The sequence below is a fragment of the Microbispora sp. NPDC049125 genome (genome assembly GCF_040802045.1).
GTDB lineage: Bacteria > Actinomycetota > Actinomycetes > Streptosporangiales > Streptosporangiaceae > Microbispora.
On sequence record NZ_JBEZDW010000017.1, the window covers coordinates 1 to 110975 of the forward strand.

A 110975-nucleotide genomic window follows, 5' to 3' on the forward strand; every position below is an offset into this window, starting at 1 on the left:
TCTCTCCGCTCCCCCCCGCGTATACCAACTGCTTGTTCCCCCCCGTCTCTCCTCCGGGGTGGGGCGGGGGCGGCGCGCGCCCCCCCCCGGCCGCGCCCACGCCCATGATGCGGGGATCCCGTGAAGCCGGCCGCCCAGGCGATTGCGCGCCGTTCCAGCCCTCGCCCGTCGCTACTGGTCGTCCATCCGTCGTCTATTCGCCCTCGCCCTGGTAGTCGAACCAGTCGAAGTCGGCCGGAGCGCCGCCGTCGCCTCCCGCGTACATGCCGACGTAGGCGCCGGTGAAGCCGCCCGCGACGGTGGAGCTGAGGATCCGCCCGTCGAGCGTGTCGCCGATCGGCCGCCACTCCCCGTTGCCGGTCGCGTAACTCATCCGGTAGTCCTGACCACGGGCCTGGACGCCCAGGTGGACGACGCCCGGCGGCACGTCGGCCTTGGCGAGCACGCGATGCGCGTCCCGGAGCACGAGACCGTCGGCGGTGAGCATGAGCAGGTAGTGGTGGGTGTCGTTCTGCACCACGGCCAGCCCCGCGCACGCGTCCCCCTCCGGGCGGAACTCCATGGCCAGGCGTGCCGTGAAGTTCTGGTGCCGCTGACGGCGGGCGAGCATGCTGGGGTTTCCCGCGAACGTCTCCGGCCGTGGCCGCAGCCGCAGGTGGCCGGGGCGCTCCGTCAGGCTCCAGTACGTCTCGTGGGGCGTGCGCAGGTGGTTCCAGCAGAGCGCGAGCTCGGTGGCGTCGAAGTCGTCCCGGCCGGGCTCGGCGGGCCAGGGGTGGGCGGGCAGGCCGGGCGCCGGCGCCTCCGCGGCCACCTGGTCGAACAGCGGCCACCCGTCCTCCCACCGGACCCGGGTGAGGAAGGTCTCCCGGCCGAGGTTGTAGTGGTAGCCCCCATAGGGGCGCATGGCGAGCAGGACCGCCCACCACTCCCCGTGCTGCGTCTGGATCAGGTCGGCGTGGCCCGTCCCGGTGATGGGGTGCGCGCGTCCGAAGTGCCGGTGAGTGAGGACCGGGTTGCCCCGATACCCCTCGTAGGGACCGGTGACCGACGACGACCGGGCTATCACGATGCTGTGGTGCCAGTCGGTGCCGCCCTCGGCGCTGAGCAGGTAGTACCGATCCCCGATCCGGTAGATGTGCGGCCCTTCGGGCCAGAACGCCTTCTTGAGACTGCCGTCCCAGATGATGCGCTCGTCCCCGACCGGCCGCAGGGTCCGCGGGTCGAGCTCGAGCAGCCAGACCTCGGTGTCGCCGTCGTGGGCCTGCTCGCGCCTCTCACGGGTCCCGTGGAGCCAGACCCGCCCCTCGTCGAACAGCAGGGAGGGGTCGATGCCCAGGGCCTCGGGCACCCAGACGGGGTCGCTCCACGGGCCGGCCGGGTCCCGCGCCGTGACGATGAAGTTGCCGCCGCCGTCCACGACGGTCGTGACCATGTAGAAGACGCCGTCATGGTGGCGGAGGGTGGGGGCGAAGATGCCACGGGAGGCCCCCAGCCCGGTCAGGTCGAGCTGACCCGGCCGGTCGAGCACATGGCCGAGCTGCCGCCAGTGCACCAGGTCGCGGCTGTGGAAGATCGGCACCCCGGGGAACCACTCGAAGCTGGACGTGACGAGGTAGTAGTCGTCCCCCACCCGGCAGACGGACGGATCCGGGTAGAACCCCGGCAGGACCGGGTTCGCGTAGACCTGCATGGACGATCGCCTCCTGGACGAACGAGTCGTCCCGCTCCATCGAAAGTTTTCTGGTCTTCTCCGAATATTTCGGCGCACGAAGACTAGATTTCCGCGGCGACATCCGTCAATGGCCCTCACTCCGGACCTCACCTCTGTGCCCTCGCCCTAGCCCGCGCGAGCAGGGCCGTGACGCCCAGCGCGGCGGCGAGGCAGTCGGACCTTCCGGAAGTGTCGGTCCTGCCCGGCATGATCGGCACGCACAGACCGGACGCGTACCAGGGAGCGGCATGGCGCAGATCATCAAGAGGCTTCTCCAACCTCAGAAGATAGAGCCGTACTTTCAGGGGGTCGCGGACGTCGAAGCACCGTGGACCGTCAACGGAGGCACCTTCGGGGACGAATGGATCTCCAGCGAGCCCGGCGGCATCGCACTCGCCGACGTCTACTGTGATGACGTTCTCGTCGAATACGAGCTCTGGGACGGCGAGCCGCCCGCCTCGAACTGGGATGACGCCCACTCCGGGAGCATCCACCTGACCTCCGGGAAGATCTGCGCGATCAGTGGCTGTTCCGGGGACACCGAGGAGTACGAGGAGTTCGACCTCGGCCGCCGAGACCACGAGTGGCGGTTCAGAGTCCACCGCAAGCTCCTCAGCCATGAGAACTTCACGGCGGACATCGTCCGGTTCGCCCTGTACAAGTTGCAGTTCTGGTCCCCCGCGGAGACCCATGGCCCCCAGAGTGCCGGCCGGCCGCACACCCCTGAGCAACAGCAGTCCCCGCCCGGGGTGGAGCCGCCCGCATGACCGTTCACAAGACGTCTGACAAGGGTTTGCGGAAATTTTACTTTTTGGGGTCGATCGGGAGTTCGGTTCGACATCGGGGGTAGCGGCCGGACCAGGGACGTACACGACCCAGGGAGGCATCAGTGAGCGACTTCCATCCCGAGACCCGAACATATTCAGGGACGGGCGACGAGCCGCAGGGCACCGCGCAGCAGGCCAAGGCGGCCGCGGGTGAGGTGGCGGAGACCGCGAAGGACCAGGTCCGCGTCGTGGCACAGGAGGCCAGGGACCAGACCCGCCAGCTCACCCACCAGCTTCGCCGGCGCACGTCCGAGCAGGCCCAGCAGCAGAGCAAGCGGGCCGCCGACACCGTCAGGCAGTGGACCGACGAGCTCGCCACCATCGGCGACAACGTCAAGCCCGACTCCCCCGTACGAGGCGTCGTGCAGCAGGTCGCCGAGCGGGGCAACCGGGTCGCCGACTACCTGGAGAACGAGGGGCTGAACGGCGTCGTACGCGACGTGCAGACCTTCGCGCGCCGCCGCCCGGGCCTCTTCCTGGCCGGCGCGGTCGCCGCGGGCTTCCTCGTCGGGCGGGCCGCCAAGGCGGTCTCCGGCGCCGACGACTCCACCGCCGGCACGGCCCCCGGCTACGGCGGCTACGGCACCGACGCCGCCAGGGCGTACGGCGCCACCGGCACGAGCACGTACGGCACGAGCACCCGCACCACGACCGGGACCGACACCTACGGCAACGAGGCGTACGGCACCGGCACCACGTATGGCACCGACGCGTACGGCACCACGACGGGCACCACCGGCACCACAACGGGCACCACGACCGGGACCGCCTACGCGCCCGGAAGCACCGGATACCCGGCCGGTGACGTCTCCGGCACCACGACCGGCTACCCCGCCGGTTATGAGGACGAGGCCACCGTGGACCGTCGTGACGACGACCTGCCCGGCACCCCCAGGACAGGGGGTGACCTGCGGTGACATATCCCAGCCAGGACCCAGAGCCCTCACTGGGGAAGCTGGTCGGGGAGATCGGCGAGGACCTGTCGAAGCTGTTCCGCCAGGAGGTCGAGCTCGCGAAGGCGGAGATCCGCCAGGAGGCGGCCAAGGCCGGCAAGGCGGCCGGGCTCCTCGGCGGCGCCGGCTTCGCCGGGTACATGACCGCGCTGCTGGTCACACTCGCCGTGATGTTCGGCCTGGGCAGCGTGATGGACCTGGGCTGGGCGGCGCTCATCGTCGCAGTGGTGTGGGGCGCCATCGCCGCGGTGCTGTTCTTCAAGGGCAAGGAGCGGATGCGGGAGGTGTCTCCCGTCCCCCAGCAGACCGTCGAGACGCTCAAGGAGGATGTGCAATGGGCACGCGCCCAGAAGAGATAAGGGCCGAGATCGACGCGACGCGGGCCGAGCTGGCCGCGGACGTCGACCGGCTCGCGGACAGAACAAGCCCGGCCCGCATCGTGCGGCGCCGTACCGACAGGATGCGAGAGGCGGCGCGTTCCATGCGCGACAAGGTGATGGGATCCTCGGCGGAGGTCGCTCACACAGTGCGTGACCAGGCGGGCGACACGGTGGGAACGTTCCGGGACGCCGCGTCTGGCACCACGGACACCGTCAAGCACGCCGCCGTGGAGGCGACGGACACCGTCAAGCACGGCGCCCATCAGGCGGCGGAGAGCGTGAAGGCGGCCCCCCAGCAGGCGCTGCAGGGCACCCAGGGCAACCCGCTCGCGGCCGGGCTCATCGCCTTCGGCGCCGGCCTGCTCGCCGCGACGCTCATCCCGAAGACTGCGGCCGAGCAGCGCGCGGGCGTGCAGCTCAAGGAGCACGTCGGCGACGTGGCCGAGCCGGTCAAGCAGGCCGTGCAGGAGGCCGCGCAGCAGGTCGGTCAGGACGCCAAGGTGGCGGTCCAGCACGTGAAGGAGACCGCGGCCGACGCGACCAGGACCACCGGCGAGGAGGCCCGCGACCAGGCCCGCCACGTCACCGAGCACGCCCGGCCGTAGAAGCCGTAGAAGCCGTAGAAGCCCTGGAAGCCCTGGAAGCCGCTGAAATGGCGGCGGCGCACCCGCATCGGTGAAAGCCAGAGGCCGGGCCCCCTTTCCCAGGGGGCCCGGCCTTCGCGTTCATCGGATCAGGAGACCGTCACGTCGCTCGGTCGCGTCCCGGTGTACAGGCCGTGCTCTGTGCGGTGGACTGCTCCGCGGCGATGCGGGCGGCCTCGGCGGCGAGCGCGCGCAGCGGCGCGCCCGTCTCGGCCGCGATCCGCGCGAGGTCGTCGTGCTCGGGCTTGAAGCCGTGCGGGCCGTCCTTGACCCGGACGGTACGGCCGCGCAGCTCGATCGTGCGGATGGAGCGAGGCAGGACGACCTTCTCGACGTCGTGGCGGCGCAGGCCCAGGCTGCCGGTCTCGGCCAGCACGAGGGCCTCCAGCTCCCCGGCGCGCTCCGCGGCGGTGAGAACGTGCAGGACGTGCGCGGGGCGGCCCTTCTTCATCACGGCGGGGGTGACCCAGGCGTCGTCGGCCCCGGCGTCCAGGGCGCGGGCGACGACGTGGGCCAGCACCTCCCCCGTCACGTCGTCGAGGTTGGTCTCCAGCACCACGTGACGCCCCTGGGGGCCCGGAGGCTCGCCCAGGATCGCCGCGACCACGTTCGGCCGGTCGGCCAGGGTGCGGGTGCCCGCGCCGTAGCCGGTCGCCCGGATCGTCATCACGGGCGGCGGGTCGTACCGCGTGCCGGCGGCGCGCAGCAGCGCGGCGCCCGTCGGCGTGACGGCCTCCCCCGGCGGCCCGTCCCCCCGCACCGCCGCCCCCTCCAGCAGGGCCAGCGTCGCCGGGGCGGGCACCGGCAGCAGGCCGTGCCGCGTCCGTACGGTGCCGCTGCCGAGCGGCAGCGGAGCGCAGTGGACGGCGGTGACACCGAGCGCGTGCAGGGCGGCGGCGCAGCCGACCACGTCGACCAGCGTGTCATGGCCGCCCAGCTCGTGCAGGTGGACCTGCGCCGGGTCCTCACCGTGCAGCCGCCCCTCGACCTCCGCGATGGCCGCGAGAGCGGCGTCCGCGAGGGCGGCGACGGGGGCGGGCCGGGCCAGGGCCGCCATGGCCCGCAGGACGGAGGCCCTGCGCTCGGTGGCGTCGTCGTCCACCTCCACCCGTGCCCGGGTGGCCCGCAGCGGCCCCGCCATGACGCGGACGGCCTCCAGCCGCCAGCCGGTGAGGCCGGTCGCGGCGATCGCCGACCGCACGGCGTCCAGCGGCGCGCCCGCGTCGAGCAGCGCGCCGAGCAGCATGTCCCCGGCGAGCCCGCCCACGGGGTTCAGGTAGAGGATCACGGCCGGGCCCCGGAGCCCGCTCCCGGTTCCGGGGCCGGTTCCGGCTCAGTGCGTGCGACGGCTCCCGCACGGGCCCGGGTGATCGCCCGGCCGAGGCGGTGGGCGGCCATGGCGGCGCCGAAGCCGGAGTCGATGTTCACGACGGTGACGCCTGCCGCGCACGACGTCAGCATCGCCAGCAGCGCGGTGACGCCTTCGAGGGCCGCGCCGTAGCCGACGGAGGTCGGGACCGCGACGACCGGCGCCTCCACCAGGCCGCCGACAACGCTGGCCAGCGCCCCCTCCATGCCGGCGATCACGATGACCACGTCGGCCGTGCGAAGGTCGGGGGCCGCCGCGAGCACGCGATGGATGCCGGCGACGCCGACGTCCCTGATCTCGGTGACGCGCATGCCGAGTGCGGCGGCGACCCCGGCCGCCTCGGCCGCCACCGGGCCGTCGGAGGTTCCGGCCGTCACGACGGCCGCCCGTATCGGGCCGGGACCGGCCGGACGCCAGCTCAGCAGCCGGGCGGCCGGATCGTACGTGCCCCCCGGCGCCGCCGCGAGGACCGTCCCGGCGGCCTCGGCGTCGACGCGGGTCACCAGGACGGGCCCGGTGTTGGCGTCCAGCAGGCCGGTCACGACGGCGGCGATCTCCTCCGGCCGCTTTCCCGGGCCGTACACGACCTCGGCGAGGCCCTGGCGCGCCTGCCGCGCGATGTCGACGCGGGCGAACCCGAGGTCGAGGACGCCCGCCGTCTCGCCCCCCGCCCGCGTCCCAGGCGTCGGCGTGTCGGACATGTGCGGCATTTTAGGCCTTGGCCAGGTACGGGATCGTCATGGGCCCCTCCGGGAGCACGCAGACGCTCCCCCCGGCGGGGAGCAGCTCGCCGACGGTGGCGGCGATGTCGCCGGTCTGCTCCAGGTGGGCCGTGGCGAGGTCGGCGTCGGACAGATGAGACGTGTGCATGATCACCCGGGCCGCCGACTGGATCCTCGCCTGGATCTGGACCTGCCACTGGTCCGGGACGGTGCGGGCGCGGCCGGAGATCTCCTCGAACAGGGCCTCGGGCGAGGCCGCCGAGGTGAGCACCTCGCGGTAGGAGCCGTGGTCGGGAAAGCCGTCGCGGCACTCCGCCGCGCAGATGATGACGCCGCCGGGCCGGACCACCTGGGCGGCCGCGCTCATGCCCTTGACCGACTGGTAGAGGTTCTGGTCCAGGGGGAAGCCGGCGTTCGTCGTGATGACGATGTCGAAGGGGTGGTCCACCGGCCGCATGGCCGCCTTCCGCGCGGCCGCGGTCGCCGCCGCGTGCATCGGGAGCAGGTCGCCGCCGAAGGCCGCGACGATCCGCTGGTGGCGGTCGAGCACGACGTCCAGGGAGAAGGTGACGCCGGTCGCCTCGGCGATCGCACGCACGTCGTCGTGCACGGGGTTGCCGTGGGTGATGCCCCACGTCGCCTTGGGGCTGCCGATGCGTGCGGCGTCGTGCAGCGTGAGCACGGTCTCCAGGCCGGCCAGGCCGGGGGCGACCAGCTTCGGGCCGCCGGAGAACCCCGCGAAGAAGTGGGGCTCGACGAAGCCCGTGGTGATTTTGACGTCGGCGTCGGCCCACTCGCGGTTCAGCCACACGGGGACCCCGGCGCCGTGGTGGCCGAGCCAGCGCAGCGAGGAGTCGTCCCGGGCGTCGTGGTTGACGATCCGCACGGCGTCGACGACCCCGTCGCCGAACATGGCCCGCAGCTCCTCGGGGGTGTTGCCCCGGTGGGTGCCGGTCGCGACGAGCACCACGATGTCGTCGAGGGGGACCAGGCCGTCGAGCTCTTCGAGGATGGCGGGGATCATCAGATGCCGCGGCTGCGGCCGGGTGCCGTCGCACGCGGAGATCGCCACCCGCTGGCCGGGCCGTACGCGCTCGCGCAGCGGCGGGCCGGCGACCGGCTCCCGCAGGGCGGCCCGCAACGCCGACACCGCGTCGGAGGCGGGCGGCCCGGCCACCGGGGTGATCACGGTCGTGCGGTCGTCCGGCAGCTCGACCGCCAGCCCGGCACTCCCGTACGCGAGGTCGACCAGCATCTCTCCGAACTCCTCTCCGGGGCCTTATAGACCCGATCAATTTGGCCGCAGCGCCCTGGCAGGGCCACGGTCACTCCTGCAGTCTGGCAGCGGAACACCCGACTCCTACAGCCGACTCCTGTTGACGGAGAGTCAGCCGGACACTTAACGTCAGCAGGTATTCATCGGACTAATTTTCCCTGGGGGTCCCGGCATGCCCACCATCACGGCCGTAGAGGTGGTCGACCTGCGGTTTCCCACCTCTGCCACGCTCGACGGCTCGGACGCGATGAACCCGGACGGCGACTACTCCGCGGCCTATGTGATCCTGCGCACGGACGCCTCCGAGGTCACGGGCTACGGCCTGACCTTCACGATCGGCCGGGGAACCGACCTTGTCGTGGCGGCCGCCCGCCAGATCGCCCGGCCGCTGGTGGGGCGCGACGTGGGCGAGGTGGCGTCGAACCTGGGCCCGGTCTACCGGGAGCTTACCGCCGACAGCCAGATGCGCTGGCTCGGCCCGGAGAAGGGCGTGGTCCACCTTGCGGCCGCCGCGGTGCTCAACGCGTGCTGGGACCTCGCGGCACGCCGGGCGGGCAAGCCGCTGTGGCGCTTCGTCTGCGACCTCACGCCTGCCGAGTTCGTCGACGCCTGCGACTTCCGGTACCTGACCGACGTCATCACCCCGGAGGAGGCGAGGCAGACGCTGGAGCGGCTGCTGCCCACCCGGGAGGCCCGCGTGGCGGAGCTGCTGGACAGCGGCTACCCGGCGTACACCACCTCCCCCGGCTGGCTCGGCTACTCGGACGAGAAGTTGAGGAGGCTCTGCAGGGAGGCCGTCGCCGAGGGCTGGGAGCACGTCAAACTGAAGGTCGGCGCCGACGTCGACGACGACGTCCGCCGGCTCGGGATCGCCCGCGAGGAGCTGGGCCCCGGCCGCACCCTCATGATCGACGCCAACCAGGTCTGGGACGTGCCGCAGGCGATCGACTGGGTCCGCCGCCTGGCGCCGTTCGGCCCGCGGTGGATCGAGGAGCCGACCAGCCCCGACGACGTCCTCGGGCACGCGGAGATCCGCCGGGCGGTCGCCCCGGTGGGCGTCGCCACCGGGGAGCACGCGCACAACCGGGTCATGTTCAAGCAGCTCCTGCAGGCGGGCGCGATCGACTTCTGCCAGATCGACTCGTGCCGGCTGGCCAGCCTGAACGAGGTGCTGCCCGTGCTGCTCATGGCGGCCAAGTTCGGCGTGCCGGTGTGCCCGCACGCCGGGGGCGTCGGCCTGTGCGAGTTCGTACAGCACCTGTCGATCATCGACTACGTGTGCGTGAGCGGGAGCCTCGACGGCCGGGTCATCGAGTACGTCGATCATCTCCACGAGCACTTCACCGACCCGGTGAAGGTGGTCGGCGGGCGCTATCTCGTCCCGTCCCTGCCCGGCTACAGCGCGGAGATCTACGACGCCTCCATCGAGCGGTACCGCTACCCGGACGGCGACTACTGGCGGCAGGCCCTCGCGCCCGCCGGGAGCCTCGCCGGGGCCGCCGAGGCGAACTGAGGCCGTGGGCGTCGTCGACGAGATCGAGCACATGCCGGTCGACGGGGAGCTCCGGCCCGGCGGCAAGCCGCCGGCGGACCCGGGAGTGCCGCGCCGGACGCCGGGCGAGCATGTCGCGGGCGGCGGCCCCCGGACCGGGCTCCACGCCGGAGTGCATATCGTCGGCGTGGAGGACGCACTTCGGGAGTTGACACATCATGCATGATCTCGTCGAACGGCTGCGCGCCGAGCGCGCCGTCGTGGTCGCCTACTCGGGTGGCGCCGACTCGGCGCTGCTCGCCGTCGCGGCCACCCGCGCGCTCGGTGAGCGGGCCCTGGCGGTCACCGCGGTCTCGCCCTCGCTGGCCGCGTCCGAACGGGCCGGCGCACGCGCGTTCGCCCGCGAGCACGGGATCGCCCACCTGGAGGTGTGCACCGACGAGGCCGACCGGCCGGAGTACGTCGCCAACGGGCGTGACCGCTGCTACCACTGCAAGTCCGCCCTGTTCGACGCGCTCGCCCCGCTGGCGGCGGCGATGGGCGCCCGGATCGCGCTCGGCACCAACCTCGACGACCTGGGCGACCACCGGCCGGGGCAGCGGGCCGCCGCCGAGCGCGGCGCCATCACCCCGCTCGTCGACGCCGGGCTCACCAAGGCCGACGTCCGCCGGATCAGCGCGGAGCTGGGGCTGCGCACCGCCGCCAAACCGGCCGCCCCCTGCCTCGCCTCCCGGGTGGGGTACGGCGACCCGGTCACCCCGGAGCTGCTGCTGCGGATCGAGGAGGCCGAGGCCGCGGTGCGCGAGCTCGGCTTCCCCGTGCTGCGGGTGCGGGCCCACGCGGGCGGTACGGTCGCCCGTGTGGAGGTGCCCGCCGACGACATCCCCCGTGCCGCGCGGCTGCGCGAGCCGATCGACCGCGCGGTGCGCGGCACGGGCTTCACCTTCTGCTCCCTGGACCTGTCCGGCTTCGCCTCCGGCCGCCTGAACGACCTGCTCCCGATCGTCGCCGTACGGTCCGGGTGAGGATCAGCGGGCGGGACGGCGGACGGTCGCCGGCTTCGTCACGCCGTACGAGCGGCTCCCCGGGCCCGTACGGCTCCGCGGCGAGGTGTTCCGGGAGAATCCGATCAGGGAAAGGGAGGCCCAGTGAGCAGCGCGACAGAGCCGTCGATGCGCGTCGCCCGCCTGCACGGGATCGGCGACCTGCGGCTCGGCCGGGAGCCGGCGCCGCACGCCGGGCCGGGGGAAAGTGTCGTCCGGATCACGGCGGTGGGCCTGTGCGGCTCCGACCTGCACTGGTACTCCGAGGGCGGGATCGGCGACGCCGTCCTGGCCGCTCCGCTGGTGGTGGGGCATGAGTTCGCCGGCGTCATCGAGGGCGGCCCGCGCGACGGCACGCGCGTGGCCGTGGACCCGGCGATCCCCTGCGGCCGGTGCGCGACCTGCGCCACCGGCTGGGGCAACCTCTGCCCGGACGTGCGCTTCGCCGGCCACGGCACGCTCGACGGCGCCCTGCGCGAGCGGATCGCCTGGCCCGACGACCTGCTGCACCCGCTGCCCGGCACGCTGTCGGACGCCGACGGGGCGATGCTGGAGCCCCTCGGCGTCGCGCTCCACGCGGCCGACCTCGGCCACATGCGGCTGGGCACGCCCGTGGCCGTCGTCGGGTGCGGCCCGATCGGCCTGCTGGTCGTGCGGCTGGCCCGGCTCGCCGGCGCCTCGGTCGTGGTCGCCGTCGACCCCCTCCCCCATCGGCGGGACGCCGCCCTCCGCTACGGGGCCGACCACGCGCTCGACCCCAAAGAGGCGGACGCCGCCGCCTGGAGGGAGCTGACCGGGGCGGGGGCGCACGTCGCGTTCGAGGTGGCGGGCGACGACGGGGCGGTCGCCGTCGCGCTCACCGCGGCGCGGCCCGGCGGCCGGGTCGTCCTCGCGGGGATCCCGGACGACGACCGCACCACGTTCACGGCGTCGCTCGCCCGGCGCAAGGGACTCACGCTCGCACTGGTGCGCCGCATGAACGCCACCTACCCGCGCGCGATCGAGCTCGTCGCCCGCGGCCTTGTGGACGTGGCGTCGCTGGTGACGGACCGCTACCCCCTCGACAGGGCCGGGGAGGCGTTCGCCGCCGCCGTGTCCCGGCGCGGTCTCAAGGTCGTCGTGGAGCCGTGACCGCCAGGCCCGGCCCGGCGTCGGCGGCCCCGATCCGCCAGGCGTAAGACCGGCCACGGAGGGGACTTTCCCGTCGTGGCTTCGACGACTGACAGCGGGGGACCGGTGCCGGCGCACCGGCGGCTCGCCGCGGCACTACGCGACCAGATACTCGGCGGCCGGATCGAGCCCGACCGCCCGCTGCCCCCCGGGGAGGAGCTGGAACGGGAGTACGGCGTCGGCGCCGACGACGTCCGCCGCGCCATCCGGCTCCTCGGCGACGAGGGCCTCGTCTACACGGTCGAAGGGCGCGGGGCGTACGTCTCCACCCGGGCGGAGGAGACCGGCGGCGGCTGAGCGGGCGTTCGGCCCGGAGGGTGCGGGTACCGCCGGCTCGTGCGCGTGCTCGCGGTCCGCGAGATGGGCCCGGACGCCCAGGAGAGGTACGGGTCGGGCTCCATCCGCGCCACCCACGCGGTCAGGTCCACCGCCACCTGTTCACAGGCGGTCGTCGTCTCCAGCACCGACGCCGGCCCCGCGGCAGCCGGTTCACCACCTTCTGCGACGACTCGGCTTGAGCCACCGGCCCCGGCGAGGTGGTGCGGGGGCGGATTCCCCCTGCACGGAAGGGGATCGGGCACATCCCCTGGTCACGTGGTGGAACGCCGAGTCATGAGACGTTTGCCCGGATGGACGACGGGCATCGACGGCCTATGGACACCCGGCAGGACAGGCGCGGCGCGGCCCTGGCCCGCGCGCAGGGGCTTTTCAACATCGCGGGCGGGCTGTGGCCGCTCGTGCATCCGCGCAGCTTCGAGAAGATCTTCGGGCCCAAGACCGACTGGTGGCTGGAGCGCACCGTCGCCGGCCTGCTCGTGGGGGCCGGCTGGAGTCAGCTGCGGGCCGCCTCAAGCCCGCAGGGCGTCGAGCACGCACGCCGGATCGGCGTGGCCACCGCCGCGACGCTGCTCGCCGTCGACCTCACCCACGTGCCCACCGGGCGGATCCGGCCCACCTACCTGCTCGACGCCGCGATGGAGGCCGGGTGGATCAGAGCGTGGCTCGGCCCTCGCCCCGCCGCCGCACCCGCCGTGCCGACCGTGCGCGTGATCGCCCGGCCGCGGAGCGGGGCGGCGCCGGCCGCGGCGGCCGCGCTCGTCGCGGGCTGCGCGGGCGGGGCGGCGCTGGCGGCGCGGCTGCTGCGCGGACGGTCGTCTTCCGAGCGGGCCGGCGAGGGGGCGCCCACGGGGCGGTCCGCCGAGCCGTGGCGGACCCGGGAGCGCACCGGCCGGTGACCCCGGGCGCGGCGCCGCGTCTCTCCTGTTACGTCCCCGGCGCACGGGGTAGGCGAACGGGAGTTCGACAACGGAGGAGAGACGAGATATGGATCGCGGACCTGTGGAGAAGGACCCGGAGGACTGGGCGACCGGCGACGAGCCGATGACCGCGCCGCAGGAGTCCTACCTGCACACGCTCGCCAGGGAGGCCGGGCGCGACGTCCCGGAGGGCCTCAGCAAGGCCGAGGCCTCCAAGCTGATCGACGAGCTGCAGGACAGCAGCCGGCGGCTGAGCGAAGGCGGCAAGCCCGCCGGATGACCGCCCCGGGCTCGCCCCTCAAGGCCTCCCACTGAAGACGTTCAAGGCGTTCGAAGACGAGACCCAGGGAGCCGGCCAGGTCCCGGGGTCTCGTCGTCGCGGAGCACGGTCCCCGGCCGTCACCCGGGCAGCGTCTCGCCGCCGATCGGGGCGAGCACCTCTCCCGTGTAGTACGACGACAGCCGGTCGGCGGCGAAGAAGACGTACGACGGCGCGATCTCGTCCGGATGGGCGGCCCGCTTCATCGGCACCTGCTGCCCGAACTTCTCGACCTTCTCCTCCGGGAACGTCGCGGGGATGAGCGGCGTCCAGACCGGTCCCGGCGCGACCGCGTTGATGCGGATCCTGCGCTCGACCAGCACCTGCGCCATCGAGTACGTGAACGCGTTGACGGCGCCCTTGGTGGCCGAGTAGTCGATCAGCGTCTTGTTGCCGCGCAGGCCGTTGATCGACGAGGTGTTGACGATCGACCCGCCCTCGGGCATGTGGCGCAGCGCGGCCTTGGTCACCCGGAAGTAGCTGTGGATGTTGACCGCGAACGTCCGCTCCCACTGCTCGTCGGACAGCTCCTCCAGCGACTGCACGGGCGACTGCGTCGCCACGTTGTTGACGAGCACCTCCAGGCCGCCGAGCTCGCGGACGGTCTGCTCGACGACCTCCTCGCAGTGGCGGGCGTCGGCGAGGTCGCCGGGGATGACCACGCAGCGGCGGCCCTCCCGCTCGACCAGGTCCCTGGTGTGCTCGGCGTCCTTGTGCTCGCTGAGGTAGGCGATCGCGACGTCCGCCCCCTCCTTGGCGAAGGCGACGGCGACGGCCCGGCCGATGCCGGAGTCGCCGCCCGTGACGAGGGCCCGCTTGCCCGCCAGCAGGCCACGGCCCTCGTAGTCGCGCATCTCGTCCCGGGGCTCGGGCGTCATGTCCCCGGACTCCCCCGGATACGACTGCGTCTGCGGTGGTTGCGTGGAGTTGGGCTGCTCAGACATGCCGTCGGGCTACCCCTGCGTCCAGGGGACAAACGACTGCGTGCGAGCAGGGCGGGGGGAGGTGAGCCGGCCGGTGGCGGCGCGCCCCGGCCCTCGGCTGACAGCCCGGACGGGCACCCGCCGGGCGGCGCGCCGCCCGCCTGTCATCCGGCCTCTCCCCCGGGTTCACCAGTTGCCGAGCTTGCGCCCTCCGTGCTCGCCGTGCTCGCCGTGCTGACCGTGCTGACCGTGCTCCTGCCGCCGAAAGGCGAGAGCGGTGGCGAGAGCGCCGACCCCGAACAGCAGGATCAGGATTCCGGTGATCACGTTGTTCCAGATCGCCCCCGTCGTGTGAGGACGGCCGCTGACCACCCACGGCGCGATGATCGTCCACACGCCGAAGAGCGGGATCAGCCAGCTCACGCCGTAGGTCCGGCCGAACGCCGAGGCGAACCCCAGCGCGAGCGCCGCCACGGCCAGGCCGACGACCAGGTTGTTGACGGCCAGGGTCGAGGAGCGGTGGAACCCCACCACCCACGGCGAGATGGCTAGGTAGAGGCCGGACAGGAATGTGAGCCCGTCCATTATCTGGGCGGGAGCGGTGGACCCCGCCCGGTCGTACGTCTGCCGCAGTTCCGCGACGTCGGGATGGCCCGCTAGGCCGGTCGGTCGGACCATGTCCGTACCGCCTTCCTGATGTGTTGGGATGGACAATCGCGCCCGTACCCGACACGAGGGCACTATTCTCCCATTTGGTTCATAATCACGTGTTGTGTCGGCATGAGGGGCTCAGGCTTCCCGCCGCGGGCCGGGGCGGGCCGGTGCCCGTCGCGATGCAGCCGCGGGCTCACGCCGTGGACCCGCTTGAAGGCGGCGCTCAGCGCGAAGGCGCTGCCGTACCCCACCTGCCGCGCGACGGCGCCGACCGTGGCGTCGGTCTCGCGCAGCAGGTCGGCCGCGAGGGCGAGCCGCCAGCCCGTCAGGTACGTCATGGGCGGCTCGCCGACGAGCTCCGTGAAGCGGCGGGCCAGGGCCGCGCGTGAAACGCCGGCCTGCGCGGCGAGCGCGGCGACCGTCCAGGGGTGTGCCGGGTTGTGGTGCAGAGCGCGCAGGGCGGTGCCCACCACGGGGTCGCCGTACGCGCGGTACCACGCCGGGGCCTCCGCCTCCGGGCGGGCCAGCCAGGCGCGCAGGACCGCGATGAGCAGCAGGTCGAGCAGCCGGTCCAGCACGGCCTCCTGGCCGGGCTCGTCCTTGGCGATCTCGGCTGCGAGCAACGGGACGAGCGGCGAGTCCCACGCGCCGGCAGGCAGGACGAGCAGCGTGGGCAGCACGCCGAGGAGGAGGCCGCTGACCTCGCCGCGCATCTGGTAGGTGCCCGTCAGCATGACCACGGGCCCGTGGGGGTCGTCGCCCCAGGTGCGCACGCCCAGGCGCATCGAGTCGGCCAGCGGCTCCCCCTCGGGCGTCGTGCAGTGCTGACCGGGGTGGATCACGACCCTGGGCTGAAGCCGCGGCTCGGACGCCACCGTGTACGGGGCCGGCCCGCGGACGACGGCGACGTCTCCAGGGCCGAGCCGCACCGGAGGCGCGGCGTCCGGAACCAGCCACGCCTCGCCCTTCACCAGGGCGACCAGCGTGAGGGGCGCGCGATCCTGGATGCGCAGCGACCAGGGCGGGGTGAGGACCGACCTGAGCAGGAAGGCCCCTCGGGCCCTCGGCCCGTCGAGGAGCCGCGCGAGGGCGTCCACCAGGCTCACCCTACCTGCGCCGTAGACGCTCGAACATGGCTTCGCGCGTCTGGGCCATGGCCCGTCTCATCACGATCCGGTTCACTCGGCATGGAAGCCAGGCCGCCCTACGGAAAGCGGCCGCGGGGAGGAACGTGATGCTGGAACTGCTGAGAGGCGCCGCGGTCGTGGCGGCCACGGTGACGACGGGGCTCGTCGCCGGCCTCTTCTACACATTCTCCTGCTCGATCATGCCGGGCCTGGGCCGCCTCGGCGACGACGCTTTCATCGACGCGATGCGGCGCGTCAACGCGGCGATCCTCAACGGGTGGTTCGCCGCCACATTCGTCGGCGCGCCACTGCTCACCGGCGTCGCCGCGGCGCTCCACCTGGCCGGAGGCGCGGGCGGCGCGCTGCCGTGGGCCGCCGCCGCGCTGGTCCTCCACGGCGTGACGCTCGCCGTCACCTTCACCGTCAACGTGCCGCTGAACGAGGCCTTGGACAGGGCCCTGAAGACATCGGACGCGGCACATGAGGCGGAGAGCAGGGCGGATTCGCGGCGCGTCCGTGAGAGCTTCGCGGGGCGGTGGACCCGCTGGAACGTGATCCGGGCGCTCACGTCCGCCGCCGCGTTCGCCTGCCTCGCCTGGTCACTGGTCCAGTACGGCCAAGGCCTGCCGCCGTCCTAGCCGTACGCGGAATTCGCGGCCTGGCATGTCGTCCTGTTGACTGGACCGGGGAGGCAGATGTCGATCAGGGAGTGCCATGACCGTCGTCCTATCGGTGGAAGCGACTTCGTCCGCGCCCGCGCTGCGCCTGCGGCCGTGGCGAACGGAGGACGCAGCGGCCCTTGCCACGGCTCATCGTGATCCGCTCCTGCGACGCCGGCTGACCACCTCTCTGGTCAGTGAGGCAGACGCCCGGCGATGGATCGACGGTCAGCATGACGGATGGACCGCCGGCGTCCGGCTCAGCTTCGCCGTACTGGAGTGCGGCGGCGACGACAGCGAAGGCCATCCGGTCGGCCACGTCGTGATCAAGGGCGGCGTCGATCTCACCGACGCCTCGGCAGAGGTGGGTTACTGGACATCGGCTGAGGCCCGAGGCCGGGGAATCGCTCCCCGCGCCCTTGAAGCCGTGTCTCGGTGGGCGCTCGGCTCACAGCGCGTGATGCCTCTGACCCGCCTCAATCTGCTTCACGCCTCGGACAATCACGCTTCCTGCCGGGTGGCGGAGAAATGCCGGTACCTCCTCCACTCAGTACTCCCCGCTCAGCCCCCCGCCTTCCCGACCGAGGGGCACCTGCACGTGCGGACGGACGCGGCGCCCGAATCCACGAGCGTCGAGTAGCAGCGCCCCCGGCCCACGAGTGCCATGCACACGTGCGCCAGGCGTCTGCCGGGAACCGATGGACCGGCGGAGTATGACTCGATAGCCTGCCGAGTGTGACCAAGAGGATTACGATCTCTTTGCCGGACGAGCTGGCCGACGAGGCTCAGGCGTCCGGCAACGCCTCGGCGTACATCGCGGAGGCCTTGCGGGAGCGGCGCCGCGTCCAGGGCGACCTCGCCATCATGGACGATTTATGGGGTCCCGGCTGGCAGGACGGCATCGGCGACGACGACCGCGCCCGGGCCGCCCGGTCGCTGAGCGACACCCAGGCGGACGCGGCGTGACCGACGCCGTCCCACCGGCCGGTCTCCTGTCCGGCCACGCGCTCGACCTCGACGCCGCCGTGCACCTCATGGAGGGCAAGAGCGTGTACGGCCGGGAGCTGGTCCGCCAGTGCTCCGCCCACGGCGTCACCCTGCTCGTACCCGCGCTCGCCGTGCAGGTCCTCTCCCTGGGGCCGCTGCAGCCCCGGCTCGAGCGCTTCCAGCGCCTGTCCACCGTGGTGACCGCCGCCCTCTCCCCCGCCGACGCGGTGGCCGGAGGCGCGTACGCGCAGGCCGTCATGGCGAACCTCCGCCGCCACCAGCCCGGAGCGCCCGACGCGCGGATCCCCGAGGTCCTGGCCGCCGCGCACGCCGTCGTGCACGCCGTCCAGCGGAACTGGCGGATCGTCACCCCCGTTCCCTACCTGTACGAAGGCCTGGACGTGCGGCTGGAGATCCTGCCCTGAGCCGCGGCTCCGAGCATCGTCCGGCTCTTCGGCCGGAACCGCGAACGGCCGTCACGCCGGCGCGCCTCCCTTCCCCCCGTCGGCCTGAGCGAGATCGGGGGGCGCCGGCATCGTCCGGGGAACCGAGCGGGCGCGCCGCGCGGCCAGCATGCCGAGCAGCCCGGCGCCCACCAGGAACACGGTGTTGTGCGCGTACTTGGCGACCGGGCCGACGTCGCCCAGCGGGACCGCGAAGAACCCGATGACGGCGCGTGCCACCAGGGCGCCCGTCGCGAGCGCGACGACGTGGCCGCCACCCCAGCGGCGGGACAGGGCGAGGCGCGCGACGCACGAGGCGGCGACCGCCAGTACGGCGAGCCCCGCCGCGACTCCCGCCCAGGATTCGGGGACCAGGTTGAAGACCAGGGCCGCGACCAGGCTGAGCGCGCCGACGACGAACGGCGACGGGACGGCGGCGTCCCGGGGTGGTCCGGCACGGCGGCGGCCCACGGTGAGGGCGAAGGCCACCAGGAGCGCCGCGGCGACGAGCGCGCCGGCGACCTGCGCACCACTGGCATGGTCCTTCTCCGTCCGCAGATGGTCGGAGAGCACCAGCGCCGCCGCCGCGAGATAGAGCGCCGCGGTCACGACGAGCCCCGGCCGCCGTAGCCACGGCCGCCGCGACAGCGCGGGGCTCAACGGCTCCACCAGCGCGATCGGGACGCCGTAGCTCCAGACGGCGTGGCCCACCAGGAAGACCATGGAGGTGTATCCCCCGAGGCCCAGCGGCGCGACGTACGTCGGCAGCAGCATGTCGTCCCAGTAGCCGATGTCCCGGTACGACGCGCTGAACAGCGACTGGTCGACGACGCCGGCCTGGAGGACGCCGAACGCCGCCGTGAGGGCGAGGATCCCCGGCCACCGTACGCCGAGCCGCCGCGCGATCTCGCGGATCAGCAGGGCCGGAGCGCCGTACAGGGGAACGAAGACGACCAGCCCGGCGGTGAGGGCCAGGAGATCCCCCGTGCTGGTGTCGTATCCGGTGATGTACTCCGCGCACAGAGGAGCGAGGACGAGCAGCGCGGCCGCGGGGGCCCACCGGGTCCGGCGACGCGGTCGCGGCGCCCCTCCGCCGGGCGTCACGGCCGGGTCCTTTCCGCGGCGACGACCATGACGCCTCCGAGGACCGCGATGATCAGGTTCGCGTAGAGCTCGTAGCCCGTGAGGAAGCCCACACGCGGGATGAGCTGGCGGTTGAAGACGTTCAGGATTATGCCGAAGAAGGGCTGGACGGCCAGGCGGTCGATGGTCCCGCTGACTCCCGCGGCCAGCAGGAAGAGCCCGGCCATCTGGATGGCGTTGCGCATGAGGGCGACGCTAGGCGCGCGGGCCGGGGGCGCGGATCGGCCATCGGGGTGCGTCGCCGGGACCGGGGTACGCGGCTGCGGGCGTTCGCGCCGACCAAAGTCGGGACGGCCGCGACTTCGGTATCGGTTCGCCGTCCACGGCTCCCCCGGCCCGGCTCCCGCACGTACGCTCTGGGGGATATGGGCGCTTTCGCGATGCAACCGGCGTCCCGGCGAAGCTCGCGGGACTGGGTCGTGGACACCGTCATGTTCCTGCTCGCGGCGGCCTTCGGCGTCTACATGTCCGCGGAACGCCTCCAGACGGCGTCCCTGCCGGATCCGGCGTGGCTGTTCGACGTCGACCAGATCGCCGGCGCGGCGGGCTGCGCCGCGCTGTGGCTGCGCCGCCGGTTCCCGGTCGAGCTGGCCGTGGTGCTGGTCGCCCTGTCGACGTTCTCCGAGATCGTCGCCGGTCCGATGCTGGCCGCGCTGTTCACCGTCGCCGTGCACCGGCCGCCGCGCACATCGATGCCCGTCTTCGCGCTGAGCCTGGGGGGCGCGGCCCTCTACGTCGTCATACGTCCCGAGGCGGGCATGTCTCCGCTGGGCCTGTTCCTGTTCGGCGCGGCGATCCAGGGCGCCGCGGCCGGCTGGGGGCTGTTCGTCCACCACCGGCGCCGGCTCGTCGCGTCGCAGCGCGACCGCGCGGCCCGCGTGGAGACCGAGGCGAGGCTGCGGGCCGAGCAGGCGCAGCACCTCGCCAGGGAGGCGATCGCCCGCGAGATGCACGACGTGCTGGGTCACCGGCTGTCCCTGCTCAGCGTGCACGCCGGCGCCCTCGAGTTCCATCCCGGCGCTCATCCCGACGACATCGCCCGCGCGGCGAAGGTGATCCGGGAGAGCGCCCATCAGGCGCTGCAGGATCTGCGTGAGGTCATCGGCGTCCTGCGCGCGCCGGTCGGCGAACTGCCGCAGCCCACCATCGCCGACATCAAGGAGCTGGCGGCCGAGTCGGGCCGGGCGGGGATGCGGGTGGACCTGTGCGAGGAGGTCACCGGCACCGTCCCCGACGGAGAGGGGCGGACGGCCTACCGGATCGTGCAGGAGGCTCTCACCAACGCCCGCAAGCACGCCCCGGGAGCGCCGGTGCGCGTCCACCTGACAGGGATGCCGGGCCGGGGGCTGACGGTCGAGGTGTGCAACGCCGCACCCGATCCGGCGGCGCCCCCCGGCGCGGGGTCCGGCCAGGGCCTCATCGGCCTCGGCGAGCGGGTCGCCCTGGTCGGCGGGCGCCTGGAGCACGGCCCGGCAGCCGCGGGCGGCTGGCGGCTGGCCGCCTGGCTGCCGTGGCCGGCATGACCACGGCCGGCATGACCACGGCCGGCATGACAGCGGGCGGCATGACAGCGGGCGGCCATGACCACGGGCGGCCGGCATGACCGCGGCTGGCCGCGCGGACGGCGGCCTGGCTACCGTGGCCGGCATGACCGCATCCGATCCTCCCGCGATCGGCGTCATCATCGCCGACGACGACCCTCTCGTACGGGCCGGCCTGGCCATCATGCTGGGCGGCGCCCCGGACATCCGGGTGGTCGCCGAGGCGGGCGACGGCGCGCAGGTGCTGCCCCTGGCCGGGCGGCACTCCCCCGACGTGGTGCTGATGGACATCCGGATGCCGGTGATGGACGGGCTGGCCGCCACCGAGGCCCTGCGCTCCCGCGACGGCGGGCCGGAGGTCATCGTGCTGACCACCTTCGACGCCGACGAGCACGTGCTGCGCGCGCTGCGCGCCGGGGCGGCCGGCTTCCTCCTCAAGGACACGCCGCCGGACGAGATCGTGGCCGCGGTCCGCCAGGTGGCCCGGGGCCACCCCGTCCTCTCCCCGGCCGTCACCCGGCGCCTCATCGCCCGGGTCGCCGAGTCCGGCCACGACCTGCGCCGGGCCCGCGCGACGGACCGGCTGGCGCTGCTGAACGACCGCGAGCGCGAGGTCGCCGTCGCCGTCGGGCACGGCAGGTCGAACGCCGAGATCGCGTCGGTGCTCCACTTCAGCGTCCCCACCGTCAAGACCCACGTGTCGAGCATCCTGACCAAGCTGGGGCTCAACAACCGCGTCCAGGTGGCGCTGCTGGTCCACGACGCCGGGCTCCTGGACGACCAGGAGTGATCGGCGGCGGAAAATCATCCGTGCGCCGGTGTCAGCGGCCCGGGACTGGGCAGCGCCGCTGTTATGAGTGAAATCGCCTCCGAAGCGCTGATCAGGCGGCTGGCCGACTGGGGTGTCGACACGGTCTTCGGGCTGCCCGGTGACGGCATCAACGGGATCATGGAAGGGCTGCGCCGCCACTCCGACCGGGTCCGTTTCGTGCTGGTGCACCACGAGGAGGCCGCCGCCTTCATGGCGGTCGCCCACGCCAAGGCCACCGGCCGCATCGGGGTCTGCCTGGCCACCTCGGGCCCCGGCGGCATCCACCTGCTGAACGGCCTGTACGACGCGAAGCTCGACCACCAGCCCGTGCTGGCGATCACCGGCATGCAGGAGACGAGCGTGCTCGGCACCGGCTACCAGCAGGAGGTCCACCTCGACAAGGTGTTCGCCGACGTCGCCGAGTACAACCTCGTGGTGGACAACCCCGCCCAGCTCCCCGGCGTGGTGGACATCGCGATCCGGACGGCGTACGCCCGGCGCGGGGTGGCGCACCTGTGCCTGCCCAACGACGTGCAGGTCGCCCCGGCCGACGCCGATCCCTACGCGCACGTCGCCCCGGCACGGCCCCCGGCGACCGCGCCGATCTACCTGGCACCGCCGGGGACGCCGCGGCGGGCGGACCTGGAGGCCGCCGCCAAGGTGCTCAACGACGGCGAGAGGGTGGCGATCCTCGCGGGCGCCGGCGCGCTCCACGCCCGCGACGAGGTGCTCGCCGCCGCCGACGCGCTCGGCGCGCCGGTCATCAAGACGTTGCCCGGCAAGGCCGTCATCCCCGACGACTCGCCGTACGCGGTGGGCGGGATCGGCCTGCTCGGCACCCGGCCCGGCGAGGAGCTGGTCGAGGACTGCGACACGCTGCTGATGGTCGGCACCAACTTCCCCTACACCAAGCACCTGCCCGAGCCGGGGAAGGTCAAGGTGGTGCAGATCGAGGCCGACCCCACCCGCGCGGGCCTTCGCATGCCCACGCAGGTGCCGATGATCGGAGACGCCAAGGAGGGCCTGGCCGCGCTGCTGCCCCTGCTGAACCGCAAGGACGACCGCGGCCACCTGGAGAAGTACCAGAAGGCCATGAGCGCCTGGCGGGAGGACATGCACGCGCTGGAGTCCCCGGAGCGCAGCCCCATCGCCCCGCAGTACCTCATCGGCTGCGTCGACCGCGCCGCCTCCGACGACGCGATCCTCACCTGCGACTCCGGCACGATCGCCACCTGGGCGGCCCGGCACTGGACCATCCGGGGCGACCGGCGGTTCTACCTGTCGGGCAACCTCGCCTCGATGGCGCCCGGCCTGCCGTACGCGATCGCGGCGCAACTGGCCTTCCCCGAGCGGCAGGTGATCTCCTTCATCGGCGACGGCGGCTTCGCGATGCTGATGGCCGAGTTCCTCACGGCGGCCCGGCTCGGGCTGCCGATCACCGTCGTGGTGAACAACAACGGCTCGCTCGGCCAGATCCTGTGGGAGCAGATGGTCCTCGGGTTCCCCGAGCACGGCGTGCGGTTCGGAGGGCCGGCCTCCGACTTCTCGGCCTGGGCCCGCTCCTGCGGCGGGTACGGGCGCAAGGTGACCGATCCCGCCGAGGTCGACGAGGCCGTACGGCAGGCGCTGGCGCACGACGGGCCCGCCCTCGTGGACGTGGACGTGAACCCCGACGAGCCGCCGATGCCCGGCAAGGTCGGCCACGAGCAGGCGATCAAGTTCGCCGAGGCCTTCCTGAAGGGCCAGCCGCACAAGGCGGCCATCGCCACCACGCTGTTCAAGGACCGGATCTCCAAGCTCGGCACCTGAGCGCCGGGGGCGGTCACGGACGACCTAGGGTGATGGCGTGCACGAACTGGTCCCGCGCCCGCTCGGCCGCACCCGCCTCGCCGTCACCCCGATCGGGCTCGGCCTGGCCGCGGTGGGCCGCCCGGCGTACATCACCCTCGGCCGCGACGAGGACCTCGGCGGCGACCGGGGCGTGGACGCGATGCGCGCGCGGTCCTGGGATGTGCTCGACGCGGCCTGGGCGGCGGGGGTGCGCTACCTCGACACCGCGCGGTCGTACGGGCGCGCGGAGGAGTTCCTCGCCGGCTGGCTCGACGCCAGGGGGATCGCCCCCGGCACGGTGACGGTCGGCTCCAAGTGGGGATACGAGTACGTCGGCGGCTGGCGGCTTGACGCCGGGCGGCACGAGGTGAAGGACCTGTCGGCCGGCCGCCTGCGCCGCCAGCTCGGCGAGACGCGGGCGCTGCTCGGCGATCATCTTTCGCTGTACCAGATCCACTCGGCCACCGTGGAGAGCGGCGTCCTCGACGACGAGGAGGTGCTCGGCCTGCTCGGCGGGCTGCGCGCCCAGGGGGTCGCCGTCGGCCTGTCGACGACGGGGCCCGGACAGGCCGCCACGGTGGACCGCGCCGTGAAGACGGGGGTGTTCGACACCGTCCAGTCGACGTGGAACCTGCTGGAGCGCTCGGCCGGCGACGCGCTGGCGAGGGCGCACGAGGCGGGGCTCGGCGTGATCGTCAAGGAGGGTGTGGCCAACGGCAGGCTGACCGGCCGGGCCGCGCCCGCCGCGTTGCGGGCCGCCGCCCGGGAGCGTGGAGTGACGCCGGACGCCCTGGCGCTGGCCGCCGCGCTCGCGCGGCCGTGGGCGACGGTGGTCCTGAGCGGCGCGGTCTCCGCCGGTCAGCTCCACGAGAACCTGGCGGCCGCCACGGCGGCGTGGGACGACGGGCTCGACGAGGCCCTGTCCCGCCTCGCCGAGCCGCCGGAGGCGTACTGGGCCACCCGCGGCTCGCTGCCCTGGAGCTGACCCCGGCAGGCTCCACGGGAACCGCACGCGGGCGCGGGCTCTACTCAGGTGAGCGGAGGCGGGCGGCCAGGCCGTCGAGGAGGGAGTCGAGCGCGAGGTCGAAGCGCTCCTGATGGTTCTCCGGCGTGCCGAGACCGGCGCGCAGCGCCTCGGCCAGCACCGGATAGGTCCCCGGGTCCAGGCCTTCCATGGCGGCGGCCACATCGGGCTCGTCGTGTCCGGGCGTGCTCCCGGCCTCGGCCAGCGTGTGCCCGATGACGAACGTGGCGACCACGTTGATCATGTGGAGCGCCCCGCTCGGTGAGAACCCGTCCCCGCGCAGCCCCGCGGCGATCCGTTCGACGTCGTCGAGGCCGCCCGGGGTGAGCACCGGCCGGGTGGCGACCAGCGGCAGCAACGCAGGATGTGCGAGGAGCTCACGCCTGATCGAGACCGCGAACGCGCGCGTCCACTCCCGCCAGGGTCCCTCGAGCTCGACGCGGATCCGCGACACCACCTCGTTGACGAGGCCGTCGAGCACCGCGTCCTTGTTCGGCACGTGGTAGTAGAGCGTCATCGCCTCGACGCCGAGCTCGGCGCCCAGCTTGCGCATCGACAGCGCCGCTATGCCCTCCCTGTCGACCAGCGCCAGGGCCGCGGCGAGCACCGTCTCCCGGGACACTCGGGCCTTCCTCATCGCTCCCCCTTGACGATCGTACGGCGTAAGAATACTTTTTCTTACACAGTAAGAAAACAGGGAGGGGACTGCCGTGACGGCGACCGATGTGGTGCGGGGCCTGTTCGATGCGATCAACGACCGGCGGCTGGGCGACCTGCGGCGGTACATGGCCGACGACGTGATCGACCACAACAAGATCATCTATGGGGAGCCGGACGAGCCGGGGGCCGCGTTCGATGCGCTGAAGCAGCAGCTCGCGGCGTTCGACCCGATGCGCCTGACGGTCGAGGAGACGATCGCCGACGGCGACCGCGTGGCCGTGCGGCTGACGATGTCCGGCACCAACTCCGGCTCACATCCGCGGATGCCCGAGCCGACGCACCGGAGCTTCCAGGTGGAGGCCGTGTTCGTCCTCACGCTCAAGGACGGCAAGGTGAGCGAGATGCGGGCCGTCAGCGACCGGCTCGGGCTGTTCCTCCAGCTCGGCTGGGACTGGCCCGAAGCCGGCTGATCGACGGGCCGCGCGCGGAGCCGGACACGCCCGGACACGCCGGCATGCCCGGCTTCACGTGACGAGCCGGCAAATCCGCGTCAGTCCGGGCTACGCCCGGATCGTCATCCGGGAGACCCGGTCGCCCTCCACGCGGAACGCGAAGTGGCTGGGGCCGTTGAACCCGTTGCCGCCCACCTGGGCCGTGACGACGGTCTCCTCGCCCCGGCGCTCGACCCGTTCGACCGCCAGGCTCACCTGCTTGCCGATGAACTCGGCGTCGCTCCACGCGCGGATCCGGGCCGCGCCGCGGAACTCGCGGCCCCAGTCGTCCACGACGCCGTCGCCGGTGAATCCGTCCAGGAAGGCGGTCGTGTCGTTGCCGTTCGCCGCGTCGAGCAGCGTCCGCACCGCCTGCGGCATCTCCTCGGTCATGGTCCCCTCCTCGCCGCGAGCCCCCGCGGGGCTCGCCTCACTCTTGCGGTCCGTGCGCGCGCCGGCCTTCGCGACCCCGTGACGGTCAGCCCGTGCTGGGGTGAAGGAGGTCTTCCAGCCCGACACGGCGCAGGAACTCCGCGCGGACGCGGTCGGCCACGGCGTTGACGACGGCCGCCCCGTCGTCGTTGGGATCGACGTGGACCCGGAACGGCCGCCTGCCCTTGGGCGTGCCCACGACGGTGACAATCGCCCGCGCCACCTCCGAGACGTCGGCGTCGGGCGGCTCGATCTCGGCCATCTTCCGGCCGACCTCCTCCAGCAGGCCGCCGTACCGCTTCTCGTATTCGGCCACGATCCCGTCATCGGCCGGCTTCCCGGCGTGCGCGTAGTGGTTGGTGCCGTGGGTGAACGAGCCGGGCACGATGATGGTGGTCTCGATCCCGAACCGCGCCAGCTCCAGGGCGTAGCCGGCGGCCAGCGCGTCCATCCCCGCCTTCGCGGCGAAGTACGGCGCGAGGTACGGCGGCGTCCCTCCCCGGGTGCTGGAGCTGCCCACCCACACCACCAGGCCGTCCCGCGCGCGCCGCATGTGGGGCAGGGCGGCGCGGTTGACCCGCTGCGTGCCCAGCACGTTGGTGTCGTACAGGGACGCCAGCTGCTCGGGGGTGAAGGCCTCCGCCGGGCCGGTCACCATGTGCCCCGCGTTGTGGACCAGCACGTCGATCCGCCCCGCCTGCTCCAGCACGCTCCTCACGCCTCGCTCCACCGACTGGTCCGACGTGACGTCGAGCTCCACCGGCCGCAGGTCGGCGGCGTGCTCCTGGGCGTACCCGATCGCCCCCCGCGCCTGATCGGCGTTGCGGCCCGCCAGATCCCGCATTCCCGCGAACACCGTGTGCCCGGCGTCGGCGAGGGCTCGCGCGGTCAGCGCGCCGAACCCGCTGGAGGCGCCGCTGATCAAAATGACTTCGGACATGTTTCCTCTCCTGCCGGACGCGTCGGCGACGGGTTCAGACGGCTCCGCCGTTGGCGTAGACGACCTGGCCGTTGATCCACCGGCCCGGACCGGCGAGGAACGCGACGATCCCGGCGATGTCCGAGGGCTGCCCGAGCCGCTCCAGCGGAGACTCGTTCGTGATGCGCTGGACCAGCTCCTCGCTCTTGCCGTCGAAGAACAGCGCCGTCTCCGTCGGCCCCGGCGCGATCGCGTTGACCGTGACGTCCCGGCCGCGCAGTTCCCGGGCGAGAATCAGCGTGATCGCCTCGACCGCCCCCTTGCTCGCGCCGTACGCGATGTAACCGGGGCGCGCGAAGCGCGTGATCGAGCTCGAGAAGTTGATGATCGCGCCTCCCGGGCGAAGGCGCCGCGCGGCCTGCTGGTCCACCACGAACGTCCCGCGGATGTTGGTCCTCAGCACCTGGTCGAGCACCGAGAGGTCGAGATCCACCAGGGGCGACACCGGCATGATCCCCGCCGCGTGCACCAGCACGTCGATCCCGCCGAACTCGGCCTCGGCCGTGTCGAACAGGCTCGCCACCGCGGTCTCGTCGGCCACGTCGGCCCGCACCGCGATCGCCCGTCCCCCGCTTCGGCGGAGCGCCTCGACGGCCGAGTCGGCCTCGGCTGTGTTGCCCGCGTAGTTCACCACGACCGCGTAGCCCTCCTGGGCCAGCCGCGTCGCGGTCTCCCGGCCGATCCCCCGCGATCCCCCGGTCACGATCGCGACCCGGCTCTCCTGCTCCACACCCATCACAACCCCCGTCGTCAGGCGTTCCCCCTCATCGGGAACACCGTCACAGACTGTCGGCTAACCCGGCGATGTTCTCTCCCGCGATTGCGCGGTCGTCCCCCGAAATTGCGTCCCTTTCGTGCGCACCCCGTTCCGAAGCGTTCCTCAGCGCCGGTGACCGCGCCGGAACTCGCTGGGAGAGGCGCCGTACTCGCGCCGGAAGGCCGCGGCGAACTGCCCCGGGCTGCGGTAACCGCAGGCGACCGCGATCTGCAGCACCGTCTGCGAGGTGTCGCGCAGCAGGTCGGCGGCGTGCCGCAGCCGCAGGCGGGTCAGGTAGCGGTACGGGGTGAAGCCGGTGGACTTCGAGAAGACGCGCAGCAGGTGATACTTGCTGAGGTTCGCCTGCGCGGCGAGGTCGTCAAGGCTGACCTCCTCGTGGAGGTGTTCCCGCATGTACGAGGTGACCTGGCGCAGGGCTCGCACGCTCAGCACGGAGGAGCCGGGGGCCGGGCCGGCCGGGGCGGGCCGCCCGCCCGCGCGGTGCAGCAGGTGCACCGCCAGCGTCTGGGCGATCGAGTCGGCGTAAAGCGCGGAGGCCCCCTCCCGCAGCGCGCAGCCGATCGCACGCCCCGCGGCCGTGACCAGGGGGTCTTCGAGGTCGAGCATGTCGGGCAGCGGCCGGTCCGGGCGCAGGCCGTCCTCGTGGAGGATCCGGCTCGTGGCCTCGATCACTTCGGCGCTGATGTGCAGGTGCAGCGACTCCAGCGGCTGGGACGAAACGGCCTGCCAGCGCAGCACGCTGACGTTGCCCGGAGCGGTCACCCCGGCCGACCCGGGGTGGTAGCTCGCCCGGCGCCAGGACCGGCCCTTGCGGCTCTCGATGAGATAGGTGCCGCTCGTCACGAGGACGACGAGCAGGTCCGGAGAAGGCGCCGTGCTGAACTCCTCGGCCCGGGGCGGGTCGGCGTAGGTCCGCGCGAGGACGGTGCGCCAGCCTAGGTCGTCGCTGGACAGCAGGCGCTGGGCGGGCAGGGCGTGCTCGGCCAGGCGGCTGCGCTCCAAGGCGTCAGACTGCCGGTCGTGCAGCCGGCCCTGCGAAGGCCGAGCTCTTTCCACTGGACTACCGGTTAACCATCCCGAAACCCCCCATTTGGTCGACTCTATAGCATCTTCCCAGTTCACAAGGGTGATCTCCGCGCCGTCCAGGCTGCTCGCCGCCCGACTGGCGAAGCAGGCGTCGGTCACCAAACTGGGACAAGTCAGTTACTAAGCAGGCATCCGGACAGATCGGTCCTTGCGTCCACGATGGGCGCGGGGTGTATGTTTACGCCGCAAGCGACGGACGTGGAGGAAGCCGGTGTGAATCCGGCGCGGTCCCGCCACTGTCACCGGGGAGCGATCCTCACTCACGCCACTGCCCTCACGGGCGGGAAGGCTGAGGGGAGCGTCGATCCGGGAGCCAGGATACTCCGGCCGTCGGACCTTCGACCGGGGGCGCGGACCTCCAGGGAGGACACGCCATGGCCGTTTCCGGCATGCGCGCAGGCACCTCACCCGTGGTCCCGCGCCCCATACCCTGACGTGCCGCGCCGCGGCGGCGCGCTGCTCGTCGCGGGCACCACCTCCGACGCCGGCAAGAGCATCCTGACCGCCGGGCTGTGCCGGTGGCTGTCCCGCAGAGGCGTCCGGGTCGCGCCGTTCAAGGCGCAGAACATGGCGCTGAACTCGATGGTCACCGCCGACGGCGGCGAGATCGGGCGCGCCCAGGCGATGCAGGCGGCCGCGGCCCGGGTCGAGCCCGAGGCGGCGATGAACCCGGTGCTGCTCAAACCGGCCGGGGAGCGGCACTCGCACGTCGTGGTGCTCGGCCGGGCACACGCCGACGTGGACGCCATGTCCTACCGCGACCACAAGCTGCGCCTGCTCGACGTCGCGCTGGAGGCGCTGGACGGCCTGCGCCGCCGGTTCGACGTCGTCGTCTGCGAGGGCGCGGGCAGCCCGGCCGAGGTCAACCTGCGTGACCGCGACATCGCCAACATGGGCCTGGCCCGCGCCGCCGGCCTGCCGGTCCTGGTCGTGGGCGACATCGACCGCGGTGGCGTGCTCGCGCACTTCGCCGGCACGCTGGCCGTGCTCGACGCCGCCGACCAGCGGCACATCGCGGGCTTCGTCGTCAACAAGTTCCGCGGCGACCCGGCGCTCCTCCAGCCCGGTCTGGACTGGCTGCGCGGCGCGACCGGCCGGCCCTGCCTCGGCGTGCTGCCGTGGCGGTCCGGCCTGTGGCTGGACGTGGAGGACTCCCTCGACCTCGACAGCCGTCCCGGCCTGCTGACCCCGCCCGCCGGCCGTGACGTCCTGCGCGTCGCCCTCGTGCGGCTGCCGCGGATGTCCAACGTCACCGACGCCGACGCCCTCGCCTCCGAGCCGGGGGTGAGCGTGCGCCTGGCCACGACCGCCGCCGAGCTGGACGACGCGGACCTGGTCGTCGTGCCCGGCACCCGGGCGACCGTCTCCGACCTGGGATGGCTGCGCGAGCGCGGCATCGACGCGGCCCTGCGCCGCCGTGCCGCCGAGGGGCGTCCGGTGCTCGGCGTCTGCGGCGGCTACCAGATGCTCGGCGGCGCGATCGACGACGACGTGGAGAGCCGGGCGGGCAGGGTGGACGGCCTCGGGCTGCTTCCCGTGCGCACGGTCTTCTCCCCCGGCAAGGTGCTGGCGCTGCCCACGGGCGCGTGGCGCGGCCACCCGGTCGCGGGCTACCAGATCCACCACGGCCGGGTCACGGCCGACGGCGGGGAGCCGTTCCTGGACGGGTGCCGCGTGGGCGCGGTCTGGGGCACGACGTGGCACGGGATCTTCGAGCACGACGGCTTCCGCCGCGCCTTCCTGGCGGAGGCGGCGGCCGCGGCCGGTCGCGGCTGGCTCCCGGGCGCCGGTTCGTTCGCCGAACGCCGCGAGGCCAGGCTGGACGCCCTGGGCGACCTGGTCGAGGAGCACCTGGACACCGACGCGGTGTGGCGGCTGATCGAGGGCGGCGTGCCCGCCGGCCTTCCCACCGCGGCTTTGACGCTCGGCCACACCCCTCCGGAGGCGGATCCCCGATGACGGCACCCCTGACGGCACCGACGACCACGCCGAAGCCCGCCATGCTGCTGCTTTCCGCCGCCGACACCGAGCTGCTCGCCGCACGCGGCAGCGGAGCGGAGTGGCGGGTCGCCAACCCGGCGCGCGTCACGCCCGGCGAGCTCCCCGGCCTGCTGGAGGGCGTCGGCGTGGTCGTGGTCCGGCTGCTCGGCGGCAGGCAGTCGTGGCCCGAAGGGCTGGACGCCGTGGTGGCCTCCGGGCGCCCGGCCGTGGTGCTCGGCGGCGAGCCCGCGCCCGACGCCGCGCTGATGGCCCTGTCCACCGTGCCGTCCGGGGTGGCGGCCGAGGCGCTCGCGTACCTGACGGCCGGCGGCCCGGACAACCTGCTGGAGCTGCACCGCTTCCTGTCCGACACGCTGCTGCTGACCGGGGAGGGCTTCGCCCCGCCGCGGCCCACTCCCGAGTTCGGCGTGCGGCCGGGCCGGGCCCGCCGAGACGGCCGTCCCCTGGTGGGGGTCGTCTACTACCGGGCCCACGAGCTGTCGGGCAACACGGCGTTCGTCGACGGCCTGTGCGACGCGGTCGAGGCCGCGGGCGCCGACGTGCTGCCCGTGTTCTGCGGGTCGCTGCGCGGCGCCGACGCCGCGCTGTTCGAGCTGCTGCGGCCGGTGGACGCGCTGGTCGTCACCGTGCTCGCCGCCGGGGGCGCGGTCGCGAGCGCCGCCACGGCGGGCGGCGACGAGGACGCGTGGGACGCGGGCGCGCTGGCCGCCCTCGACGTGCCGGTGCTGCAGGGGATGTGCCTGACGACCTCCCGCAAGGCGTGGGCGGAGTCGGACGCGGGGGTCTCCCCCCTCGACGCGGCGATGCAGGTGGCGGTGCCCGAGTTCGACGGCCGCCTGATCACCGTGCCGTTCTCGTTCAAGGAGGACGGGCCGGACGGCGTGCCCGTGTACGTCGCCGACCCCGAGCGCTCCGCCCGGGTCGCCGGGCTCGCGGTGGCCCACGCCCGCCTGCGGCAGGTGCCGAACGCCGCCAAGCGGCTCGCCCTCGTCCTGTCGTCCTACCCCACCAAGCACGCGCGGGTCGGGAACGCCGTCGGGCTCGACACCCCCGCCTCCGCGATCGTGCTGCTGCGCGCCCTGCGCGACGCGGGGTACGACGTGGGGGACGCGCCCGGCGACGGGGACGAGCTCATCCACACCCTCATCGCCGCGGGCGGCCACGACGTCGAATGGCTGACCGAGGAGCAGCTCAGCGCGGCTCCCGCCCGGGTGCCACTCCGTGCGTACACGTCCTGGTTCGAGGCCCTGCCGGACGCGCTGCGCGAGGCCGTCACCGCGCACTGGGGGCCGCCGCCCGGGTCGCTCTACGTCGACGGGACCGACATCGTGCTCGCGGCGCTGCGGTTCGGCAACGTCCTGGTGGCGATCCAGCCGCCCCGGGGCTTCGGGGAGAACCCGGTCGCGATCTACCACGACCCGGCGCTGCCGCCGAGCCACCACTACCTCGCGACGTACTGGTGGCTGGCGCGGGAGTTCGGCGCGCACGCGGTGGTGCACCTCGGCAAGCACGGCACCCTGGAATGGCTGCCGGGCAAGGGGCTGGGCCTGTCGGCGTCCTGCGCCCCCGACGCGGCGCTGGCGGACCTGCCGCTGGTCTACCCCTTCATCGTCAACGACCCCGGCGAGGGCACCCAGGCCAAGCGGCGGGCGCACGCGACCGTCGTCGACCACCTCATCCCGCCGATGGCCAGGGCCGAGTCGTACGGCGACCTCGCCAAACTGGAGCAGCTGCTCGACGAGCACGCCACGGTCGCGGCCCTCGACCCGGCGAAGCTGCCGGCCGTGCGGGCGCAGCTGTGGACGCTGATCCAGGCGGCCCAGCTCCACCATGACCTGCACGTGGACGACCGGCCGGGCGACGACGAGTTCGACGAGTTCCTGCTGCACGTGGACGGCTACCTGTGCGAGATCAAGGACGCGCAGATCCGCGACGGCCTGCACATCCTCGGGCAGGCGCCCACCGGGGAGGCCCGGGTCAACCTCGTGCTCGCCGTGCTGCGCGCCAGGCAGGTCTGGGGCGGCTCCGCCGGCGCCCTGCCGGGCCTGCGGGAGGCGCTGGGCCTGTCCGAGGGCGACACGGGGGGCCTCACCGGCGGCGAGGGCGCACGAGGCGAGGTCGACCGGTTCGAGGCCGAGGCGCGGCGGCTGGTCCAGGCGATGGAGGACCACGGCTGGGACCCCGGCGCGGCGGACGCCGTCTCCCCGCTGCCGGAGGTGGCGAGGGTGCTGCGCTTCGCCGCCGCCGAGGTGGTGCCCCGGCTCGGCCGCACGACGGACGAGGTGGACAACGTGCTGCACGCCCTCGACGGCGGCTACGTCCCCGCCGGGCCGTCCGGGTCGCCGACGCGCGGGCTGGTCAACGTGCTGCCGACCGGCCGCAACTTCTACTCGGTCGATCCCAAGGCGATCCCGTCGCGGCTGGCCTGGGAGACGGGCGTGGCGCTGGCCGCGTCGCTGGCCGACCGCTACCGCGCCGACACCGGCGAGTGGCCGCGCACCGTGGGCCTGACGGTCTGGGGCACCAGCGCGATGCGCACCCAGGGCGACGACATCGCCGAGGTCCTCGCGCTGCTCGGGGCCCGGCCGACGTGGGACGACGCCTCCCGCCGGGTGACCGGCTTCGAGGTGGTGCCGGTGGAGGAGCTGGGCCGGCCGAGGGTGGACGTCGTGGTGCGGATCAGCGGCTTCTTCCGCGACGCCTTCCCCCACGTGGTCGCCCTGCTCGACGAGGTCGTCCGGGCCGTGGCCGCGCTGGACGAGCCCGAGGAGGTCAACCCGCTGCGGGCGCACGTGGCCGCCGACCTGGCCCGCCACGGCGACGGCCGCCGGGCCACCAGCCGCGTCTTCGGCTCCAGGCCCGGGGCGTACGGCGCCGGGCTGCTGCCGCTCATCGACGCGCGCAACTGGCGTGACGACGCCGACCTCGCCGAGGTGTACGCCGTCTGGGGCGGTTACGCGTACGGCAGCGGCCTGGACGGGCGGGAGGCCCGCGCCGACATGGAGGCGGCGTTCCGCCGGATCGACGTCGCGGCGAAGAACCAGGACAACCGTGAGCACGACATCGCCGACTCCGACGACTACTTCCAGTACCACGGCGGGATGGTGGCGATGGTCCGCCACCTGACCGGCACGTCCCCGGCGGCGTACGTGGGCGACTCGCACGTCCCCGACGCGGTCCGCACGCGCACGCTCGGCGAGGAGACGCGCCGCGTGTTCCGCTCACGGGTGGTCAACCCCCGGTGGATCGCCGCGATGCGGCGGCACGGCTACAAGGGGGCGTTCGAGATGGCGGCGACGGTGGACTACCTGTTCGGCTTCGACGCGACGGCCGGGGTGGTGGACGACTGGATGTACGAGTCGCTCGCCGCGTCGTACGTCTTCGATCCCGAGGTCCGGGAGTTCATGCGCACATCCAACCCGTGGGCGTTGCGCGGCATCGCCGAGCGGCTGCTTGAGGCGGCCGACCGGGGCCTGTGGGAACGGCCGTCGCCGGAGACCCTCGACGGGCTGCGCGAGACGTACCTGGAGCTCGAAGGCGATCTGGAGGCGGGCAAGTGACCGTGACGTACCCGTTCAGCGCGGTCGTCGGGCTCGGCGACCTCAAGCGGGCGCTGCTGCTGAACGCCGTGTCCCCGGCGATCGGCGGCGTGCTCGTCCGCGGCGAGAAGGGCACCGCCAAGTCGACCGTGGTGCGGTCGCTGGCGGCGCTGCTGCCGCGGGTTCACGTCACGTCGGGCTGCCGGTTCTCCTGCGACCCCGCCGCGCCCGACCCCGGCTGCCCGGACGGCCCCCACCCCGAGGGCGCGCCCGGCGTCGTACGGCCCGCGCGGCTGGTCGAGCTGCCCGTCGGGGCGAGCGAGGACCGGGTGGCCGGCTCGCTCGACCTGGAGCGGGCGCTCACCGAGGGCGTGCGCGCGTTCGAGCCCGGTCTGCTGGCCGCCGCCCACCGGGGCGTGCTCTACGTCGACGAGGTCAACCTGCTGCACGACCATCTGGTGGACCTGCTGCTGGACGCCGCCGCCATGGGGACGTCGTACGTGGAGCGTGAAGGGGTGTCGGTCCGGCACGCCGCCCGGTTCCTGCTGGTCGGCACGATGAACCCGGAGGAGGGCGAGCTGCGCCCGCAGCTTCTCGACCGCTTCGGCCTGGCGGTGGAGGTGCGCGCCTCCCGCGACCCGGTGGAGCGGGCCGAGGTCGTGCGGCGGCGGCTGACCTACGAGGGCGATCCGGCCGGGTTCGCGGCGGCCTACGAGGGCGGGGACCGCGACCTCGCCGGGCGGATCGAGGCCGCCCGCGCCCGGCTCCCCCTGGTGGCGCTTCCCGACGCGGCGCTGCGGCAGATCACGGCGGTCTGCGCGGCGTTCGACGTCGACGGCCTGCGCGCCGACCTGGTGATGGCGCGCGCCGCCGTCGCGCTGGCCGCCTGGGAGGGCCGCCTGGAGGTGAACGCCGACGACGTACGCGCGGCGGCCCGGCTCGCGCTGCCCCACCGCCGCCGCAGGGACCCGTTCGACTCCCCCGGCGTCGACGAGGAGCAGCTCGACCGGGCCCTTGAGGACGCCGTGAAGGCCTTCCCACCCGGCACGACCGGCGCCTCGGAGGCTGACGGCGACGGCGATGACGATGACGACGGCCCCGGAGGCGGAGGCCGGCCCACGGACGGCCCCAACGGCCCGATCACCCCGGACGCGCGGAACGGCGCGGACGGCGCGGCGCCGCCTTCCGGCCCGGACGGCGCACACCCCGGCGCACACCCCGGCGCACACCCCGGCGGAGACGCGCGGCAGGGCGGCGATCAGCGTGACGAGCAGGGCTGCGAGCAGGGCGGTGGGAAGCATGCCCAGCAGCGCGGTGAGCAGGCGGCTGTGGCACCCGGCGCGGCGTACCGGCCCCGGCTGCTCACCCCACGGGCGGTGGGCGAGGGCGGCCCGGCGGGACGGCGCGGCCGGACCACCGGGGGCTCCGGCAGGGCCGTGGGCGCGCGGCCTCCCGCCGGGCGGCTCCAGCGGCTCCACCTCGCGGCCACGCTCGCGGCGGCGGCTCCGCACCAGCGGGCCCGGTCACGCGACGGCGGCCCCCTGGTCGTACGGCGCGGCGATCTGCGCGAGGCCGTCAGGGAGGGGCGCGAGTCGAACCTCGTGCTGTTCTGCGTGGACGCGAGTGGCTCGATGGCGGCCCGCTCCCGGATGCGGGCGGTGAAGGGCGCTGTGCTGTCGCTGCTGCTCGACGCCTACCAGCGCCGCGACAAGGTGGGACTGGTGACCTTCCGTGGCGATGAGGCCACGCTGGCGCTGCCCCCCACCTCCAGCGTCGAGCTGGCCTCCGGACGGCTGGCGGCGCTGCCGACGGGGGGGCGCACCCCGCTCGCCGCCGGCCTGCGGCGCGCCGCCCGGGTGCTCGCCACCGAGCGGCTGCGCGACCCCCGGCGGCGCCCGCTGCTGGTGGTCGTCACCGACGGCCGGCACACCTCGGGGCCCGACCCGGTGGAGATCGCCCGGCGGCTCGCCGCCGACGGCGTCGCGAGCGTGGTCGTCGACTGTGAGCACGGCCCGGTACGGCTCGGCATGGCCGGCCGGCTGGGCGCCGCCCTCGAAGGGGTGGTCCTGAGGCTCGACGAGCTGGCGGCCGAAGGGCTGGCCGACGTGGTGCGCGACGTGAGAAGGGTGGCGTAGATGCCGCAGGGCAGGCCGGTGGCGGTGCCCGACGACGGGCTGACGACGCGGGAGCGGCGCGGCCGCCCGCTCGTCATCGTGCACACCGGGGAGATGAAGGGGAAGTCGACGGCCGCCTTCGGCCTGGCGCTGCGCGCGTGGAACCAGGGCTGGCCGATCGGGGTGTTCCAGTTCGTCAAGAGCGCGAAATGGCGGGTCGGCGAGGAGGCGGCGCTGCGCGCCCTCGGGCGGCTGCACGGCGAGACGGGCGAGGGCGCGCCGGTGAGCTGGCACAAGATGGGTGAGGGCTGGTCGTGGATCCAGCGGCCCGGCACCGAGGCCGACCACGCCGCCGACGCCCGCGAGGGCTGGGAGCAGGTCAGACGCGATCTGGCGGCGCAGACCTACCGGTTCTACGTCCTCGACGAGTTCACGTACCCGATGAAGTGGGGCTGGGTCGACGCCGCCGAGGTGGTCGCCGCGCTGCGGGACCGGCCGGGCAACCAGCACGTGGTGATCACAGGCCGCGACGCCGACCCGCGCCTCGTCGAGGCCGCGGACCTCGTGGTGGAGATGACCAAGGTCAAGCATCCGATGGACGCCGGCCAGAAGGGACAGAGGGGCATCGAATGGTGAGCATCCCCCGTGTGGTGGTCGCGGCCCCGGCCTCGGGCAGCGGGAAGACCACCGTCGCCACCGGGCTGATGGCGGCGCTGTCGGCCCGTGGCCTGGCGGTCTCGCCGCACAAGGCCGGCCCCGACTACATCGACCCCGGTTATCACGCGGTCGCGACCGGGCGGCCGGGGCGCAACCTCGACCCGTACCTGGTCGGCGAGGCCCTGGTGGCCCCGCTGTTCGCGCACGGCGCCCGGGGCGCGGACGTCGCCGTGGTCGAGGGCGTGATGGGCCTGTTCGACGGCCGGGGAGCGACCGGGGAGGCGTCCACGGCCCACGTGGCGCGGCTGCTCGGCGCGCCGGTGCTGCTGGTCGTCGACGCCTCCTCGCAGTCGTCGTCCGTGGCGGCGCTCGTCCACGGGTTCGCGACGTACGACCCGTCGGTCCGGGTCGCCGGGGTGGTGCTCAACCGGGTGGGGTCGCGGCGCCACGAGGAGATCCTGCGCGAGGCGCTGGCGCCGCTGGGCGTCCCGGTCGCCGGGGCGCTGCCGCGTGACGCCGCCGCGCACGTCCCGTCCCGGCATCTCGGGCTGGTGCCCGCCGGGGAGCGGGAAGGCGCGGCGCGGCGGGCCGTCGCGGCGCTCGGCGCGCTGGTCGAGCGGCACTGCGACGTCGAAGCGATCGTGCGCCTCGCCTCCTCCGCCCCGCCGCTCGCCGCCGTCCCCTGGTCCCCCGGCGACGCGGTGGGCGCGCCGGTGACGGGCCGCCCGACGGTGGCGCTCGCCGCCGGCCCCGCCTTCACGTTCTCGTACGCCGAGACCGCCGAGCTGCTCGCCGCGGCGGGAGCCGACGTCGCCCTCGTCGACCCGCTGCGGGACGAGGCGCTGCCCGCAGGCACGCGCGGGCTGGTGATCGGCGGCGGCTTCCCCGAGGTCCACGCCGCCGAGCTGTCGGAGAACCGTGCACTGCGCGACGACGTCGTACGGCTGGCCGCGCGCGGCCTTCCCGTGGTGGCCGAGTGCGCCGGGCTGCTGTACCTCGCCGAGTCGCTGGACGGCGTCCCCATGTGCGGGGTGCTTCCGGTCCGGGCCCGGATGACGGGGCGGCTGACGCTCGGCTATCGGGAGGCCGTACGGCACGACGGGCCCGTGGTGCGCGCCCACGAGTTCCACCGCACCGCCTGCTCCCCCTCAGCCGGGGAGACCGCGGCGTACACGCTGGCGGACGGCCGGCGGGAGGGGTTCGCCCGGGGCGGCGTGCACGCCTCCTACCTGCACCCGCACTGGGCGGGCGTGCCGCGCCTGGCGCGCGACCTCGTGGAGGCCGCCGCGTGAGGCCGGTCCTGACAGGGGTGGGCGTGGGCCCGGGAGACCCCGAGCTGGTGACGGTGAAGGGCGTTCGCACGCTGCGGGAGGCCGACCTGGTCGTCGTCCCCGTCGGCGACACCGGCGAGGAGGGGCGCGCCGAGCGCATCGTCCGCGCGCACGCCGACCGTGAGGTGCGCCGGCTCGTCTTCGCGCTCACCGACGGGCCGCGCCGCGACGACGCCTGGGACGAGGCGGGCGCGGCCGTGGCCGCCGCGTACGCGAACGGCTGCCGGACCGTCGCCTTCGCCACCATCGGCGACCCCAACGTCTACAGCACGTTCACCTATCTCGCGGAGACCGTGCGGAGGCTCGTGCCGGAGGTGGAGGTGCGCACGGTGCCCGGAGTGACGGCCATGCAGGCGCTCGCGTCAGGCAGCGGCACCGTCCTGGTCGAGGGCCGCGAGTCGCTCGCCCTGATGCCGCTGACCGCGGGGATCGGGACGCTGCGCCAGGCGCTCGACACCCATGACACCGTCGTGGCGTACAAGGGAGGGCGCGTGCTGCCGCAGGTGCTCGCCGCGGTCCGGGACGCCGGGCGGCTCGGCCAGGCGGTGTACGGCGCGGCGCTCGGGCTCCCGGACGAGCGGATCCGCGCCGCCGCGGGCCTCGACCCCGCCGTCCCGGCTCCGTACCTGTCGTCGCTGCTCATCACCCGCCCGCGTACGGCACGAGGGGGCCGGCTGTGAACGGCGGCGCCGCGGCGCGCGGATCGGTGACGTTCGTGGGGGCGGGGCCCGGCGCGGCCGACCTGCTCACGCTGCGCGGGGCCGCCGCGATCGGGCGGGCGGACGTCGTGGTGTGGGCCTCCAGCCTCGTGCACCCCGGCGTGCTCGCCCACGCCCGGCCGGGCGCGCGGCTGGTCGACTCGGCGGCGGCGCCGCTGGAGCAGGTGATCGGGATCTACGAGGAGGCGGCCAGGGACGGCCTGCACGTGGCCCGGGTGCACTCCGGCGACCCCGCGTTGTGGGGGGCGGTGCAGGAGCAGCTCGACCGGTGCGCGGCGATGGGCCTGGGGACGGAGATCGTGCCGGGGGTGTCCAGCTTCACCGCGGTCGCCGCCGCCGTGGGGCGGGAGCTCACGATCCCCGAGGTCGCGCAGTCGGTCGTCCTCACCCGGCTGGAGGGCGGCAAGACGCCCATGCCTCCGGGCGAGACGGTCAGGGAGTTCGCCGCGCACGGGACGACGATGGCGCTGTTCCTGTCGGCCGCCCGCTCGGGGCAGCTCCAGGAGGAGCTCCTGGCGGGCGGCTACCCGCCGGAGACGCCGTGCGTGGTCGGCTACCGGGTGACGTGGGAGGACGAGCTCGTCCTGCGCTGCCGTCTCGACGAGCTCGCCGGCACCGTGCGGGCGCACAAGCTGTGGAAGCACACGCTGGTGCTCGTCGGGCCCGCCCTGGACGCCGAGGGCACCCGCTCGCACCTCTACCACCCGGGGCACTTCCACGGGTACCGCCGTCCCGATCCCGCCGCCCGCCGCGCGCTGCGGTCCTCGCGGGGCACGCCATGAGCGGCCCGCGGGAACCGGCGCGGGGCAGCGAGCCAGCCGGGGGGCCGGCGCCGGAAAGCGCGCGGGAATCGGAACCCGTGCGCACCGAGGGCCCGGCGCTGCGGGAGCCGGACCTGCCGCGGACGATGCGCGTGCGAAAGCGCGCCCTGCGCACGGGCTGGACCACGGGCACGTGCAGCGCCGCGGCGGCCAAGGCCGCCAGCATCGCGCTCGCGTCCGGCGGCACCCCGCCGGTCGTGGACACGCCGCTGCCGGGGGGCGGCCGGGTGACGCTGCCGGTGGACTCCTACGACATCCGCGCGGACCGGGCCGTCGCCGTCGTCGTGAAGGACGCGGGCGACGACCCGGACGTGACGCACGGCGCGCACATGACGGCGACCGTCTCCTGGCGGGCCGAGGCCGGGGTGGAGCTGGACGGCGGAGTCGGCGTCGGCGTCGTCACCCGGCCGGGGCTCGGCCTGGAGGTCGGCGGACCGGCCATCAACCCGACGCCGCGTGCGCAGATCACCCAGGCGGTCGGCGAGATCGTCGACCTCGGGCGCCGGGGCGTCCGCGTGGTCATCAGCGTGCCCGAGGGAGAACGGATGGCTCGCAAGACCACCAACGCCCGGCTCGGCATCCTGGGCGGGATCTCCATCCTCGGCACAAGCGGGGTCGTGCGGCCCTTCTCCACGGAGTCGTGGCGCTCCTCGGTGGTCCAGGCGATCGGCGTCATGGCGGCACAGGGCGAGCGCACCCTGGTCATGTCGACCGGCGGGCGCACCGACCGGGCCGCCATGCTGCTGCGTCCCGACCTTCCCGAGGTCTGCTTCGTCGAGGTCGGCGACTTCACCGGCGCGGCGCTGCGCCGGGCCGCCGAAGAGGGGCTCGCCGACGTCGTGTTCGTCGGAATGGTGGGCAAGCTCGCCAAGCTGGCGGCCGGGGTGCTCATGACCCACTACACCCGTTCCAAGATCGATCTGGCCCTGCTGGCCGACATCACCCGGGAGGCGGGCGGCGGTCCGGAACTCGCCGGTGCGGTGGACGGCGCCAACACCGCCCGGCACGCGTACGAGCTGTGGGAGGCGGCGGGGCTGCTCGGACCGGCCGGGCGGCTGGTGTGCCGCCGGGTCAAGGAGGTCCTGGAGCGGTTCAGCGACGGCGCGCTCACGGCCACCGTCGTGATGGTCGATCCCGACGGCCGCGCCTCGGTCGCCTCCAGCGAGGAGGCGACGCCGTGACCCGGACGAGCCCGCCGGCGTCCCCGGGCATTCCTGCCTCCTTGGGCGTTCCGGTGTCCTCGCGCGTTGTGGGGGACGATGCGGCCACGGTGAGAGAGGCGGCGCAGGCGGGTGCCCGGACGAGCGCCGCGAGCCCCACGCGGGGCGTGACCGTCATCGGCGTGGACGACCGGCCGCCCGCGGCGTGGGCGGCGGAGCGGCTCGCCGGGGCGACCCTGGTCGTCGGCGCGGCACGGCACCTCGACGCGCTCGCGGTTCCGGCGCGCGCCGCCCGGCACGTGCTCGGCGACGTCGCCGCGGGGATCGACGCGATCCGGCGCCACCCCGGCCCGGCCGTCGTGCTCGCCTCCGGCGACCCCGGCTTCTTCGGCATCGTCCGCCTGCTCCGCGAGCGTGGTGTCGACGCCGAGGTGGCTCCCGCCGTGTCGTCGGTCGCCTCGGCGTTCGCGCTCGCCGGGCACAGCTGGGACGACGCGGTCGTCGTCAGCGCCCACGGGCGGGACCCGCGCCGCGCGATCAACGCCTGCCGTGCCCTGCCGAAGGTCGCCGTGCTCACCGCGCCGGGGAGCGGCCCGGCGGAGATCGCCACCGCCCTGCGGGGCTGGCCCCGCCGTCTCGTCGTGGCGGAACGGATCGGTGCGCCGGATCAGCGGATCACCGAGTGCACGCCGGAGCAGGCCGCCTCCCGCGCGTGGGCCGACCCCAACGTGGTGCTGACGCTCGCCGAGCGTCCGGCGCCCCGGGGCTGGGCGGCGCCGCGCCGGCAGGGCCCCGAGCGCTGGGCGCTGCCTGAGGAGTCGTTCGACCACCGCGACGGGATGATCACCAAGGCGGAGGTGCGGGCGCTGGCGCTCGCCCACCTCGGCCCCGGAGTGGGCGACCTCGTCTGGGATCTCGGTTGTGGCAGCGGCTCGGTGGCCGTCGAGTGCGCGCGGTTCGGCGCCGCCGCGCTGGCGGTGGACCGCGACGGCGGCCAGTGCGACCGGGCACGCCGCAACGCCGCCGCCCACGATGTGGAGGTGCGCGTGGTCCACGCGGACGCGCCCGCCTGCCTGGCCGGCCTGCCCGATCCCGACACGGTCTTCGTGGGCGGCGGCGGCCCCGATGTGGTCGCCGAGGCGGCGGGACGTGGCGCCCGCTCCGTCGTGGTGGCGCTGGCCGCCGTCGACCGGGTGCCCGCCGCCCGCGACGCCCTGCGGGCGCGGTCGTACGACGTCGGCGGCATGACCGTCACAGCGAGCCGGTTCGCCGACCTGCCCGGCGGGGCCACCCGCCTCGCCGCGACCAACCCGGTCTTCCTCGTGTGGGGGCACCGATGACGCCCGAGGAGGAGGCCCGCATGACCCCCGAGAGGCCGATGGACGGCATGGCGATGACCGGGCCCGTGAACGGACCGGCGGACGGGCGTGGGGACGGACCGGCGGACGGGCCGGTGAACGGACCGGCGGACGGGCGTGGGGACGGACCGGCGGACGGGCGTGGGGACGGGCCGCTGATCGGGCTGGTGACGGCGACGAAGGCGGGCCGTGCCGCCGCCGGCCTGCTCGGTGAGCGGTGGCCGGCCGTCCGCCGGTACGCCGTGACGGACCTGGAGCGGGCCTGGCGGGAGTGTGACCAGATCGTCTGCTTCCTGGCGGTCGGAGCGGCCGTCCGGCTGCTCGCTCCGCTGCTGGCGGACAAGCGCCGCGATCCCGGCGTGGTGTGCGTGGACGAGGCGCGCCGATTCGCGATCGCCGTCGTGGGCGGGCACGCCGGAGGCGCCAACACCCTCGCGTACCGGGTGGCCGACGCTCTCGGCGCCACACCCGTGGTCACCACCGCCACCGACGCCACCGGCACCGGGCCGCTCGACGAGCTCGGCGGGCTCGGCATGCCGGTCGAGGGCGACGTGGCGGCGGTGACCCGGGCGATGCTCGACGGCGACGAGGTGACGCTGGCCGCGGACGCCCTCTGGCCGCTGCCGCCGCTCCCCGTCGTCCCCCTGCCCGTCGTCCCGAGCGGCGTCGGCTCACTCGCCCTCACCCCGGCCGTGATGGTCACCGACCGCGTCGTGGAGCCGCCCCGGCCGTCCGTCGTCGTACGGCCGCCGAGCCTCGTCGTCGGCGTCGGCGGCAGCCGGGGCGTCACCTCGGACGAGGTGCTCACCCTGATCACGACGGCCCTGCGGGACGCGGAGCTGGCCGCCGGCTCGGTCGTACGGCTGGCGACCGCCGACGTCAAGGCCGGCGAGCCCGGGATCGTGGAGGCGGCCCGAGCGCTCGGAGTGCCACTGGTGACCTACCCCGCCGGCAGGCTGGCGGAGATCGAGGTGCCCCACCCGAGCGAGGTGGTCCGGGACGCCGTCGGCACTCCCAGCGTCGCCGAGGCGGCGGCACTCGCGGGCGGCGGCGACCTCGTCGTGCCGAAACGCAAGTCGCCGATGGCGACGGTCGCCGTGGCACGCCTGCGGCCCCGGGGCCGGCTCGCGATCGTCGGTCTCGGGCCCGGGGCCCGTGACCTGGTGACGCCGCGCGCTGTCGCCGAGCTGCGCCGCAGCGCGTACGTCGTGGGGCTCGACCAGTACGTCGCGCAGGTACGCGACCTGCTGCGCCCCGGCACGCACGTGGTGGAATCCGGCCTCGGCGCGGAAGAGGAGCGGGCACGCACCGCCGTGCGCCTGGCCGCGGACGGGCACGCGGTCGCGCTCGTGGGCAGCGGCGACGCCGGGATCTACGCGATGGCGAGCCCCGCGCTGGAGTGCGCCGACGACACGTTCGACGTGGTCGGCGTGCCGGGGGTGACGGCGATGCTCGCGGCCTCCGCCCTGCTCGGCGCGCCGCTCGGCCACGACCACTGCGCGATCAGCCTGTCGGACCTGCACACCCCGTGGGAGGCGATCGAGCGGCGGGTGCGGGCGGCTGCGGAGGCCGACCTGGTGGTCGCCTTCTACAACCCCCGTTCACGGCAGCGGGGCTGGCAGCTGCCCAAGGCGCTGGAGATCCTCGCCCGGCGGCGTCCGCCCGGCACTCCCGTCGGTGTGGTCACCGACGCGACCCGCGAGAGGGAGGCCGTGTCACTCACCACACTCGGCGGCCTCGACGTGGGGACCGTGAGCATGCGCAGCGTCGTCATCGTCGGCTCGACGCGGAGCCGGGTCGTGGCGGGCCGGTTCGTCACGCCGCGGGAGTACGCATGGCAGCGCTGAGCGACTCCGGCCCCCGTGCCGTCACCGGAACCGGAACCGTCACCGGAACCGGGGCCGGGGCCGGGGCCGATCGCGGGACCAGAGCCCGGTTCCCAGCCGTGGCCGCGACCACCGCGACGGCGTACACGGCCTCCTATGCCGTGACGGCGGAATGCGCGGGGTGCGGCGCCTGCCTGCTCACCTGCCCGGAACACGCCATCCGGCCGGGTGAGAGCGGGGCGCTGCTGGTGCTCGGCGACCGGTGCAGCGGTTGCGGCGAGTGCGTGGAGGTCTGCCCGGTGGACGCCGTCGTGCGGATCAGTCCAGACGAACGGCTCGACCCGGCTGTGCGGAACAGCCCATACGAACAGCTCGACCCGGCCGTGCGAAACAGCCCGGCCGAACCGATCAGGCCAGTCGTGGAGGTGCGCCGATGAGTTCCCCGACGTACGCGCATTCCCGGTGGACGGCCGGCGAGCGGATGCGGATCGGCGGCATCGTCGCCGTCGTGGCCGTGCTGCACATCGCCGGCTGGTCGCTGTACCTGTACTACGCCGACGGACTCGCCGGGGCGGGCGCGTTCGCGGGCGCCGGAACCCTCGCCTACAGCCTCGGCATCCGTCACGCCTTCGACGCCGACCACATCGCGGCGATCGACGACACCACCCGGCTCATGCTCCAGCGGGGCAGCCGCCCGGTGGGCGTCGGCTTCTTCTTCGCGCTCGGCCATTCCACCGTGGTGCTGGCGCTCGCCCTGATCGTCGCGGCGGCCGCGGGCGCCGCCGGGGACGGCGTCGAGAGCTTCCGGCACATCGGCGGCGTCGTCTCGCAGGTCGTGGCGATGTCGTTCCTGCTGCTCGTGGCGGTGCTCAACGGCCTGGTGCTCGCCGGTGTCATCGGCCTGTGGCGGCGGATGACCCGGGGAGCCCTCGGCCGGGACGAGCTGGAGCTCCTCCTTCTCAACCGTGGCCTGCTCAACCGCATTCTCGGCCGCCGCGCGCGGGGGATGATCCGGTCCTCCTGGCACATGTACCCGGTCGGCCTGCTGTTCGGGCTGGGCCTGGAGACGGCGAGCGAGGTGACGCTGCTGGCGCTGTCGGCGAGCACGGCCTCCCAGGGCGGGCTGCCCACTCTCGCCGTCCTCACCCTGCCCCTGCTGTTCGCCGCCGGGATGACGGCGTGCGACACCGCCGACAGCCTGCTGATGTCGCGGGCCTACTCGTGGGCCTATCGCAGCCCCGCCCGGCGGCTGTACTACAACGCGGCCACCACCGGGATGACCGTGGTCGTCGCCGCGTTCATCGCGACCGTCTACCTCGCGGGGCTCCTGGTGGACGCCACCGGGGCGGGCGGCCCGCTCGCCGCGTACGCCGGGCTCGCGGACCGTTTCGAGGTGCTCGGCTACGTGATCGTCGCGCTGTTCGTCACCGCGTGGGCGGTCGCCGCCCTCGTGTGGCGGCTGTCCGGGCTTGGACGGAGGTACGCCGAGTGAGGGCCGTCCACCCCATCGAGGCGCGCTCGTACGAGATCCTCCGCTCGCGCGCCGACACCTCGTTCCTGCCGCCGCTGACCCGGGCCGTCGTCGAGCGGGTCGTCCACGCCAGCGCCGACCTCGGCTATCTCCACGACGTCGTGGTCTCGTCGGAGGAGGACCTCCGGGCGGCCGTGGACGCCCTGCGCGCCGGGGCCCCGGTCGTCACCGACGTCGAGATGGTCGCCTCCGGCATCACCGGGGTCACCCCGGTCTGCCACATCCGCGGCGCCGTGGCCCGGGACGGGCTGACCCGCAGCGCCGCCGCGATCCGGCTGGCGTACGACGAGGTCGGCCCCGGGGCGGTCTGGGCCGTCGGCAACGCCCCGACGGCACTGGAGGAGCTGCTGCGCCTCGACGCCCGGCCCGCCCTCGTCGTGGGCCTGCCCGTGGGCTTCGTCGGCGCCGCCGAGTCCAAGGAGGCGTTGCGGGCGTCCGGCCTGCCCGCCGTCAGCAACCGCGGCGAGAAGGGCGGCTCCGCCGTCGCCGCCGCGGCCGTCAACGCACTGCTCTACTGGGAGGCACCGTGATCGACCGGACAGGGATCGACCGGACGGACGCGGGCGGCCGGGCGCTGCTCCTCGTGGGGCACGGCACGCGGGACGCCGAGGGCGTCCGCGACTTCCACCGCTTCGTCGACCTGGTGGCGGACCGGGCGGACGTGCCGGTCGCCGGGGGGTTCATCGAGCTGTCCCGCCCGCCCCTGCGTGAGGCGGTCGCCTCCCTGGTGGCCGCCGGGCACACGCGGCTCGGCGTCGTCCCGCTGGTGCTGGTCGCGGCCGGGCACGCCAAGGGAGACATCCCGGCGGCACTCCACCGCGAGATCGCCCGCCATCCCGGGCTTCGCCACGCGTACGGCAGGCCGCTCGGGCCGCATCCCGCGCTGCTCGGCCTGCTCGACGAGCGGATCGACGCCGTCGTCGGCCCCTCGGAGCGGGCGGACACCACCGTCGTCCTCGTGGGCCGTGGCTCCACCGACCCCGACGCCAACGCCGAGCACGTCAAGGTGGCCAGGCTCCTGTGGGAGGGCCGCGGGCTGGCCGCGGTGGAGCCCGCGTTCATCAGCCTGGCCTCCCCCGGCGTCCCCGCCGCCCTGGAGCGGGCCCGGCTCCTCGGGGCCAGGCGCGTCGTCGTCCTGCCGTACTTCCTGTTCAACGGGCTGCTTCCGGCCCGTACGGCGGAGCAGGCGCGGGCGTGGGCCGCCGGGCACCCGGAGGTGGACGTGCGCTGCGCCGGCGTGATCGGGCCCGCGCCGGAGCTGGCCGGCCTCGCCCTGGAACGCTACCGGGAGGCGCTGCGAGGCGACATCAGGATGAACTGCGACACGTGCGTCTACCGCGTGGCCATGCCCGGTCACGAGCACCGGGTGGGCGTCGCGCAGCACCCGCACGACCACCCCGACGACCCGGCGCACGTCCACGCGCACGCCTGACGCCGTACCGCGTCCTTGACCTGAACCTTACTTCAACTTGCATCGTTGGACGGGGGCCCGCCCGGGGCCTGGAGTGAGGAGAGGTCTGTGCGCGCTGTCCGGCAGTACGAGTTCGGCCCGGCGGAGAACCTGCGCTATGAGGAGGTCCCTGACCCGCACCCGGGGCCGGGTCAGGTGCGGATCGCGGTCGCCGCGTCCGGGGTGCATCTGGTGGACACGGTGATCCGCGCCGGCGTGGCGAGAGGGCCTTTCCCGCTCCCGGAGCTGCCCATGACGCCGGGGCGCGAGGTGGCGGGCGTCGTCGACGAGGTGGGTGAGGGGATCGACGAGAGCCGGCTCGGACGGCGGGTCGTGGCGCATCTGGGCATGGCCAGCGGAGGCTACGCGGAGCTGGCGGTCACAGGTGTGGGCGCTCTGCACGAGCTGCCCGCCGATCTGGATCCGGCCGCGGCGGTCGCGATGGTGGGCACCGGCCGCATGACCATGGGGATCCTCGAACTCGCCTGCCTGACAGCGGACGACGTGGCCCTGGTCACCTCGGCGGCCGGCGGCACCGGCACCCTGCTCGTCCAGGCGGCGCTGAACGCGGGGGCCGCGGTCGTGGGGGTGGCGGGCGGACCTGCCAAGGTCGAGCGGGTGCGGAAGTCGGGCGCGCACATCGCGGTGGACTACACGGCGCCCGACTGGCCCGAGGAGGTGCGCCGGGAGCTGGACGGCCGTGAGGTGACCGTCGCGTTCGACGGCGTGGGGGGCGAGGCGGGCCGGGCGGCCATGGACCTGCTCGGCCCCGGCGGGCGGATCGTGCTGTTCGGCTTCTCCTCCGGAGAGCCCACGTCCTTCACGTCCGCGGACCTGTTCCGCCGCGGACTCTCGGCCGTCGTCGCCCTCGGGCCGCGGATCATGAATCTCCCCGGCGGCCTGCGGGCGCTTGAGGAGCGGTCGCTCGCCGAGGCCGCCGCCGGCCGCCTCGTGCCCGCGGTGCAGGCCTTCGCCCTGAAGGACGCCGCCGCCGCCCACGCGGCCCTGGAGAGCCGGGCCACATCCGGCAAGGTCGTCCTTCTCCCCTAGAGGGCCTGTGTGGAGTTCCGGCAGGACGGCACGCTGTACGAATGGCCTTCGCACCGGAGATCGTCCAACAGCCCAACTGGCGATGGTGACGGGTGCCGCCCCCGCGCGTGCCGAGCGCCACTGCCGGTGGCGGCGCCTGGACCTGTCCCGGCAAGCCCTGCTGGTCCTGGCCCATCTACGCCTTCGCCGACAAGGGATATCAAGGCGTGGGCGGCAGCATCCGCACGCCGTTCAAAGGCCATCGGCTGCGGCCGCCGCTGTCGCGCCATCAGCGCTCGGTCAACCGCGCGCACGCTCGCATCCGCGCCTGCGGGGACGTGCCGTTGCCACTTTGAAGATCTGGAAGGTCCTGACCCGGCTGCGCTGCTGCCCGCATCGCGCCACCACGATCGTGCAGGCCATCCTCGTCCTGCAGCTCATCGAAGAAGGCCGCTACTCAGAATGAAAGTGCTCATTGATGAGCGGGTGGCGCAGGCTGGGGTGCCGCTTTCGGTGGCCGGCTTGTATCCGTCGTTGCACCTGAACCTGAGTGAGTGCTATCGCAAGCGGGGCGATCTCGGTCGCGTCCGTAAGCGCCTCCAGCAGGCACGGGCCGGGATCGGCGCACTTGGCGACGACGGGTATGGGCAGCTCATCAAGGGGAGCCCGGAGCGGCTGGCCGAACGGTTGGGTGACGCCACCTGACCGCGCCCGGCGAATTCTTGCACCACCCGTTGATCTTCTTCGTGGATGCCTGACTCGATGCATCGCGTCAGGCGGCAAGCGAGTCACGACAACTCGTGGAGTTGTTTCAACTCTGTCAGATGGCGACCGTTTTCGTCGGGACGCACAGGGGCCGGGTCCGGAGCTGGTAGGAGACGGCGGCGATGGCCAGTGCCCAGCCGTATCCGCCGAACGCCAGCGACGCCGCTCCGCCGATGCCGAACAGGTCCGTTGCACTGCCCAGGACGCCCGCGACTGCAAGGATCATGCTTCCGGTGCCGTACAGGGCAAGAGTCGGCGCGACCACCCAGACCGGTGTCAGCGGCAGGAACCGAGGCACCCGCCTGCCCGCCAGCCACAACGTCCAGCGGGGAAAGACCATACCCCACGGCCGGACAAGTCCCAGTAGCAGGAACACGGCGAGCCCGACGCCACAGACCCCCGCCAGCAACATGTACCAGGTCGGCCGGAATTCGCCGGGCTCGATTCCGGGGACCCCGGCCGCGCCGAGGGCGTGCAGAATGATGTACGGAAGGAACGCGCAACTACCGATGTGGGCGATCCGCCGCACCGTGGAGGGCGCCGCGTGCGGTGCGGGATATTGCCGCCCCGAGACCTGCGGCGGATGCGGCTGGCCGCACCGGGGGCAGACACCGGCACTACGGCGGGCATGCGCCAGCGCGGCGGCCACGAACAGGGCTCCAACGACGGTCAGGCACAACCGTTCGGCGAAGGTCACCCAGTCGCTCTCGCCCTGGCGGTCGGTGATGGCACCGGTCAGGACCAGCTCGATCACGTTGAGCAGCACCCAGGAGCTACCCACCAGGGCCAGCGCCGCCACGCCCCACGCGCCGGCCGACAAGACACGAGGCGGCACTCGTGCGCCCCACGGGCGTACGGTGGCGGCCGCGACCACGGATCCGATGAGCAGCACGGCCGCGCCCGGCCACGTGACGTCGGGCACGCCGATGTCCGTGACGCCGAGGAACGAGCGATACCCCGTGAACGCGGCCACCAGCAGCACACAGCCGTACACGGCGGCCGCTCCGCTCGCGGCGTGACCCGCCCACGACGCCCATCGCTGCCACCATCTGATCGATGACGCGACCGCATGGTCATCGGGACGTCTCATGCGGACCTCCGCCGGTTGAAGGAAGACCTCGGAAGTCTGCCCCGCCGAACCTTTGATTTCACTGAGGGGCGCTGAGAACCCTCTCAGGGGGTGTTTGAGAGGTGATCGTTCGGTCCCATCGAAGGCAAGGCGTCCCGCTGCTTGCCCCTCATCGGAAGTATGATCGGTAAGCTGCCGATCAACAGTGCAGGTGATCTTGACGTGAGTGGGATGAGCAGCGGTGTTTCCGGGCGGCCCGTCGCCGTCTTCGACCTCGATGACACTCTGGTACGCGGCGACTCCTTCGGCCGTTTCCTGCGCGTGCTGCTCCTACGTGGTCCTGGTCGTGCGGCGGCCTCCCTGATGTCGGCGGTGTTCCTGCTACCGTTGTTCTTCCTGCCTCCCACCAGACGTCTGGCCATCGCGGGCTTCCTGTGGCTGGCCACGGTCGGTGTGCCGTCGTCCCGCTTCGCCGAACTGGCCGAGGAATTCGCCGCCGCGCACACCGCAGGGCCTCGCCGTATCGCCGTGGCGTTGCAGCGGCTCCACGCCCATCTGGATGCCGGTGACCGGGTCGTCGTCGCCACTGCCTGCGCCGATCCCGTGGCCACTGCCGTATGCCGGGGGCTGGGCCTGGACACGGTGGAGGTCGTCGCTGCGCAACTGCGGCGCGGCCGCTGTTCCTTCCGAGCGGTTCGCGGCTGTCTTGGCGCCGAGAAGGTCCTCCGGTTACATGAGGCGGGTATCGCCATCCCGGTGGCCTACGCCTACACCGACAGCGCCACCGATCTCCCGTTGCTGCAGTCCGCGACGCATCGCTATCTGATCGATCCCACGCCGCGAGGCCTCCAACGTGTCGGTGATGAGCTGGGAACCGAGTTCACCGTCCTGAGAAGCCGTCCTGTGGACGCGTAGGACCGCAGGCATGACACGACAGCCCTTTCTGCCCCTCTGACCTCACCGATGAGCAGTGGGAGTTGATCGAACCGCTGCTTCCCGCTCCGCACCGGGACGGCCGCAAGGAGAGACGTCCCCGCCGGGACATCGTGGACGCGATCCTGTACGTGGTGCGCACCGGCTGCTCCTGGCGGCGACTGGAGGCACCTGGCGCTGGTAGGAGCTGAGGGGAGCGCCGGTACCCTCAGCTATGGCTCCACGGCTTCTTCGCTCCGTTGGTGGGGCGCCTGTTCCCCGAACTGCTACCCAAGGCAGGCAGCACCGCCTGGTCGGGACAGCGTGCCGCGCCTCGGGCCATGTGGCCCGAGCGACTCCCTGGCGACTTCACGGCGGACCTGATGATCCTCCTGCACTGGAACGACACCGGTGCCAGGCTGAGGCCCGTGCTGGCGGACGACTGGACCAATCCCCAACGGCCGAAACCCGATCTCCTGTCTCAGGAGTTCTCGCTCCTCGTTCAGCACGCAGTCCGGCGCAAACGTGTCGCTGAGGACCGCATACCTGCGCTCGATGCCTGGTTCGCGACCGTCCACGAGTTGATGGCCCAGTACCAGCACGAGCGTGACGATCCTCGGGACTTCGAGAATGAGCTTCTTCAAGGTTCCCTACAGGAGCTCGACAAAAGGCTGAACTCGTCGTCGGCTCCGCAGACGCGTCCGGGAGACGGCACCTGACCCTGCCGACTCCGCCCTCCTCCCGAAAGTGCTCGAGCTCGTCGAATAGGTTATCCAGCGGCGGCGCAGCGCTAAGCCCATCGGGAGTGCTTCAAAGGGGGACAGGGGACGATCGCGGGGAGTCGTCTGATGCGGCCGGTCGTCGAGCGGGGTGTGCCGCGAACAGGGCCGGCGGACCGGGCCTGACAGGTTGAGACCGCTCCGGCGCGATGGAATCGTTGCCGGGGCGGCACGATCATGGAGGTGCCGCCCCGCCGACCACAGGAGGACCCGCGCACATGAACCACCCCGAGACGTACGAGATCCACCCTGTGGGAGTGATCCGTTCCCCTCTCCGGTCCCGTTCGGAGGCCCCGAAGCAGGGCGACGAGGGGGCTCCCGACGCGTGGCTGGAGATCGGCCCGGCCTTCGCTGAGGCGCTCGACGGGGTGGCCCCCGGTGCCGAGATCCTCATCCTCACCTGGTTCCACGAGGCCGATCGGGACGCGCTGACGGTGCGTCCGCGCGGGGACGCGACGCGGCGGATGTCGGGGGTCTTCGCCACGCGGTCACCGGACCGGCCCAACCCCATCGGCCTGCACAGAGTCACCGTGGTGGGCCTCGAAGGCGGGGCCGACGGCGGGAGCCGCGTGCTCGTGCGCCCCTTGGAGGCCATCGACGGCACGCCGGTGGTCGACGTCAAACCGGTGCTCGACGCCTTCGACCGCTGAGACCGGCACAGGCGAGCGGGCATCCGGTCGTCAGGCATTCACATCGGGCTCCAAGCGCGAATCGCAGAAATGGAGCTCCATTTATGGGAGACGGTAGGCCGCGGGACCACGGTAAGCCACACATCCGGATACGTCGAGGGCGTGGGGTTGACAGCGCGTGACTCCGCGACATCATACGGTTAGAGAGCATCTCCGCAGATCAGGGCCGCCAGCTTAGCTGTGACGTGATTTATGGTTATAGGAATAGATAAAGCGCCGAGAATTGCTGGAGAAGCAGAATGATCCGGCTACGGTTATGCGATTGAGACCGTATTCGCGGTGCTCCCTCGGGCGGATTCCGACGTCTTCCCATTACTTGGCGGGCAACGGGAACGATCGGCGTTTCCGTGAATCACCCGCCTGTGGAGGGCTGTCATCGTGCGAGGATCCGCCGGCCGTACCCGTCCCGGACGTGGGAACGGAGCGCGCCGCGGTTCACCCTTCGGAGAGGTGTGGGTCAGCGGCGCGTTCTCGATCATCACTTCGGTCATCGTGACACTGGGATCGATCTACACCGCCTCCCTGTCCTCCTCGGATGACAGGTGGCCTCCTCCTCCCCCGCCGCCTCACGGTTGCGTCGCCCGCTGCCCCTACCCGTCCCCGTGCGGTCCCCGCGGCCATCACCCCGACGGCGGGAGAGACACGACGGACACGCACGGCCGTGGCGAGCCGGACGACCTGCCGGGTGGTCCTCCGTCGTTCGGCCAGGCGAGCACCGAAGGCGCCGGCCTCGCGACTGTCCGCGCGGAATGCTGACGGGCCCGTCGACGACAGCGCGCTCCCCCCGTCCGCAGATCGATGCGGTCGATGTGGGCGTGGTAGCCGCCTTCGACGCTCACATGGATGGCGCCGTCCCGGTACGCGACTCCACGCGGCACGCCGAGGACCTTCACGGCGATCTCCTCCGGCCACCCGTCGCCGGGGTGGAACCGGAGCGCATCCTTGCCAGCACGCCGGGTCAGGTGACGAGCCGCTGCGGGGCCCGCCTGAGCCCATGCCATGGCCTTCGGGCAGCCGGTGAGGGATGCTCGGAACTGAGGGAGTCCCACGGGCGGGAGCGAGATCATGACGTGGGCGAGGCGGATGACCGCCGCCCTGGCCGCTGCGGGCCTGCTGGCGGCGGGATGCGGCACGGCGGAGCGGCCCGGACCGGCGGCGAGCGCGGGGTCCCCCGCGACAGCGACCTCCACCGGGCCCTCTACCGGGCCGTCCACCGTGCCCTCCACCGTGCCCTCCACCGTGCCCTCTACCGGGGCCGCCGCCGCGGATTCCGCCACCGCGAGTCCGGCTGCCACGAGTCCCGGCGGGCGCGGGGAGACACGCTCCCCCTCCCCCCGGCCGTTCGCGGGCGGGTACCAGCCGCTGTGGCCGTTCCAGGACGAGGGACAGGCCCGCACGTGGCAGCTGTCGTACCGCTCGGGCGGGCATCAGCCCTGGCATCTGGACGCCGGGCGGACGGCGCTGGCCTTCACCGGCTATCTGGGCTTCCCGGAGCTGGACCGGGTCGTCCGCCGCACGGTCACCGGATCACACGCGCGCGTGGCGGTCGGCTACCGGAGCCAGGAAGGCGGCCGGGTCCTGACCGCGGCGGTCGTCCACCTCGTCCGGCTCGGCACGGGCCGCGACGCGCCCTGGGAGGTGGTGGGGACCGACGACACCGCTTTCAGCCTGACGACTCCGGCGTACGGCAGCCGCGTCTCGTCGCCCATGCGGGTCGGCGGCAGGATCACGGGGGTGGACGAGAGCATCCGCGTCCGAGTGCTGCGGCCCTCGTCGCCGGCCCCGCCGGCCGATCACTGCTGTGTGCCCGCCGGGGGCGAACGCAGGCCCTGGTCGGCCGTGATCTCGTTCACCGCGGCACCCGGGCAGATGCTCATCGTCGTGGCGAGCACCGGCGGGCACGTGGCGAAGGTCGAGCGGTTCGCGGTGACGGGCGTCCGGGTGGCCCCAGGCGGATGACCCTCCGCGGGGGTCACCGCCGCCGATGACGTGGGGAGGGGTCAGTGCCCCCGGCGGATCCACTCCTCAAGGTGGGGAGCCTCGGCGCCGATCGTCGTGCTGTCACCATGACCGGTGTGCACCACGGTCTCGGGCGGCAACGTGAGCAGCCGTTCGCGGATCGACTCGATGATCACGCCGAAGTCGGAGAACGACCGCCCGGTGGCGCCCGGCCCGCCCTTGAAGAGGGTGTCGCCGGTGAACAGGACCCCAAGCTCGGGCGCGTGGAAACAGCAGGCGCCGGGCGCGTGGCCGGGCGTGTGCAGGACGTCCAGCCGCGTCCCCGCGACCTCGATGACCTGCCCGTCGGCCAGGTCGCCGCCGGGCTCCACGCCCGGGTGGGTGAGCCGCCACAGCGGCAGGTCGGCGGGGTGCAGCAGGATCGGGGCGCCGGTGGCGCGGCCGAGCTCCGGCGCGACCCTGACGTGGTCGTCGTGCGCGTGGGTCGCGAGGACGGCGACGACCCGCCTGCCGGCGATCAGGTCCACGATCGCGGTCACGTCATGAGGGGCGTCGAAGACCACGCATTCGGCGTCGTCGCCGAGCACCCAGACGTTGTTGTCCACGTCGAACGTCTGGCCGTCCAGGCTGAACGTGCCGGACGTGACGGCGTGGTCGACGCGCGGGCTCATCGGGACATCACCATCGAACTGATCATTCTCCCATCGTGCCCGCCGGTGGCGGCCCCTCGAACGCGGCCCCCACACCAGGCGGGGCGGCTCGGGCCGGGTGTCCGTGACCGGGATGGCCTCGCTTCCGACCGCGTGCCCGGCCCCTGGATCGACGGGCCGCTACATTTGACGCATCGCAATATGACGCATCGCAATATGACGCATCGCAATATAGCGCCACCCGGAAGGGTGCCTACCGGGGGTCGCGGGGCCCGGCGGGCGCGAGAGCGGCCTGGTAGGCCCGGCTGATCCCCGTGGCGACGTCAAGGAGCGGGTCGGCCAGCCGTCGCAGCTCCCTGACCCGGCGCGACGAGACGACGATGCCGACGGCCGCCACGGGCCGCCCGTCCACCAGGATCGGCGCCGCCGCCGAGCAGGAGCCGAGCGTCATCTCCTCGTGGGTGGTCGCGTACCCCCGGGCCCGCGCCAGGGCGAGATCGCGCGCGAGCCGCCCCGGCTCGGTGATCGTGTGCGGGGTGGGCCGCTCCAGCGGCCGGGACAGGTACGACGCGACGAACCAGGCCGGTTCGAACGCCAGCAGGGCCTTGCCGACGCCGGTCGGGTGCAGGGGCAGGCGGCTGCCGGTCCGCGACAGGATCGGGACGGCCCGCTTGCCGTGCACCTTGTCGACGTACAGGACCTCCATGCCGTCGCGGACGGCGAGATGCACGTTCTCGCCCGTGCCGGCGAGCAGGTCCTGGAGCCAGGGGTGGGCGATCTCCTGGAGCGGGTCGGGGGTGAGCTGGCCGAGCTCCCACAGGCGAGGCCCGACGTGGTAGCGGCCGTCGGCGGCCCGGCGCAGCGCCTGGCCCTCCTCAAGCTCGCCGGTGAGCCGGTGCACCGTGCTGAGCGCGAGCCCGCTGCGTTCGGCGATCTCGGTGAGCGTGAGCCGGGGGTGGGCGGCGTCGAAGGCGCCGAGGACGGCGAGGACGCGCGAGGCGACCGAGCGTCCCGGTTCCCGGGCCCCACCCGACATGCCGTCCTCCAGAAAACCGCCGGACTCTTCCACTGAGCGGAAGCCAAGCCTACGCCCGGGCGGCCGAGCTGCGGATCCTCGACGTATGCGAACTCAGGTCGCGATCATCGGAGCCGGCCCGGCGGGCCTGCTGCTGTCCCACCTGCTCCACCTGCGGGGAGTCGAGTCGGTGGTGCTGGAGCGCCGCAGCCGGGCGTACGTGGAGCAGCGGGTGCGGGCGGGCGTGCTGGAGCAGGGGACGGTCGACACGCTCGTCGCCGCCGGGGTCGGCGGGCGCATGTCCCGGGAAGGGCTCCCCCACCACGGGATCGAGCTCCGGTACGGCGGCCGGGGGCACCGGATCGCCTTCGAGAAGCTGGTCCCCGGGCGGTCGATCACCGTGTACGGCCAGCAGGAGGTGGTCAAGGATCTGATCGCGGCCCGCCTGGACCCCGGTGGTGACGTCCGGTTCGAGGTGGACGACGTCGCCCTGCACGACATCGCCGCCGACCGGCCGTACGTGACCTTCGGCGGGGAGCGGCTCGACTGCGACGTGATCGCCGGGTGCGACGGATTCCACGGCGTCTCACGGCCGTCGATCCCGGACGGCGTGCTGACGGAGTTCCGGCGCGACTACCCGTTCGCGTGGCTGGGCGTCCTGGCCCGGGTGAAGCCCTCGGCGGAGGAGCTGATCTACGCCCGCGGTGAGCGCGGCTTCGCCCTGCACAGCATGCGCTCCCCCGAGATCAGCCGGTTCTACCTCCAGGTGCCGCCGGACGAGGACGTCGCCGAGTGGCCCGACGACCGGATCTGGGCGGAGCTGAAGGCCCGCCTGGAGACCGTGCCGGGCTTCCGGCTGGCGACCGGCGAGATCATCGAGAAGGCCGTGACGCCGATGCGCAGCTTCGTCGCCGAGCCCATGCAGTACGGCCGGCTGTTCCTCGCCGGGGACTCCGCGCACATCGTGCCGCCGACCGGGGCGAAGGGGCTGAACCTGGCGGTCGCCGACGTCCGCGTGCTGACCGCGGCCCTGGCCGCCTTCTTCGCCGACGGGTCGCCCGAGCTGCTCGACCGCTACTCCGCGGCGTGCCTCACCCGGGTCTGGCGGGCCCAGCACTTCTCCTGGTGGATGACGACGCTGCTGCACACGTTCGACTCCGACGACGCCTACGGCGGGCGGCTGCAGACCTCCTACCTTGACTACGTGACGTCGTCGGAGGCGGCCGCGACGACGCTGGCGGAGAACTACGTGGGCCTGCCGTACGAGGAGGGGATGTGAAGGTCGTGGGGAGCGCCGCCGAGGCGGTGGCGGACGTGGGCGACGGCGCCTCGCTGGCCGTGGGCGGCTTCGGCCTGTCGGGCGTGCCGTCCGTGCTGATCCACGCCCTGCTGGAGCGGGGCGTGGGAGGCCTGAGCGTGGTCTCCAACAACTGCGGCACGAACGGCCGGGGCCTCGGCGAGCTGCTCGCCGCCGGCCGGATCGCCCGGGTCACCGGGTCGTACGTCGGGGAGAACAAGGAGCTGGCCCGGCAGTACCTCGCGGGCGAGGTGGAGCTTGAGCTGATCCCGCAGGGCACGCTGGCCGAACGGCTGCGCGCGGGCGGGTGCGGCATCCCGGCGTTCTACACTCCCGCCGGGGTGGGGACGCTGGTGGCCGAGGGCGGCCTGCCCTGGCGGTACGGCCCGGACGGCGAGGTGGCCGTGGCCTCCCCCGCCAAGGAGGTCCGGGAGTTCGGCGGCGTGCCGTACGTGCTGGAGCGGGCGATCACCACGGACTTCGCGCTGGTGCGCGCGGCCCGTGGCGACGCGCACGGCAACCTGGTCTTCGCCAAGTCGGCCCGCAACTTCAACCCGCTCGCCGCCATGGCGGGTCGGGTGACGATCGCCGAGGTCGAGGAGCTGTGCGAGCTGGACCCTGAGGAGGTGCACCTGCCGGGCGTGTTCGTGCAGCGGGTGGTGGCCCTCACGCCGGAGCAGGCGGCAGACAAGGGCATCGAGCACCGGACGACGACCCCGCCGGAGGTGCGGAGCTGATGGCCTGGACACGGGAGCAGATGGCGGCGCGGGCGGCGGCCGAGCTGCCCGACGGCGGGTACGTGAACCTCGGCATCGGGCTGCCGACGCTGATCCCCGCCCACCTCGGAGACCGCCAGGTGATCATCCACTCGGAGAACGGCGTCCTGGGGGTGGGGCCCTACCCGGCGCCCGGCGACGTGGACGCGGACCTGATCAACGCCGGCAAGGAGACCGTCACCGTCCTGCCCGGAGCGTCGTTCTTCGACTCGTCCCTGTCGTTCGGCATGATCCGGGGCGGTCACATCGACGTCGCCGTCCTCGGGGGCATGCAGGTGTCGGCGCGTGGCGACCTCGCCAACTGGGCCGTCCCCGGGAAGACGATCAAAGGCATGGGCGGCGCGATGGACCTGGTGCACGGCGCCAAGCGGGTGCTCGTGCTGATGGAGCACACGACCAGGGACGGGTCGCCGAAGATCGTGGAGGAGTGCGCCCTCCCCCTGACCGGGCGGGGCTGCGTACATCGGATCATCACCGACCTGGCGGTGATCGACGTGACGGACACGGGCCTGCGCCTGGTGGAGACGGCGCCGGACGTGTCCGCCGGCCAGGTGCGGGCCAGGACGGGAGCCGAGCTGTCGTGAAGGACGTGTACATAGCGGACGCCGTCCGCACCCCCGTCGGGAAGTACGGCGGGGCGCTCGCCGGGGTCCGCCCCGACGACCTGGCCGCCGGCACGATCCGGGCCCTGCTCGACCGGTCGCCCGGCCTGGACCCCGCGCGGATCGACGACGTGGTCCTCGGCGCCGCCAACCAGGCGGGCGAGGACAACCGGAACGTGGGCCGGATGGCGGCGCTGCTCGCCGGGCTGCCCGTGTCGGTGCCCGGCGTCACCGTCAACCGGTTGTGCGCCTCGGGGCTGGAGGCTGTAATCCACGCCGCCCGGGCCGTGGCCTGCGGCGACGCCTCGGTCGTCGTCGCCGGGGGCGTCGAGTCGATGAGCCGGGCCCCGTGGGTGCTGCCCAAACCCGAGCGAGGCTTCCCCCGGGGCCACGAGCAGCTCTACTCGACCACGCTCGGCTGGCGCATGGTCAACCCGCGCATGCCGGAGCGGTGGACGGTCTCGCTCGGCGAGGGCACCGAGATGCTCGCCGCCCGGTACGGCGTCACCCGCGAGGCGCAGGACGCGTACGCCGTCCGCAGCCACCGCCTCGCCGCCGCCGCGTGGAAGGACGGCCTGTTCGACGCCGAGGTCGTCCCCGTGGAGGGCGCCGGGACGCTCGCCCGCGACGAGACGATCAGGGACGACACCTCCGAGGCGGCCCTGGCCCGGCTCAAACCGGCCTTCACGGCGGACGGGACGATCACGGCGGGCAACTCCTCCCCGCTGAACGACGGCGCGGCGGCCCTGCTGATCACCGACGCCGGCGGGCTCACCGAGCACGGCCTGCGCCCGCTCGCCCGCGTCGTCTCCACCGGCGTCGCCGGCGTCGAGCCGGCCGACTTCGGCATCGGCCCGGTGCACGCGCTCGCGAAGGCCCTGCGCCGGGCCGGGCGGGACCTGTCCAGCCTCGGCACGGTCGAGCTGAACGAGGCGTTCGCGGCGCAGGTGCTCGCCTGCCTCGCCGAATGGCCCGACCTCGACCCTGAGGCGCTCAACCCCCAGGGCGGCGCGATCGCCGTCGGCCACCCGCTCGGCTGCTCCGGCGCCCGCCTGGCGGGCACGCTCGCCCACCGGCTCGCCCGGAAGGGCGGCGGGCTCGGCGCCGCCACCCTCTGCATCGGCGTCGGGCAGGGGCTCGCCCTCATCCTCGAAGGAGTGTCATGACGCACCCCCCCTACGTCTACGAGGCCTACCGGAGCACGGTCCTGCGGGCGCCGTCCCGGGCCCCGCTGGAGCTCAAGGCCGACCCGGACGCGATCGAGACGACCAGCCCGGTCTTCGGGCACGACGAGCTCGGCCCGCTCGACTCCGACCTCACCCGCCGCCACCCGGGCGAGCCGATCGGCGAGCGGATCATCGTGACGGGGCGGATCCTCGACTCCGCCGGCCGGCCGGTGCGGGGCACGCTGGTGGAGGTCTGGCAGGCCAACGCGGCCGGCCGGTACGCCCACGAGCGCGACCAGCACCCGGCGCCGCTCGACCCGAACTTCACCGGCGCGGGCCGCTGCCTCACCGGCGAGGACGGCCGCTACCGCTTCGTGACGATCAAGCCGGGGGCCTATCCCTGGCGCAACCACCCCAACGCCTGGCGCCCCGCGCACATCCACTTCTCGGTGTTCGGCACGGCGTTCACCCAGCGGCTGGTCACGCAGATGTACTTCCCCGGCGACCCGCTGTTCGCCTTCGACCCGATCCTCCAGTCGGTCCCCGGCGGCGCCCGGGACCGGCTCGTCTCCCGCTTCGACCTTGAGACGACCGAGCCGGAGTGGGCCCTCGGCTACCGGTTCGACATCGTGCTCGGCCACACCCCGATGGAGGACGCGTGACCACCCCCTCACAGACCGTCGGCCCCTTCTTCGCGCACGCCCTGCCGTACGCGGGGGACTGGGAGCTCGTGCCCGGCGGCCATCCCGGGGCCGTCACGATCGTCGGACGCGTCCTCGACGGGGCGGGTGAGCCGGTGCCCGACGCGCTGCTGGAGCTGTGGCTCGGCGAGACCGGGGGACGGTCGGCGCTGGCCCGCCGGGGCTCCGGCGCCTCCGGGTTCGGCCGGTGCGGCACCGCGCCCGACGGCTCCTTCCGGTTCCGTACGGCACGGCCGGCCGGGCCGTACCTGGCCTTGCTGGTCTTCGCCCGAGGGCTGCTGAAGCCGGTGTTCACCCGTGTCTACCTGAAGGACGTGCCCGATCCGCTGCTCGACTCACTGGAGCCCGCCCGCCGGGCCACACTCGTCGCGGAGCCCGAGGGGCCGGACGCCTACCGGTTCGACGTGCGGCTCCAGGGCGAGCGGGAAACGGTGTTCCTTGCCCTCTGAGCACTCCCGGCCACCCGAGCACTCCCGGCCACCTGAGCACTCCGGGGCGCCCGCGCCTTCCTGGTACGGGGCCGGGCCGGACGCGGGCCTGCTCTCCCCCGTGCGGGCGGGCACGGCGGCGGAGGCGGCCACGTCCGACACCGCCTGGCTGCGGGCCATGCTCGACGCCGAGGCAGCCCTGGCCCGGGCGCAGGCGCGCCTCGGCCTGATCCCCGCCGAAGCGGCGGAGGCGATCACCCGGGCGGCCCGTGACGGGCGGTTCGACGTGGTGGACCTGGCCCGCCGGGCGGCGGGGGCGGGCAACCCCGTCGTGGCGCTCGTCGCCGACCTGCGGCGCGCCGTCCCCGGCGCCGCCGAGCACGTGCACCACGGCGCGACGAGCCAGGACATCGTGGACACGGCGGCGATGCTCGTCGCGGACCGCACCCGCCGCGCCGTGCTGCCCTTCGCTGACCGGCTGCTGGCCGCGCTCGCCGAGCTCGCTGAGCGGCACAGGGACACGCCGATGGCGGGGCGGACGCTCGGACAGCCGGCGGTGCCGGCGACGTTCGGCCTCAAGGCCGCCGGATGGCTGCTCGGCTGCCTGGAGGCCCGGGATCGGCTGGCGTCGCTGCGGCTGCCCGTCCAGCTCGGCGGGGCGGCCGGGACGATGGCCGGGTACGGCGACCGGGCGCTCGACCTGCTCTCGTTGTTCGCCGCCGAGACGGGGCTGGCCGAGCCCGTGCTGCCCTGGCACACGCTGCGCGCGCCCGTCACCGGCCTCGCGGACGCCATGGCCGGGCTGGCCACCGCGATGGGCAAGGTCGCGGTGGACGTCGTGCTGCTCGCCCAGGCCGAGGTGGGCGAGGTCGCCGAGCCGGCCGCACCCGGCCGGGGCGGGTCGTCGGCGATGCCGCACAAGCGCAACCCGGTGCTCGCCACGATGGTCAGGTCCGTCGCGCTTCAGGTGCCCGCGCTCACTCAGATCGTGGTGTCCGCCCGGATGGCCGAGCACGAGCGCCCGGCCGGGGCCTGGCACGCCGAGTGGCAGCCGCTCCGCGAGTGCCTGCGGCTGACCGGCGGCGCCGCCGAGGCGGCGGCCGAGCTCGCCGAGGGGCTGGAGGTCTTCCCCGGGCGGATGCGCGCCAACCTGGAGCCACTGCTGGCCGTACTGGCCGAACACGGCGAGGACACGGGGACCGGCGCCGCGCCCGCCCTGACGGACCGCGCACTGAAGCACTACCGGACGAGGCCCACGCCACCCGAGACCGCACCGCCCCTGACCGCACCACCCGGAACCACAGCGGACAAGACCGCACTGCCCGGGACCGCACCGCCCGGGACCGATGGCGCCATGGGAGACGCATGATCGCGCACCACCGTTTCGACGGCCCGCCGGACGCGCCCGTCATCGTCCTCGGCCCCTCGCTCGGCACCACGCTCGGCCTGTGGGAGCCTCAGCTCGCGGCGCTCACCCGCACGTGGCGCGTGCTCCGCTACGACCTGCCCGGCCACGGCGGCTCCCCCGCGGTGCCCGGCGTCACCGTGGAGGGCCTCGCCGCCCTCGTGCTCGATCTCCTCGACCGGTACGGCCTGGCCCGGGTGGCGTACGCGGGCGTCTCGCTCGGCGGGGCGATCGGCGCGACGCTCGCGGCGGACGCGCCCGGCCGGATCGCGGCGCTCGCCCTCGTGTGCGGCTCCGCGCGGTTCGGGCCGCCGGAGGGCTGGCACGAGCGTGCGGCGCTGGTCCGCCGCGAGGGGATGGAGCCGGTCGCCGCCACGGCGGCGGGGCGCTGGTTCACCCCCGGCTTCCCGGGCGCCGGGCCGTACCTGGCGATGCTGCGCGGCACCGACCCCGAGGGGTACGCCGCCTGCTGCGAGGCCCTCGCCGCGTACGACCTGCGCGACCGTCTCGGCGAGGTGGCCGCGCCCACCCTGGTCGTCGCCGGGGAGCAGGACCCGGCGACGCCGCCGGGGCACGGGAGGATCCTGGCGGCCGGCATCCCGTCGGCCGAACTGCTGGTGGTGCCGGGGGCGGCGCACCTGGCCGGGGCCGAACGCCCGGGGGCCGTCACCGAGGCCCTCGTCCGCCACTTCGAAAAGCACTGGAGGACGGCGTGAACGACAAGGACAGGCACACGGAGGGGATGCGGGTGCGCCGTGAGGTGCTGGGCGACGCCCACGTCGACCGGGCGGTCGCCGGCACGACGGACTTCACGGCCGCCTTCCAGGACCTCGTCACCCGGTACGCCTGGGGGGAGATCTGGGCCCGCCCCGGGCTCGACCGTCGCACCCGGAGCTGCGTCACGCTGACGGCCCTCGTGGCGCGGGGCCAGTTGGAGGAGCTCGCGATGCACGTCCGGGCGGCGCTGCGCAACGGCCTGTCTCCCGAAGAGATCGCGGAGGTCCTCCTGCAGACGGCCGTCTACTGCGGCGTCCCCGCCGCCAACGCCGCCTTCGCCGTCGCCCAGCGCGTGCTCATGGAGGACGGTGGACCCGGCACCGGCTGAGCGCCGGGAGTCACGGCGCCGAAGGCGACGAGGCTGAACGGGGTGGAGTCCGGGAACCGGTAGGGCAGGGCCGGTGAGGCGTCCTAGGAAGTAGACAACTACCTTGCATACACGCTTGACAGATAATGTAGCAATATGTCCGCTGTTGGACCTTTTGCCGCTTTCCTGCGTGCTCGACGGCAGGTCACGACCATCGACGACGTGGGGCTGAAGCGGGCGACCAGCCGCCGGCGGACGCCCGGTCTGCGCCGCGAAGAGGTCGCCATGCTGGCGGGGATCAGCATCGACTACTACACCCGCCTGGAGCAGGGAAGGGAGCGCCATCCGTCGGATCAGGTGCTCGACTCCCTGGCGCGCGTCTTCAAGCTCGATCAGGAGGCCACCGAGCACCTGCACGAGCTGGCGCGGCTTCTCACCCGCCGGGCCCCGCCGCCCCCGGTGGTCAACCGTGTCGATCCCAACCTGGTGCGGCTCATATCCCAATGGCGGATCGTCCCCGCGTACGTGGTGAACCACCGGCTGGACGTGTTGGCGAGGAACCCGGTGGCCGAGGTCCTCTACGAGGGGCTGGAGCACAACGACAACCTGCTCCGGCTGGCCCTGCTCAACCCCGCGGCGCACGACTTCTACGTGGACTGGGAGTGCGACACCAACTCCAAGGTCGCGCACCTGCGAGCCGCGGCCGGAATCGCCTGCGAGGACCCGTTCCTGTTCGAACTTGTCGAGGAGCTCTCCAACGCGAGCGAGGAGTTCCGCCGGATGTGGGAGCGGCACGACGTGCGGCGCAGGACCCGCGCGCCCGTGCGTTTCCGGCATCACGAGGTCGGTGTGGTGACCACGACCATGGAGGTCCTGACCGTCGACAGCACGCGGGGCCAGAAGGTCGTCGTCTTCCAGGCGGAGCCCGGCAGCCCGTCCGAGCACGCGCTGGCCCGCCTGGCCGAGCGCGCACCGTCAGCGCGGTGGGCCGAGCTCGGACAGGACGGCCGTGAGGGTGGGTCCGAGCGGAGCGTCCAGGGTCAGGAGGGCGTGGACGTCACCCCTGGTCTCACCGCGGTTGACGATCGCGACGGGAATGTCCCGGGTGGCGGCGTGGCGGACGAACCGGTAGCCCGACATCACCGTCAGTGAGGAGCCGAGCACGAGCAGGAGGTTGGCCCGCTCGGTCAGCTCGTAGCACGCCTGGACCCTGGCCGGCGGCACGTTCTCGCCGAAGAACACCACGTCGGGCTTGAGCAGGCCGCCGCAGGCGAGGCAGTCCACCACCTCGAAGCCCTCGACCTGGTCGTCGGTGAGGACGACGTCGCCGTCCGGATTGATCGCGCCTGGCCGTGCGAGAGGGCCGGGATTGGCCGCCCGGAGGCGCCGGTCGAGCAGCAGCCGCGAGGTGCGTTCACCGCAGGTGAGACAGACGACGCGGTCGAGGCTGCCGTGCAGCTCGATCACGTCCCCCGCGCCCGCCGCCTGGTGCAGCCCGTCGACGTTCTGGGTGATGATCCCCGCGGTCAGGCCCCGGGACTGCAGCTCGGCCACCGCGCGGTGCCCGGCGTTGGGGGCGGCGCGGGCGATGTGCCGCCACCCGAGGTGGCTGCGGGCCCAGTACCGCCGCCGGGCCGCGGCGCTGCCGACGAACGTCTGGTACGTCATGGGCTCGGCCCGCCGGCTGCGCCCGGTCTCCCCCCGGTAGTCGGGGATTCCGGACTCCGTCGACAGGCCCGCCCCGCTGAGGACCACGACATCGCCGTCCGCGAGGAGGTCCACCAGCATGTGGAGTGCGACGCCGGCGTTCACGCCCGTCAGGCCGGGCGGCGCGCCGGGCACGCCGCCGGGTCCGTCCTGTAACGCCCGAGTCATTCCTCCATGGTGCCCGACCCCGGCACCTACCCGAGCCGCGGGACCACTGCGTGTCGCCGCCCGGGGGCCGCGGCGGCCCACCCGGAGGCCGCGCGACGGCGGCGTCCTGCGGGCGTATAGGTTGCATCAGGTGAGCAACCTCGACATCAGCCCGCAGTTGTCGCAGCATGGAGGCCGTGCCGCGGTCTCGGCCACGCCGGTGCGCGAGTTGCTGCCGGGACGTGAGGTGCCGCTCGGCGGGAGCACCGTGGTCCGCCGGCTGCTCCCGACCCTGGGCAGGCGGATGGTGGGCGCCTGGTGCTTCATCGACCACTACGGGCCCGACGACATCGCCGAGCAGCCGGGCATGCAGGTGCCGCCGCATCCGCACATGGGCCTGCAGACGGTGAGCTGGCTGCTGGACGGCGAGGTGCTGCATCGCGACAGCCTCGGCAGCCGGCAGGCTCTGCGGCCCGGGACGCTGGGGCTGATGACGGCGGGCCACGCCATCGCGCATTCCGAGCAGAGCCCCGCCGAGCACGCGCCGGCGCTGCACGGCGCCCAGCTGTGGGTCGCCCTGCCGGACGCCTCGCGGGCCGTCGACCCCGCGTGGGAGTTCCACGAGCGGCTGCCCGTGCTCGACGACGGCGGCCTGCGCGCCACGCTGATCATGGGCGAGATGGCCGGCGTCGCCTCCCCCGGCACGGCGTACACGCCGCTGGTCGGCGCCGACCTCGTGCTGGCGGCGGGCACACGCACCCGGCTGCCGCTGGAGCCCGACTTCGAGTACGCCGTCCTCACGACCTCCGGTGTCGCCGAGGTCGACGGCGTGGAGCTCACGCCGGGATCGCTGCTCTATCTCGGCTGCGGCCGGCCGGATCTGGCCCTGCGCGCCGGGACGGCGAGCCGCATGCTGCTCCTCGGCGGCGAGCCGTTCGCCGAGAAGATCGTCATGTGGTGGAACTTCGTCGCCCGCACCGGCGAGGAGATCGCCCAGGCACGCGCCGACTGGATGGCCCCCTCCGGTACCGGCACGGGCCGCTTCGGCACGGTTCCCGGCTACGACGGCGGGCCGATCCCGGCCCCCGCGCTGCCGCCCACCCCGCTCAAGCCCCGCGGACGCGTTCGCTGACCCGCGGCACCCGATTACCGCCACGTCCCGGCGAGGACATCCACTCGGACGTCCTCAGCGTTCGGCTTTCGAGTATGCGGAGCAGAGCACCCTTTGTCTCCGCCCGCTGTCGACGTTCATACTCGACGCATGAAGCGGCACCCTGCCATGGAAGAGCTAATAGGGTTTATTGGACTTATAGTAACGATCAGGCTTTTCGCCCAGTTGGTGCTGCTTCATCCGAATTACGCTTTTACGCGCGGGAAGGCGAGTAGAGGCGAAGTGGAGTACTACGGCTGCGAGGACTTCGAGAACTGCTCCGAGCAGCTTCCGGCGGGGAACTACCAGCCCGCCGAGTTCAACCCCCGCAAGTGTCACGATCACGGCAAACCGATCAACGTTCTGATTAAGCGGCCAGCGACATGAAGGGTGTCGGCGACTTCGCGAAGGAAACGGTGGAAGGGCTCGGTCCCGGCGCCTTCCTCGTGAGCATGCTGCCCGGAATAGTCCTCATCACTACCGTCTTCGGCGTTATCAGTGCTCACCTATACCCATGGACGGCTCCCCTCCACGACAAGAAGGGAGCCACCGTACAACCCGGGCCGGACTCCATAACCTTTGTCGCGTCAGGCCTTGGAATCACCGGGAGCGTCCTTCTGGTCCTCGGGATACTCCTGGCCGCGGTGATGATCCAGCCCTTCCAGATGTCCGCCGTACAGGCGCTCGAGGGCTACTGGACCGGCCGCGGGCGAGGACGGATCGCCGCCATGGCCATCGAACGCCATGTCCGCCGCAACGCATACCACCGGTCCCGAGCCGAGATCCCGGACGTCGTGGAGGGCACGTTCGCCCTCACCGATGTGGCCTCACGGAGCAGAAGGAACCACCGGGTGGGACGGATGCGAAAGCGAGCGAACGAAGTCCTTGACGGTTATCCTCCTGATCCCCGCCTCATCCTTCCGACTTCTCTCGGCAACGTTCTGCGCCGGGCCGAATGCACGGCGGGAGAGCGGTACGGCCTCGACACGGTGGTCTTCTACCCTCGGCTCTACCCCCATCTGTCCGAACGGCTCAGCACCGAGATGGGCGCACAGCTCAATGTGATCGACAGCAGCGCCACCTTCGTCTTCGTCTTCGGCGCCCAAACCGTGCTCACCTCGCCACTCATCGCCCGGCCCGACTGGTGGAGGCTGGTTCCCGTCGGCTTCGCGGTCGCCGCGTACGTCGCCTACCGTGGCGCCTGCCTCGCCGCCACCCGCCAGGCGGTCCTGCTCCTCACCGCTTTCGATCTCCACCGGTTCGACATGCTCCGCACCCTGCGGCGCCGCCTCCCACTGGACGGCGCGACCGAGCTGGGCGACAACAAGGAGCTGAGCGAGTTCATGCGCGGGTACGAACCGGTGCCCCAAGACGCGGCCTGGCGGTACGTGCACTGGGACGTCGAGCCGGTCGTCGCCGAGGAGACACCCATCGCGCCGGAACCGGAAGCCGAACCTATGGATTCACCAGAACAGACCCGCCCAGGCCCATCACGTGGATTATCAGCAGGCGGGCATGCTCCGGATGTCCCTCCACCTCCTGGCGACGGCCCTCCAGAAGTCGCGCCAGCTCTTCCCCCTCCCGAGGAGGGTCGGTGAATGCCTTGCCGGAATCCAGCGCCCCCGCGAAATCCGTACCATGCGCACCATGGAGCCGGCCCGCCACGACAAGCCAGTTGGGAGGCGCCTCCACCTGGACGTACCCGCCCCACGAGGTCACCCCGAGCTCCACGAAATCCCGCGTCGACCGCTCGACCGTCTCCGGCAGCCGCACAGTGATCCGGGTACCGACGGCGATCACAGAAAGGTGGTCCGCGACCGGCGCCACGATCGGAATCTGCACGGTCCGGGGCAGGAGCACGGCCACCTCCCGCCGGACCGGGTCCGGTCCCGCGAGCCGCTGGAAGCGCGCGGCCTTGCTGAGAGCAAGCCGGCCGCCCAGCAGGATCAGCAGCCCGCCCGCGACCGACCAGAGCTGCAACAGCCGACCGGGACCGTAAGTGAACAGGTAGGCGAGAAAGCCCGCGACGACCAGCACCAGCGGACCCAACCGGATGCCTCGCGGCATGACCACGAGGTAGACGTATCCACCTGCCAGGACGAACAGCAGGATGTGAAGATTCGCCCCCACCAACCGTCCGACTTGAGCCAGCCTGTCGGGACCCGCGACCACCAGAGCACCGCCCAGGCCCACCAGGACCATGGCGACTACAAGCCGCCACCTGCCTACGCGGTCCCCATCGTCGACCGCATACCTGCGCTCATCCGCTCGCTCGTCCACTGCTCCGCGGGGAAACCGCCCCGGCCTTTCACCACCTCTCGATGACGATGATCCCACGCCGATCCGCGGTGGACGGCAACGTCCATCGCCTCCGCCACAGGGCCCGTGTATCAGGAGACGCGGGCGCGGCTCCTGCTTACATGGACGACCTCGGGACGCATTGGCCGTTCGGCGGAAGAGAGCCGGAGCTGCAGGTGCTGCGCGCCAGCCGCGTCGGCGCCGTCATCATCGGGGAGGCAGGCAGCGGCCGCAGCCGCCTGGCCGCGGAGGCCGTGCGCGGCCTCCCCCACGCCTGGGCGGCCGGCACGCCGGACGCGACGGGCCTGCGATTCGGGGCGTTCGCCCACCTGCTGCCCGACGCGGCGACCGGTTCGCTCGGACGGGCGGCTGAGGCGCTTCGGCACACGCGGATGCTCGTGGTGGACGACGCCCACCTGCTCGACGACGCCTCGGCGGCCTTCGTACGCCATCTCGTCGTGCAGGGCCGCATGCGGGTGATCGCGACGGTGTGCGCGGGAGAGCCCGCGCCGCCGAGCGTGGCCGAGCTGTCCCGGCGGCGCCTCCTGCCGGTCGTCGGCTGCGGGCCGCTGTCCCCCGGATCCGCGGCCGGGATCCTGGCCTCCGCGCTGGGCGGTCACGTGGAGACGCTCACCGCGGCGTGGCTGTGCCGTGCCAGCCGGGGCAACATGCGGCTGCTCCACGCGCTGGTGACGGCCGGGCGGCGGGCGGGCACGCTGCGCGCGTCCGGAGGCATGTGGCGGTGGCGCGGCGAGCCGCCCATGACGGGCCGGCTGGGTGAGCTGGTCCGGGCGGCCATCGGCGAGACCGACGGGCAGGAGCGTGACGTGCTGGAGCTGCTCGCCTTCGCCGAATCCTTGGACGCCGTGGAGGCGGGCGAGGCCGCCGTCCCCGCCCTGGAGCGGCTGGAGGCCCGCGGTCTCGTCGTCACCGGGGACGATCTGCGTGTGCGGCTGGCCCATCCGCTGTACGGCCCGGCTTTGCGCGCGGGGGTGGGACGGCTCAGGGCGGCGCGCCTGGCGGCGGGCCGCCCGGCGGAGGACGTCGCCGCGTCGCTGGCGGCGCAGTCGCGGCACCTCGCCTCGCTCGCCCGGTCCGGCGCGCTCACCACCGTCCCGTACGGCGTCGGGGAACGGCTCACCGAGCTGGACGCCGGTTGGGAGGAGGACGGGATGCCGGAGTTCTGCGCGCGCCGCGCGGAGGTCGCCCGCCTGCGCGGCGAGGTGAGGGACGCCCACGCCTGGAGCACCGAAGGGCTGCGCCGGATGCCCGGGCACGAGGGGTGCCTGGTGGAGCTGGCCCTGGCCGCCGCCCACGCCGGGGACCTGCGCGGGGCCGAGGAGGCGCTCCCCCGCTGTGCCCGCGACGGACGGCCCGCGGTGTGGGCGCTGGCGGCGGCCGGGGATCTCCGGGGGGCGGCGCGAGCCGCGTTGGCGGCGGCGGACCTGGCGCGGCGCGAGGGGGACCGGCACGCCGAGCTGTACGCCGTGTACGACGCGGTGCGGCTCGGCGACCCGGCGGCCGCCCTTCCCCGGCTGGCGCGGCTGGCCGGGACGGACGAGGACCTGGCCGCGCTCTTCCTCAGGCATGCCGGTGCGCTCGCCGACGGGAACGGTCCAAAGCTGGACGAGGTGGCGCGGCTGCTGGAGGAGCGCGGCATGCTGCTGTTCGCGGCCGAGGCGTCCGCGCAGGCGGCCGGGGCCTACGGCGACGCCCGGCCGGCCGCGGCCGCGCTGGGTCACGCCGCGGCCCTCGCCGACGCCTGCCAGGGGGCCTCCACCCCCGCTCTGGGCGCGCTCGCCACGTGGCGCCTCACCCCGCGCCAGGCCGAGGTGCTCCGCCTGGCGTCGGCCGGGCTGACCAACCGGCAGATCGCGCAGCGTCTGGTGATCTCCATCAGGACGGTCGGCAACCACCTGTGCCGCGCCTATGAACGGATCGGCGACAGCGACAGGACCGTCCTGTCCCGGCGGGCGAGTCTTGAGGTCATGCCGCGCCGATAGCGGTGAACGACCATCCCGTCACCAGGTGGAGGGCGTCGCGCGGGCCCTCACGCCGGGCGTCGGCCAGCGCTTCGGCCAGGGTCCGCCCCCGGGCGAGCGCCTCGTGCAGCGCCACCATGAGCGGGACGACCGCCTCGTCGTTCACCGGGACGAGGGCGGCGACAAGGCCGGCCGTGCCGAGCGGGAGGAGCGCCGCGGCCAGGCCGAGCAACTCGTCCGCGCCGACCGGTTCCAGCCTGCCGGAGTCGCAGCTCGACAAAACCATCCGGTACGGAGCGCGGCGCAGCCGTTCGATGTCGTACACGACCATCGGCCCGTCGTCCATCCGCAGGCTGGAGAACATCGGGCTGTCGGCGCGGAACGTCCCGTGGGCAGCGATGTGGGCCAGCTCGCAGCCGTCGAGGGCGTCGAGCAGGGCGGGCGCGGTGGCGGTGCCGTTCTCCAGCACGGTCGCCCCGCCGTACATCTTGGCGAGCAGCGGCACCTCAGCGCCGCCCGTGCCGAGGCCGGGGCCGCGGGCGAGCACGACCCCCGAGTCCGCGTCCGCGTCCGAGGCCGAGCCCGAGCCCGAGCCCGAGCCCGAGGCAGGGCCGGGGCCGAGCACGACTCCCGAGCCCGAGACCGGGCCGGGGGCAAGGCGCACGCCGGGGGCGGGCGGGCCCGCGGTGGCGGCGCGCAGCCACGCCCCCGCCGACGGGGACACGGCGAGCACGCGGTCCCGCAGCGCGGGCAGCGCCGCCCAGGGGACTCCGTGCAGGCGGCCTGGCGGCACGATCACCACCGGCCCGTCCCCGAGGTGCGCCGCCGCGGGGCCCAGCAGGGCGTCCTGGAGCCGCCGGGCGGCGGTCTCGATGAGCGGCAGCCACCGCGACGACCCTTCGTACGCGACGCGCCGCAGGCCCGCGCGGAGGTGGTCGGTCTCCGCCGCGGCGTCCGCCAGGCGGCCCGCGCGGAACCGGCGGACCCGCCCCCCGCCGCACAGGACGACGTGGAGGTCCCCGTCGACGTCGACGAGCTCGGCCAGCCGTCCGCCGTCCGGCCCGTCCAGCGCGCCGAGCCGGTCGAGCAGCGCGCGGGCGTCGAACCGGTGGCCCGCCGCGCCCGGACCGCCCGTCACGGTGAGCGTGCGAGCGCGGATCCGCCGTTCCAGCCTGGCGCTCTCGCGTTCCAGAGCGGCGATGGGGCCTCCCGAGGAGCGCGCCTCCTGCGCCCGGCTCGTCGTCTCCCGGAAGGCGGTCAGGTCGCGGAGCAGATCCGCGTCGGCGGGAGGGCGCGCCTGCGGCACCGCGAGCACGGTCGCCCGCCAGCGCTCGCTCCACTCCAGCAGCCCCCGGGAGCCGCCCGTCTCCAGCCCGGCCCGCTGGCCGAGCGCCGCGAGCGCCGCCCCTTGGGCGGTGGCACGTGCGCGCAGCTCCGAGGCGCCCAGCGTCAGCCGGTGCTCGTCGAGCAGGGCGAGCCCGCGCCTGCACGCCGCCAGCACTCCCGTGCGACGCCCCTCGGCCGCGGCGAGCAACGCCTGGGCGAGCCAGCCGTCGATCCTGGCAGGGGCCGGTCCGGCCAGCCGTCCGCGCGCGGCGCGCGAAAGGTACGGCCGCGCGTCGTGTGGCCGGCCGAGCGCCAGGGCGGCCCGGCCGGCCAGCAGGAACGCCTGCGTCCGCTCGGGCGATCCGAGCTCGGACAGCCGCCCGGCCAGCGCTCCGGCGTCCCGTACGAGGCGGCCGGACACCTGGCCGGAGGCGAAGCGGGCCTGGCACAGCACGAGCCGGGCATGGGCCTCCCACCAGTCGCGGCGCTGCCGCGCGAAAAGGCGGATCGCCGCCCCCGCCTGGGCGGCGGCCGTGTCGGCCCGGCCGGCGGCGAGCGCGCACCGGGCGGCGACGAGCAGGAGCTGGGCCCGCCTGGTGGGCTGCCCTCCGGTGCGCTGCAGCATCTGGATCGCCGCTTCGGCCTCGGTGAGCGCCTCGCCCGGCAGCCCCGCCGCGAGCAGCACCGCGCAGCGTTCCATGCTCATCACGAACGCGGGCGTCCCGAGCGCCTCGTAACGCCCGGCCGCGTGTTCGAAGTGGCGCAGCGCGGCCGGCAGGTCTCCGGACCGGAACGCCGCCCGGCCTCTGTTCTCCATGGCGACGGCCTTGTCGTGGTCCTGGTCGGTCTCCTCCCACAGCAGCTCGGCCTCGGCGAAGTCCTGGCCCGCGCGCTCGACCGCCCCGAGGGCCAGCAGGAGGGTGGCCCGCAGGGTGAGCGCGCGTGCCGTCCAGATGGTGTCGCGGGCACGCCGCAGGCTGGGAATGGCCCGGCGCAGGTCGTCCAGGGCCTCCGCGTGCCGGCCGAGGATCCACAGCGCGCCGGCCCGGCGGAAGAGCACCCGCGCGGCGGCCGGGCCCGAGGTGAGCGCGAGCGACCGGTCGAGCGCGGCCAGTCCAGGGCCGGATCTGCCGCTGTGGACGAGGGCGATGCCGAGGGTCGCCAGGACGTCGGCCTCCCGCGCCGGCGAGCCGGACCTTCGTGCCAGGTCCCGGGCCCGGCGCAGGTGCGTGAGCCCGGTGGCCAGGTCGCCGAAGTCGCGCTCGTACAGGCCGATGACGTGGTGGGCCACGGACTCGTCGTGGGGGCCGGGGCGCGCGGCCAGCAGCGCCCGCGCGCCGGCCAGCGCCCTGCGGGGCTGCGAGAACACCAGAGGGAGCAGGCCGAGCGGATCCTGGGCGCCCCGGGCCGCCCTTCCGGTTTCGCCAGGCACGGATCGATGCTAAAGAGGAGTCGTTCGGGGCGTCCAGGTGATCGTGCACCAGACATGTATCAGATCGGCGTCGCACGGCTCCTACTAGCAGTTGACCCGCTGACGAAAGGGACCGCCCCATGCCACTGTCAGACGAGACCCTCCGCGCGAGGTTCGCCAAGCAGTTCGGCCTCGTGCTCGCCTCCTTCCCGGAGGGCACCGCCTTCGAGGTGGCCCCGGTGGACGCCGGCGCGGTGCCGTCCCAGAGGTTCGACGCCTACCCGGAGGGCGACCCGCGGCGGAGCCTGGAGACCAACGAGCCCGTGGCGCTGCGGGAGGACCTGACTCCGGGATGCGTCTACGAGGCGGACGTGCTCCTCGCCCGCGACGCCGAAGCGCTCGCCGAGGTGCTCGCCGTCGAGCCCGGGGCCCGCGAGGAGGCAGGCAGGACCGGCGGCCGGGCCGGCGTCCACGTCGTACGGCTTCCGCCGGCGGGCGGGGACGGGTCGAGCGTGCGCGAGGCGCTCCAGCGGATCAGGGGCCGGCGCAACGTGCCTTCGGGGGCCGTGACGCCCAACCACCTCGTCTCCATCTGCTCGCCCAACGTGAACCTCTGCCCGGCGGACGAGCCGGTCCTGCCGCACTGCGAGTTCGAGCCGGTGGTCCCGGGACGGGCCGATCCCGCGCCGCGTACCGACACCAGCGGCGCCGGAACGGAGATCCTCGTCATCGACACCGGCCTGGTGACGGACTGGGACGACCCCGTGCGGCTGAAGACGTACCCGTGGATGGCCCAGGGAGACGTCACCGCCGGCTCTGTCGCATCACTCCTCGGGAACAAGAACAACGAGGTGAAGGCCGGCGTGATCCACACCTACGTCGGGCACGGCACGTTCATCGCCGGAGTGGCCCGATGCGTCGCGCCGGAGGCGGACGTGAAGGTGTCCAACCTGCTGCGCAACGCGGGCACGAACTTCGAGCACGACTTCGCCACCGAGCTGCTCACGCTCCTCGACTCGCTGGAGGAGTGGCCGCAGATCATCAGCCTGTCCGCGGGCGTCCGCACGCTGGAGGGCGAGGCGCTGCTGGGCATGGAGACGTTCGTGCGGGAGCTCGTCACGGACCGTCCGGGCACGTTGCTCGTCGCGGCGGCGGGCAACCACGACAGCGACGAGCCGTTCTACCCGGCCTATAACGCGCTGGACCACGCGCCCGCCGTGATCTCGGTGGGCGCGCTCGACCAGGACGAGTTCAGCAGGTCGGAGTTCAGCGACTTCGGCCCGTGGGTCTCCGTCTACGCGCGGGGCCGCCAGCTCGTCAACGCCTTCGCCTTCGGCTCCTACACGACCGTGCACGAGCCGTCCGAGATCCCGTACGCCACGCTCCCCGCGGGATCGACGCACCGCTTCGAGGGCATGGCCATGTGGAGCGGGACGTCGTTCGCGACTCCGATCGTCGCCGGGCTCGTCGCGGCGCGCATGTCCGAGGCGGGTGAGACCAGCAGGCAGGCCGCCGCCTGGCTGCTCGAACGGGCCGCCGCGCAGACCGTACGGGGGGACCGGGGCGACATGAGGGTGCTGCACGCGCGGCAACCGGTGCGCTGACGCGGCCCGGGGACGGGCTCCCCGGCATACGATGATCCCCGGCACTCCGCCGGCGATCCCGCCCGGCGATCCCCGCACCCCCGGCACTCCCCGACACTCCCGACGCGAGGAACGGCACCGTGGACGACATGTCGACCAGCGGCCTCTTCCAGGCCGCCGCGCAGGGCGACGCCGAGGCGTGGAGAGCCCTGGTGCTCCGCCTCAGCCCGCTGGTGTGGTCCGTGGTCCGCGCGCACCGGCTGCCCGAGGCCGACGCGCACGAGGTCTACCAGACGGCCTGGTTCCGTCTGGCGGACAACCTCAGCCGGATCAAGGAGCCGGACAAGGTCGGAAGCTGGCTCGCCACCACGTCACGGCACGAATGCCTCAAGGTCATCCGCCACTCGGGCCGGGTCGTGCCGACCAGCGACACGGACGTGCTGTCCCCCGTTGCCGACGACCGATCACCGGAGACGTCTGTGCTGGAGGCCGAGGCGGCCGAGCAGGAGGCCGACCGGCTGCGCCAGGTGTGGGCGGCGTTCGAGCTGCTCTCAGAGGGCTGCCGCCGCCTTCTCCGGGTGCTCATGGCCACACCGCCGCCCTCGTACGCCGAGGTCGCCGCCGCGCTGGGCATCGCCGTAGGGAGCATCGGGCCGACCAGGGGCCGCTGCCTGAACCGGCTGCGGGAGCTTCTCGCCGCCTGACCCGCTCCCCTGGCGCCCTGAGGAGGTGCACCGTGCACGACCCCGGTGACCCCGGCGGCTCTGGCGACTCCGGCCGCGAAGATTCCCTTCCCGGCGATCCCCGCTCCGGCGACTCCGGCAGGAACGACTCCGGCCGGAACGACTCCGAGACGGACGCTTCGGGGATGGACCACCTCCCTCTGGGCGGCGACGAGCTGGAGGAGGAGTTGCGCCGCGCGGCCGGGCTGTTCGACCCGGTGCCCGCCCACCTGGTCGAGATCGCCGTCGCCGCCTTCACGGTCCGCACCGTGGACACCGAGCTGGCGGAGCTGCTGTTCGACTCCCTGGCCGTCGCTGCTGCGGAGCCCGTACGCGGCGGCGACCAGCCGCGGCTGCTGACCTTCGGCTGGCCGGGCGCCACGATCGATCTGGAGATCACCGCGACGGGCGGGCGCAACCGGGTGGCCGGCCAGGTGCTTCCGCCCGGCCCGGCGCGCATCGAGACCCGCGGCGCGCGGGCGGTGACCGTGACCGCCGACCCCCTGGGGCGCTTCGCCCTGGACGAGGTGCTCCCAGGAGCCTTCAGCGTCCGCTGCGTCCGAGGGCCGGACGCCTTCACCACGGAGTGGATCACCATATGACCGCGTGAGCCGCCACGGTCGTGGCGGACGTGCGGCCCCGCGCTTCGGCCAGGTTCGCGGGAGGCGGGACAATGGAGTCCGCTCGCGCCGTCTCAGTCAGGATGTCACCCATGTCGTCGTCACCGCCATCGGATCCGCGGCCCGTCCAGCGGCCCATCCAGGTGGTGCTCGTCGAGGATCACGACATGGTGGCCGAGGCGATCGGCCTGGTGCTCGCGCAGGCGGACGACATGGAGGTCGCGGCGAGGGCGGGATCGATCGCCGCGGGCATCGCGGACACGGCCCGGCTCAGGCCGGACGTGGTGCTGCTGGACCGCCGCCTCCCTGACGGTGACGGGATCTCGGCCATCGGCCGGCTGACCGCGGCGGTGCCGGGCGTCCGGGTTCTGATGCTGACCGCCGAGGCGAGCGCGGCGGTGGCGGCCCGGGTGGCGCGGGCCGGCGGCGCGGGGCTGGTGCTGAAGTCCTCGGGCCTGCGTGAGCTGGTGGCGGCGGTGCGCGAGGTCGCGGCCGGCGGTGTGGCCTTCCCTCCCGAGTTGCTGGCGGGCGTCCTCGACCGGCTCACCGGCAGGACCGGGCCCCTGGGAGCGGAGCTGACGGCGCGGGAACGGGAGACGCTCCTGCTGCTCGGCGAGGGAGCCGGCACCGGCCAGATCAGCGAACGGCTGGGGGTGGCGCACAACACCGCGCGCAACCACGTCCAGCGGGTGCTGGAGAAGCTCGGCGCGCGATCGAAGCTGGAGGCCGTGGTGATCGCCCGCCGCGAGGGCCTGCTCGACTGATGCGTTTGCATCAGCCCTGGCACCCCGTACCTGCACCAGGACGACTGGCGTGCCTGCGTCTCGCCCCCGCGGCCGCCTTGCCGCACAGTGGTGGGATGGGGATCCGGCATATGGCATACCGGGTGGAGCACCGCCTGCGGGAAGACCTCGCCAGCGTCCCCGCCGCCCGCGAACTGGCCGTACGCGCCCTCGCCGCGTGCTCCTACCGGGGCCGGCACGACGACGTGCTGCTGGTCGTCTCCGAGCTGGTGACCAACGCGCTGAGGCACGGTGACGGCTCCCCCGTGCTCCGGCTGAGCGGCGGAGTCACCTGGATGCGGGTGGAGGTCGCCGACGACGGCGCCGGCCTGCCACGGCTGCGGCGGCGCGGCCGGATGGACGGCTGGGGGCTGAACCTCATCCAGCAGCTCGCGGCCGGCTGGGGCGTCGACCGCCGCGCCACGCGAGACGGAAAGGGTGAAGGCCCGGGGAAGGTCGTGTGGTGCGAGCTGACGGCCCGGCTCACGCTCGTCGACGCCGTCTCCGAGAGTTCGCACGCCTGACTCGCCGCCGCGGCGCTGTGCCGGTGCATGTGCGGACGCCGGTGCCGATGCCCGTGCTTGTGCCGATGCCGGTGGTTGTGCCGGGCGACGTCCTCGCCGTGCGAAGCTGGGGTATGCCGGATTCCACCTTCGATGATCACGGCCTGCCGCGTGCCCAGCCCCGCCCCCTCGGTCTCCCCGGCCATGCGGAGACGGACCTCCAGTTGCTCATCCAGAGCGTCGTCGACTACTCGATCTTCATGCTCGACGTCGAGGGCTACGTCGTGAGCTGGAACACCGGTGCCGAGCGGATCAAGAGGTACTCGGCGAAGGAGATCATCGGCAAGCACTTCTCCGTCTTCTACCCGCCCGAGGACAACGCGGCCGGCAAACCACGACGGGAGCTGGAGATCGCCGTCGCCGAGGGCCGGTTGGAGGACGAGGGCTGGCGGGTGCGCGGGGACGGCACCCGCTTCTGGGCCAACGTGGTCATCACCGCGCTGTTCGACGAGACCGGGCAGCTGCGCGGTTTCGGCAAGGTCACCCGGGACATGACCGAGCGGCGCAGCGCCGAGCGGGCCCTGGACGAGCGGGGCAGGCTGCTCGCCCATCTGGTGCGGGCCCAGGAGCTGGAGCGGCGCCGCATCGCGTGGGACGTGCACGACGACACGATCCAGTCCATGGTGGCCGTCGGCATGCGCCTGCAACTCATGGCCGGCCAGCTGCCCGCGGAGCACCTCCCGGCGCTGAACCGGCTCACCGACACCGTGAACACCGCCGTCGACCGGCTCCGTGACCTGACCTTCCGCCTGCGCCCTCCGGGCATCGACCGCGACGGCCTGGTGGAAGGGCTGACCGGCCACCTCGGCCAGGTGGCCGGCGAGGCAGGCCTCACGTACACGCTGGAGCACCGCCTGGACCGGGAACCGCCGCCCGAGACCGCCATCGTGATCTTCCGGATCTGCCAGGAGGCCGTGAGCAACGTACGCAAGCACGCGCGTGCCTCCACAGTGACCGTGTCGCTGACGTCAGCCGACCAAGGCGTGCTCGCACGTGTCGTCGACGACGGCGTCGGAATCCCCCAGGGGATCGACAGCCTGGTACGCAATGATCACTTCGGCCTCATCGAGATGCGCGAGCGTGCCGAGACCGCGGGCGGCTGGTGGACCGTGCGCGGGCGGCCCGGCATGGGTACGACGGTCGAGTTCTGGGTGCCCGCCCTGCCCCATACGGGGGATTGACCGTGACCTCCGTGCCGGCCCGGCTGACCGTGCTCGTCGGCGACGACGAGCCGCTGATCCGCGAGGTGCTGTGCGAGCTGCTCGAACGGGAGCCGGACGTCGACGTGGTCGCGGTCGCCCGGGACGCCGAGGAGGCCATCCTGCTCGCCGAGCTGCACACCCCGGCCGTCGCCATCCTCGACATGCGGATGCCCGGCGGCGGGGTCCACGCGGCCCGGGAGATACGGGAGCGATCCCCCGGCACCCGGATCATGGCGTTCTCCGCCTACGGCGACATCGGCAGCGTGGAGGAGATGCGGCGTGCCGGTGTGACGGACTACCTGCTCAAAGGGCTGCCGAACACCGAGATCGTGGCCGCGGTGCGGCGGCTCGGCGCCCGCGCCTGACCGGACACGCTCCTGTTCCGGCAGGGCCCCCATAGCCCGGCCGCGTAACCCCGGCCGCGTAACCCCGGCCGCGTAACACTGGTTGCGTAACCGCCCCCGGCGCGTCACCATGTCGCCCGGCCGGCTCGCGGGCAAGGGAGGGTGTGTGACGTTCCTGGTGGTGGGCGAGAGCATCGTCGACCTGATCGGCGCGCCCGGGTCGTGGCGCTTCGGCGCGGTCGCCGGAGGGAGCCCGCTCAACGTGGCCGTCGCCCTGGCGGCCCTGGGCCGACCCGTCAGGTTCGCCAGCGAGGCCGGCGGGGACTTCTTCGGCGACCTGCTCCGCGACCATCTGCGCAGGCACGGCGTCGGCGCCGGTGAGCTGGAGCCGGGCGCGGCCACCAGCCTGGCCTTCGCCCGCGTCGGCGAAGACGGTTCGGCGACCTACGACTTCCGCTTCGGCTGGGGTCTCACCGGACCGGTCTCCCTCGACGGGGTCTCCTGCCTCCACACCGGCTCACTCGCCACGCTGGTCGAGCCGGGCGCCGGAAGGGTCCGCCGCCTCATGGCCGAGGCCGCCGGCGCCGGCCTTCCCGTGTCGTACGACCCGAACATCCGGCCCTCGCTCATCGGCGACCGGCCGGACGCGGTGGCGCGCGTCGAGGAGTGCGTACGCCGGGCCCGCCTGGTCAAGGCCAGCACGGAGGACCTCGCGTGGCTCTATCCGTCCGAGCGCGACCTCGACGTGGCGCGCCGCTGGGCCGGATGGCCGGACGAGCGGCTCGTCGTGGTGACGCGCGGCGCCGCCGGGGCGGTGGCCGTCCTGGGCGACGCGGTGATCGGATGCCCGGCTCCGGCCGTCGACGTCGCCGACACGGTGGGCGCCGGCGACACCTTCACCGCCGCGTATTTGGCGGTCCTGGCGGGCGCCGAGCTCACGCCGGACCGGGTCGCGGAGGCGCTGCGCCAGGGCTGCGCCGCGGCGGCGGTGGCCTGCACGCGGGAGGGCGCCGTCCCGCCTTCCCCTGGGGAGATCGCCGCGATGCTCGCCCGTCTGCCACGGTAGACGTGGGGGCCGCCGCGCGGGCTGAGTGGCCGGTCCCGGCTACGTCGCCGGGCCGGCCAGGACGTCGGCGAGGGTGGCGGCGAACTCGACGGGGTGGGACCAGTAGCCGACGTGGTCACCCGGGAATTCGGTCACGCGCTTTCCCCAGCGGCCGGCCAGGGTGAGGGCGGGACGGTACGGAAAGTGCTGCCGGGAGTCCTGGCCGCCGGCCGGCACGATCCGTTCCCGCTGAGAGTCCAGTGCCGCCAGATCGGGCCGGTAGCCGGGTGCCTGCCGCACTTCGTGGCGGAGGAAGAAATCGATGTTGCCGGACATGCGGACGATCAACTCGGGGTCGATGCCGTCCGGCCGCTGAAGCGAGTCCGCGCCGATGCCGGCCATGAACATCCGCATCGCCGGGCCCGCGCCGTCACGCCGGTAGGTGTCGTGAACCTCCCGGAAGAACGCCCGCCACCTCGGGGCGTCCGGCAGCACCTCCGCCAGCGGCGGCTCGTGGGCGACCAGCCTGGTGACCAGGCCGGGGCTCTCGCTGATGAGGGCGAGCCCGATGACCGCGCCCGCGCTGCTGCCGAAGACATCGGCCGGTCCCCCGGCGACGGTTTCGAGCAGGCGACGCGCGTCGTCGACGTGCGTTTGGCTCCAGTCCCCCTCCGGTGACCCGCTGAGCGTGCTGCGGGAGAACCCGCGCCGGTCGTAGCTGATGACGGTGTGGCGGTCGGCGAGCAGGTCCGCGACGGCGCCGAAGAGATCGGCGTCGCCGTTGCTCCCGGGGATCAGCAGGAGTCCGGGCCCGTGGCCGCGCACCTCGTAGTGAAGGCGGGCGCCCGGCACATCCAAGACGTGAGTCTGTTTGACGGACATGGCATCTCTTCTCCTTTACTTACCGGCCGTAAGGTAGGTACGAGTAGCTTACCGGCCGTCAAGTAAGTAGGGAATTCGAGGCCCGGGTGTCCCGCGGCGGGAAGCCGGCCGGCGGTTTCGGCCGCGCGGCACTAGATGGTTTGTCCTGGGGAGAAGGCGACATACGGCTCTGCTGCCGCGAGGGTGGCCGCCTCTAACGTCGAGTCATGGGACGGCCGGCTCGGCCGTACACCGACGAAGGGACCGACGATGACGACCAGCCGGACAACGCCACCCGACGTCCACGCGGCCCACGGAGACGGGCAGAGCGGTGACGGGACCAGGAAGGGCCGGGCGGGCCGCCGCCTGACGGCCCTCCTCCTGGCTCCGGCCGCCGCGCTCGCCGTGTGGGCCGTGGCCGATCCGCTGCTCGGGGTGGACCTGCGGGTCGTGACGGGCGGCGCGACGACGCGGGTCGGCCCGGCGGCGGTGCTCGCCACCGCGTTCGCCGCCGCTCTCCTGGGGCTGGGGCTGCTCGCCGCCCTCGAACGCCTGACGGCCCAGGCGCGGACGATCTGGACGATCACGGCGGCGGCCGTCCTGGTCGTGTCGCTGGCGGGCCCGCTCGGCGGTGTCACGACCGGCGCCAAGGTGACGCTGGCCTGCATGCACCTCGTGGTGGCCGCGGCCCTGTTCGGCGTCGTGGCCGCCACGGCACGCCGCCGGGACGCCCCGCAGGACTCATAATGGCGAGCATGGCCGCGTTTGTCTTCGGAGGGTGGGACGGCGACTGTGAGCGCCGCCCGTCCGGCTGGGCGACGGCCGGAGGCGGTCTGATCCTCGCCGTGCTCCTGCTGCTCGCCCCCGCGTCCACGGCATGGACCGTCACCCCGTCCTGGCCCGTGTGGGCCGCCGTGGTGACGGCGGCCGTGTCGTTCTGCGCGGCGCTCCTGACGGCCCAGCGGCCGGCGGCGGTCCGCAGGCACATCCCGGCGGCGCTCATCGGGCTTCTCGCCGTGGTCACCGTCGCCGCCACGCTCGCCTACGGGCCGGCGAACTGGCACACCCTCTACACGCTGCTCGCGGTCGGGGTGGCCGCGGTCCTCCCCCTGCGCCTCGCGCCGTCCCTCGTGGCCGCGACGGCGCTGGTCGGGGGCGGGACGGCGGTCGCGCAGGACGGCCAGTGGAACGAGGCCATCTGGGGCACGGCGGCGATCGCCCTGCTCGCCGGTCTCACGACGTACGGCTTCCGCCGGATGGCGGAGACCATCGCCGAGCTCGCCCGCACCCGGGAGCAGCTGGCGTCCGCCGCGGTGGCCACCGAGCGGCTGCGCTTCGCCCGCGACCTGCACGACCTGCTCGGCCACACGCTCTCGATGGTGGTGCTCAAGGCGGAGGCCGTACGGCGGCTCGCGCCCCTGGACACCGCGGCCGCCGCGCGCCACGCCGGCGACATCGAGGTCATCGGGCGGCAGGCGCTCACCGAGGTGAGGGAGGCGGTCACCGGCTACCGCGACGCCGGCCTCGCGTTCGAGCTGGACAGCGCCAGGGCCGCCCTGGCGGCGGCCGGGATCGACTGCGTCGTCGAGGAGTCGGGGCCGGCGCTCCCCTCGGAGGCCGACACGCTGCTGGGCTGGGTCGTCCGCGAAGGGGTCACGAACGTCGTACGGCACTCGCGGGCGCGGCAGTGCCGGATCACGCTGCGCCGCGACACCGATCCCGTGCTGGCCAGGATCAGCGACGACGGCCGCGGCGGGGACCCCGGCGCCTCCCCCGGCTCCAGCGGCCTGCGCGGCCTGCGGGAGCGCCTGGCCGCCGGCGGCGGCAACGTGCACGCCGCGAGCGCAGGCGGGGGCTTCGTGCTCACCGCCGAGCTGCCCCGTCCCGGCGGAGACGACGGCCCGTGACCCGGGTGCTGATCGCCGAGGACCAGGGCATGCTGCGGGACGCGCTCGCCGTGCTGCTGGAGCTGGAGGACGACTTCGAGGTGGTCGCGCAGGTCGGCTCGGGTGACGAGGTGGTGCCGGCCGCCCTGCGGACCCGTCCCGACGTGGCGCTGCTCGACATCGAGCTGAACGGGAGCAGCGGGCTGGACGCCACGCCGGCGCTCCTGTCGGCCCTACCCGGGTGCGCGGTGCTCATCGTGACGACCTTCGGCAGGCCGGGATACCTGCGCCGCGCGCTTGAAGCGGGGGCCCGGGGGTTCGTCGTCAAGGACCGGCCGGTCGAGGAGCTGGCCGGCGCGATCAGGCGGGTGCTCGCCGGTGAGACCGTGGTCGACCCGGCGCTGGCGGCGGCGGCCCTGCGCGCCGGGCCCAGCCCGCTCACCCCGCGCGAGCGCGAGGTCCTGATGGCCGCGGCGGACGGCTCGACCGCCGCCGACATCTCCCGCCGCCTCCACCTCTCGGAGAGCACGGTACGCAACCACCTGTCGGCGTGCATCACCAAGACCCTGACCCGCAACCGGATGGAGGCCCTCCGCACCGCGCGGCAGAACGGCTGGCTGTGACCGGTGACGCCGCGGACCCGCCGGGGAACGCCGGCCAGTCTCAGAAGCGACTTCTCGTGATTTACCAGTGTTAAGTGCCGGTAGACGGGAAGTACGCACCGAGTGCCCGAGATCGGTGATTCCTTAGGAAACGGTATATCCAGCGTTTACCCCTCGTTGCCCGCAGGGGGCGACGCCACTCCGGACACGGCGGAGCGGGAGCGGCCCCCGGCGGCCCCGGCCGGCGCCGCCGCCGCGCCCGACGACCCGGCCATGACTGTGCCCGAGGGCAACCCGTTCGGACGGCCGGGCCGGCCCCTGCGCAGCAACCCGTTCATGTTCGGCCTGACCGCCGCCCTCGGCGTGCTCACCGCCTGGCTGCTGGTGCAGGCGATCGCGAGCGCCGGCTCGGCCATCGTGCTGATCGTGATCTCGCTGTTCCTGGCCATCGGCCTGAACCCCGCCGTGGAGGCGCTCCAGCGGCGCAACGTGTCCCGCCGCCTGGCGATCACCATCGTGTTCGGAGCGGTGATCGCGTTCTTCGCCGCGTTCGGGCTGGCGGTGGTGCCGCCGCTCACCGAGCAGACCACGGGGTTCGTCCAGCATCTCCCCGAGTACGTCCAGCAACTTCAGAACCACCCGCTGATCCGCTCGGTGGACGCCCGCTACCAGGTCCTGGAAAGGCTTCAGCAGTACGTCACCAGCGGCGGCCTCGCCACCCAGATGTTCGGCGGCCTGCTGGGGGTGGCCAGCGTCCTGATCAGCGCGGTCTTCAGCGGCCTCACCGTGCTGGTGCTCACCCTCTACTTCCTCGGCTCGCTCAACTCGATCAAGGAGACGGCCTACCGGCTGGTCCCCCGGTCGCGCCGCACCCGCTTCCGGCTGCTCAGCGACGAGATCGTCAACCAGATCGGCGGCTACGTCGCGGGAAACCTGATCATCTCGCTGATCGCGGGCGTGGTGACCTTCCTCTTCCTGGCGGTCCTGCAGGTGCCGTACGCGCTGGCGCTGGCCATCTTCGTCGCGGTCACCGACCTGATCCCGCTGGTGGGAGCCATCCTGGGCGCCATGGTGGCCTCCGGCGTCGGCTTCCTGACGTCGTTCCAGGCCGGCGTCGCGTGCGTGATCTTCTTCGTGATCTACCAGCAGATCGAGAACTACCTGATCTCCCCCCGGGTGTTCAAGTCGTCGGTCGACGTGCCTCCCGTGGCCACCATCGTCGGGGCGCTGCTCGGCGGGGCGCTGCTGGGCATCGTGGGCGCGCTGCTCGGCATCCCGCTCGCGGCGGCAATCCTGCTCCTGGTCAGAGAGGTCGTGGTGCCCCGCCAGGAGCGGCTGTGAACGGCCGGCCGGGGGACCATTCCGGCCGGAAACCCGGCATCCTCTCGCGCGATCATGGTGACCTCCCGCTCAGATGGGGCATGCTGGGCTGATGACCACCGACGAGGTGCGGGACGGCGTGTCGCTCACCAATCTCGACCAGCCGCTGTTCGACGGCGCCGAGGCGACCAAGCGCGACCTGGTGGACTACCTGGACGCGGTCGGCGACCGGATCCTCCCCGCCCTGCGGGAGCGGCCGCTGTCGGTCGTCCGGGTGCGCCAGGGGCAGGCGCCGTTCATGCAGAAGAACGTGCCCACTTACGCGCCGCCGTGGGTGCGCAGGGTGTCGCTGTGGGCCCAGACCTCGCAGCGGGAGGTGTCGTACGCCCTGTGCGACGACCGCCGCACGCTGCTGTGGTTCGCCAACCAGCGGGCCGTGGAGTACCACCCCGGGCTGGTCCTCGCGGGCCGCTGGGAGCACCCCACGCACCTCGTGCTCGACCTCGACCCGCCGTCGGCCGACGCCTTCCCGATGACCGTCCGCGCCGCCCACCTGGTCCGGCAGGCCCTGGCCGACGCCGGTCTGGCGGGCGCGGTCAAGACCAGCGGCGCCAAGGGCCTGCACGTCTTCGTCCCCGTCGACGCGCACGCCCCGATGGAGGACGTGGCCGCGGCCACCCGCGCCCTCGCCGCCCGCGCCGAGCGCCTGGACCCGGCGCTGGCCACCACGGCCTTCATCCGGGACGACCGCGAGGGCAAGGTCTTCGTGGACTCCACGAGGGCCGGCGGGGCGACCGTGGTCGCGGCCTACAGCCCCCGGATCCGGCCGGGTGTGCCGGTCTCCTTCCCCGTCGCCTGGGAGGATCTGGACCGCGTCACACCGGCCGACTTCACCATACGCACCGCCGCCGCTCTGGTGCGCGACCGCGATCCGTGGGCCGGCGCCATGCCGGAGCCGCAGCGGCTCCCGGCCGGCCTGATCGAGGAGGGGCACACGATCCCGGTCGCCCGGGTGCAGGCCATGCACGAGGGCAAGCGGCGGGCCCGCGCACGGCGCGGCTGAACGGATGTAACGTTCACCCCGGTCACCATCGGGCACCCCGGCTGATCTGCCGGGAGTCCCACCTGCCCGGCGAATCCGCAGGTCGCGGCGGTGCCGAGACGGTGATCGATGACCCGTTCGGCGCCTTCCCGGCAATCCCCCACGCCGCCTTGACCGCCCCGATGCCGGCGCTGACACTGTGCCAGAGCCTGTGCACGGGCCCCCTGCGTCCCTCCGCCACGCCTCGACCGGCCGCCCCGACCGAGAGGAACCCCCGAATGACCAGATCCGTGAGGGCGCGCGCGGCGTCCCGGCGCGGCACCGGCGGCACGCTGGTGATTCTGCTCGTGACGCTGCTCGCCGTCTGCCAGGGGCTCGCGGGCGCGGGCTCCGCGGCCGCGGCGGCCTACCCCAACCCGGGCTACGTCACCGGCGACGTCGGCGTGCACGACCCCGAGGTGACCAAGACGCCCAGTGGGACCTGGCTCGTCGCCGGGACCGGCAACGGCATCTCGCTGAAGACGTCAACCGACCGCACGGCCTGGCGCAACGCCGGGTCCGCCTTCCCCGGCGCGGTTTCGTGGGCCTACTCCTACACGGGCGGCAGCAACAACCTGTGGGCTCCGGACATCACGTATGTCAACGGGCGCTACTACATGTACTACTCGGCCTCCACCTTCGGCTCCAACCACTCCGCGATCTTCCTGGCCACCAGCACGAGCGGGGCGTCGGGATCGTGGACCAACCAGGGCCTGGTGATGGAGTCGCGCAGCTCCGACAACTTCAACGCCATCGACCCCAACCTCGCGATCGACGCCCAGGGCCGCTGGTGGCTGAGCTTCGGCTCGTTCTGGTCCGGCATCAAGATCGTGCAGCTCGATCCGTCGACGGGCAGGCGCGCCGACAGCACGATCCGGTCGATCGCCGGGCGGGGCGGCGGCGCGATCGAGGCGCCCTTCATCTACAGCCACGGCGGCTACTACTACCTTTTCGTGTCGTTCGACCTGTGCTGCAGGGGGGCGTCCAGCACCTACCGCGTCATGGTCGGCCGCTCCACCTCGATCACCGGCCCGTACACCGACCGCAACGGCGCGCAGATGAACTCCGGCGGCGGCACCCAGGTCCTCGCCGGGCACGGGAGCATCCACGGCCCCGGGCACCAGGCCGTCCTGCCGGACGTCGACGGCGACATCCTCCTCTACCACTGGTACGCCGACGACGGCTCCTCCCGCCTGGGCATCAACAAGCTCGGCTGGGACGGCGCGGGCTGGCCGTACGTGTACTGACCCGGGCACGGTACGGCGGCCGGGCGCTCGCCTGCCGCTAGATGTGAGCAACCTGTAAGGAAGCCTTAGGCGTTCGATGAGCCGTCGCCGAGCAGCCGCCCCGCGAACCTAAGCTTCACCGTTATGTGCGCATATGTCCTGGTAGCAGAGGACGACGTCAAGCAAGCGGAGCTCGTCCGCCGCTATCTGGAGCGGGAGGGCCATCAGGTCCTCACGGTCCACGACGGGCGCGCCGCGCTCGATGAGATCCGCCGCCGCCCCCCGGATCTCCTGGTGCTCGACGTGATGATGCCGAAGGTCGACGGCCTCGACGTGTGCCGGATTCTGCGGGCCGAGTCGGATCTGCCGGTGCTGATGCTCACGGCCAGGACGACGGAGGACGACCTGCTGCTCGGCCTCGATCTTGGCGCGGACGACTACATGACCAAGCCGTACAGCCCGCGTGAGCTGATGGCGCGGATCCGCACGCTGCTGCGCCGCACTCAGGGGGTGGCCGTCCGGCCGGAACCGGCGCTCACGGTCGGGGCCCTGACGGTCGATCGGGCCCGCCATGAGGTCAGCGTCGACGGCAGGGAGATCGAGTGCACTCCGGGCGAGTTCCAGATGCTGGAACTGATGGCGGGCCAGCCCGGCCGGGTGTTCACCCGCGAGCAGATCCTCCTGCATCTGCACGGCTTCGACCGCTACATCACCACCCGCGCCGTCGACGTGCACGTCATGAACCTCCGCAAGAAGATCGAGCCGGAGCCCCGCAAGCCGGTCCGGCTGATCACCGTCCACGGGGTGGGCTACAAGCTCGACGACGGCGGACGCGGTGGCCGGAATGCCCCGTGACCTGCCGCTGCGCCGTAGCCTGCTCGTACGCCTGCTCGCGGTGTCGGTGCTGGTCTCGGTCTGCTCGGTCGCGGCGACGGCGTGGCTGGCCGTACGGGGCACCACCGTCGCGATCCAGCAGGAGGAGGGGCAGGCGCTCGCGGACGACGCCCGCGTCTACAACGCCCTGCTCGGCTGGGCGGCCACGCACGCCGATTGGAGCGGCGCGCAGGAGACGGTGAACGCGCTGGCGCGGCAGGTCGGGCACCGGATCACGCTGACCACCGAGGACCGCGTCCCGGTCCTCGGCTCCGACGCCGGACGCCTCTCGCTCCCGGCGAAGCCGACGGCTGTGATCGAGCCGCTGTCGGTCAACACCGTGCTCGCCGGAGGCTCGCCGTCCGACCGCATCGATCCGCGAGCCGTCGGGCCGTTCCAGCTCCCCCGCAAGGAGCGCACGCTGCTGCGCGCCGCCGCCCAGCGGCGGGCCACCTGCCTGCGGGAGAGCTTCGGCATCCAGGCCCGGGTGGCCGACGGGCCCAGTGGGCGTCCATACGTCGACACCCCCCGCCTCGACCCGATCCTCGCCGAGCGGTGCGCGAGCCCTGTGCTGGACAGCCTCACGGCTACGGAGGGCAGGGCGCTCGGCCAGCTCAACACGCTCGTCAACACCTGTCTGAAGCATCGGGGGGCGCCTCCGGTGAAGCTCGGGCTGGATTTCTCCTGGGCGCCTGAGCCCGCGCCGCTGGCCTCCCCGCCGTCCCGCACGACCGCCGCCGACCGGAACCCGGTGACGAACGTCTCGAGCTGCATCGCCGGCAGCAGGCGTGAGCAGCTCGCTCCGTACGTCGCGCCGAGCGTGCTGCTGTTCGTCAGCAGCCGGGGCGGCGGCGCGTCCACGATCTTCGACCTGTCCCCGGCCAGCCAGGCGCGCATCGCCGGGGTCACGGCGCTGGTGTTGGTGATCACCGTCACCGCGACCGTCCTGTCCGGCGCCCAGCTCGTCAGGCCGCTGCGCACGCTGACCGGGGCGGCGCGGCGCATGGAGGAGGGAGACGTCTCCGCCCGGGTCACCGTCGCCAGGCGAGACGAGATCGGCGCCCTGGCCACGGCCTTCAACGCCATGTCGAGGCGGCGGGAGCAGCTGGAGGAGCTGCGCAAGGCCATGGTCAGCGACGTCGCGCACGAGCTGCGCACGCCGCTCAGCAACATCCGCGGCTGGCTGGAGGCGACCGAGGACGGTGTCGTCACCCCCGACCGGGCGCTGGTCGCCTCGCTCCTGGAGGAGGCCGCGCTCCTCCAGCACGTCATCGACGACCTGCAGGACCTGGCGATGGCCGACGCGGGGGAGCTGACGCTGCGCAAAGAGCACGTCAACGTGCCCGACCTGCTCGCCCAGGTCGCCACCGCCCACCGGGGCGGCGCCGACGCGGCCGGGGTGAGCCTGTCGACGCGGGCGGAGGCGTCGCCCGGCGTGCTCGCCGACCCCGTACGGCTCCGCCAGGCGGTGGGCAACCTGGTGTCCAACGCCGTACGGCACACGCCCGCCGGCGGCGGTGTCAGCGTGCTCGCGCGCCGGGACGGCGACGAGCTCGTCATCGACGTCGCCGACACGGGCGTGGGGATCGCCGCCGACGACCTGCCGCTGGTCTTCGAACGGTTCTGGCGGGTGGAGAAGTCACGCAGCCGGCGGACCGGCGGCAGCGGGCTCGGCCTGCCCATCGTGCGCAAACTCGCCGAGGCCCACGGCGGCTCGGTGTCGGCCGCCAGCGTCCCGGGGAAGGGCTCGGTCTTCACCCTGCGCCTGCCGATCCACGGCTGAGACGAGCCGGCGGGAAGCTCACCAGGGCCTGACAGGTTCCTGACATCCCCGGTGCATCGTCGTCCGCATGACACATTCCGCCCCACTCACCACCGCCCCGTACACCACCGGCGGCCGGGGGCCGCTGGCCCGCGCCGCCGCTCTCGGGATGGCCGTCCTCACGGGCTGCTGCCTGCTCACCGCCTGCGGCTCCGGCTCCGGCTCCGCGCGTACGGACGCCGCCGTGGGCGACGCCGCCTCCCTGATCACCCTTGCCGCGGGCACGGCGACGGCGAGCCCCTCGGACAAGGCCGCCACGGACGCCGGGGTCCAGCTCCGGCTGGACAGCTCCCCCGAGGAGGTGACGAGGGCTCGCATGGGCTACGCCACCTGCCTGAAGGCACACAGGGCACCCAGCACGATCAAGACCACCGGAGTGGCCACCTCCGCAGACGAGGCCGCCCAGAAGGCCGCGGAGAAGGCGTGTGCGGGCAAGAGGCCGCTGCTGCCCCCCGAGATGGATCCGAGGACCAACCCGCACTACGCCGACGCCGTCCGCGTCCAGGTGAAGTGCATGAAGGACCACGGGTTCAAGGTGCACATCACACCCGCCCAAGGCTCCGACCCCAACGCGATCGGCTGGATCTACGACAGACTCCCCGGCCCGGGGGTGGACATCCAGAAGGTCCAGGACGACTGCCGGGCGAGAGGCTTCGGCGGCGGCGCCGCTGTCGGCCCCGCGCCGGAGTGACCCGCCCCTGGGGCGCGCCCGCGCCAGGCGCGGCCGTTACAGTCCCTCGCGGCCCGGCCGGGCGTACGACCGAACGGCCGGGCCAAGAGGTTAACCTGGGACATCTCATGACGAAAGGGACGTTTGTCGCTTCAAGGAGGGATGTGCCAATGCAGACTCGCCGCATCGGAGACGTACGGGTGAGCCCGATCGGGCTGGGGGCCATGCCCATGTCCGTCGAGGGGAAGGTCGACGAGCAGCGGTCCCTGGCCACCGTTCACGCCGCCCTGGACGCGGGGGTGACGTTGATCGACACCGCCGACGCCTACCACGTCGGCCCCGGCGGCGCGGGACACAACGAGCTGCTGATCGCGCGAGCGCTGGCCTCGTACGGCGGGGACACCTCGGGCGTGCTCGTCGCCACCAAGGGCGGCCACACCCGTCCGCCCGGCGGCGGATGGGGCCTCGACGGATCGCCCGACTACCTGAAGAAGGCGTGCGACGCCTCGCTGAAGCGGCTGGGCGTCGAGGCCATCGGGCTCTACCAGCACCACCGGCCCGACCCCAAGGTGCCGTACGAGGTGACAATTGGGGCACTCAAGGACCTCGTCGACGCCGGGAAGGTGCGCATGGCCGGCATCTCCAACGCCGACCCGGCGCAGATCCGGCTCGCCGTGGAGATCCTCGGCGACCGGCTGGTCAGCGTCCAGAACCAGTTCTCCCCCGCGTTCCGCTCCAGCGACCCCGAGCTCGACCTGTGCGCGGAGCTGGACCTGGCGTTCCTGCCGTGGAGCCCGCTCGGCGGCATCTCCCAGGCCGGCGAGCTGGGCTCCCGCTTCGCGCCGTTCGCCGAGGTCGCGGCCGGCCACGGCGTGAGCCCGCAGCAGGTGTGCCTGGCGTGGATGCTGGCCAAGGCGCCGGTCGTGATCCCCATCCCGGGGGCCTCCCGTCCGGAGACGATCCTCGACTCGGTGGAGGCCGCGAACCTGCGCCTGTCGCCCGAGGAGCTCGCCCGCCTCGACGCGGCCTGACGAACCACCACCGCCGGGGACCGGGTGAGACCTCCTCCCCGTCCCCGGCGGCTCTCCCGTCCGGCTGCCTCCTTCCCGCGCCGTGGAAGGCCACCCCCGACGGCTTTTACGCCCGGAGCTGAGCAGGGGCGAGGATGACGCCCACGGCTCCTAGCATTGCCACGTGGCCACTGATCTTGAGTTCGTGGACTCTCACGTTCACTATTGGCAGCCGAGCGTGAACGACTGGTACGCGGCTCTGCGGTCCAGGCCCATCTACCGCGACATCCTGCCTTGCGACTTCCCGGCCGGTTCCGGGCACGTGCATGTCTCAGCGGTCTCGTCGCCACGCTGGGCGATCGAGGAGTCGCGCTGGCTGGAGCGGGTGCGCCAAGATACCGGTCTCCCCTCCGCGATCATCGGGACCATCGACCCGGCCGCCCCGTTCGCCGCGATCGAGAGGGATCTGCGGATTCAGGCCCAAAGCCCCGCATTCCGTGGCGTCCGGGTGTTCTCCGGACTCGATCCCGCCGCGGACACAGCACGGCGGCTGCTGCGGTTGCTCGCCGATCAGAGCCAGGTCTTCGACCTGATCGCCCGGCAGGCCGACCTGACCTCCTATCTTCCCCTCGTCGAGAGATCGCCCGACACGGTCGTCGTGCTGGAGCACGCCGGATGGCCGGATCCCTCGGAGCCGGGATTTCGCCCCTGGCGGGAGGTCATCACTTCCTTCGCCGCGTTCGGCAACGTTGACTGCAAGATCTCTGGACTCGGCATGGCCCTGGGCACCACCGACCCCGAACGCCTCCGTCCCTATGTCGAGACCTGCCTCGAACTCTTCGGTATCGACCGCTGCATGTTCGCCAGCAACTTCCCCGTCGACAGCGTCGCCGGGACCTACGACGACCTCATCGCCGCCTACCGCCACATCACCTCGCCTCTCGGCGCCGAAGCCCAGCACAAGCTCTTCGCGGCCAACGCCCGGCGACGCTACCGACTACTGAACTGAACACCCCGCCCCAGTCGGGGTCGGCTGGTCACGTAACCGGCGTACGAGCCTCAGCCCGAGGCGGAGCCGGCCAGTGGGAGGCGGAGGACGAAGCGGGCCCCGCCGGACGGCGTGTCCTGCGCCGTCAGCGTTCCCCCATGGGCGAGCGTGACGTCGCGGGCGATGGCGAGGCCGAGCCCGGCGCCGCCGCTGCCACGGTCCCTGGCCTCGTCCAGCCTGGAGAAGACCTCGAAGACACGCTCCCGGTCGGCGTCCGCGATACCAGGCCCGTCGTCGGTGACGGACAGCTCGGCTGTGTCGCCGTCACGGCGCACCCGGATCCCGATCTCGTGGGCCGCGTACCGCTCGGCGTTGTCCAGCAGGTTCGACAGCACCCGCTCCATCAGGCTGGGCACGGCCTTGACGGTGACGCCGGGGTCCAGCCGCAGTCTCATCGTCACCGGACTCCCGCGCTGTTCGACATGCGTCCTGACCAGCTCGGCCAGGTCCACCGCCGCCAGCCCGGCGGTCATGCCGGCTTCCAGCCGGACAAGCAGAAGGAGATCGGTGATGATCCGCTGCAGGCGGTCGACGTCGGCGAGCGCGGAATGCAGGATCTCCTGCATGGGTGTCTCGCCCGGATGCAGCTGCGCCTCCTCCAGCTCGGCGCGCAGCCCGGCGAGCGGAGTGAGCAGCTCGTGCGAGATGTCGGCGCCCAACCGTCGTTGCCGGTCATGAGCCCGTTCGAGCCGGCCGCGCATCTCGCCCACGATCTGCGACATCCTGTCCAGCTCGTAGAGGCAGTCGTGCAGGTGGCTCGAGTGCTCCATCGTCCAACTCTCCACCGCCCCGGTGAGCCTCCGGCGGCCGGGAGGCTCAAGGGCCCGATTAACCCACCCTAGACTCAGGCCGGCGGGGCCTCGGCGACGGGGATCCGCAGCGACACGGTGCCGCGCAGGTCGAGCCAGACCTCTCCTGGCCCGCGGACCAGGCGCAGCACGACGTCCTCGCATCCGGGGCACCGGGCCACCAGGCCGGGCGCCGGGCCGTACACGCGCAGCGACGCGACCGGCCCGGTCAGCCCGCAACCGGCGCAGTGGCCGACGGCTGCGGTGACGTCCACCGCGAAGATCTCCCGCAGCGGGCCGGCCAGGGCGTTTCCGTCAAGGTAGTCGTCGTTCATGTCAGCCTCCTGTTGGGCCGAAGCGTTCGGTCCTGACACGGCCGGGCTCGTGCCCGAGCGCGAGCAGCAGGTCGGCGGCCGCCTCGACGAAGCCGGTGGGGCCGCAGACGTAGCAGTCGGGCTCCAGCTTCGCCGGCCAGCCCCCGGCCGCCAGGTCGTCCAGCGTGATCCTGCCGGGCGGGCGCGCCCAGCCGTCCGGCGACGTGCGCGTGTAGAGGTAGGAGACGCCGAGGCCCGGATCGGGGCGCCCCAGCTCCGCCTCGTAGTAACGCCGGGCGGGGTCCCGTACGGCGTAGAGCAGGCGGAACGGCGCCGTGCTCCCCTCGCGGCGGCGGGCCCGGACCATCGCCATCAGCGGCACGATCCCCGAGCCTCCCGCCACCAGCAGGACCGGCGCGGTGCCGCCGGGCCGCCAGACGAACCAGCCGCCCACCGGCCCGCGGAGCTCCACCTCGTCGCCCGGCCGCAGCACCTCGGTCAGGTACGGCGAGACCTCGCCGTCAGGCACCCGCTCGACGGTCAGCTCGATCCGGTCGCCGTCGGCGGGGGCGGCCAGCGAGTAGCTGCGCTGTGTGCTGTAGCCGTCGTCGGCGGTGAGCCGTACGTCGACGTGCTGGCCGGGCAGGTGACCCGGCCAGCCGGGCACGTGGAAGACCAGCGTGCGGGCGGTGCCGGTCTCGTCGCGGGTCTCGACGAGCCGGGCGGCCCGCCACACCAGGCGGCGCATCTAGTCGCCCTCGTAGCGCTGCTCGCGCCAGGGGTCGCCGTAGTTGTTGTATCCGGCGGTCTCCCAGAAACCCGGGTAGTCCTCGGCGAGCAGCCGGATGCCGCGCACCCACTTGGCCGACTTCCAGAAGTACAGGTGCGGCACCAGCAGCCGGGCCGGGCCGCCGTGTGGCGGGGTCAGCTCCTCACCGTCGTAGCGGTAGGCGACCCACGCCTTGCCGTCGAGCAGGTCCTCCACGGGCACGTTCGTCGTGTAGCCGCCGTACGAGTAGACCAGCGCGTACTCGGCGGCGCTCTCCACGTTCTCGAACAGGACGTCAAGGGAGACGCCCTGCCAGGCGGTGTCGAGCTTGGACCACTTGGTGACGCAGTGGATGTCCACGGTCGGCGTCTCGCTCGGCAGCGCCATCAACTCCTGCCAGGACCAGCGGTGCGTCTGCCCGTCCTCGGTGTCGATGGTGAACTCCCACCTGTCCAGGGGGACCCTGGGGGTGGGGCCGGCGGACAGCACCGGGAAGTCGTGCGTCAGATATTGGCCCGGCGGCAGCCGGGCGTCCTCGCCGCCGCGGCCCCGGCCGTGGAAGCCGCGCGAGATGATCCCCATTCACGTCTCCTGACGTCTCAGCAATGGTGGGCAGCCGATCACAGGCGTCCGTCACCGCTCAGTCTTCCGGACGGCGCCCGCTCGCCGGTGACCGCCCCACGAAACGGCGGCCGGGCCGGCGCGCCGGGGGTCACGCCGTTCCCGGCATGATCGTTCGTCCGGCCCTCTCACCGGGGATGAGCCGGCGCAGGGAGCGTACGGCGAGAAGGTGCAGCCCCGCCGCGGCGGCGAGACAGATCACCAGGAACGGCAGGCCGGGCCAGGCGGGCAGCACCAGGTCCGCCAGCGCCGCGACCAGGGCGATGACGGCGCCCGCGGCCACGGTGAGGCCGAGCCTGGCGATCGGCGCGCGGGTCCGGGCCGCCGCCGCGGAGGACGCCGCGACGACGAGGGCCGCGAGCCCGGGCAGGGCCGGCAGGACGCCGAGCCGCGCGGAAAGGTCCAGGCCCCTGCCGAGCACGACGACCGGCAGCCAGACGAGGACGAGCCTGGCGGTGATGGCCAGCGCCGGCAGCACCTCGACCGCCAGGACCTGGCGGCCGAGCCGTCCGGGGGCCAGCAGGAACGGCGTGCGGTCCAGCTCGTCCGCCAGGCCCGTCGAACCGGCCTGCAGCAGGGCCAGCAGGGCCGCCACCGCCGTCGGCAGGAGCGCGACCCCCGAGCCCGCCCACAGCGCCGCCACCGCGGACGCCGCCGCGACGGGCAGCACGCCCGCCAGGTCGCCGCGCCAGGTGCGCCGGAGCTGGGCGAACGCACGCCAGACGAAGGCGGCCTCCCCCGCGAAGCGCGGGCTCGCGGCCAGGGAGGGGACGCCCCGCCTGAGGCGCCGCGCCGCCATTTCCGCCAGCGAGGTGCCGTCCCGCTGAAGCGCGGCGCGCATCGCCTCCATCTCCCAGGCCAGCCGCGCGGCCGCGTCCTGGTAGCGGTCGGCGAGGCCCACCGTCAGTGCCGCCAGCAGGACGACCACCATCAGCGCCGTGGCGGTCGCCGTCGCGTGCCCTCCGGCCGAGGGCAGGAAGACCGCGAGGGGCGCCGCCCCTCCAAGGGCCACCGTCGCCACGGCGGCGCCAGCGCCGAGGGCGAACAGCCCCACCGCGAGCGGCACGCGCCGCACCCCATGCGTGACCAGCATGTACGGCAGGTAGGAGACGACACGGAACGCCGTGGCGGCCAGGGCCAGCGAAAGCGTGGCGCTCACCACGTCGACCTCGGCCGAGCGGGCCAGCAGCCGGCCGGCCAGACCGCCCACCAGCCCGATGACGACGGACGTGGCCGCCAGCGAGACGATCTTGTAGAGCACCAGGGCCCGCGGCCCCTCCTTCAGCGGCACCAGCCAGGCGACGTCGGCCGCCCGCAGGCGCACGGGGCAGTGCAGCGCCCCGAGCGCGGCCGTGACGCCGAGCACGGCGCTCAGCCCCGCCGCCAGGAACCTGGACGGCAGCGCCGTCCCCTCCGGTGCCGGCAGGCCCGTCGCCTCGAGGGCCGCCAGCCCGCCGAGCAGGGCGAGCACCACCAGGATCCGGATGGGGGACCGCGCGAACTCCCTGATCTGACGGCCGGTCGAGCGCCGGGACGCGTAGGTCAGCGCCAGCAGCACGCCGGTCATCGGCGCCTCACCGATCCGGGCCCCGGTCGCGCGCGCCCTGTCCATCCGCGCCCTATTCACCTGCGCCCTGTTCATCCGCGCCTTGTTCAGCTGCGCCCTGTTCATCCGGCGCCTCGGTGAGCGTGAGGAACACCGACTCCAAGGTCGCGTCGCCCGCGAGCCGTACGGCGTCGCGCAGCTCGCCCAGCGTGCCCTCGGCGACGATGCGGCCCTGGTGGGTGACGGCGATGCGATCGGCCAGCACCTCGGTCTCCTCAAGGCGGTGGGTCGACAGGACCACGAGGACGCCGCTCGCCGCCAGGTCCCTGATCACCGAGCGCAGCTCACGCACGGCCTTGGGGTCGAGGCCGTTGAACGGCTCGTCGAGGATCACGACGTGCGCCCCGTGCAGCAGCGCCATGGTGATCGCGACCTTGCGCCGCTGCCCCTGGGACAGATCGCTCGGCAATGTGTCCGTCACCCCGGACAGCTGGAAACGGTCGATCAGCGCAGCGGCCCGTGGCCGCCAGTCACGCAGCCGGTACGCCAGCGCGATGAAGCGCAGGTGCTCCTCGACGGTGAGCCCCGCGTACAGGTCGGGCTCCTCCGGGAGGAACGCCACCGCTCCCCTGGCGGGCCGAGCTCCGTCGCCGTCGGTGAGGAGCGAGATCTCCCCCGAGTCCGGGACGAGCAGGCCGGCGATGCAGCGAAGCGTGGTGGTCTTCCCCGCGCCGTTGGGCCCGAGAAGGGCGAGGACCTGTCCCGAGCTTCCCTCGAACGACACCCCCCGCAGAGCGGGCTTGCCTCCAAAGGCCTTGTGTAGGTCCTTCACGACCAGCGTCGTCATGGTCGGTCTCCGGCTCCGGGGTGCACCGGGTCACCCTAATGCCCAGCTGGGGTGGACGCACAGGACAGGACACGCAAAATCCCGTCAATCATCTGCTGCTCTGTGTCGCCGGGCTGCGGCCGTGCCTCCCTCGCCTCGGCCGGCCTCATTCTGCGAGGTGCGCGCGGACCCGCTCGGCCTCCGGGACGCCCAGCGCGAGGTAGACCGCGAGGGCGGCGCGCCAGTGCTCGCGCGCCTCGGAGGCGGCGCCGGCGCCGTCCAACGCGCGGGCGATGCCTTCCAGCGCGCGGGCATGTTCATACCGGTCGCCGGTCTCCTCGGTGAGGGCGCGGGCGGACCGGTGCCGGACGAGCGCGGCGTCGGGCTCGTCCATGGCGCACAGGGTCTCGCCGAGGGTGTTGAGCGTCTCGGTCTCCAGGCTGCGGTCGCCGGTGTCGCGGCTGATCGCCAGGGCGCGATGCAGATGGTCGAGGGCCTCGGGATGACGTTCCAGCCGCAGGTGCACCAGGCCCATCGCGGCGAGCGCGGCGGCCTCGCCGCCCGGGTCTCCCGCCGTACGGCAGTTGGCCAGCGCGCGTTCCAGCGCCGTCAGGGCCTCGTCGTGCCGTCCGAGCATGCTGTACAGGGCGCCGAGGTTGCCCAGCGCGTATCCCTCCAGGCGCGAGTCGCCGAGGCCGGCGAACACGGCGGCGGCGGCGCGCTGGTGCTCCTCCGCCTCGTCGTGCCGTCCGAGGCGCCGGCACAGCGCGCCCAGATTGACCAGTTGGACGCCCTCGCCGTGCGGGTCGCCCGCCCGGCGGGAGATGGCAAGGGCGTCCCGCAGGTGGGCCAGCGCCTCCGGGAGCGCGCCGAGCCGCTCGCCGACCACGCCGAGACGGCCCAGCGCCCTTGCCTCGGCGTGCAGGTCTCCGTCCTCCCGGGCGGCGGCGAGGGACCGCTGGAAGCATTCCCGCGCCGTCCGGTGGTCGCCCAGCCACCAGTGGACGGTGCCCAGGTTGGCGAGGGTGGCCGCCCGGCCCTCGCCGGTCGCCTCCGCCGCCCGGACCGCGCAGGTGTGCACGGCGAACGCCTCCTGGTGGTGGCAGCCGACCTCGAAGTGCCGCCACAGCGTTCGGGACAGATCGGCGCTGTGGCGCGGCAGGCCGTGCCGCTCGGCGTGCAGGGCGGCCGCGACAAGGGTGGGCCGCTCCAGGTCGAGCCAGCGCAGCGCGCGGCCGGGCTCGTCGACGGGCGGGGCGGGGGTTCGCGGCGGCGGCACGGCGGGCCTGCCCCGCTCGTGCGGGAAGAGGACGTCCATGGCGGCGGCGGCGGTGGACAGGTAGTGGTCGAGCAGGCGGGTCAGCGCCACGGGCCCGTCGGCGGCGCGCTCGGCGGCGCGCTCAGTGGCGCGCTCAGTGGCGCGCTCAGTGGCGCGCTCAGTGGCGCGCTCAGTGGCGTACGCGCGCAGTAGGTCGTGCATCCTGAACCGGCCGGGACCGGCCCGTTCGACGAGGTGACCGCGGGCCAGCTCCTCCATCAGCGCCCGCGCCCGCGCCAGGTCCGTGCCCGCCAGAGCGGCCAGGGCGTACGCGTCGAACTCCCGGCCGGGATGCAGGCCGAGCAGGCCGAAGGCGCGGGCGCCGCCGTCGGTGAGATGCCGGTAGGACCAGGAGAACACCGAGCGCACGGCGGTGCGCGGGTCTCCCCCGGCGTCGAGCAGGTCGAGGCGGCCCTGCTCGTCGCGCAGGTCCGCGAGCAGGGCGGCCGGGGTCATGTCGGGATGGGTGGTGGCGAGCTCGGCGGCGATCCGCAGTGCGAGCGGCAGTCGCGCGCAGCAGCCGGCGAGCGCCGCCGCGTCCGCCGGGGCCTCGTCCAGGTGCGGGCCGATGAGGGCGCGCAGCAGCGCCACCGACTCCTCCGGCGTGAGCGTGCGGAGGTCGATCCTGCGGGCGCCCTCCCTGGCCACCAGTCCCGCGAGGTCGTCGCGGCTGGTCACCACCGCGAAGCAGGAAGGGCCTCCGGGCAGCAGCGGGCGCACCTGCTCGGCCCCGTGGGCGTTGTCGAGCACCACGAGCACCCGCCGGTCGGCCAGCAGCGTGCGGTAGCGGGCCGTACGCTCGGCCTGCCCGTAGGGGATGTCCTGCCCCCGCACGCCGAGGCCGCGCAGCAGTCCGTCCAGCGCGTCGGCCGGCGAGATGGGCCGCTCGGTGTCGTACCCGCACAGATCCACGTAGAGCTGGCCGTCGGGGAAACGCTCCGCGACCCGGTGCGCCCAGTGCACCGCCAGCGCGGTCTTGCCCACTCCGGCGGTGCCCGCCAGCACGCAGATCGGCGCCGCCGGCCGCCGCTCGCCCGGGGCGGGCAGCATGGCGTCCAGCTCGGCGAGCGGCCCAGCCCGGCCGGTGAAGCCGGACACGTCGGCCGGAAGCTGCCTGGGCACAGGGTGCGCGGGGGACATCGTGCGACGCCTGTTCTCCTCGACCTGGTCGCGGGCGGTGGCGAGCGCGCCCTGCTCTGCGGCGGTGGCGCCGAGCAGGCCGACCAGCACGTCGAAGCGGTCGGTGGGCGGCAGGATCCGGCCGGACAGGTACTCGCCGATGATCCCGTGGGACCAGCCCGTCCTGGCGGCCAGCTCTCGGTAGGTCAGCGCCGCGCCCGCCTGACGGCGCGCGTGGCGGCGGCGCAGCTCGCGCAGAACCCGCGCCAGATCCTCGATGGTCTGGATCTCGGCCAGGCGCCACGCCGCGCCGCCCCTGGGGTTTCCGGGCCTTCCCGGTGGGTGAGCGTCGATGGGTGAAGGGTAGTGAAGGCTCGCGCGCGGGTCATCCGGCCCGCGCGCGAGCCCGTACGGTCAGGACGCGCAGGGCACGCCGTTGAGCGTGAAGCCGGTCGGCGGGGTGAACGGGACGGCCGATCCGGAGAAGCCCACGGTGATCTGCCCGCCCGGCCCGATCACCTTGTCGTACGCAACCGGGGTGATCGTCCCGACGGCTCCCGCGCGGGTCAGTACGCCGTTGAACGCGGGGCCCGTGGTCGCCGTGGCGGGCAGGGCGAACTGGATCGTCCATCCGTCGCTGGGGGTCGCGGTCGTGTTGACGATGGTGACCGTGGCCTGGAAGCCGGGGTCGTAGGAGATCACCTGGACCCGGCAGGTGAGCGCGGCGGTGGTGGCCTGCGTGGTGAAGGTGCCCGGGTCGGAGCGGGGCGAGGCGTTCCCCTGGGCGTCGAACGCGATGACGGCGAACGTGTAGGAGGTGTTCGGGGTCAGGCCGCCGACCGACTGGAAGCGCTCGGCCGCCCCGACGGTGCGGACCGTGGTCCATCCCCCGTCCACGAGCTGCTGCAGGTGATAGCCGGTGACCTCCACGTTGTCCGTGGCCTCCGGCCAGAAGACGTTCGCCACGGTGGTGGTCACGCCGCTGAACGTCGGAGCCTCGGGCTTCGACGGGGGCACGCTGTCGGGGCCGGGCAACGTGGTGAACGACACGGGCGCCGAGCGCGGGCTGTTGGTGAAGCCGCTCCCCTTGTACGCGACGGTGTAGACGCGGAAGGTGTACGTGGTCCCGGGCGTGAGGCCGGTCAGGTCCAGCACGCCGTAGAGGCCGCGGGCGTACTCGCGCCATCTCCCGTCGACCTTGCGTTCGACGACGTCCTGGTAGCCGGAGCCGTCGCGCAGCCAAGTCAGTTCGGCGCCGGTGTCGGACACGTGGACGGCCTGCAGGCTGGAGGGCCTGGCCAGCGGCGTGTCGGCCACGGCGGGCATGGGCGCCAGCGACATCGTCCCGAAGATCACCACGGTCCCGAGGACGAGCCGCAGGGTCGCGTTCCTCTTCCGCCGGACGGGGCGGCGCCGGAGTTCGTCGTGCATGGAGAGATCTCCCAGGGGGTGGAGCCGCGCCGGCGTGGAGCGCGGGAGCGGCGGCGGTCAGGGTCCGGAGACGTCGTACGGTCAGCAATGATCCGCAGCCCGGGCCCGCGATCAGGCCGATCCTGGACACGCCTGGACACGCACGGGGACACGCACGGGGACACGCACGGGAGCAGGTCTGAACACGCGGGAGGGCACCGGCGTCACAGGTCGGCCGACTCGATCGCGGCGACGACCGCGTCCGGGGTGATCGGCAGGTCCCTGACCCGCGCTCCCACCGCGGCGGCGACCGCGTTCGCGATGGCGGCGGCCGTCGGCCCCTGGGCCGCCTCACCCGCGCCGGCCGAGGGCAGGCCCGGCGCCTCGACGATCTCCACGGAGATCTCCGGCGCCTCGCTGAAGCGCAGGATCGGGTAGCTCTCCCAGTCGACGCTGGTGATCCGGCGCCGGTCGAAGCGGACCCGCTCCTTCAGCGTCCAGCTCGCCGCCTGGGTCGCTCCCCCCTCGATCTGGTTGCGCACGCCGTCCGGGTTCACCACCATGCCGACGTCGACGGCGACGGTGAGGCGGCGCACGCGGATCTCGCGTTCCGCCTCCACGTCCGCGACCACCGCGCAGTACGCTCCCCTCTCCTTGTAGCGGGCGAGCCCGGCGCCACGGCCCGTCCCCTCGTCCGCCGGGGCTCCCCAGCCGGCGGCGGCGGCCGCGGCCTCCAGGACCGCGCGCGCCCGGGTGTCGCGCAGATGCGCCAGCCGGTACTCCACCGGGTCGGCACCGGCCGCCAGGGCGAGCTCGTCCATGAACGACTCGATCGCGAACACGTTCATGAAAGCGCCCAGGGACCGGATGGCCGACGAGCGGATCGGCGTCTCCAGCAGCCGGTGGCCGGTCACCCGCCGGTGGGGGAAGTCGTAGATCGGCACGGCGTTCCGCAGAGTGCCCGCCCCCGCGTGGAGAGCCGGGTCGGCGGGCGCCGGATAGCGAAGGGGCCGCTCCAGGTGGGCGGCGGCCAGCAGGCCGGGCACCCCGAGGTACCCGGGACGGCTGGTGTGCCCCTGGCTCCACACGTCGTACCGCCAGGACCGCACCGCGCCGGACTCGTCGACGACCGCCCCCACGTCGGCCGACATGGCCGACCCGAACGGCGACCACGCCAGCTCGTCGGCCCGGCTCCACTGGACGTGGACAGGCCGGCCGGGGGTGGCGCGCGCGAGCAGCACGGCGTCGAACGCGGCGTCGTCGGCGGCGTTGTGGCCGTAGCATCCGGCGCCCTGCGCGTGCTCGACCTCGACCCGGTCCGCGTCGAGACGCAGGGCGAGCGCGATCGCGTCACGCAGCCTGTGGACGCCCTGGCTGTGGCTCCAGACGGACAGGGTCCCGTCGTCGTTCCAGCGGGCCACGCCGCAGCTCGGGGCCATCGACGCGTGCGCGAGGAAGGGCCGGCTGTAGGTCGCCCGCAGGGTCCGCCCCGGCGGCGGCTCCTGCCCGATGGTCTCCTGCCCGATGGTCTCCGTCTCGATGGTCTCCGCCGGGGCGGACCGAAGGAAGCCGCGCAGGTCGTCCTCGTCGGGTAGCGTGTCGCGCTCCTCCCAGGTCGTCGCGGCCCGCAGCGTCTCGACGGCGCGCGCCACGTCCGCCTCGCGGGGCCCCACCACGCCGACGAACGAGCCGTCCCGCACCAGCTCGGCCTTCATCCCGGCCAGCCGGGTGGCGTCGACGTCCCGCAGCGTCGCGCCGGGCGACGGCGGGCGCAGCACCCGTCCGAACAGCTGCCCGGGAAGCCGCAGATCATGGATGAACCGCGGCAGTCCGGCGATCTTGTCAGGCAGGTCCAGCCGGGGAGAGCTCGTGCCGACGTGCACGGGCCGGCCGCCGTGCGTGAGCGGCCCTCCGGGATCGGCCGGCACTTCGAGGTCGACGGCCTCGGCCAGCTCACCGTAGGACGTGACCCGGTCGCCGCAGGAGATCCGGCCCTCACTCACGGCGATCCGCCCGGCGCCGACCTCCCAGCGCCGTGCCGCCTCGGCCACGAACCGGGCCCTCACCTGCGCGCATGCCGCCCGTACGGCGGGGCCCGACTGGCTGACCGACATGCTGCCGGCGGTCAGGCCCTCGTCCGGGCCGCGGGACGTGTGCGCGGGGAGCATCGTGACCTGGTCGACGCGGGCGCCGAGCTCGTCGGCGGCGATCTGGGACAGCGCGGTGAGGATTCCCTGGCCGAGCTCCACCTTGCCCGCGCGCACGCCGATCGTGCCGTCGGGCAGGACGGTCACCCAGCGCGCGAGGATCGGGTTCGCCTCCAGGTCCCCCGGCAGGCGGGGCACCCGTACGGCCTCGCGTTCCGCGGTCATCGCGCGGTCTCCGGCGAGCCGGCCCTCAGGACGGCGCGCACGATGCGGCGCTGGACGCCGCAACGGCACAGGTTCCGGTCGAGCGCCTCGATCACCGCCTGCTCGGAGGGCGCCGGATCCCGGTCGAGGAGGGCGGCGGCGCTCACCGCGATCCCCGAGATGCAGTAGCCGCACTGGGCCGCCTGCTCGTCGATGAGCGCCTGCTGCACGGGGTGGAGGCCGTCGCCGGGGGCGAGCCCTTCGACGGTCACGACGGCCCGGCCGGCGGCCGACCACATGGGCACGTCGCAGGACGCGGCGACCCGGCCGTCGAGCTGGACGAAGCAGGCGCCGCACAGGCCGACGCCGCAGCCGAAGCGGGCGCCCTTGAGGTCCAGGTCGTCGCGCAGCACGTGCAGCAGCGGCGTGTCCGGATCGGCGTCGACGCGCACGCTGACGCCGTTGACGACGAGTTCGAACGGCTGGGTCATGGGTTCGGCCCTTCCAAGACCTCTGGATGGGACGGCTGCATGCGGGGCCCGGCCGGGGAGGTTCATCCACCGCCGGCTCCCGCTCCGCCCCTCGCGTCCATTCTGCCTTCGGCCATCGAGGACGCCGTCAACGGCTCGCACCGCGGGCCGCCGGTTCCCCGCCAAGGTGCTCACCCACGTCGCCATGCCGTTGACCAGGGGAATCTCCGGACGACCAGATCCAGGTGAGAAAAATCCCGCAAGGTGTCCAGAACCGGCGGGGACCGATCGTCCTTTAATGGAGGCAGGCGGAAAGGCGCCCGCCCCGACCCCGAGGAGCAGCGATGCCCACTTATGTGGCTCTCACCTACACCGCCGACGTCGACTGGACGAGCCCCGATTACGCCCAGGAGATGCAGGACTACAACGAGTTCGGCCAGGCCGCCGCGGCCGTCATCAGGGGCGGCCACGCCCTCTACCCCACCGCCACCGCCACCACCGTCCGCGTCGACGGAGGCAAGGGCGGAGAGGTGATCAGCACCGACGGCCCTTACGCCGAGACGAAGGAGGCGCTGACCGGCTTCTACGTCCTGGAGTGCGCCGACCTCGACGAGGCGGTCGCCCTCGCGGCGAAGATCCCGGCGGCCTGGGCCGGCGCCGTCGAGGTCCGGCCGGTCATCGAGTTCTGACAGCCGGCGGCGATGGGAACCGGTGACGCGGTCGCGCGGCTGGTACGCGAGGAGGGCACTCGCGTCCTGGCCACGCTGGTCCGCGTCACCGGCAGCATCGACCTGGCCGAGGACGCCGTCCAGGACGCCGTCGTTCGCGCGCTGGAGACGTGGCCGCGCGACGGCGTGCCGGACAACCCGCGCGCCTGGCTGGTGGTCACCGCCAAGCATCGCGCCGTCGACCTCGTGCGCCGGGAGTCACGGCGGGCCGGCAAGGAGGGGGAGGCCATGACGTGGATCGTCCCGGAGCCCGAGCCGGTGGAGGTGGTCCGCGACGACCTGCTCCGGCTGGTCTTCACGTGCTGCCATCCGTCCCTGGCCCTGGAGGCGCAGGTGGCGCTCGCGCTGCGCACCCTCGGCGGGCTGTCCACGGCGGAGGTCGCCCGGCTGCTGATGGTGCCGGAGGCGACCATGGCCAAGCGGCTCACCCGGGCCAAGCAGAAGATCGCCCATGCCCGCATTCCGTATCGCGTCCCCGCGGCCGGGGAGCTGCCCGCCCGGCTGGCCGGCGTCGCGGCCACCGTCTACCTCATCTTCAACGAGGGATACGCGGCGGGAGCCGGGGCCGATCTGCTCCGGGTGGGGCCGATCGAGGAGGCGATCCGGCTGGCGAGGCTGCTGGCCGAGACGATGCCCGACGAGCCGACCGTGCTCGGCCTGCTGGCGCTGATGCTGCTGCACGACGCCCGGCGCGGCGCCCGCCTCGACGGCCAGGGCCGTCCCGTGCTGCTGGCCGACCAGGACCGCGGCCGGTGGAACGGCGGGGCGATCAAGGAGGGTGTCGAGCTGGTCGGCGCGGCCCTGCGGCGCAGCCCGGACCGGCCGGACCCCTACGTGGTGCAGGCGGCCATCGCCGCCTGCCACGCGCTCGCCCCGTCCTACGCGGAGACCGGCTGGGACGCGATCGTCTCCTGGTACGACGTGCTGCTCACCGTGCAGGACACCCCTGTCGTCCGGCTCAACCGGGCGGTCGCCGTGGCGGAACGCGACGGCCCGGCGGCCGGGCTCGAACTGGTCGACGCGATCGGCGGGCTGGCCGCCTACCCCTGGTGGCACGCCACCCGCGCGGAGCTGCTCCACCGCCTGGGCCGGGGGGAGGCGGCGCGCGCCGCGTACCAGCGGGCGATCACGCTGGGCATGAGCGAGCCCCAGGCCGAACGGCTGCGCGGCAGGGTCGCGGAGCTCTGACGGCTCAGTCGCCGTCCGGTGGGGGGCGGACCGGGCAGGCGGCCATCGACCTCAGGACGTCCGCGAGCTGCCGGGCGTTGGTCTGGGCGTGGTCCAGGTAGCAGTTGTTCATCAGCACGTGCGCCGCCGCGGTCTGCCCGCCGAGCTCGCACAGCCTGGGCGCCCACTCCTCCAGCTCCTCCGGGGAGTAGAGGTAGCCGAACCGCTCGTGGATGTCGTGGCTGGTCCACTTGTCGCTGTGGCCGTGGAACCGGACGATTCCCAGGTCGGCCGTGGCCGCGACCACCGGAGGCATCGAGCACGGATAGCCCTGCGGCATGTCCACGCAGACGTACGGGATGCCGTAAGAGCGGAGGAAGTCGAGCGTCTCGGCCCGGTTGTCCTCCGTCATCCATGTGCCGTTGCGGAACTCGACGGAGATCCGCAGCGGCTCGCATCGCCGCTTGCACTCCAGGATGTAGTGCTTGTTGCGCCGGCTGATCGGGAACCACCGGGGGAACTGGAACAGCACCGCGCCGAACCTGCCCGCCTCCCGCAACGGCAGCAGCGCTGAGACGAAGCGCTCCCACACCTGGTCCAGCACGGCGGGGTCGAGGGCGTGGGCATACAGGTTCCCGGACGCCTCCCCGGCCGCCGCACGCAGATCGGCGGGAAGTGCCCGGGGGCGGGTCGGATGCCCGGTGAGCAGCGAGAACGCCTTGGCGTCGAAGGTGAAGCCCGGCGGCGTCCGGCCGGCCCACAGACGCGCGGTCTCCTCGGCGGGAAGGGCGTAGTAGGTCGAGTCGATCTCCACGACGGGGAATTCGCGCGCGTAGTGCCGCAGGCGCTCCTCGGCCGTCGTGACGCCGGGCGGGTACCAGCCGGACCGCAGCAGCGTCTTGTCCGTCCAGGAGGCCGTGCCCACCAGGATCTCCCCCACGTCTCCAGCGTACGATTTGGTATTTACCTCTGAATAAGAGGTATATTGCCGGACATGACTCCCACCCCGGTCGAAGCCACCGCCCAGGAACTGATGGCGGCGGTGCTCGGGATACGCCGTGTGATCCGCCGCCGGCTGCGGGAGGAGCTGCCCGGCCCGCGGCTGCGCGGCGCGCAGGTGGAGCTGCTGCACCTCGTGGAGTCGGAGCCGGGGATCGGCGTCGCCTCGGCGGCCCGCAGCCTGCACCTGGCCGGCAACTCGGTGAGCACGCTGGTGAACCAGCTTCTCGACGCCGGGCTTCTGCGCCGTGAGGTCGACCCGGCGGACCGGCGCGCGGCCCGGCTCTTCGTGACGGAGGCGGCGGTCGCCCGGATGTCCCGGTGGCGGGAGGCGCGCCGGAGGCTCGTCGGCGACGCCCTCGCGCGCCTGCCTGACGACGAGGTCGCCGCCGTCGGCGCGGCGCTGCCCGCCTTGCGGCACCTGCTGACCGAGCTCGCGAAGGAGGACGAATGACCCCCGCCGTACGGTGCACAGACCTGCGCCATTCCTTCGGCGACACCGTCGCCGTCGACGGCCTCGACCTGGAGATCGCACCCGGAGAGGTGTTCGGGCTGCTCGGGCCGAACGGCGCCGGCAAGACCACCACGCTCCGGATGATCACGACCCTGCTGCCCGCGCCGCCCGGCACCGTCGAGGTGCTGGGCCTGGACGTGGCACGTCAGCGGACGGCCGTGCGGAGGCTGATCGGCTACGTCCCCCAGCAGCTGTCGGCCGACGGGACGCTGACCGGGCGGGAGAACGTCGCGCTCTTCGCACGGCTCTACGACCTGCCGCGCCGGACCCGCGCCGGCCAGGTCGCCGCCGCCCTCGACGCCGTCGACCTTGGCGAGGTGGCCGACCGCCAGGCGAAGACCTTCTCCGGCGGCATGCTCCGCCGTCTGGAGCTCGCCCAGGCCCTGGTCAGCGCACCCCGGCTGCTGATCCTCGACGAGCCGACCGTGGGCCTGGACCCGGTGGCCCGCGAGAGCGTCTGGGACCGGATCGAGGCGGTCCGCGCCGCCACGGGGATGACCGTGCTGGTCACCACCCACGCCATGCAGGAGGCGGACGAGCACTGCGAGCGGGTGGCGCTGATGCACCGGGGACGCGTACGCGCCGTCGGCTCGCCCGCCGAGCTCAAGGGCGCCCTCGGGCCGGACGCCGCCCTCGACGACGTCTTCCGCCACTACACCGGGGACGCGCTCACCGGTGACTCAGAGAACGGAGGGATGCGCGATGTCCGCGCTGCCCGTCGCACCGCCCGCCGCGTCGGCTGACGCCGGCCCCCTCGGCATCGTCCGCACGGCCGTCTCGCGGACGGGCACGATGTGCCTGGTGGAGCTGCAGAAGCTCCGGCACGACCGCACCGAACTGGTCACCCGGGCCGTCCAGCCCGCGCTGTGGCTGCTGGTGTTCGGCCAGGTGTTCACCCGGATCCGCGCCATCCCCACGGGGTCGACGCCGTACCTGGACTTCCTCGCCCCCGGCATCCTCGCGCAGTCCGCGCTGTTCATCGCCATCTTCTACGGCATCCAGATCATCTGGGAGCGGGACGCCGGAGTGCTGGCCAAGCTGCTCGTCACGCCCACACCGCGGATCGCGCTCGTCGCCGCCAAGGCCTTCGCGGCGGGCGTGCGGGCGCTGGCACAGGCCGTCGTCGTGCTCCTGCTCGCGCTGCTGCTCGGCGTCCACACCACGGCCAACCCGCTCAAGCTCCTGGGCGTGGTCGTCGCCCTGCTGCTCGGGTCGGTCTTCTTCTGCTGCCTTTCCATCACCATCGCGGGTCTCGTACTGTCCCGGGACCGGCTCATGGGCATCGGCCAGGCGATCACGATGCCGCTGTTCTTCGCGTCGAACGCCCTGTATCCCGTGCAGCTCATGCCGGGATGGCTGCAGGTGATCAACCACGTCAACCCGCTGAGCTACGAGGTCGAGGCGCTGCGGGGGCTGCTCGCCGGCACCTCCGCCAGGCTCACGCTGGACTTCGGCGTGCTGCTCGTCGCCGCCGCCGCCATGATCGCCATCGCCTCGGCGCTCCTCCCCCGCCTCGCCCGCGGCTGAACGCCCCGCACACCACGAGCTCCTTCCCCACATGCGCTTACTACAGCGGAGGAGCCCCTTGAATTCCTTGTTGTCGTAGCCTCTTTGCACATGTCACGTGGTAGCCGGGTCCTTCAAATCGCAGTCGTCCTCCTCGGCCTGCTGATCCTCCCCGGGTGCGGATGCGGAACTCCCGAGAAGCAAAAAGTGGTCCTCCCGCCCCGTGGCGCCTCTCCGGGGCAGGTGGTACGAACCTATTTCGACGCCATCGCCGGACAGGACATGGAGACCGCACGCGCCCTACTTGTCCCTCAGGCCGACCTTCATCAGGAACTCGATGACGCCGACAGTCCGTTCCATAGCTGGGTCGCGGCGACCGATCTCCAGCTGGAGGGCCCCGACAAGGACAAGGACTGCAAGCCAGGCGCCACATGCGTGAGCATGCACGTCTCCTTCGACCTATGTCAGTGTGTGTTCGCGACGCAGCCCGGTGGTCTCCAAGGTGAGTCCTTCGGTCTTCAGATGATCGACGGCCGATGGCTGATCTACGGACACGGTGAGGGCTGAGCCATCGGCGCGGGGATCCGCGAAGCGGGTCAGGACCAGCGGACCGTGGCTCCGGCGCGCCAGGCGTCCAGTGCCCGCAGGTCGCCGCGCGCGGCGAGGCGCTCGGGACCGCCGCGGTTCCAGACGAGCAGGTAGAGATCGCGCGCCGGCCCGGTCAGCGTGAGATCCGCGGGATGAACGCCAGGAACGACACGGTGGCCGCCGGGCTCCAGACGAATCGTCCACGCCGCCTCCACGTCGACGGCGGACACGGCGATGGCCACCGCCGGGTCGGCCGTGATCCGGCGGCCCCGGTGACCGAAGAACCCGTTGAGCAGCTCGTCGACGCCGTCGGCCGCGAAGCGAGGGTCCCACCGTGGGGCGGCGGCGACGGCCGATTCGGCGTCGGCGCGGTGGATCGCCGTCTCGTGGGCCTGGCGGCGGGCCCAGAACGCCAGCGGCGACGGCGCGGGCAGGAACGTCCAGCACGACGTCGTCTCGTCGGCGGCGGCCAGCGTGCCGACGAGCGCGCGGTGCCCCTCACGGAACCACGCGACGAGCGAGTCGTCGGCCACGTCGGGGAAGAACCCCGCCTCTTCCTCTTTGGTGTGCGGCTCCGATCTCCCCGTCCCCACCTGGGCCGCCGCCCACCGGTGGACGCCACCGGTGTGGTGCAGGAGCTCTCGGATCCGCCAGCCGGGACACGTCGGCACATCGGCGTCGAGCCCGGCGATCAGCGCCGCGTCAGCCAGCCGCTCGCCATCCTCGCGGAGGACGGCGACATACTCGTCGACCTGCATGGCGGGGAGCGTAGCCAGGCTGTCCGGCGTCCTGTCACGCCTTTGACCTGGCCTTTACCATCGAGGCCCACGCCTGAGGCGACGCGGCCGGGACCGCTCAGATCAGACCTCCCTGATCGCGGTCACGCGGGCCGGGCCGCCAGCGGGATGCCGGCGCCCACGGGGATGGTCACCGCGGGAACGCGGATCGGGACCTTCTTCTCGGTGATCTTGTATCCCTCCACGCCCCACCCGACGGTGACCTCGCAGTCTCCTCCCGGATGGAGGCTCACCAGCCGCCCTTCGCGCACGCCCGCGTGCAGCAGGCCGATCGTGAACGTCATGTCGATGGAGAAGGTG

At 73.5% G+C, this 110975-nt stretch carries 111 protein-coding genes, 3 pseudogenes and 1 riboswitch (1 of these 115 running past the window's edge); of the genes and pseudogenes, 81 read left to right on the top strand and 33 right to left on the bottom strand.

Annotated elements, in window-relative coordinates; genetic code table 11:
• Window positions 1–193 precede the first annotated feature (193 nt).
• The gene (locus AB0B72_RS20690) at window positions 194–1690 is read right to left on the bottom strand and encodes a glycoside hydrolase family 43 protein (RefSeq protein ID WP_367740474.1); all 1497 of its coding nucleotides are present in this window, start codon (window positions 1688–1690) and stop codon (window positions 194–196) included.
• 269 nt (window positions 1691–1959) lie between these two features.
• On the opposite strand from AB0B72_RS20690, the gene AB0B72_RS20695 reads away from it, so the two are divergent.
• The 4 genes from AB0B72_RS20695 to AB0B72_RS20710 all read left to right on the top strand — a co-directional run bounded on the left by AB0B72_RS20695 (window position 1960) and on the right by AB0B72_RS20710 (window position 4476).
• Complete coding sequence (locus tag AB0B72_RS20695; RefSeq protein WP_367740475.1) at window positions 1960–2478, top strand: hypothetical protein; 519 nt, start codon at window positions 1960–1962, stop codon at window positions 2476–2478.
• A gap of 122 nt (window positions 2479–2600) precedes the next feature.
• Window positions 2601–3455: a hypothetical protein gene (locus tag AB0B72_RS20700; protein ID WP_367740476.1), complete on the top strand. Its 855-nt coding sequence runs from the start codon at window positions 2601–2603 to the stop codon at window positions 3453–3455.
• Window positions 3452–3850, top strand: a complete 399-nt coding sequence (locus tag AB0B72_RS20705) for a phage holin family protein (RefSeq protein ID WP_367740477.1) — start codon at window positions 3452–3454, stop codon at window positions 3848–3850. Before AB0B72_RS20700 ends, AB0B72_RS20705 begins: the two co-directional genes overlap by 4 nt.
• A complete protein-coding gene (locus AB0B72_RS20710; protein WP_367740478.1) occupies window positions 3826–4476 on the top strand; it encodes a DUF3618 domain-containing protein in 651 nt (216 codons plus the stop codon). The genes AB0B72_RS20705 and AB0B72_RS20710 overlap by 25 nt, the downstream gene beginning before the upstream one ends.
• Before the next feature lie 139 nt (window positions 4477–4615).
• Here AB0B72_RS20710 and larC read toward each other — a convergent pair whose 3' ends face one another.
• From larC to larA, 3 genes are read right to left on the bottom strand one after another with little or no spacing between them, the layout of a single operon-like run.
• Window positions 4616–5803: a nickel pincer cofactor biosynthesis protein LarC gene (gene larC, locus AB0B72_RS20715; protein ID WP_367740479.1), complete on the bottom strand. Its 1188-nt coding sequence runs from the start codon at window positions 5801–5803 to the stop codon at window positions 4616–4618.
• Window positions 5800–6585, bottom strand: coding sequence for a nickel pincer cofactor biosynthesis protein LarB (gene larB / locus AB0B72_RS20720; protein ID WP_367740480.1), 786 nt, complete (start codon window positions 6583–6585; stop codon window positions 5800–5802). Before larB ends, larC begins: the two co-directional genes overlap by 4 nt.
• Before the next feature lie 10 nt (window positions 6586–6595).
• Window positions 6596–7861 (bottom strand): nickel-dependent lactate racemase, encoded by a 1266-nt coding sequence (gene larA / locus AB0B72_RS20725; protein ID WP_367740481.1) that lies wholly within the window; start codon window positions 7859–7861, stop codon window positions 6596–6598.
• 193 nt (window positions 7862–8054) lie between these two features.
• Between larA and AB0B72_RS20730 the strand changes: the two genes are divergently transcribed.
• The 7 genes from AB0B72_RS20730 (at window position 8055) to AB0B72_RS20760 (ending at window position 13123) form a co-directional block, all read left to right on the top strand.
• Window positions 8055–9395, top strand: a complete 1341-nt coding sequence (locus AB0B72_RS20730; RefSeq protein WP_367740482.1) for an L-fuconate dehydratase — start codon at window positions 8055–8057, stop codon at window positions 9393–9395.
• Between the two features lie 4 nt (window positions 9396–9399).
• Complete coding sequence (locus AB0B72_RS20735) at window positions 9400–9600, top strand: hypothetical protein (RefSeq protein ID WP_367740483.1); 201 nt, start codon at window positions 9400–9402, stop codon at window positions 9598–9600.
• Window positions 9593–10399: an ATP-dependent sacrificial sulfur transferase LarE gene (larE, locus tag AB0B72_RS20740; protein WP_367740484.1), complete on the top strand. Its 807-nt coding sequence runs from the start codon at window positions 9593–9595 to the stop codon at window positions 10397–10399. Before AB0B72_RS20735 ends, larE begins: the two co-directional genes overlap by 8 nt.
• A 123-nt stretch (window positions 10400–10522) precedes the next feature.
• Window positions 10523–11548 carry a zinc-binding dehydrogenase gene (locus tag AB0B72_RS20745; protein ID WP_367740486.1) on the top strand — a complete coding sequence of 342 codons (1026 nt, stop codon included), beginning with the start codon at window positions 10523–10525 and terminating at the stop codon, window positions 11546–11548.
• Between the two features lie 75 nt (window positions 11549–11623).
• On the top strand, window positions 11624–11884 hold the full coding sequence (locus AB0B72_RS20750) for a winged helix-turn-helix domain-containing protein (protein ID WP_367740487.1): 261 nt from the start codon (window positions 11624–11626) through the stop codon (window positions 11882–11884).
• Between the two features lie 356 nt (window positions 11885–12240).
• Entirely contained in the window at window positions 12241–12822 is a 582-nt protein-coding gene (locus tag AB0B72_RS20755) for a hypothetical protein (protein ID WP_367740488.1), read from the top strand.
• Between the two features lie 88 nt (window positions 12823–12910).
• Window positions 12911–13123 (top strand): DUF3072 domain-containing protein, encoded by a 213-nt coding sequence (locus AB0B72_RS20760; RefSeq protein ID WP_367740489.1) that lies wholly within the window; start codon window positions 12911–12913, stop codon window positions 13121–13123.
• A gap of 119 nt (window positions 13124–13242) precedes the next feature.
• Here AB0B72_RS20760 and AB0B72_RS20765 read toward each other — a convergent pair whose 3' ends face one another.
• The 3 genes from AB0B72_RS20765 to AB0B72_RS20775 all read right to left on the bottom strand — a co-directional run bounded on the left by AB0B72_RS20765 (window position 13243) and on the right by AB0B72_RS20775 (window position 15836).
• Entirely contained in the window at window positions 13243–14106 is an 864-nt protein-coding gene (locus tag AB0B72_RS20765; RefSeq protein ID WP_367740490.1) for an SDR family oxidoreductase, read from the bottom strand.
• A 165-nt stretch (window positions 14107–14271) separates the two neighbouring features.
• Complete coding sequence (locus tag AB0B72_RS20770; protein ID WP_367740491.1) at window positions 14272–14763, bottom strand: SPW repeat protein; 492 nt, start codon at window positions 14761–14763, stop codon at window positions 14272–14274.
• 62 nt (window positions 14764–14825) lie between these two features.
• Window positions 14826–15836 (bottom strand): AraC family transcriptional regulator, encoded by a 1011-nt coding sequence (locus AB0B72_RS20775; RefSeq protein ID WP_367740492.1) that lies wholly within the window; start codon window positions 15834–15836, stop codon window positions 14826–14828.
• Between the two features lie 137 nt (window positions 15837–15973).
• Here AB0B72_RS20775 and AB0B72_RS20780 point away from each other — a divergent pair, with 137 nt between their 5' ends.
• The 4 genes from AB0B72_RS20780 (at window position 15974) to AB0B72_RS20795 (ending at window position 17937) form a co-directional block, all read left to right on the top strand.
• On the top strand, window positions 15974–16504 hold the full coding sequence (locus AB0B72_RS20780; RefSeq protein WP_367740493.1) for a DUF1772 domain-containing protein: 531 nt from the start codon (window positions 15974–15976) through the stop codon (window positions 16502–16504).
• A 76-nt stretch (window positions 16505–16580) separates the two neighbouring features.
• A complete protein-coding gene (locus AB0B72_RS20785) occupies window positions 16581–17165 on the top strand; it encodes a GNAT family N-acetyltransferase (RefSeq protein ID WP_367740494.1) in 585 nt (194 codons plus the stop codon).
• A 95-nt stretch (window positions 17166–17260) separates the two neighbouring features.
• Entirely contained in the window at window positions 17261–17491 is a 231-nt protein-coding gene (locus tag AB0B72_RS20790; RefSeq protein WP_367740495.1) for a hypothetical protein, read from the top strand.
• Window positions 17488–17937 (top strand): hypothetical protein, encoded by a 450-nt coding sequence (locus AB0B72_RS20795; protein ID WP_367740496.1) that lies wholly within the window; start codon window positions 17488–17490, stop codon window positions 17935–17937. Before AB0B72_RS20790 ends, AB0B72_RS20795 begins: the two co-directional genes overlap by 4 nt.
• A gap of 51 nt (window positions 17938–17988) precedes the next feature.
• On the opposite strand, the gene AB0B72_RS20800 is transcribed toward AB0B72_RS20795, so the two are convergent.
• Together AB0B72_RS20800 and AB0B72_RS20805 are read right to left on the bottom strand one after the other, a co-directional pair.
• Window positions 17989–19059 carry a hypothetical protein gene (locus AB0B72_RS20800; protein ID WP_367740497.1) on the bottom strand — a complete coding sequence of 357 codons (1071 nt, stop codon included), beginning with the start codon at window positions 19057–19059 and terminating at the stop codon, window positions 17989–17991.
• Entirely contained in the window at window positions 19056–19283 is a 228-nt protein-coding gene (locus AB0B72_RS20805) for a hypothetical protein (protein WP_367740498.1), read from the bottom strand. Before AB0B72_RS20805 ends, AB0B72_RS20800 begins: the two co-directional genes overlap by 4 nt.
• 195 nt (window positions 19284–19478) lie before the next feature.
• On the opposite strand from AB0B72_RS20805, the gene AB0B72_RS20810 reads away from it, so the two are divergent.
• The 4 genes from AB0B72_RS20810 to AB0B72_RS20825 all read left to right on the top strand — a co-directional run bounded on the left by AB0B72_RS20810 (window position 19479) and on the right by AB0B72_RS20825 (window position 24265).
• Complete coding sequence (locus AB0B72_RS20810) at window positions 19479–20621, top strand: sensor histidine kinase (RefSeq protein ID WP_367740614.1); 1143 nt, start codon at window positions 19479–19481, stop codon at window positions 20619–20621.
• 124 nt (window positions 20622–20745) lie between these two features.
• Window positions 20746–21429, top strand: coding sequence for a response regulator (locus AB0B72_RS20815; RefSeq protein ID WP_367740499.1), 684 nt, complete (start codon window positions 20746–20748; stop codon window positions 21427–21429).
• 63 nt (window positions 21430–21492) lie between these two features.
• Window positions 21493–23259, top strand: a complete 1767-nt coding sequence (locus AB0B72_RS20820; RefSeq protein ID WP_367740500.1) for a thiamine pyrophosphate-dependent enzyme — start codon at window positions 21493–21495, stop codon at window positions 23257–23259.
• A gap of 37 nt (window positions 23260–23296) precedes the next feature.
• Window positions 23297–24265 carry an aldo/keto reductase gene (locus AB0B72_RS20825; RefSeq protein WP_367740501.1) on the top strand — a complete coding sequence of 323 codons (969 nt, stop codon included), beginning with the start codon at window positions 23297–23299 and terminating at the stop codon, window positions 24263–24265.
• A 40-nt stretch (window positions 24266–24305) separates the two neighbouring features.
• Here the strand turns inward: AB0B72_RS20825 and AB0B72_RS20830 are convergent, their stop codons facing one another.
• Complete coding sequence (locus AB0B72_RS20830) at window positions 24306–24941, bottom strand: TetR/AcrR family transcriptional regulator C-terminal domain-containing protein (RefSeq protein WP_367740502.1); 636 nt, start codon at window positions 24939–24941, stop codon at window positions 24306–24308.
• 73 nt (window positions 24942–25014) lie between these two features.
• On the opposite strand from AB0B72_RS20830, the gene AB0B72_RS20835 reads away from it, so the two are divergent.
• Window positions 25015–25434 carry an ester cyclase gene (locus AB0B72_RS20835; RefSeq protein WP_367740503.1) on the top strand — a complete coding sequence of 140 codons (420 nt, stop codon included), beginning with the start codon at window positions 25015–25017 and terminating at the stop codon, window positions 25432–25434.
• Between the two features lie 90 nt (window positions 25435–25524).
• Here the strand turns inward: AB0B72_RS20835 and AB0B72_RS20840 are convergent, their stop codons facing one another.
• The 4 genes from AB0B72_RS20840 to AB0B72_RS20855 form a co-directional block, all read right to left on the bottom strand.
• On the bottom strand, window positions 25525–25848 hold the full coding sequence (locus tag AB0B72_RS20840) for a nuclear transport factor 2 family protein (protein ID WP_367740504.1): 324 nt from the start codon (window positions 25846–25848) through the stop codon (window positions 25525–25527).
• 85 nt (window positions 25849–25933) lie between these two features.
• Window positions 25934–26827 carry an SDR family oxidoreductase gene (locus AB0B72_RS20845; RefSeq protein WP_367740505.1) on the bottom strand — a complete coding sequence of 298 codons (894 nt, stop codon included), beginning with the start codon at window positions 26825–26827 and terminating at the stop codon, window positions 25934–25936.
• 34 nt (window positions 26828–26861) lie between these two features.
• Window positions 26862–27602, bottom strand: a complete 741-nt coding sequence (locus AB0B72_RS20850) for an SDR family oxidoreductase (RefSeq protein ID WP_367740506.1) — start codon at window positions 27600–27602, stop codon at window positions 26862–26864.
• A 144-nt stretch (window positions 27603–27746) separates the two neighbouring features.
• Window positions 27747–28646: a helix-turn-helix domain-containing protein gene (locus tag AB0B72_RS20855; RefSeq protein ID WP_367740507.1), complete on the bottom strand. Its 900-nt coding sequence runs from the start codon at window positions 28644–28646 to the stop codon at window positions 27747–27749.
• A gap of 285 nt (window positions 28647–28931) precedes the next feature.
• A riboswitch (cobalamin riboswitch) is annotated at window positions 28932–29054 on the top strand.
• A gap of 111 nt (window positions 29055–29165) precedes the next feature.
• On the opposite strand from AB0B72_RS20855, the gene AB0B72_RS20860 reads away from it, so the two are divergent.
• The 17 genes and pseudogenes from AB0B72_RS20860 to AB0B72_RS20940 all read left to right on the top strand — a co-directional run bounded on the left by AB0B72_RS20860 (window position 29166) and on the right by AB0B72_RS20940 (window position 48971).
• Complete coding sequence (locus tag AB0B72_RS20860; protein ID WP_367740508.1) at window positions 29166–30689, top strand: cobyric acid synthase; 1524 nt, start codon at window positions 29166–29168, stop codon at window positions 30687–30689.
• Entirely contained in the window at window positions 30686–34291 is a 3606-nt protein-coding gene (cobN, locus tag AB0B72_RS20865; protein WP_367740509.1) for a cobaltochelatase subunit CobN, read from the top strand. Before AB0B72_RS20860 ends, cobN begins: the two co-directional genes overlap by 4 nt.
• Window positions 34288–36405 carry a magnesium chelatase subunit D family protein gene (locus tag AB0B72_RS20870; RefSeq protein WP_367740510.1) on the top strand — a complete coding sequence of 706 codons (2118 nt, stop codon included), beginning with the start codon at window positions 34288–34290 and terminating at the stop codon, window positions 36403–36405. The genes cobN and AB0B72_RS20870 overlap by 4 nt, the downstream gene beginning before the upstream one ends.
• Complete coding sequence (gene cobO, locus AB0B72_RS20875; RefSeq protein ID WP_367740511.1) at window positions 36406–37020, top strand: cob(I)yrinic acid a,c-diamide adenosyltransferase; 615 nt, start codon at window positions 36406–36408, stop codon at window positions 37018–37020.
• The gene (locus AB0B72_RS20880) at window positions 37014–38333 is read left to right on the top strand and encodes a cobyrinate a,c-diamide synthase (protein WP_367740512.1); all 1320 of its coding nucleotides are present in this window, start codon (window positions 37014–37016) and stop codon (window positions 38331–38333) included. The genes cobO and AB0B72_RS20880 overlap by 7 nt, the downstream gene beginning before the upstream one ends.
• Window positions 38330–39052 carry a precorrin-2 C(20)-methyltransferase gene (cobI, locus tag AB0B72_RS20885; protein ID WP_367740513.1) on the top strand — a complete coding sequence of 241 codons (723 nt, stop codon included), beginning with the start codon at window positions 38330–38332 and terminating at the stop codon, window positions 39050–39052. The genes AB0B72_RS20880 and cobI overlap by 4 nt, the downstream gene beginning before the upstream one ends.
• Complete coding sequence (cobM, locus tag AB0B72_RS20890) at window positions 39049–39873, top strand: precorrin-4 C(11)-methyltransferase (protein WP_367740514.1); 825 nt, start codon at window positions 39049–39051, stop codon at window positions 39871–39873. Before cobI ends, cobM begins: the two co-directional genes overlap by 4 nt.
• Window positions 39874–39950: 77 nt before the next feature.
• Window positions 39951–41093, top strand: a complete 1143-nt coding sequence (locus tag AB0B72_RS20895) for a cobalt-precorrin-5B (C(1))-methyltransferase (protein ID WP_367740515.1) — start codon at window positions 39951–39953, stop codon at window positions 41091–41093.
• 68 nt (window positions 41094–41161) lie between these two features.
• Window positions 41162–42412 carry a precorrin-6y C5,15-methyltransferase (decarboxylating) subunit CbiE gene (cbiE, locus tag AB0B72_RS20900; RefSeq protein ID WP_367740516.1) on the top strand — a complete coding sequence of 417 codons (1251 nt, stop codon included), beginning with the start codon at window positions 41162–41164 and terminating at the stop codon, window positions 42410–42412.
• A 20-nt stretch (window positions 42413–42432) separates the two neighbouring features.
• A complete protein-coding gene (gene cobJ / locus AB0B72_RS20905) occupies window positions 42433–44277 on the top strand; it encodes a precorrin-3B C(17)-methyltransferase (RefSeq protein WP_367740518.1) in 1845 nt (614 codons plus the stop codon).
• Window positions 44265–44693, top strand: coding sequence for an ATP-binding protein (locus AB0B72_RS20910; protein ID WP_367740519.1), 429 nt, complete (start codon window positions 44265–44267; stop codon window positions 44691–44693). Before cobJ ends, AB0B72_RS20910 begins: the two co-directional genes overlap by 13 nt.
• On the top strand, window positions 44690–45748 hold the full coding sequence (locus tag AB0B72_RS20915) for a HoxN/HupN/NixA family nickel/cobalt transporter (RefSeq protein WP_367740520.1): 1059 nt from the start codon (window positions 44690–44692) through the stop codon (window positions 45746–45748). Before AB0B72_RS20910 ends, AB0B72_RS20915 begins: the two co-directional genes overlap by 4 nt.
• Window positions 45745–46317 carry a precorrin-8X methylmutase gene (locus AB0B72_RS20920; protein WP_367740521.1) on the top strand — a complete coding sequence of 191 codons (573 nt, stop codon included), beginning with the start codon at window positions 45745–45747 and terminating at the stop codon, window positions 46315–46317. The genes AB0B72_RS20915 and AB0B72_RS20920 overlap by 4 nt, the downstream gene beginning before the upstream one ends.
• Complete coding sequence (locus AB0B72_RS20925) at window positions 46314–47219, top strand: sirohydrochlorin chelatase (RefSeq protein WP_367740522.1); 906 nt, start codon at window positions 46314–46316, stop codon at window positions 47217–47219. Before AB0B72_RS20920 ends, AB0B72_RS20925 begins: the two co-directional genes overlap by 4 nt.
• A gap of 87 nt (window positions 47220–47306) precedes the next feature.
• Complete coding sequence (locus AB0B72_RS20930) at window positions 47307–48287, top strand: zinc-binding dehydrogenase (RefSeq protein ID WP_367740523.1); 981 nt, start codon at window positions 47307–47309, stop codon at window positions 48285–48287.
• Window positions 48288–48469: 182 nt separating this feature from the next.
• Window positions 48470–48732 (top strand): annotated as a pseudogene (locus AB0B72_RS20935) (transposase family protein); the annotation flags it as partial.
• Window positions 48729–48971, top strand: a complete 243-nt coding sequence (locus tag AB0B72_RS20940; protein ID WP_367740524.1) for a hypothetical protein — start codon at window positions 48729–48731, stop codon at window positions 48969–48971. The pseudogene AB0B72_RS20935 and the gene AB0B72_RS20940, both read left to right, overlap by 4 nt.
• A gap of 115 nt (window positions 48972–49086) precedes the next feature.
• On the opposite strand, the gene AB0B72_RS20945 is transcribed toward AB0B72_RS20940, so the two are convergent.
• A complete protein-coding gene (locus AB0B72_RS20945; RefSeq protein WP_367740525.1) occupies window positions 49087–50121 on the bottom strand; it encodes a hypothetical protein in 1035 nt (344 codons plus the stop codon).
• Between the two features lie 159 nt (window positions 50122–50280).
• On the opposite strand from AB0B72_RS20945, the gene AB0B72_RS20950 reads away from it, so the two are divergent.
• From AB0B72_RS20950 to AB0B72_RS20970, 5 genes and pseudogenes are all read left to right on the top strand, one after another.
• A complete protein-coding gene (locus AB0B72_RS20950) occupies window positions 50281–51015 on the top strand; it encodes a haloacid dehalogenase-like hydrolase (RefSeq protein WP_367740526.1) in 735 nt (244 codons plus the stop codon).
• 23 nt (window positions 51016–51038) lie between these two features.
• Window positions 51039–51197: pseudogene (locus tag AB0B72_RS20955) on the top strand (transposase); the annotation flags it as partial.
• Window positions 51198–51275: 78 nt separating this feature from the next.
• On the top strand, window positions 51276–51731 hold the full coding sequence (locus tag AB0B72_RS20960; RefSeq protein ID WP_367740527.1) for a hypothetical protein: 456 nt from the start codon (window positions 51276–51278) through the stop codon (window positions 51729–51731).
• Window positions 51732–52009: 278 nt separating this feature from the next.
• Entirely contained in the window at window positions 52010–52441 is a 432-nt protein-coding gene (tsaA, locus tag AB0B72_RS20965; protein WP_367740528.1) for a tRNA (N6-threonylcarbamoyladenosine(37)-N6)-methyltransferase TrmO, read from the top strand.
• Window positions 52442–53545: 1104 nt separating this feature from the next.
• Window positions 53546–54439: a hypothetical protein gene (locus tag AB0B72_RS20970; protein ID WP_367740529.1), complete on the top strand. Its 894-nt coding sequence runs from the start codon at window positions 53546–53548 to the stop codon at window positions 54437–54439.
• A gap of 41 nt (window positions 54440–54480) precedes the next feature.
• On the opposite strand, the gene AB0B72_RS20975 is transcribed toward AB0B72_RS20970, so the two are convergent.
• Window positions 54481–55110, bottom strand: coding sequence for an MBL fold metallo-hydrolase (locus AB0B72_RS20975; RefSeq protein WP_367740530.1), 630 nt, complete (start codon window positions 55108–55110; stop codon window positions 54481–54483).
• A gap of 232 nt (window positions 55111–55342) precedes the next feature.
• Window positions 55343–56158 (bottom strand): IclR family transcriptional regulator, encoded by an 816-nt coding sequence (locus AB0B72_RS20980; RefSeq protein WP_367740531.1) that lies wholly within the window; start codon window positions 56156–56158, stop codon window positions 55343–55345.
• Between the two features lie 52 nt (window positions 56159–56210).
• Between AB0B72_RS20980 and pobA the strand changes: the two genes are divergently transcribed.
• From pobA to AB0B72_RS21030, 10 genes and pseudogenes are all read left to right on the top strand, one after another.
• Entirely contained in the window at window positions 56211–57383 is a 1173-nt protein-coding gene (gene pobA / locus AB0B72_RS20985) for a 4-hydroxybenzoate 3-monooxygenase (protein ID WP_367740532.1), read from the top strand.
• Entirely contained in the window at window positions 57380–58138 is a 759-nt protein-coding gene (locus AB0B72_RS20990) for a CoA transferase subunit A (protein ID WP_367740533.1), read from the top strand. The genes pobA and AB0B72_RS20990 overlap by 4 nt, the downstream gene beginning before the upstream one ends.
• Window positions 58138–58761, top strand: a complete 624-nt coding sequence (locus AB0B72_RS20995; protein WP_367740535.1) for a 3-oxoacid CoA-transferase subunit B — start codon at window positions 58138–58140, stop codon at window positions 58759–58761. Before AB0B72_RS20990 ends, AB0B72_RS20995 begins: the two co-directional genes overlap by 1 nt.
• On the top strand, window positions 58758–59945 hold the full coding sequence (locus AB0B72_RS21000; protein ID WP_367740536.1) for an acetyl-CoA C-acyltransferase: 1188 nt from the start codon (window positions 58758–58760) through the stop codon (window positions 59943–59945). The genes AB0B72_RS20995 and AB0B72_RS21000 overlap by 4 nt, the downstream gene beginning before the upstream one ends.
• Entirely contained in the window at window positions 59942–60607 is a 666-nt protein-coding gene (gene pcaH, locus AB0B72_RS21005; protein ID WP_367740537.1) for a protocatechuate 3,4-dioxygenase subunit beta, read from the top strand. Before AB0B72_RS21000 ends, pcaH begins: the two co-directional genes overlap by 4 nt.
• A complete protein-coding gene (gene pcaG / locus AB0B72_RS21010) occupies window positions 60604–61095 on the top strand; it encodes a protocatechuate 3,4-dioxygenase subunit alpha (protein ID WP_367740538.1) in 492 nt (163 codons plus the stop codon). The genes pcaH and pcaG overlap by 4 nt, the downstream gene beginning before the upstream one ends.
• Window positions 61085–62443 (top strand): 3-carboxy-cis,cis-muconate cycloisomerase, encoded by a 1359-nt coding sequence (pcaB, locus tag AB0B72_RS21015; protein ID WP_367740539.1) that lies wholly within the window; start codon window positions 61085–61087, stop codon window positions 62441–62443. The genes pcaG and pcaB overlap by 11 nt, the downstream gene beginning before the upstream one ends.
• On the top strand, window positions 62440–63195 hold the full coding sequence (gene pcaD / locus AB0B72_RS21020; RefSeq protein WP_367740540.1) for a 3-oxoadipate enol-lactonase: 756 nt from the start codon (window positions 62440–62442) through the stop codon (window positions 63193–63195). The genes pcaB and pcaD overlap by 4 nt, the downstream gene beginning before the upstream one ends.
• Window positions 63192–63584: a 4-carboxymuconolactone decarboxylase gene (gene pcaC / locus AB0B72_RS21025; RefSeq protein WP_367740541.1), complete on the top strand. Its 393-nt coding sequence runs from the start codon at window positions 63192–63194 to the stop codon at window positions 63582–63584. The genes pcaD and pcaC overlap by 4 nt, the downstream gene beginning before the upstream one ends.
• Before the next feature lie 135 nt (window positions 63585–63719).
• Window positions 63720–64511 (top strand): annotated as a pseudogene (locus tag AB0B72_RS21030) (helix-turn-helix transcriptional regulator); the annotation flags it as partial.
• A 27-nt stretch (window positions 64512–64538) separates the two neighbouring features.
• Here the strand turns inward: AB0B72_RS21030 and AB0B72_RS21035 are convergent.
• The gene (locus AB0B72_RS21035) at window positions 64539–65438 is read right to left on the bottom strand and encodes an NAD-dependent protein deacetylase (protein WP_367740542.1); all 900 of its coding nucleotides are present in this window, start codon (window positions 65436–65438) and stop codon (window positions 64539–64541) included.
• 130 nt (window positions 65439–65568) lie between these two features.
• Between AB0B72_RS21035 and AB0B72_RS21040 the strand changes: the two genes are divergently transcribed.
• The 4 genes from AB0B72_RS21040 (at window position 65569) to AB0B72_RS21055 (ending at window position 70868) form a co-directional block, all read left to right on the top strand.
• Window positions 65569–66549 carry a pirin family protein gene (locus AB0B72_RS21040; protein WP_367740543.1) on the top strand — a complete coding sequence of 327 codons (981 nt, stop codon included), beginning with the start codon at window positions 65569–65571 and terminating at the stop codon, window positions 66547–66549.
• Window positions 66550–66678: 129 nt separating this feature from the next.
• The gene (locus AB0B72_RS21045; RefSeq protein ID WP_367740544.1) at window positions 66679–66954 is read left to right on the top strand and encodes a hypothetical protein; all 276 of its coding nucleotides are present in this window, start codon (window positions 66679–66681) and stop codon (window positions 66952–66954) included.
• A gap of 260 nt (window positions 66955–67214) precedes the next feature.
• The gene (locus tag AB0B72_RS21050) at window positions 67215–68165 is read left to right on the top strand and encodes a hypothetical protein (RefSeq protein ID WP_367740545.1); all 951 of its coding nucleotides are present in this window, start codon (window positions 67215–67217) and stop codon (window positions 68163–68165) included.
• 822 nt (window positions 68166–68987) lie between these two features.
• Complete coding sequence (locus AB0B72_RS21055; RefSeq protein WP_367740546.1) at window positions 68988–70868, top strand: LuxR C-terminal-related transcriptional regulator; 1881 nt, start codon at window positions 68988–68990, stop codon at window positions 70866–70868.
• Here the strand turns inward: AB0B72_RS21055 and AB0B72_RS21060 are convergent.
• A complete protein-coding gene (locus AB0B72_RS21060) occupies window positions 70852–73605 on the bottom strand; it encodes a CHAT domain-containing protein (RefSeq protein WP_367740547.1) in 2754 nt (917 codons plus the stop codon). The genes AB0B72_RS21055 and AB0B72_RS21060 overlap by 17 nt on opposite strands.
• Before the next feature lie 119 nt (window positions 73606–73724).
• On the opposite strand from AB0B72_RS21060, the gene AB0B72_RS21065 reads away from it, so the two are divergent.
• The 8 genes from AB0B72_RS21065 to AB0B72_RS21100 all read left to right on the top strand — a co-directional run bounded on the left by AB0B72_RS21065 (window position 73725) and on the right by AB0B72_RS21100 (window position 80466).
• A complete protein-coding gene (locus AB0B72_RS21065) occupies window positions 73725–75188 on the top strand; it encodes a S8 family serine peptidase (protein WP_367740548.1) in 1464 nt (487 codons plus the stop codon).
• A 128-nt stretch (window positions 75189–75316) separates the two neighbouring features.
• Entirely contained in the window at window positions 75317–75871 is a 555-nt protein-coding gene (locus AB0B72_RS21070; RefSeq protein WP_367740615.1) for an RNA polymerase sigma factor, read from the top strand.
• A 32-nt stretch (window positions 75872–75903) separates the two neighbouring features.
• Window positions 75904–76491: a hypothetical protein gene (locus AB0B72_RS21075; RefSeq protein ID WP_367740549.1), complete on the top strand. Its 588-nt coding sequence runs from the start codon at window positions 75904–75906 to the stop codon at window positions 76489–76491.
• Window positions 76492–76601: 110 nt separating this feature from the next.
• Window positions 76602–77273: a response regulator transcription factor gene (locus tag AB0B72_RS21080; protein WP_367740550.1), complete on the top strand. Its 672-nt coding sequence runs from the start codon at window positions 76602–76604 to the stop codon at window positions 77271–77273.
• Window positions 77274–77368: 95 nt separating this feature from the next.
• A complete protein-coding gene (locus tag AB0B72_RS21085) occupies window positions 77369–77815 on the top strand; it encodes an ATP-binding protein (protein WP_367740551.1) in 447 nt (148 codons plus the stop codon).
• 113 nt (window positions 77816–77928) lie between these two features.
• Window positions 77929–79035 (top strand): PAS domain S-box protein, encoded by a 1107-nt coding sequence (locus tag AB0B72_RS21090; protein ID WP_367740552.1) that lies wholly within the window; start codon window positions 77929–77931, stop codon window positions 79033–79035.
• Window positions 79036–79037: 2 nt separating this feature from the next.
• Window positions 79038–79421 (top strand): response regulator transcription factor, encoded by a 384-nt coding sequence (locus AB0B72_RS21095; RefSeq protein WP_367740553.1) that lies wholly within the window; start codon window positions 79038–79040, stop codon window positions 79419–79421.
• A gap of 145 nt (window positions 79422–79566) precedes the next feature.
• Window positions 79567–80466, top strand: coding sequence for a carbohydrate kinase (locus tag AB0B72_RS21100; protein ID WP_367740554.1), 900 nt, complete (start codon window positions 79567–79569; stop codon window positions 80464–80466).
• 39 nt (window positions 80467–80505) lie between these two features.
• Here AB0B72_RS21100 and AB0B72_RS21105 read toward each other — a convergent pair whose 3' ends face one another.
• Window positions 80506–81327, bottom strand: coding sequence for an alpha/beta fold hydrolase (locus AB0B72_RS21105; protein WP_367740555.1), 822 nt, complete (start codon window positions 81325–81327; stop codon window positions 80506–80508).
• A gap of 249 nt (window positions 81328–81576) precedes the next feature.
• On the opposite strand from AB0B72_RS21105, the gene AB0B72_RS21110 reads away from it, so the two are divergent.
• The 11 genes from AB0B72_RS21110 to AB0B72_RS21160 all read left to right on the top strand — a co-directional run bounded on the left by AB0B72_RS21110 (window position 81577) and on the right by AB0B72_RS21160 (window position 92805).
• Window positions 81577–82053: a DUF6069 family protein gene (locus AB0B72_RS21110; RefSeq protein ID WP_367740556.1), complete on the top strand. Its 477-nt coding sequence runs from the start codon at window positions 81577–81579 to the stop codon at window positions 82051–82053.
• Between the two features lie 8 nt (window positions 82054–82061).
• Window positions 82062–83213, top strand: coding sequence for a sensor histidine kinase (locus AB0B72_RS21115; RefSeq protein ID WP_367740557.1), 1152 nt, complete (start codon window positions 82062–82064; stop codon window positions 83211–83213).
• Window positions 83210–83815, top strand: a complete 606-nt coding sequence (locus AB0B72_RS21120) for a response regulator (RefSeq protein ID WP_367740558.1) — start codon at window positions 83210–83212, stop codon at window positions 83813–83815. Before AB0B72_RS21115 ends, AB0B72_RS21120 begins: the two co-directional genes overlap by 4 nt.
• Window positions 83816–83971: 156 nt before the next feature.
• The gene (locus tag AB0B72_RS21125; protein WP_367740559.1) at window positions 83972–85135 is read left to right on the top strand and encodes an AI-2E family transporter; all 1164 of its coding nucleotides are present in this window, start codon (window positions 83972–83974) and stop codon (window positions 85133–85135) included.
• 91 nt (window positions 85136–85226) lie between these two features.
• Window positions 85227–86177 (top strand): non-homologous end-joining DNA ligase, encoded by a 951-nt coding sequence (gene ligD, locus AB0B72_RS21130; RefSeq protein ID WP_367740560.1) that lies wholly within the window; start codon window positions 85227–85229, stop codon window positions 86175–86177.
• 257 nt (window positions 86178–86434) lie between these two features.
• On the top strand, window positions 86435–87442 hold the full coding sequence (locus AB0B72_RS21135; RefSeq protein WP_367740561.1) for an arabinan endo-1,5-alpha-L-arabinosidase: 1008 nt from the start codon (window positions 86435–86437) through the stop codon (window positions 87440–87442).
• 123 nt (window positions 87443–87565) lie between these two features.
• On the top strand, window positions 87566–88276 hold the full coding sequence (locus AB0B72_RS21140) for a response regulator transcription factor (protein WP_367740562.1): 711 nt from the start codon (window positions 87566–87568) through the stop codon (window positions 88274–88276).
• On the top strand, window positions 88266–90077 hold the full coding sequence (locus tag AB0B72_RS21145) for a sensor histidine kinase (RefSeq protein WP_367740563.1): 1812 nt from the start codon (window positions 88266–88268) through the stop codon (window positions 90075–90077). Before AB0B72_RS21140 ends, AB0B72_RS21145 begins: the two co-directional genes overlap by 11 nt.
• Window positions 90078–90144: 67 nt before the next feature.
• Window positions 90145–90807, top strand: a complete 663-nt coding sequence (locus AB0B72_RS21150) for a hypothetical protein (protein WP_367740564.1) — start codon at window positions 90145–90147, stop codon at window positions 90805–90807.
• A gap of 149 nt (window positions 90808–90956) precedes the next feature.
• Window positions 90957–91817 carry an aldo/keto reductase gene (locus AB0B72_RS21155; protein WP_367740565.1) on the top strand — a complete coding sequence of 287 codons (861 nt, stop codon included), beginning with the start codon at window positions 90957–90959 and terminating at the stop codon, window positions 91815–91817.
• 163 nt (window positions 91818–91980) lie between these two features.
• The gene (locus AB0B72_RS21160) at window positions 91981–92805 is read left to right on the top strand and encodes an amidohydrolase (RefSeq protein ID WP_367740566.1); all 825 of its coding nucleotides are present in this window, start codon (window positions 91981–91983) and stop codon (window positions 92803–92805) included.
• A gap of 50 nt (window positions 92806–92855) precedes the next feature.
• Here the strand turns inward: AB0B72_RS21160 and AB0B72_RS21165 are convergent, their stop codons facing one another.
• From AB0B72_RS21165 to AB0B72_RS21210, 10 genes are all read right to left on the bottom strand, one after another.
• Window positions 92856–93614, bottom strand: coding sequence for a sensor histidine kinase (locus AB0B72_RS21165; RefSeq protein WP_367740568.1), 759 nt, complete (start codon window positions 93612–93614; stop codon window positions 92856–92858).
• A 74-nt stretch (window positions 93615–93688) separates the two neighbouring features.
• Entirely contained in the window at window positions 93689–93967 is a 279-nt protein-coding gene (locus tag AB0B72_RS21170) for a DUF6510 family protein (protein WP_367740569.1), read from the bottom strand.
• 1 nt (window position 93968) lies between these two features.
• Window positions 93969–94694: a ferredoxin reductase gene (locus AB0B72_RS21175; protein WP_367740570.1), complete on the bottom strand. Its 726-nt coding sequence runs from the start codon at window positions 94692–94694 to the stop codon at window positions 93969–93971.
• Window positions 94695–95297, bottom strand: coding sequence for a sulfite oxidase-like oxidoreductase (locus AB0B72_RS21180; RefSeq protein WP_367740571.1), 603 nt, complete (start codon window positions 95295–95297; stop codon window positions 94695–94697).
• Window positions 95298–95427: 130 nt separating this feature from the next.
• Window positions 95428–97008: a hypothetical protein gene (locus AB0B72_RS21185; protein WP_367740572.1), complete on the bottom strand. Its 1581-nt coding sequence runs from the start codon at window positions 97006–97008 to the stop codon at window positions 95428–95430.
• A complete protein-coding gene (locus tag AB0B72_RS21190; protein WP_367740573.1) occupies window positions 96956–97729 on the bottom strand; it encodes an ABC transporter ATP-binding protein in 774 nt (257 codons plus the stop codon). The genes AB0B72_RS21185 and AB0B72_RS21190 overlap by 53 nt, the downstream gene beginning before the upstream one ends.
• A 145-nt stretch (window positions 97730–97874) precedes the next feature.
• On the bottom strand, window positions 97875–100499 hold the full coding sequence (locus AB0B72_RS21195) for a tetratricopeptide repeat protein (protein WP_367740616.1): 2625 nt from the start codon (window positions 100497–100499) through the stop codon (window positions 97875–97877).
• A gap of 60 nt (window positions 100500–100559) precedes the next feature.
• Window positions 100560–101576 (bottom strand): cellulose binding domain-containing protein, encoded by a 1017-nt coding sequence (locus tag AB0B72_RS21200; RefSeq protein WP_367740574.1) that lies wholly within the window; start codon window positions 101574–101576, stop codon window positions 100560–100562.
• A gap of 203 nt (window positions 101577–101779) precedes the next feature.
• A complete protein-coding gene (locus AB0B72_RS21205; RefSeq protein WP_367740575.1) occupies window positions 101780–103927 on the bottom strand; it encodes a molybdopterin cofactor-binding domain-containing protein in 2148 nt (715 codons plus the stop codon).
• A complete protein-coding gene (locus AB0B72_RS21210) occupies window positions 103924–104397 on the bottom strand; it encodes a (2Fe-2S)-binding protein (RefSeq protein ID WP_367740576.1) in 474 nt (157 codons plus the stop codon). The genes AB0B72_RS21205 and AB0B72_RS21210 overlap by 4 nt, the downstream gene beginning before the upstream one ends.
• A gap of 323 nt (window positions 104398–104720) precedes the next feature.
• Between AB0B72_RS21210 and AB0B72_RS21215 the strand changes: the two genes are divergently transcribed.
• Window positions 104721–105065, top strand: a complete 345-nt coding sequence (locus AB0B72_RS21215) for a YciI family protein (RefSeq protein WP_367740577.1) — start codon at window positions 104721–104723, stop codon at window positions 105063–105065.
• A 12-nt stretch (window positions 105066–105077) separates the two neighbouring features.
• Window positions 105078–106292 carry an RNA polymerase sigma factor gene (locus AB0B72_RS21220; protein WP_367740578.1) on the top strand — a complete coding sequence of 405 codons (1215 nt, stop codon included), beginning with the start codon at window positions 105078–105080 and terminating at the stop codon, window positions 106290–106292.
• A 4-nt stretch (window positions 106293–106296) separates the two neighbouring features.
• On the opposite strand, the gene AB0B72_RS21225 is transcribed toward AB0B72_RS21220, so the two are convergent.
• Window positions 106297–107211 carry a DUF72 domain-containing protein gene (locus AB0B72_RS21225; protein ID WP_367740579.1) on the bottom strand — a complete coding sequence of 305 codons (915 nt, stop codon included), beginning with the start codon at window positions 107209–107211 and terminating at the stop codon, window positions 106297–106299.
• A 54-nt stretch (window positions 107212–107265) separates the two neighbouring features.
• Here AB0B72_RS21225 and AB0B72_RS21230 point away from each other — a divergent pair, with 54 nt between their 5' ends.
• The 4 genes from AB0B72_RS21230 (at window position 107266) to AB0B72_RS21245 (ending at window position 109857) form a co-directional block, all read left to right on the top strand.
• Entirely contained in the window at window positions 107266–107724 is a 459-nt protein-coding gene (locus AB0B72_RS21230) for a MarR family winged helix-turn-helix transcriptional regulator (RefSeq protein WP_367740580.1), read from the top strand.
• A complete protein-coding gene (locus tag AB0B72_RS21235) occupies window positions 107721–108527 on the top strand; it encodes an ABC transporter ATP-binding protein (RefSeq protein WP_367740581.1) in 807 nt (268 codons plus the stop codon). The genes AB0B72_RS21230 and AB0B72_RS21235 overlap by 4 nt, the downstream gene beginning before the upstream one ends.
• A complete protein-coding gene (locus AB0B72_RS21240) occupies window positions 108487–109311 on the top strand; it encodes an ABC transporter permease (RefSeq protein WP_367740582.1) in 825 nt (274 codons plus the stop codon). The genes AB0B72_RS21235 and AB0B72_RS21240 overlap by 41 nt, the downstream gene beginning before the upstream one ends.
• 90 nt (window positions 109312–109401) lie before the next feature.
• Window positions 109402–109857 carry a hypothetical protein gene (locus AB0B72_RS21245; protein WP_367740583.1) on the top strand — a complete coding sequence of 152 codons (456 nt, stop codon included), beginning with the start codon at window positions 109402–109404 and terminating at the stop codon, window positions 109855–109857.
• 29 nt (window positions 109858–109886) lie between these two features.
• On the opposite strand, the gene AB0B72_RS21250 is transcribed toward AB0B72_RS21245, so the two are convergent.
• Both AB0B72_RS21250 and AB0B72_RS21255 read right to left on the bottom strand, forming a co-directional pair.
• The gene (locus AB0B72_RS21250) at window positions 109887–110636 is read right to left on the bottom strand and encodes a maleylpyruvate isomerase family mycothiol-dependent enzyme (RefSeq protein ID WP_367740584.1); all 750 of its coding nucleotides are present in this window, start codon (window positions 110634–110636) and stop codon (window positions 109887–109889) included.
• Between the two features lie 122 nt (window positions 110637–110758).
• On the bottom strand, window positions 110759–110975 hold the 3' end of the coding sequence (locus AB0B72_RS21255) for a hypothetical protein (RefSeq protein ID WP_367740585.1). The gene runs 383 nt beyond the window's last position; 217 of the gene's 600 nt are visible here — the last part of the coding sequence; its start codon lies off the right edge, out of view; it ends in the stop codon at window positions 110759–110761.

Bases quoted from the DNA above. Each gene is read 5' to 3' on its own strand.
- AB0B72_RS21215 (WP_367740577.1), top strand. From the start codon at position 104,721: ATGCCCACTTATGTGGCTCTCACCTACACCGCCGACGTCGACTGGACG.
- tsaA (WP_367740528.1), top strand. From the start codon at position 52,010: ATGAACCACCCCGAGACGTACGAGATCCACCCTGTGGGAGTGATCCGT.
- AB0B72_RS21165 (WP_367740568.1), bottom strand. From the start codon at position 93,614: ATGGAGCACTCGAGCCACCTGCACGACTGCCTCTACGAGCTGGACAGG.
- AB0B72_RS20690 (WP_367740474.1), bottom strand. From the start codon at position 1,690: ATGCAGGTCTACGCGAACCCGGTCCTGCCGGGGTTCTACCCGGATCCG.
- larB (WP_367740480.1), bottom strand. From the start codon at position 6,585: ATGTCCGACACGCCGACGCCTGGGACGCGGGCGGGGGGCGAGACGGCG.
- AB0B72_RS20755 (WP_367740488.1), top strand. From the start codon at position 12,241: ATGGACACCCGGCAGGACAGGCGCGGCGCGGCCCTGGCCCGCGCGCAG.
- cobJ (WP_367740518.1), top strand. From the start codon at position 42,433: ATGACCCCCGAGAGGCCGATGGACGGCATGGCGATGACCGGGCCCGTG.
- AB0B72_RS20995 (WP_367740535.1), top strand. From the start codon at position 58,138: ATGGCCTGGACACGGGAGCAGATGGCGGCGCGGGCGGCGGCCGAGCTG.
- AB0B72_RS21080 (WP_367740550.1), top strand. From the start codon at position 76,602: ATGTCGTCGTCACCGCCATCGGATCCGCGGCCCGTCCAGCGGCCCATC.
- AB0B72_RS20975 (WP_367740530.1), bottom strand. From the start codon at position 55,110: ATGAGCCCGCGCGTCGACCACGCCGTCACGTCCGGCACGTTCAGCCTG.
- AB0B72_RS21245 (WP_367740583.1), top strand. From the start codon at position 109,402: ATGTCACGTGGTAGCCGGGTCCTTCAAATCGCAGTCGTCCTCCTCGGC.
- AB0B72_RS20950 (WP_367740526.1), top strand. From the start codon at position 50,281: ATGATCGGTAAGCTGCCGATCAACAGTGCAGGTGATCTTGACGTGAGT.
- pcaD (WP_367740540.1), top strand. From the start codon at position 62,440: ATGATCGCGCACCACCGTTTCGACGGCCCGCCGGACGCGCCCGTCATC.
- AB0B72_RS21150 (WP_367740564.1), top strand. From the start codon at position 90,145: ATGACACATTCCGCCCCACTCACCACCGCCCCGTACACCACCGGCGGC.
- AB0B72_RS21045 (WP_367740544.1), top strand. From the start codon at position 66,679: ATGAAGCGGCACCCTGCCATGGAAGAGCTAATAGGGTTTATTGGACTT.
- AB0B72_RS21065 (WP_367740548.1), top strand. From the start codon at position 73,725: ATGCCACTGTCAGACGAGACCCTCCGCGCGAGGTTCGCCAAGCAGTTC.
- AB0B72_RS21070 (WP_367740615.1), top strand. From the start codon at position 75,317: ATGTCGACCAGCGGCCTCTTCCAGGCCGCCGCGCAGGGCGACGCCGAG.
- AB0B72_RS20810 (WP_367740614.1), top strand. From the start codon at position 19,479: ATGCAACCGGCGTCCCGGCGAAGCTCGCGGGACTGGGTCGTGGACACC.
- AB0B72_RS20785 (WP_367740494.1), top strand. From the start codon at position 16,581: ATGACCGTCGTCCTATCGGTGGAAGCGACTTCGTCCGCGCCCGCGCTG.
- AB0B72_RS21035 (WP_367740542.1), bottom strand. From the start codon at position 65,438: ATGACTCGGGCGTTACAGGACGGACCCGGCGGCGTGCCCGGCGCGCCG.
- cobN (WP_367740509.1), top strand. From the start codon at position 30,686: ATGACGGCACCCCTGACGGCACCGACGACCACGCCGAAGCCCGCCATG.
- ligD (WP_367740560.1), top strand. From the start codon at position 85,227: ATGACCACCGACGAGGTGCGGGACGGCGTGTCGCTCACCAATCTCGAC.
- AB0B72_RS21115 (WP_367740557.1), top strand. From the start codon at position 82,062: ATGGCCGCGTTTGTCTTCGGAGGGTGGGACGGCGACTGTGAGCGCCGC.
- AB0B72_RS21250 (WP_367740584.1), bottom strand. From the start codon at position 110,636: ATGCAGGTCGACGAGTATGTCGCCGTCCTCCGCGAGGATGGCGAGCGG.
- AB0B72_RS21055 (WP_367740546.1), top strand. From the start codon at position 68,988: ATGGACGACCTCGGGACGCATTGGCCGTTCGGCGGAAGAGAGCCGGAG.
- larE (WP_367740484.1), top strand. From the start codon at position 9,593: ATGCATGATCTCGTCGAACGGCTGCGCGCCGAGCGCGCCGTCGTGGTC.
- AB0B72_RS21210 (WP_367740576.1), bottom strand. From the start codon at position 104,397: ATGACCCAGCCGTTCGAACTCGTCGTCAACGGCGTCAGCGTGCGCGTC.
- AB0B72_RS21105 (WP_367740555.1), bottom strand. From the start codon at position 81,327: ATGTCCGTCAAACAGACTCACGTCTTGGATGTGCCGGGCGCCCGCCTT.
- AB0B72_RS21145 (WP_367740563.1), top strand. From the start codon at position 88,266: ATGCCCCGTGACCTGCCGCTGCGCCGTAGCCTGCTCGTACGCCTGCTC.
- AB0B72_RS21175 (WP_367740570.1), bottom strand. From the start codon at position 94,694: ATGCGCCGCCTGGTGTGGCGGGCCGCCCGGCTCGTCGAGACCCGCGAC.
- AB0B72_RS21110 (WP_367740556.1), top strand. From the start codon at position 81,577: ATGACGACCAGCCGGACAACGCCACCCGACGTCCACGCGGCCCACGGA.
- AB0B72_RS20940 (WP_367740524.1), top strand. From the start codon at position 48,729: ATGAAAGTGCTCATTGATGAGCGGGTGGCGCAGGCTGGGGTGCCGCTT.
- AB0B72_RS20970 (WP_367740529.1), top strand. From the start codon at position 53,546: ATGACGTGGGCGAGGCGGATGACCGCCGCCCTGGCCGCTGCGGGCCTG.
- AB0B72_RS20710 (WP_367740478.1), top strand. From the start codon at position 3,826: ATGGGCACGCGCCCAGAAGAGATAAGGGCCGAGATCGACGCGACGCGG.
- AB0B72_RS21185 (WP_367740572.1), bottom strand. From the start codon at position 97,008: ATGAACAGGGCGCAGCTGAACAAGGCGCGGATGAACAGGGCGCAGGTG.
- AB0B72_RS20945 (WP_367740525.1), bottom strand. From the start codon at position 50,121: ATGAGACGTCCCGATGACCATGCGGTCGCGTCATCGATCAGATGGTGG.
- AB0B72_RS21205 (WP_367740575.1), bottom strand. From the start codon at position 103,927: ATGACCGCGGAACGCGAGGCCGTACGGGTGCCCCGCCTGCCGGGGGAC.
- larA (WP_367740481.1), bottom strand. From the start codon at position 7,861: ATGCTGGTCGACCTCGCGTACGGGAGTGCCGGGCTGGCGGTCGAGCTG.
- AB0B72_RS21200 (WP_367740574.1), bottom strand. From the start codon at position 101,576: ATGCACGACGAACTCCGGCGCCGCCCCGTCCGGCGGAAGAGGAACGCG.
- AB0B72_RS20880 (WP_367740512.1), top strand. From the start codon at position 37,014: ATGGTGAGCATCCCCCGTGTGGTGGTCGCGGCCCCGGCCTCGGGCAGC.
- AB0B72_RS20805 (WP_367740498.1), bottom strand. From the start codon at position 19,283: ATGCGCAACGCCATCCAGATGGCCGGGCTCTTCCTGCTGGCCGCGGGA.
- AB0B72_RS21085 (WP_367740551.1), top strand. From the start codon at position 77,369: ATGGGGATCCGGCATATGGCATACCGGGTGGAGCACCGCCTGCGGGAA.
- AB0B72_RS20760 (WP_367740489.1), top strand. From the start codon at position 12,911: ATGGATCGCGGACCTGTGGAGAAGGACCCGGAGGACTGGGCGACCGGC.
- AB0B72_RS21230 (WP_367740580.1), top strand. From the start codon at position 107,266: ATGACTCCCACCCCGGTCGAAGCCACCGCCCAGGAACTGATGGCGGCG.
- AB0B72_RS20695 (WP_367740475.1), top strand. From the start codon at position 1,960: ATGGCGCAGATCATCAAGAGGCTTCTCCAACCTCAGAAGATAGAGCCG.
- AB0B72_RS20815 (WP_367740499.1), top strand. From the start codon at position 20,746: ATGACCGCATCCGATCCTCCCGCGATCGGCGTCATCATCGCCGACGAC.
- AB0B72_RS20780 (WP_367740493.1), top strand. From the start codon at position 15,974: ATGCTGGAACTGCTGAGAGGCGCCGCGGTCGTGGCGGCCACGGTGACG.
- AB0B72_RS20765 (WP_367740490.1), bottom strand. From the start codon at position 14,106: ATGTCTGAGCAGCCCAACTCCACGCAACCACCGCAGACGCAGTCGTAT.
- AB0B72_RS21235 (WP_367740581.1), top strand. From the start codon at position 107,721: ATGACCCCCGCCGTACGGTGCACAGACCTGCGCCATTCCTTCGGCGAC.
- AB0B72_RS21050 (WP_367740545.1), top strand. From the start codon at position 67,215: ATGATCCAGCCCTTCCAGATGTCCGCCGTACAGGCGCTCGAGGGCTAC.
- AB0B72_RS21140 (WP_367740562.1), top strand. From the start codon at position 87,566: ATGTGCGCATATGTCCTGGTAGCAGAGGACGACGTCAAGCAAGCGGAG.
- AB0B72_RS21170 (WP_367740569.1), bottom strand. From the start codon at position 93,967: ATGAACGACGACTACCTTGACGGAAACGCCCTGGCCGGCCCGCTGCGG.
- AB0B72_RS20850 (WP_367740506.1), bottom strand. From the start codon at position 27,602: ATGGGTGTGGAGCAGGAGAGCCGGGTCGCGATCGTGACCGGGGGATCG.
- AB0B72_RS21190 (WP_367740573.1), bottom strand. From the start codon at position 97,729: ATGACGACGCTGGTCGTGAAGGACCTACACAAGGCCTTTGGAGGCAAG.
- AB0B72_RS21090 (WP_367740552.1), top strand. From the start codon at position 77,929: ATGCCGGATTCCACCTTCGATGATCACGGCCTGCCGCGTGCCCAGCCC.
- AB0B72_RS20770 (WP_367740491.1), bottom strand. From the start codon at position 14,763: ATGGTCCGACCGACCGGCCTAGCGGGCCATCCCGACGTCGCGGAACTG.
- AB0B72_RS20730 (WP_367740482.1), top strand. From the start codon at position 8,055: ATGCCCACCATCACGGCCGTAGAGGTGGTCGACCTGCGGTTTCCCACC.
- AB0B72_RS21180 (WP_367740571.1), bottom strand. From the start codon at position 95,297: ATGGGGATCATCTCGCGCGGCTTCCACGGCCGGGGCCGCGGCGGCGAG.
- AB0B72_RS20830 (WP_367740502.1), bottom strand. From the start codon at position 24,941: ATGAGGAAGGCCCGAGTGTCCCGGGAGACGGTGCTCGCCGCGGCCCTG.
- AB0B72_RS20915 (WP_367740520.1), top strand. From the start codon at position 44,690: ATGAGTTCCCCGACGTACGCGCATTCCCGGTGGACGGCCGGCGAGCGG.
- AB0B72_RS20910 (WP_367740519.1), top strand. From the start codon at position 44,265: ATGGCAGCGCTGAGCGACTCCGGCCCCCGTGCCGTCACCGGAACCGGA.
- AB0B72_RS21155 (WP_367740565.1), top strand. From the start codon at position 90,957: ATGCAGACTCGCCGCATCGGAGACGTACGGGTGAGCCCGATCGGGCTG.
- cobO (WP_367740511.1), top strand. From the start codon at position 36,406: ATGCCGCAGGGCAGGCCGGTGGCGGTGCCCGACGACGGGCTGACGACG.
- AB0B72_RS20845 (WP_367740505.1), bottom strand. From the start codon at position 26,827: ATGTCCGAAGTCATTTTGATCAGCGGCGCCTCCAGCGGGTTCGGCGCG.
- pcaH (WP_367740537.1), top strand. From the start codon at position 59,942: ATGACGCACCCCCCCTACGTCTACGAGGCCTACCGGAGCACGGTCCTG.
- AB0B72_RS21135 (WP_367740561.1), top strand. From the start codon at position 86,435: ATGACCAGATCCGTGAGGGCGCGCGCGGCGTCCCGGCGCGGCACCGGC.
- pobA (WP_367740532.1), top strand. From the start codon at position 56,211: ATGCGAACTCAGGTCGCGATCATCGGAGCCGGCCCGGCGGGCCTGCTG.
- AB0B72_RS20840 (WP_367740504.1), bottom strand. From the start codon at position 25,848: ATGACCGAGGAGATGCCGCAGGCGGTGCGGACGCTGCTCGACGCGGCG.
- AB0B72_RS21220 (WP_367740578.1), top strand. From the start codon at position 105,078: ATGGGAACCGGTGACGCGGTCGCGCGGCTGGTACGCGAGGAGGGCACT.
- AB0B72_RS21240 (WP_367740582.1), top strand. From the start codon at position 108,487: ATGTCCGCGCTGCCCGTCGCACCGCCCGCCGCGTCGGCTGACGCCGGC.
- AB0B72_RS20820 (WP_367740500.1), top strand. From the start codon at position 21,493: ATGAGTGAAATCGCCTCCGAAGCGCTGATCAGGCGGCTGGCCGACTGG.